General features: G+C 51.8%; 106 protein-coding genes, 3 tRNA genes, 1 other RNA gene and 2 pseudogenes (1 of these 112 running past the window's edge). 78 read left to right on the top strand and 34 right to left on the bottom strand.

Annotated features, from left to right (window positions below; translation table 11 throughout):
- Together ACTHSX_RS08225 and ACTHSX_RS08220 are read left to right on the top strand one after the other, a co-directional pair.
- A protein-coding gene (locus ACTHSX_RS08225; protein WP_440377350.1) for a penicillin-binding protein 1A crosses the window boundary here: on the top strand, positions 1–775 show its end. The gene continues 1,619 nt to the left of window position 1, outside the view; 775 of the gene's 2,394 nt are visible here — the last part of the coding sequence; its start codon lies beyond the left edge, outside the window; it ends in the stop codon at positions 773–775.
- A 65-nt stretch (positions 776–840) separates the two neighbouring features.
- Positions 841–1,677, top strand: coding sequence for a PHP domain-containing protein (locus ACTHSX_RS08220; RefSeq protein ID WP_440377349.1), 837 nt, complete (start codon positions 841–843; stop codon positions 1,675–1,677).
- Between the two features lie 220 nt (positions 1,678–1,897).
- On the opposite strand, the pseudogene ACTHSX_RS08215 reads toward ACTHSX_RS08220, so the two are convergent.
- A pseudogene (locus ACTHSX_RS08215) lies at positions 1,898–2,734 on the bottom strand (surface lipoprotein assembly modifier).
- Between the two features lie 186 nt (positions 2,735–2,920).
- A complete protein-coding gene (locus tag ACTHSX_RS08210; protein ID WP_440377348.1) occupies positions 2,921–3,199 on the bottom strand; it encodes a hypothetical protein in 279 nt (92 codons plus the stop codon).
- Positions 3,200–3,361: 162 nt separating this feature from the next.
- Between ACTHSX_RS08210 and ACTHSX_RS08205 the strand changes: the two genes are divergently transcribed.
- The 27 genes from ACTHSX_RS08205 (at position 3,362) to murU (ending at position 28,967) form a co-directional block, all read left to right on the top strand.
- On the top strand, positions 3,362–4,204 hold the full coding sequence (locus tag ACTHSX_RS08205; RefSeq protein WP_063068260.1) for a class II glutamine amidotransferase: 843 nt from the start codon (positions 3,362–3,364) through the stop codon (positions 4,202–4,204).
- A 197-nt stretch (positions 4,205–4,401) separates the two neighbouring features.
- Positions 4,402–4,854 carry a transcriptional regulator NrdR gene (gene nrdR, locus ACTHSX_RS08200; protein ID WP_070607152.1) on the top strand — a complete coding sequence of 151 codons (453 nt, stop codon included), beginning with the start codon at positions 4,402–4,404 and terminating at the stop codon, positions 4,852–4,854.
- 14 nt (positions 4,855–4,868) lie between these two features.
- On the top strand, positions 4,869–5,972 hold the full coding sequence (gene ribD, locus ACTHSX_RS08195; RefSeq protein WP_440377347.1) for a bifunctional diaminohydroxyphosphoribosylaminopyrimidine deaminase/5-amino-6-(5-phosphoribosylamino)uracil reductase RibD: 1,104 nt from the start codon (positions 4,869–4,871) through the stop codon (positions 5,970–5,972).
- 574 nt (positions 5,973–6,546) lie between these two features.
- Complete coding sequence (locus tag ACTHSX_RS08190; RefSeq protein ID WP_004520865.1) at positions 6,547–7,854, top strand: nucleotide sugar dehydrogenase; 1,308 nt, start codon at positions 6,547–6,549, stop codon at positions 7,852–7,854.
- A gap of 168 nt (positions 7,855–8,022) precedes the next feature.
- Positions 8,023–9,450, top strand: coding sequence for an oligosaccharide flippase family protein (locus tag ACTHSX_RS08185; RefSeq protein ID WP_440377346.1), 1,428 nt, complete (start codon positions 8,023–8,025; stop codon positions 9,448–9,450).
- A gap of 42 nt (positions 9,451–9,492) precedes the next feature.
- Positions 9,493–10,803: an O-antigen ligase family protein gene (locus ACTHSX_RS08180; RefSeq protein WP_036492800.1), complete on the top strand. Its 1,311-nt coding sequence runs from the start codon at positions 9,493–9,495 to the stop codon at positions 10,801–10,803.
- Complete coding sequence (locus tag ACTHSX_RS08175; protein WP_036492796.1) at positions 10,800–11,870, top strand: glycosyltransferase family 4 protein; 1,071 nt, start codon at positions 10,800–10,802, stop codon at positions 11,868–11,870. Before ACTHSX_RS08180 ends, ACTHSX_RS08175 begins: the two co-directional genes overlap by 4 nt.
- Positions 11,871–11,883: 13 nt before the next feature.
- Positions 11,884–13,056, top strand: coding sequence for a glycosyltransferase (locus ACTHSX_RS08170; protein ID WP_440377345.1), 1,173 nt, complete (start codon positions 11,884–11,886; stop codon positions 13,054–13,056).
- Complete coding sequence (locus tag ACTHSX_RS08165) at positions 13,049–13,666, top strand: sugar transferase (protein ID WP_049333552.1); 618 nt, start codon at positions 13,049–13,051, stop codon at positions 13,664–13,666. The genes ACTHSX_RS08170 and ACTHSX_RS08165 overlap by 8 nt, the downstream gene beginning before the upstream one ends.
- Positions 13,653–14,627 (top strand): ATP-grasp domain-containing protein, encoded by a 975-nt coding sequence (locus ACTHSX_RS08160; protein WP_440377344.1) that lies wholly within the window; start codon positions 13,653–13,655, stop codon positions 14,625–14,627. The genes ACTHSX_RS08165 and ACTHSX_RS08160 overlap by 14 nt, the downstream gene beginning before the upstream one ends.
- Positions 14,620–15,312: an HAD family hydrolase gene (locus ACTHSX_RS08155; protein WP_440377343.1), complete on the top strand. Its 693-nt coding sequence runs from the start codon at positions 14,620–14,622 to the stop codon at positions 15,310–15,312. Before ACTHSX_RS08160 ends, ACTHSX_RS08155 begins: the two co-directional genes overlap by 8 nt.
- A gap of 13 nt (positions 15,313–15,325) precedes the next feature.
- Complete coding sequence (locus ACTHSX_RS08150) at positions 15,326–16,105, top strand: methionyl-tRNA formyltransferase (protein WP_440377342.1); 780 nt, start codon at positions 15,326–15,328, stop codon at positions 16,103–16,105.
- Positions 16,098–17,273, top strand: coding sequence for a DegT/DnrJ/EryC1/StrS family aminotransferase (locus ACTHSX_RS08145; protein ID WP_070825859.1), 1,176 nt, complete (start codon positions 16,098–16,100; stop codon positions 17,271–17,273). Before ACTHSX_RS08150 ends, ACTHSX_RS08145 begins: the two co-directional genes overlap by 8 nt.
- Positions 17,274–17,381: 108 nt before the next feature.
- Complete coding sequence (locus ACTHSX_RS08140) at positions 17,382–19,283, top strand: polysaccharide biosynthesis protein (RefSeq protein WP_440377341.1); 1,902 nt, start codon at positions 17,382–17,384, stop codon at positions 19,281–19,283.
- A gap of 43 nt (positions 19,284–19,326) precedes the next feature.
- Positions 19,327–20,454: a polysaccharide export protein gene (locus tag ACTHSX_RS08135; protein WP_440377340.1), complete on the top strand. Its 1,128-nt coding sequence runs from the start codon at positions 19,327–19,329 to the stop codon at positions 20,452–20,454.
- 172 nt (positions 20,455–20,626) lie between these two features.
- Positions 20,627–21,076, top strand: a complete 450-nt coding sequence (locus tag ACTHSX_RS08130; RefSeq protein ID WP_440377339.1) for a low molecular weight protein-tyrosine-phosphatase — start codon at positions 20,627–20,629, stop codon at positions 21,074–21,076.
- A gap of 26 nt (positions 21,077–21,102) precedes the next feature.
- Positions 21,103–23,262 (top strand): polysaccharide biosynthesis tyrosine autokinase, encoded by a 2,160-nt coding sequence (locus ACTHSX_RS08125; RefSeq protein WP_440377338.1) that lies wholly within the window; start codon positions 21,103–21,105, stop codon positions 23,260–23,262.
- Between the two features lie 135 nt (positions 23,263–23,397).
- Positions 23,398–24,387 (top strand): NAD(P)H-dependent glycerol-3-phosphate dehydrogenase, encoded by a 990-nt coding sequence (locus tag ACTHSX_RS08120; RefSeq protein ID WP_440377337.1) that lies wholly within the window; start codon positions 23,398–23,400, stop codon positions 24,385–24,387.
- Between the two features lie 74 nt (positions 24,388–24,461).
- Positions 24,462–24,785 carry a hypothetical protein gene (locus ACTHSX_RS08115; RefSeq protein ID WP_440377336.1) on the top strand — a complete coding sequence of 108 codons (324 nt, stop codon included), beginning with the start codon at positions 24,462–24,464 and terminating at the stop codon, positions 24,783–24,785.
- 11 nt (positions 24,786–24,796) lie between these two features.
- Positions 24,797–25,099, top strand: a complete 303-nt coding sequence (locus ACTHSX_RS08110) for a cell division protein ZapA (RefSeq protein ID WP_003681511.1) — start codon at positions 24,797–24,799, stop codon at positions 25,097–25,099.
- An 8-nt stretch (positions 25,100–25,107) separates the two neighbouring features.
- Positions 25,108–25,288: non-coding RNA, 6S RNA (gene ssrS, locus ACTHSX_RS08105), on the top strand.
- 178 nt (positions 25,289–25,466) lie between these two features.
- Positions 25,467–25,898, top strand: coding sequence for a 50S ribosomal protein L13 (rplM, locus tag ACTHSX_RS08100; protein ID WP_003684605.1), 432 nt, complete (start codon positions 25,467–25,469; stop codon positions 25,896–25,898).
- 12 nt (positions 25,899–25,910) lie between these two features.
- The gene (rpsI, locus tag ACTHSX_RS08095; protein WP_003681515.1) at positions 25,911–26,303 is read left to right on the top strand and encodes a 30S ribosomal protein S9; all 393 of its coding nucleotides are present in this window, start codon (positions 25,911–25,913) and stop codon (positions 26,301–26,303) included.
- A gap of 88 nt (positions 26,304–26,391) precedes the next feature.
- Entirely contained in the window at positions 26,392–26,898 is a 507-nt protein-coding gene (locus tag ACTHSX_RS08090) for a protein disulfide oxidoreductase (RefSeq protein WP_440377335.1), read from the top strand.
- 338 nt (positions 26,899–27,236) lie between these two features.
- The gene (hpaR, locus tag ACTHSX_RS08085) at positions 27,237–27,674 is read left to right on the top strand and encodes a homoprotocatechuate degradation operon regulator HpaR (protein ID WP_003681518.1); all 438 of its coding nucleotides are present in this window, start codon (positions 27,237–27,239) and stop codon (positions 27,672–27,674) included.
- A 10-nt stretch (positions 27,675–27,684) separates the two neighbouring features.
- Positions 27,685–28,185, top strand: coding sequence for a 4-hydroxyphenylacetate 3-monooxygenase, reductase component (gene hpaC / locus ACTHSX_RS08080; protein WP_285071478.1), 501 nt, complete (start codon positions 27,685–27,687; stop codon positions 28,183–28,185).
- 86 nt (positions 28,186–28,271) lie between these two features.
- Complete coding sequence (gene murU / locus ACTHSX_RS08075) at positions 28,272–28,967, top strand: N-acetylmuramate alpha-1-phosphate uridylyltransferase MurU (RefSeq protein WP_440377334.1); 696 nt, start codon at positions 28,272–28,274, stop codon at positions 28,965–28,967.
- Positions 28,968–29,059: 92 nt separating this feature from the next.
- Here murU and rarD read toward each other — a convergent pair whose 3' ends face one another.
- From rarD to ACTHSX_RS08050, 5 genes are all read right to left on the bottom strand, one after another.
- Positions 29,060–29,962, bottom strand: a complete 903-nt coding sequence (rarD, locus tag ACTHSX_RS08070) for an EamA family transporter RarD (protein WP_440377333.1) — start codon at positions 29,960–29,962, stop codon at positions 29,060–29,062.
- A 38-nt stretch (positions 29,963–30,000) separates the two neighbouring features.
- Positions 30,001–31,071: a tRNA (adenosine(37)-N6)-threonylcarbamoyltransferase complex transferase subunit TsaD gene (tsaD, locus tag ACTHSX_RS08065; RefSeq protein ID WP_070584675.1), complete on the bottom strand. Its 1,071-nt coding sequence runs from the start codon at positions 31,069–31,071 to the stop codon at positions 30,001–30,003.
- A 99-nt stretch (positions 31,072–31,170) separates the two neighbouring features.
- Entirely contained in the window at positions 31,171–32,358 is a 1,188-nt protein-coding gene (gene ccsB, locus ACTHSX_RS08060) for a c-type cytochrome biogenesis protein CcsB (RefSeq protein ID WP_440377332.1), read from the bottom strand.
- Positions 32,351–34,303 carry a cytochrome c biogenesis protein ResB gene (locus ACTHSX_RS08055; RefSeq protein ID WP_440377363.1) on the bottom strand — a complete coding sequence of 651 codons (1,953 nt, stop codon included), beginning with the start codon at positions 34,301–34,303 and terminating at the stop codon, positions 32,351–32,353. Before ACTHSX_RS08055 ends, ccsB begins: the two co-directional genes overlap by 8 nt.
- A gap of 265 nt (positions 34,304–34,568) precedes the next feature.
- Positions 34,569–35,192 carry a c-type cytochrome gene (locus tag ACTHSX_RS08050; protein ID WP_003684518.1) on the bottom strand — a complete coding sequence of 208 codons (624 nt, stop codon included), beginning with the start codon at positions 35,190–35,192 and terminating at the stop codon, positions 34,569–34,571.
- A 215-nt stretch (positions 35,193–35,407) separates the two neighbouring features.
- On the opposite strand from ACTHSX_RS08050, the gene yihA reads away from it, so the two are divergent.
- On the top strand, positions 35,408–36,049 hold the full coding sequence (gene yihA, locus ACTHSX_RS08045; RefSeq protein WP_070713733.1) for a ribosome biogenesis GTP-binding protein YihA/YsxC: 642 nt from the start codon (positions 35,408–35,410) through the stop codon (positions 36,047–36,049).
- Positions 36,050–36,264: 215 nt separating this feature from the next.
- Here yihA and ACTHSX_RS08040 read toward each other — a convergent pair whose 3' ends face one another.
- Together ACTHSX_RS08040 and ACTHSX_RS08035 are read right to left on the bottom strand one after the other, a co-directional pair.
- Positions 36,265–36,483 carry a hypothetical protein gene (locus ACTHSX_RS08040; RefSeq protein WP_070713735.1) on the bottom strand — a complete coding sequence of 73 codons (219 nt, stop codon included), beginning with the start codon at positions 36,481–36,483 and terminating at the stop codon, positions 36,265–36,267.
- Positions 36,461–36,694: an RNA-binding S4 domain-containing protein gene (locus ACTHSX_RS08035; protein WP_002221492.1), complete on the bottom strand. Its 234-nt coding sequence runs from the start codon at positions 36,692–36,694 to the stop codon at positions 36,461–36,463. The genes ACTHSX_RS08040 and ACTHSX_RS08035 overlap by 23 nt, the downstream gene beginning before the upstream one ends.
- Before the next feature lie 165 nt (positions 36,695–36,859).
- Here ACTHSX_RS08035 and dnaE point away from each other — a divergent pair, with 165 nt between their 5' ends.
- The gene (dnaE, locus tag ACTHSX_RS08030; RefSeq protein WP_440377331.1) at positions 36,860–40,294 is read left to right on the top strand and encodes a DNA polymerase III subunit alpha; all 3,435 of its coding nucleotides are present in this window, start codon (positions 36,860–36,862) and stop codon (positions 40,292–40,294) included.
- A 127-nt stretch (positions 40,295–40,421) separates the two neighbouring features.
- Here the strand turns inward: dnaE and ACTHSX_RS08025 are convergent, their stop codons facing one another.
- Both ACTHSX_RS08025 and ACTHSX_RS08020 read right to left on the bottom strand, forming a co-directional pair.
- A complete protein-coding gene (locus ACTHSX_RS08025) occupies positions 40,422–40,778 on the bottom strand; it encodes a hypothetical protein (protein WP_440377330.1) in 357 nt (118 codons plus the stop codon).
- A gap of 109 nt (positions 40,779–40,887) precedes the next feature.
- Positions 40,888–41,223, bottom strand: a complete 336-nt coding sequence (locus ACTHSX_RS08020) for a hypothetical protein (RefSeq protein WP_003684489.1) — start codon at positions 41,221–41,223, stop codon at positions 40,888–40,890.
- A 289-nt stretch (positions 41,224–41,512) separates the two neighbouring features.
- Here ACTHSX_RS08020 and ACTHSX_RS08015 point away from each other — a divergent pair, with 289 nt between their 5' ends.
- The 4 genes from ACTHSX_RS08015 to ACTHSX_RS08000 all read left to right on the top strand — a co-directional run bounded on the left by ACTHSX_RS08015 (position 41,513) and on the right by ACTHSX_RS08000 (position 45,984).
- The gene (locus tag ACTHSX_RS08015; protein WP_440377329.1) at positions 41,513–42,007 is read left to right on the top strand and encodes a restriction endonuclease; all 495 of its coding nucleotides are present in this window, start codon (positions 41,513–41,515) and stop codon (positions 42,005–42,007) included.
- Positions 42,008–42,028: 21 nt separating this feature from the next.
- Positions 42,029–42,892, top strand: a complete 864-nt coding sequence (locus tag ACTHSX_RS08010) for a mechanosensitive ion channel domain-containing protein (protein ID WP_440379660.1) — start codon at positions 42,029–42,031, stop codon at positions 42,890–42,892.
- Between the two features lie 67 nt (positions 42,893–42,959).
- The gene (locus ACTHSX_RS08005; protein ID WP_254342531.1) at positions 42,960–43,826 is read left to right on the top strand and encodes a hypothetical protein; all 867 of its coding nucleotides are present in this window, start codon (positions 42,960–42,962) and stop codon (positions 43,824–43,826) included.
- A 121-nt stretch (positions 43,827–43,947) separates the two neighbouring features.
- Positions 43,948–45,984: a M3 family metallopeptidase gene (locus ACTHSX_RS08000; protein WP_295847727.1), complete on the top strand. Its 2,037-nt coding sequence runs from the start codon at positions 43,948–43,950 to the stop codon at positions 45,982–45,984.
- 350 nt (positions 45,985–46,334) lie between these two features.
- On the opposite strand, the gene ACTHSX_RS07995 is transcribed toward ACTHSX_RS08000, so the two are convergent.
- Complete coding sequence (locus tag ACTHSX_RS07995) at positions 46,335–46,604, bottom strand: hypothetical protein (protein ID WP_440377327.1); 270 nt, start codon at positions 46,602–46,604, stop codon at positions 46,335–46,337.
- A 234-nt stretch (positions 46,605–46,838) separates the two neighbouring features.
- On the opposite strand from ACTHSX_RS07995, the gene ACTHSX_RS07990 reads away from it, so the two are divergent.
- On the top strand, positions 46,839–47,258 hold the full coding sequence (locus ACTHSX_RS07990; protein WP_003681587.1) for a CopD family protein: 420 nt from the start codon (positions 46,839–46,841) through the stop codon (positions 47,256–47,258).
- A gap of 38 nt (positions 47,259–47,296) precedes the next feature.
- Positions 47,297–47,767: a CYTH domain-containing protein gene (locus tag ACTHSX_RS07985; RefSeq protein WP_440377326.1), complete on the top strand. Its 471-nt coding sequence runs from the start codon at positions 47,297–47,299 to the stop codon at positions 47,765–47,767.
- 161 nt (positions 47,768–47,928) lie between these two features.
- Here the strand turns inward: ACTHSX_RS07985 and ubiG are convergent, their stop codons facing one another.
- The 4 genes from ubiG to ACTHSX_RS07965 all read right to left on the bottom strand — a co-directional run bounded on the left by ubiG (position 47,929) and on the right by ACTHSX_RS07965 (position 50,961).
- Entirely contained in the window at positions 47,929–48,657 is a 729-nt protein-coding gene (gene ubiG / locus ACTHSX_RS07980; RefSeq protein ID WP_440377325.1) for a bifunctional 2-polyprenyl-6-hydroxyphenol methylase/3-demethylubiquinol 3-O-methyltransferase UbiG, read from the bottom strand.
- Between the two features lie 147 nt (positions 48,658–48,804).
- Positions 48,805–49,338, bottom strand: coding sequence for a c-type cytochrome (locus tag ACTHSX_RS07975; RefSeq protein WP_440377324.1), 534 nt, complete (start codon positions 49,336–49,338; stop codon positions 48,805–48,807).
- A gap of 463 nt (positions 49,339–49,801) precedes the next feature.
- Positions 49,802–50,074: a GIY-YIG nuclease family protein gene (locus tag ACTHSX_RS07970; RefSeq protein WP_440377323.1), complete on the bottom strand. Its 273-nt coding sequence runs from the start codon at positions 50,072–50,074 to the stop codon at positions 49,802–49,804.
- Complete coding sequence (locus ACTHSX_RS07965; protein WP_440377322.1) at positions 50,071–50,961, bottom strand: LysR family transcriptional regulator; 891 nt, start codon at positions 50,959–50,961, stop codon at positions 50,071–50,073. The genes ACTHSX_RS07970 and ACTHSX_RS07965 overlap by 4 nt, the downstream gene beginning before the upstream one ends.
- A 119-nt stretch (positions 50,962–51,080) precedes the next feature.
- Between ACTHSX_RS07965 and ACTHSX_RS07960 the strand changes: the two genes are divergently transcribed.
- Positions 51,081–51,737 (top strand): NAD(P)-dependent oxidoreductase, encoded by a 657-nt coding sequence (locus ACTHSX_RS07960; protein ID WP_440377321.1) that lies wholly within the window; start codon positions 51,081–51,083, stop codon positions 51,735–51,737.
- 237 nt (positions 51,738–51,974) lie between these two features.
- Here the strand turns inward: ACTHSX_RS07960 and ACTHSX_RS07955 are convergent, their stop codons facing one another.
- Entirely contained in the window at positions 51,975–52,430 is a 456-nt protein-coding gene (locus ACTHSX_RS07955; protein ID WP_049344311.1) for a PH domain-containing protein, read from the bottom strand.
- 102 nt (positions 52,431–52,532) lie between these two features.
- Between ACTHSX_RS07955 and ACTHSX_RS07950 the strand changes: the two genes are divergently transcribed.
- From ACTHSX_RS07950 to ACTHSX_RS07935, 4 genes are all read left to right on the top strand, one after another.
- Positions 52,533–52,763, top strand: a complete 231-nt coding sequence (locus tag ACTHSX_RS07950) for a helix-turn-helix domain-containing protein (protein ID WP_049344313.1) — start codon at positions 52,533–52,535, stop codon at positions 52,761–52,763.
- 125 nt (positions 52,764–52,888) lie between these two features.
- Entirely contained in the window at positions 52,889–54,253 is a 1,365-nt protein-coding gene (gene mnmE, locus ACTHSX_RS07945; RefSeq protein WP_440377320.1) for a tRNA uridine-5-carboxymethylaminomethyl(34) synthesis GTPase MnmE, read from the top strand.
- A 1,027-nt stretch (positions 54,254–55,280) separates the two neighbouring features.
- Positions 55,281–57,083 (top strand): DNA recombination protein RmuC, encoded by a 1,803-nt coding sequence (gene rmuC / locus ACTHSX_RS07940; RefSeq protein ID WP_440377319.1) that lies wholly within the window; start codon positions 55,281–55,283, stop codon positions 57,081–57,083.
- A 38-nt stretch (positions 57,084–57,121) separates the two neighbouring features.
- Positions 57,122–57,916 carry a glycosyltransferase family 8 protein gene (locus ACTHSX_RS07935; protein WP_440377318.1) on the top strand — a complete coding sequence of 265 codons (795 nt, stop codon included), beginning with the start codon at positions 57,122–57,124 and terminating at the stop codon, positions 57,914–57,916.
- A gap of 196 nt (positions 57,917–58,112) precedes the next feature.
- Here the strand turns inward: ACTHSX_RS07935 and dapD are convergent, their stop codons facing one another.
- The 3 genes from dapD to fur all read right to left on the bottom strand — a co-directional run bounded on the left by dapD (position 58,113) and on the right by fur (position 60,518).
- Entirely contained in the window at positions 58,113–58,934 is an 822-nt protein-coding gene (gene dapD / locus ACTHSX_RS07930; protein ID WP_003684212.1) for a 2,3,4,5-tetrahydropyridine-2,6-dicarboxylate N-succinyltransferase, read from the bottom strand.
- 262 nt (positions 58,935–59,196) lie between these two features.
- Positions 59,197–59,943, bottom strand: a complete 747-nt coding sequence (gene aat / locus ACTHSX_RS07925) for a leucyl/phenylalanyl-tRNA--protein transferase (protein WP_440377317.1) — start codon at positions 59,941–59,943, stop codon at positions 59,197–59,199.
- A 77-nt stretch (positions 59,944–60,020) separates the two neighbouring features.
- Positions 60,021–60,518, bottom strand: coding sequence for a ferric iron uptake transcriptional regulator (fur, locus tag ACTHSX_RS07920; protein WP_003682812.1), 498 nt, complete (start codon positions 60,516–60,518; stop codon positions 60,021–60,023).
- 151 nt (positions 60,519–60,669) lie between these two features.
- On the opposite strand from fur, the gene ACTHSX_RS07915 reads away from it, so the two are divergent.
- From ACTHSX_RS07915 to gyrB, 4 genes are all read left to right on the top strand, one after another.
- Positions 60,670–61,065, top strand: a complete 396-nt coding sequence (locus ACTHSX_RS07915; RefSeq protein WP_049350824.1) for an outer membrane protein assembly factor BamE — start codon at positions 60,670–60,672, stop codon at positions 61,063–61,065.
- Positions 61,066–61,074: 9 nt separating this feature from the next.
- Positions 61,075–61,884, top strand: coding sequence for a 4-hydroxy-tetrahydrodipicolinate reductase (gene dapB, locus ACTHSX_RS07910; RefSeq protein ID WP_070504004.1), 810 nt, complete (start codon positions 61,075–61,077; stop codon positions 61,882–61,884).
- A 90-nt stretch (positions 61,885–61,974) separates the two neighbouring features.
- Positions 61,975–62,862 carry a 50S ribosomal protein L11 methyltransferase gene (gene prmA / locus ACTHSX_RS07905; protein WP_314588284.1) on the top strand — a complete coding sequence of 296 codons (888 nt, stop codon included), beginning with the start codon at positions 61,975–61,977 and terminating at the stop codon, positions 62,860–62,862.
- Positions 62,863–63,056: 194 nt separating this feature from the next.
- Positions 63,057–65,447, top strand: a complete 2,391-nt coding sequence (gene gyrB, locus ACTHSX_RS07900; RefSeq protein WP_440377316.1) for a DNA topoisomerase (ATP-hydrolyzing) subunit B — start codon at positions 63,057–63,059, stop codon at positions 65,445–65,447.
- 204 nt (positions 65,448–65,651) lie between these two features.
- On the opposite strand, the gene queA is transcribed toward gyrB, so the two are convergent.
- A complete protein-coding gene (queA, locus tag ACTHSX_RS07895) occupies positions 65,652–66,680 on the bottom strand; it encodes a tRNA preQ1(34) S-adenosylmethionine ribosyltransferase-isomerase QueA (RefSeq protein WP_440377315.1) in 1,029 nt (342 codons plus the stop codon).
- 353 nt (positions 66,681–67,033) lie between these two features.
- Here queA and accB point away from each other — a divergent pair, with 353 nt between their 5' ends.
- From accB to katA, 9 genes and pseudogenes are all read left to right on the top strand, one after another.
- Complete coding sequence (gene accB, locus ACTHSX_RS07890; protein ID WP_440377314.1) at positions 67,034–67,492, top strand: acetyl-CoA carboxylase biotin carboxyl carrier protein; 459 nt, start codon at positions 67,034–67,036, stop codon at positions 67,490–67,492.
- A 71-nt stretch (positions 67,493–67,563) separates the two neighbouring features.
- Positions 67,564–67,755, top strand: a complete 192-nt coding sequence (locus ACTHSX_RS07885; RefSeq protein WP_003680299.1) for a YqaE/Pmp3 family membrane protein — start codon at positions 67,564–67,566, stop codon at positions 67,753–67,755.
- Positions 67,756–67,784: 29 nt separating this feature from the next.
- Positions 67,785–69,146 carry an acetyl-CoA carboxylase biotin carboxylase subunit gene (gene accC / locus ACTHSX_RS07880; RefSeq protein WP_440360675.1) on the top strand — a complete coding sequence of 454 codons (1,362 nt, stop codon included), beginning with the start codon at positions 67,785–67,787 and terminating at the stop codon, positions 69,144–69,146.
- Between the two features lie 67 nt (positions 69,147–69,213).
- A pseudogene (locus tag ACTHSX_RS07875) lies at positions 69,214–70,005 on the top strand (aminotransferase class I/II-fold pyridoxal phosphate-dependent enzyme); the annotation flags it as partial.
- A gap of 144 nt (positions 70,006–70,149) precedes the next feature.
- A complete protein-coding gene (locus tag ACTHSX_RS07870) occupies positions 70,150–72,372 on the top strand; it encodes a TonB-dependent receptor (RefSeq protein WP_440377313.1) in 2,223 nt (740 codons plus the stop codon).
- A 215-nt stretch (positions 72,373–72,587) separates the two neighbouring features.
- Entirely contained in the window at positions 72,588–73,352 is a 765-nt protein-coding gene (locus tag ACTHSX_RS07865; protein WP_070633226.1) for an ABC transporter ATP-binding protein, read from the top strand.
- A gap of 150 nt (positions 73,353–73,502) precedes the next feature.
- The gene (locus ACTHSX_RS07860; protein ID WP_283119018.1) at positions 73,503–74,414 is read left to right on the top strand and encodes an ABC transporter substrate-binding protein; all 912 of its coding nucleotides are present in this window, start codon (positions 73,503–73,505) and stop codon (positions 74,412–74,414) included.
- A complete protein-coding gene (fhuB, locus tag ACTHSX_RS07855) occupies positions 74,408–76,375 on the top strand; it encodes a Fe(3+)-hydroxamate ABC transporter permease FhuB (protein WP_440377312.1) in 1,968 nt (655 codons plus the stop codon). The genes ACTHSX_RS07860 and fhuB overlap by 7 nt, the downstream gene beginning before the upstream one ends.
- A 298-nt stretch (positions 76,376–76,673) precedes the next feature.
- Positions 76,674–78,188 carry a catalase KatA gene (katA, locus tag ACTHSX_RS07850; protein ID WP_440377311.1) on the top strand — a complete coding sequence of 505 codons (1,515 nt, stop codon included), beginning with the start codon at positions 76,674–76,676 and terminating at the stop codon, positions 78,186–78,188.
- Positions 78,189–78,496: 308 nt separating this feature from the next.
- Here the strand turns inward: katA and groL are convergent, their stop codons facing one another.
- Together groL and groES are read right to left on the bottom strand one after the other, a co-directional pair.
- Positions 78,497–80,200, bottom strand: coding sequence for a chaperonin GroEL (groL, locus tag ACTHSX_RS07845; protein WP_440377310.1), 1,704 nt, complete (start codon positions 80,198–80,200; stop codon positions 78,497–78,499).
- Between the two features lie 98 nt (positions 80,201–80,298).
- Positions 80,299–80,586 carry a co-chaperone GroES gene (groES, locus tag ACTHSX_RS07840; RefSeq protein WP_003684150.1) on the bottom strand — a complete coding sequence of 96 codons (288 nt, stop codon included), beginning with the start codon at positions 80,584–80,586 and terminating at the stop codon, positions 80,299–80,301.
- Between the two features lie 415 nt (positions 80,587–81,001).
- On the opposite strand from groES, the gene ACTHSX_RS07835 reads away from it, so the two are divergent.
- The 7 genes from ACTHSX_RS07835 (at position 81,002) to ACTHSX_RS07805 (ending at position 89,865) form a co-directional block, all read left to right on the top strand.
- Positions 81,002–83,017: a TonB-dependent receptor domain-containing protein gene (locus ACTHSX_RS07835; RefSeq protein WP_440377309.1), complete on the top strand. Its 2,016-nt coding sequence runs from the start codon at positions 81,002–81,004 to the stop codon at positions 83,015–83,017.
- 115 nt (positions 83,018–83,132) lie between these two features.
- The gene (locus ACTHSX_RS07830; protein ID WP_440377308.1) at positions 83,133–84,095 is read left to right on the top strand and encodes a siderophore ABC transporter substrate-binding protein; all 963 of its coding nucleotides are present in this window, start codon (positions 83,133–83,135) and stop codon (positions 84,093–84,095) included.
- A gap of 229 nt (positions 84,096–84,324) precedes the next feature.
- Positions 84,325–85,293, top strand: coding sequence for an ABC transporter permease (locus tag ACTHSX_RS07825; protein ID WP_049328940.1), 969 nt, complete (start codon positions 84,325–84,327; stop codon positions 85,291–85,293).
- Entirely contained in the window at positions 85,283–86,254 is a 972-nt protein-coding gene (locus tag ACTHSX_RS07820) for an iron chelate uptake ABC transporter family permease subunit (RefSeq protein WP_004520978.1), read from the top strand. The genes ACTHSX_RS07825 and ACTHSX_RS07820 overlap by 11 nt, the downstream gene beginning before the upstream one ends.
- A gap of 136 nt (positions 86,255–86,390) precedes the next feature.
- A complete protein-coding gene (locus tag ACTHSX_RS07815; protein ID WP_440377307.1) occupies positions 86,391–88,256 on the top strand; it encodes an acyltransferase family protein in 1,866 nt (621 codons plus the stop codon).
- Between the two features lie 140 nt (positions 88,257–88,396).
- Positions 88,397–89,023, top strand: coding sequence for an FmdE family protein (locus ACTHSX_RS07810; protein WP_295863878.1), 627 nt, complete (start codon positions 88,397–88,399; stop codon positions 89,021–89,023).
- A gap of 83 nt (positions 89,024–89,106) precedes the next feature.
- Positions 89,107–89,865 (top strand): iron ABC transporter ATP-binding protein, encoded by a 759-nt coding sequence (locus ACTHSX_RS07805; protein WP_440377306.1) that lies wholly within the window; start codon positions 89,107–89,109, stop codon positions 89,863–89,865.
- A gap of 68 nt (positions 89,866–89,933) precedes the next feature.
- Here ACTHSX_RS07805 and ACTHSX_RS07800 read toward each other — a convergent pair whose 3' ends face one another.
- Both ACTHSX_RS07800 and ACTHSX_RS07795 read right to left on the bottom strand, forming a co-directional pair.
- Positions 89,934–91,226, bottom strand: a complete 1,293-nt coding sequence (locus tag ACTHSX_RS07800; RefSeq protein WP_440377305.1) for a valine--pyruvate transaminase — start codon at positions 91,224–91,226, stop codon at positions 89,934–89,936.
- A 114-nt stretch (positions 91,227–91,340) separates the two neighbouring features.
- Positions 91,341–91,640 carry a porin gene (locus tag ACTHSX_RS07795; RefSeq protein WP_004520970.1) on the bottom strand — a complete coding sequence of 100 codons (300 nt, stop codon included), beginning with the start codon at positions 91,638–91,640 and terminating at the stop codon, positions 91,341–91,343.
- A gap of 94 nt (positions 91,641–91,734) precedes the next feature.
- On the opposite strand from ACTHSX_RS07795, the gene ACTHSX_RS07790 reads away from it, so the two are divergent.
- From ACTHSX_RS07790 to ACTHSX_RS07775, 4 genes are all read left to right on the top strand, one after another.
- The gene (locus ACTHSX_RS07790) at positions 91,735–92,565 is read left to right on the top strand and encodes a carbon-nitrogen hydrolase family protein (protein WP_440377304.1); all 831 of its coding nucleotides are present in this window, start codon (positions 91,735–91,737) and stop codon (positions 92,563–92,565) included.
- A 9-nt stretch (positions 92,566–92,574) separates the two neighbouring features.
- On the top strand, positions 92,575–93,117 hold the full coding sequence (ruvC, locus tag ACTHSX_RS07785) for a crossover junction endodeoxyribonuclease RuvC (RefSeq protein WP_150537143.1): 543 nt from the start codon (positions 92,575–92,577) through the stop codon (positions 93,115–93,117).
- Positions 93,118–93,198: 81 nt separating this feature from the next.
- Positions 93,199–94,083, top strand: a complete 885-nt coding sequence (locus ACTHSX_RS07780) for a lipid A biosynthesis lauroyl acyltransferase (RefSeq protein WP_224783281.1) — start codon at positions 93,199–93,201, stop codon at positions 94,081–94,083.
- A 772-nt stretch (positions 94,084–94,855) separates the two neighbouring features.
- The gene (locus ACTHSX_RS07775; protein ID WP_440377362.1) at positions 94,856–95,650 is read left to right on the top strand and encodes a 3'-5' exonuclease; all 795 of its coding nucleotides are present in this window, start codon (positions 94,856–94,858) and stop codon (positions 95,648–95,650) included.
- 83 nt (positions 95,651–95,733) lie between these two features.
- Here the strand turns inward: ACTHSX_RS07775 and prmC are convergent, their stop codons facing one another.
- The 9 genes from prmC to ACTHSX_RS07730 all read right to left on the bottom strand — a co-directional run bounded on the left by prmC (position 95,734) and on the right by ACTHSX_RS07730 (position 102,701).
- The gene (prmC, locus tag ACTHSX_RS07770; protein WP_296185176.1) at positions 95,734–96,546 is read right to left on the bottom strand and encodes a peptide chain release factor N(5)-glutamine methyltransferase; all 813 of its coding nucleotides are present in this window, start codon (positions 96,544–96,546) and stop codon (positions 95,734–95,736) included.
- Entirely contained in the window at positions 96,536–96,997 is a 462-nt protein-coding gene (locus ACTHSX_RS07765) for a hypothetical protein (protein ID WP_296185177.1), read from the bottom strand. Before ACTHSX_RS07765 ends, prmC begins: the two co-directional genes overlap by 11 nt.
- A 53-nt stretch (positions 96,998–97,050) precedes the next feature.
- Positions 97,051–98,493, bottom strand: coding sequence for a metalloprotease TldD (gene tldD / locus ACTHSX_RS07760; RefSeq protein ID WP_107697127.1), 1,443 nt, complete (start codon positions 98,491–98,493; stop codon positions 97,051–97,053).
- Positions 98,494–99,060: 567 nt separating this feature from the next.
- On the bottom strand, positions 99,061–99,903 hold the full coding sequence (locus ACTHSX_RS07755) for a cell division protein (protein ID WP_440377303.1): 843 nt from the start codon (positions 99,901–99,903) through the stop codon (positions 99,061–99,063).
- A gap of 15 nt (positions 99,904–99,918) precedes the next feature.
- Positions 99,919–101,679, bottom strand: coding sequence for a bifunctional biotin--[acetyl-CoA-carboxylase] ligase/type III pantothenate kinase (locus ACTHSX_RS07750; RefSeq protein ID WP_440377302.1), 1,761 nt, complete (start codon positions 101,677–101,679; stop codon positions 99,919–99,921).
- On the bottom strand, positions 101,676–102,179 hold the full coding sequence (rfaE2, locus tag ACTHSX_RS07745) for a D-glycero-beta-D-manno-heptose 1-phosphate adenylyltransferase (RefSeq protein ID WP_440377301.1): 504 nt from the start codon (positions 102,177–102,179) through the stop codon (positions 101,676–101,678). The genes ACTHSX_RS07750 and rfaE2 overlap by 4 nt, the downstream gene beginning before the upstream one ends.
- A 255-nt stretch (positions 102,180–102,434) precedes the next feature.
- Positions 102,435–102,510: transfer RNA gene (locus tag ACTHSX_RS07740), tRNA-His, on the bottom strand.
- A gap of 9 nt (positions 102,511–102,519) precedes the next feature.
- Positions 102,520–102,596, bottom strand: a tRNA-Arg gene (locus ACTHSX_RS07735).
- A 27-nt stretch (positions 102,597–102,623) separates the two neighbouring features.
- A tRNA-Pro gene (locus tag ACTHSX_RS07730) sits at positions 102,624–102,701 on the bottom strand.
- A gap of 201 nt (positions 102,702–102,902) precedes the next feature.
- On the opposite strand from ACTHSX_RS07730, the gene folD reads away from it, so the two are divergent.
- From folD to aroG, 12 genes are all read left to right on the top strand, one after another.
- Positions 102,903–103,754 (top strand): bifunctional methylenetetrahydrofolate dehydrogenase/methenyltetrahydrofolate cyclohydrolase FolD, encoded by an 852-nt coding sequence (gene folD / locus ACTHSX_RS07725; RefSeq protein WP_440377300.1) that lies wholly within the window; start codon positions 102,903–102,905, stop codon positions 103,752–103,754.
- Positions 103,755–103,838: 84 nt separating this feature from the next.
- Entirely contained in the window at positions 103,839–104,912 is a 1,074-nt protein-coding gene (locus ACTHSX_RS07720; protein WP_440377299.1) for an AI-2E family transporter, read from the top strand.
- A 129-nt stretch (positions 104,913–105,041) separates the two neighbouring features.
- Positions 105,042–106,283, top strand: coding sequence for an aromatic amino acid transporter (locus tag ACTHSX_RS07715; protein WP_440377298.1), 1,242 nt, complete (start codon positions 105,042–105,044; stop codon positions 106,281–106,283).
- 93 nt (positions 106,284–106,376) lie between these two features.
- On the top strand, positions 106,377–106,829 hold the full coding sequence (locus tag ACTHSX_RS07710; protein WP_440377297.1) for a DUF7832 domain-containing protein: 453 nt from the start codon (positions 106,377–106,379) through the stop codon (positions 106,827–106,829).
- Between the two features lie 11 nt (positions 106,830–106,840).
- Positions 106,841–107,419: a D-glycero-beta-D-manno-heptose 1,7-bisphosphate 7-phosphatase gene (gene gmhB, locus ACTHSX_RS07705; protein ID WP_440377296.1), complete on the top strand. Its 579-nt coding sequence runs from the start codon at positions 106,841–106,843 to the stop codon at positions 107,417–107,419.
- Between the two features lie 70 nt (positions 107,420–107,489).
- Positions 107,490–108,221: a lysophospholipid acyltransferase family protein gene (locus ACTHSX_RS07700; RefSeq protein WP_440377361.1), complete on the top strand. Its 732-nt coding sequence runs from the start codon at positions 107,490–107,492 to the stop codon at positions 108,219–108,221.
- A gap of 65 nt (positions 108,222–108,286) precedes the next feature.
- A complete protein-coding gene (locus ACTHSX_RS07695) occupies positions 108,287–108,982 on the top strand; it encodes a M48 family metallopeptidase (protein ID WP_440377360.1) in 696 nt (231 codons plus the stop codon).
- 172 nt (positions 108,983–109,154) lie between these two features.
- On the top strand, positions 109,155–109,526 hold the full coding sequence (locus ACTHSX_RS07690; protein WP_049329501.1) for a hypothetical protein: 372 nt from the start codon (positions 109,155–109,157) through the stop codon (positions 109,524–109,526).
- A gap of 156 nt (positions 109,527–109,682) precedes the next feature.
- Complete coding sequence (locus ACTHSX_RS07685) at positions 109,683–111,158, top strand: surface lipoprotein assembly modifier (protein WP_440377359.1); 1,476 nt, start codon at positions 109,683–109,685, stop codon at positions 111,156–111,158.
- A 290-nt stretch (positions 111,159–111,448) separates the two neighbouring features.
- A complete protein-coding gene (locus tag ACTHSX_RS07680; protein WP_440379661.1) occupies positions 111,449–112,945 on the top strand; it encodes a subtype B tannase in 1,497 nt (498 codons plus the stop codon).
- Positions 112,946–113,152: 207 nt separating this feature from the next.
- Positions 113,153–113,830 (top strand): TIGR02117 family protein, encoded by a 678-nt coding sequence (locus ACTHSX_RS07675; RefSeq protein WP_440377294.1) that lies wholly within the window; start codon positions 113,153–113,155, stop codon positions 113,828–113,830.
- 278 nt (positions 113,831–114,108) lie between these two features.
- Positions 114,109–115,152, top strand: coding sequence for a 3-deoxy-7-phosphoheptulonate synthase AroG (gene aroG / locus ACTHSX_RS07670; RefSeq protein WP_003683923.1), 1,044 nt, complete (start codon positions 114,109–114,111; stop codon positions 115,150–115,152).
- Positions 115,153–115,343: the final 191 nt, after the last annotated feature.

The following is a 115,343-nucleotide window of genomic DNA, read 5'->3' as shown; positions in this document are numbered from 1 at the left end:
CATCCAACGCTTCGGCTTCAAGCCGTCTGAAATTCCTGCCAGCCTGTCTATGGCTTTGGGTACAGGCGAAACCACGCCGTTGCGTATTGCAGAAGGTTACAGCGTCTTTGCCAACGGCGGTTACAAAGTATCTGCCTACGTCATCGACAAAATCTACGACAGCCAAGGCCGTCTGAAGGCGCAAATGCAACCTTTGGTAGCCGGTGAAAACGCACCTCAAGCCATTGACCCTCGCAACGCCTACATTATGTACAAAATCATGCAGGACGTTGTCCGTGTCGGTACCGCACGCGGTGCAGCCGCACTCGGCCGCTCCGACATTGCCGGTAAAACCGGCACCACCAACGACAACAAAGACGCATGGTTTGTCGGCTTCAACCCTAGCGTTGTGACTGCCGTCTATATCGGCTTTGACAAACCGCGCAGCATGGGCCGTGCAGGCTACGGTGGTACAATCGCCGTACCGGTTTGGGTAGAATACATGCGCTTTGCCCTGAAAGGCACCAGCGTCAAACCGATGAAAGCGCCTGAAGGCGTGGTTGCAAACGGCGGCGAAGTGTATATGCGCGAACGCATGACCACCAGCTCCGACCTGGCCTTGGACAACAGCGGCGTTGCTCCGCGCCCTGCCCAACCTGCCCGTCGTGCGGTTCCGAATGAAAACCGCCGCCATGCCGAGAGCAACACTGCGCCAGCCCGCGAAGAATCAGACGAAACCCCAGTTCTGCCAAGCAATACCGGCAACAACAGACAACAACTGGACTCTCTGTTCTAATGTTCTAAAGCAAGGCCGTCTGAAACGTTCAGACGGCCTTTTTTGAGAAAATTCAAAGCAAAACCATGATTGATTTACACTGCCATTCGACCGTTTCAGACGGCATGCTATCCCCAACCGAAGTTGTCCGACTCGCCCGTCAAAACGGTTGCACCCTGCTCGCCCTGACCGACCATGACCATACCGGCGGACTTGCCGAAGCACGCGCCGAAGCCGATACCCTCGGCCTCCCCTTCGTCAACGGCGTGGAAATATCCGTCACTTGGCGCGGCCGTACCATCCACGTTGTCGGCTTGGACTTTGACGAACACAATGAAGCCCTGCAAAACCTGCTTGCCGAAGTCCGCAAAGGCCGTCTGAAACGATTGGAAGCCATCGCGGCCAAACTGGAGAAAAAAGGCATCACAGGCGCGTATGAAGGCGCGCTGGCATTGGCCGCCAACAAAGAAATGGCCAGCCGCACCCACATTGCCGAATTCCTCATCCGCGAAGGCCATGTCAAAAACAAACAGCAGGCATTTACCAAATACCTGGGCGACGGCAAATCCTGTTCCGTCAGACACGAATGGGCCACACTGGAAGACTGCGTAGCCGCAATTACAGGCGCGGGCGGCATGGCCATTGTTGCCCACCCGATGCGCTATGAATTATCCGCCACCGTCAAACGAAACCTGTTTCAAGAATTTAAAAACCTCGGCGGCGCAGGAATTGAAGTGCACAGCGGCAACTGCTGTAAAAACGACCGCCTCAACTATGCCCTACTTGCCGACCGTTTCGACTTTCTCGCCAGCGCAGGCAGCGACTTCCACCGCCCCAACGACTTCAGCGGCGGCATACTCGGCGCCTGTCCCGACTTACCCGAACAATGCCGTCCTGTATGGAAACACTTTAAGGCCGTCTGAATTTTTCTAAATTTTCAAAACGAAAATACAGCCCCTAGTTTTTAAGCAACCTGTTTCCATTCAGCTAAAGTTCAATATTCTTAAAATCAGCGCTTCCATCATCAATCAGGCCGTCTGAAAAATACTTTCAGACGGCCTTTTCATTTTTATTTCTCTTTACCGCAAGTTAAAACGACCTCACCAGCGATAAACCGACTTCGTTTTGTTTGTAGCTATACAGTCAGTCGGTGTTGCCGTGGACGCGGCGGTGTTTGTAGCTGAGGGCGGGCTTGAGGCCGGCGAATTTCCAGCGGTCCGCGCCTATGCTGAGGCGGTAGGTTTGTTCTTTGTCACGGCGGCGTTGTTCGAGTACGGCGTTTTCTTCGCGGTGGCTGCGGATACCGAAAGTGGCGGAAGCGGAGGCGTCGAAGCCGGCTTCAAACATTTTTGCCGCACCCAACCGTGCAGAAATTTGACGATAGCTGTCCACAGGGTCTTTCGTTTTGTACTGTTGCCAGTCTATGCCGCCGTAGAGCATCAAGTCGCTACGAGGGAAATAAGACAAGGTGTTGTAAACGGAGAGGAGGCTGCCGTCGAGCAAACGGGTTTTGTCTGCATAAGAAAGACGTTTCCACTCGGCTTCGGTGTTCCACGTCCAGCCGCCTTTGTCGAGGTTCCATTCGCTGCGCGCGCCATAGGCGCGGTTGAAGGTTTTGCTGCCGCTACCGTTCCATTCGATGAGCGGAGCGAGGGCGAAAGTGTAGCACTGGTTTTCAAACTGGTAGCCTGCACTGAGGTTGAGCGTGTGTTCGTTAAAGTTCCGATGATCACGGTAGAAGCGGCCGTAGCCGAGCGCTCAGGCGGCGATACCGTGGTGTCCTTTAACCTGCCAGCGGCGGACGGCGGCGGCTTCGTATTTGATGCTGTTGGCAGAAATGGGTTTGTCGCCTGAAAATTCTTCCCAGCATTCGCCGTCGATTTCGGTTTTACACCACACTTTGCTGCTGCCTTCATTGATGTTGCTATTGCGGACGGCACCGACGGAAAGACTACCCTTCCAGCTTTGACGTTGATTCAAGGCATCTTGAAAATGGGCAATGTTTTCTTTAACGGCTTCGGGCAAATCTTCGTTTTGAAGATGTGCAAATTGAGAAGAGGCTTCACGGTTCAGACGGCCTTCAAAGAGCAGTCGGGCGTAATCAAGCCGTCCGCGTGTGAAGTCGGGATGGCGTTGCAACAGGGTTTCGTATTCTTGTTTGGCGGCTCACTTGCCTTCGCCCCGAGCCAACGAGGCGCGGGCAAACGAAGCGATATCGGGATCGTATTCGCTTTGCTGGGTATAACGCTCCAGCAGCGGACGAACGGCTTGCCAATCGCTGCGGTTGACGGCGTTAAACAATGCCTCGCCTTGGTCGGCTTCGGAATCGCTCTCGGCTGTCTGCCCGGTATGCGGAACAGAAATATCGAGATGATATTCGCGCACTTTTTGTTCCTGCTCCTGCATGGTTTGGCGGGTATCCTGCCACAAACGAAGTGTTAGCACAGAATTAGTAAATGTCCTAAAAACCTCCAATAAGGCGAAAATATTTATTTTTAATTCGATACGGCCTGTATTACCTACCCAAAAACGGCAAAGAATATATTGAAACTGCCTGCCCGATACACCATAATGACCCTATAAATACTCGGAAAAAAGGTTAACGCCATGTGCCAACTGCTCGGCATGAATTGCAACACTCCCACAGACATCATGTTTTCTTTTGAAGGCTTCCGCCGCCGTGGCGGCATTACCGACCACCATGCCGACGGATTCGGTATCGGCTTTTTTGAAGGCAAAGGCGTGCGTTTGTTTCACGACGACAAGCCCAGCGCCAACTCTCCCGTTGCCGACTTGGTGCGCGCCTACCAAATCAAATCTGAAAACGTTATCGCCCATATCCGCAAGGCCTCACAAGGCCAGACCTCACTAGCAAACACTCATCCCTTCATGCGCGAGATGTGGGGCGAATATTGGCTGTTTGCCCACAACGGCCATTTGATTGATTTTTTTCCTGAGCAGGGCGAGTACTACCATGCCGTCGGCACGACCGATTCCGAACGCGCGTTCTGCTTTATCCTCAACCGCCTGCGCAGCCGCTTTGCCACCAAACCCGAACCTGAAGTTTTGTTTGACGCCATTGCCGGCCTGACTCATGAAATCCGCCGCTACGGCTTGTTCAACTTTGTGATGTCCAACGGCGACTGCCTGTTTGCCCACGCCAGTACCTTACTGCACTACATCGTGCGCAAAGCCCCGTTTGGCAAAGCCCGTTTGCTGGACGATGATGTCATGGTCGATTTTTCAGAAGTGACCACCCCGAACGATAAAGTTTCCGTCATCGCCACCCTGCCTCTGACGCGAGATGAAACCTGGTCGCAATTGGCAGTCAATGAATTGGTGATGTTTCAAGACGGCGATATCGTCCGCAGCGACCGCCCCGAAAATCCGGTTTACATGAGTGCGGAAGAAGGTTTGGAAATCGCCCGTGCCGTCGGCGTATCGGTTTAACGGTTGATTGACTGAAAACTCAAGGCTGTCTGAAAAGCCCAACTTCGCCAAAGTTGCCCTTTCAGACGGCCTTTTTATACTTAATCCAGCGAAGAGCCTTTACTATACGAAAATAACGCAATCCGCTACAATAATAGTTCACAAACAATAAATTCAATTGCTTAGCGACCTTGCCGAGCGTATGACAAGGAAACACGATGAAGTGCCCGTTTTGCCAACACCCCAACACACAAGTAACCGACTCGCGATGGCTGGAAGACACCAACAGCATCCGTCGCCGTCGCAAATGCTTGGAATGCGGACAACGCTTCAGCACTTTTGAAACCGTTGAAATGCGGATGCCGCAAGTCATCAAATCCAACGGCACACGGGTTCCCTTCAATGCGCACAAACTGCAGACTAGCCTTGAGCGCGCGCTGCACAAACGTCCTGTCACACAAGAACAAATCGATGAAACCGTTGCTCTTATCGAGCAACGCCTCTACCGTTTGGGCAAAAAAGAGGTCGCTTCGCGCATCGTCGGCGAAATGGCGATGGAAGAGCTGGCAAAAATCGACCAAGTTGCTTATGTCCGCTTCGCGTCTGTCTATAAAAGCTTTAAAGACGTTTCCGAATTCACCCAAGTCATCGCCGAATGTAAAGCCAAATAAGGCCGTCTGAAACCATGTTTTCCGCACTTGATACCCAAATGATGCAAACCGCCCTCGAGCTGGCCAAGCTTGGGCGGTTTTCTACTTCCCCCAATCCCCGCGTCGGTTGCGTGATTGCACACAGCACACAAATCGTCGGACAAGGTTTCCACGTCAAAGCAGGCGAGCCGCACGCTGAAGTTCACGCATTAAGGCAGGCCGGAGCGGCGGCAAAAGGCGCAACAGCCTATGTCACGCTGGAACCTTGCAGCCATTACGGCCGCACGCCACCATGCGCCGAAGCGCTGGTTCATTCCGGCGTAACGCGCGTAGTCGCCGCCATGACCGACCCCAACCCGTTGGTCGCAGGCAAAGGCTTGTCTATGTTGGAAGCCGCCGGAATCCGTACCGAAAGCGGTTTGTTGGAAGCTCAGGCGCGCGAACTCAACCGCGGTTTCCTGTCGCGTATCGAACGCGGCAGACCGTTTGTCCGCCTCAAATGCGCCGCCAGCTTGGACGGTAAAACCGCCCTTTCAGACGGCCGCAGCTTTTGGATTACCGGCGAAGCCGCACGCGAAGACGTACAAATTCTCCGTGCCGAAAGTTGCGCCGTTTTGACCGGTATCGGTACCGTGCTTGCCGACAACCCGAAGCTCAACGTCCGCAGTTTCCCTACCTTACGCCAACCTGCGCGTATCGTCTTGGACAGCCGACTGCAAACCCCTTTGGACTGCCACCTCGTGACTGATACCGAAAGCCCGACCGTTATCGTTACCCTTTCCTCAGACGAACAACGTTTGCAGGCGCTGGGTAAATTTGAACATGTCCGCATCATCAGGCCGTCTGAACACATCAACGGCCGCATCAATCTTTCCTCCCTCATGCCCCAACTGGCAGAGCTTGGCTTTGGCGAAGTTCTGGTAGAAGCCGGCTCAACACTTGCTTCAGCCTTCCTGAAGGATGACTTGGTAGATGAAATCGTTCTCTACCAAGCACCCAAACTGTTAGGCGCAGGCAAACCTCTTTTCTCCCTTCCTGAAAATCCGGCCGCCCTACTTTCAGACGGCCCTTGGCAAAGTCAATCGGTAGAAATCATCGGGCAGGACATTAAATGGGTTCTCCGGAAAAAATCCGTCTAATTGCCTCAACTTAATAATCAAACCATTTTTAATAGAATCCATCTATCATTCACATAGTAATAAATGTGCTTTTTTCGTCGATATATTATAATGACTATAGCGTATTCCAATTTAAAACTTTGACTTGAGTTAACTATCCTCAAGCTGATTGTCGACAAATTTTCCTTTTTTTCATCACGAAATAATGGATTATTAAGATAAGTTAAGCCACGAAAATTTATTAAAAGTTTTTATTCTAGAAGGGTTTTAAACGGCATAAACGGTAGTTTGATTTCATGAACCATGCATTTGACAAAGCAATATCTAAAATCAAAACATGTAGTTGAATATAATTTCTAAAAATTAAGCATTCAAAAATACCATTTCCATACCACAGAGGCCGTCTGAACGACCGTTAAACTTTTTTGTTTGAGACGAATCAGATAAGTGCTTATGATTTTGTCTAATGTAATTATAAGTATGGTTTTAAGGCTTCACACGATACGGCAGCCGGCTATGGCTATGCGGTTGCAGCAAACAACTCAGGCATCGGGCAAACACTCCCGATTCACTCATTCATTAAACGAAAGACATCATGAAAAACATTACGATACAAAAATTTGCCGATAAGACCGCAAAAATCGGCATCGTTGGCTTAGGCTACGTCGGTTTACCACTGATGTTGCGCTATGTGGATATCGGTTACCAAGTTTTGGGGTTCGACATTGACACCAACAAAGTCGACAAGCTCAACAAAGGCGAAAGCTACATCGAGCATATCCCTTCCGACAAAATTGCCGCTGCTTCCAACAGCCTGTTTGAAGCAACGACCGACTTCTCCCGCATCGGCGAAGTAGAAGCCGTTATTTTGTGCGTACCGACTCCGCTGAACAAATACCGCGAGCCGGACATGAGCTTTGTGATTGACACTACCGATGCGGTAAAACCTTACCTGCGCGCCGGTCAAGTGCTGTCTTTGGAATCCACCACCTACCCCGGCACTACCGAAGAAGAATTGCTGCCACGCATGGAAGAAGGCGGCTTGAAAGTCGGTCAAGACGTATTCTTGGTTTACTCTCCTGAGCGTGAAGACCCGGGTAACCCTAACTTTGAAACCCGTACCATTCCAAAAGTCATCGGCGGCCATACCCCTGCCTGTTTGGAAGTCGGCCTTGCGCTGTACCAACCTGCCATCGATAAAGTTGTTCCAGTAAGCTCCACCAAAGCTGCTGAGCTGACCAAACTTCTGGAAAACATCCACCGCGCCGTAAACATCGGCTTGGTGAACGAGATGAAAATCGTTGCCGACAAAATGGGCATCGACATTCACGAAGTCATAAATGCCGCTGCAACTAAACCGTTCGGCTTCGTTGCTTATTACCCAGGTCCAGGCTTGGGCGGTCACTGTATCCCTATCGACCCGTTCTACCTGACTTGGAAAGCACGCGAATACGGTGTAAACACCCGTTTCATCGAGCTGGCCGGCGAAGTGAACTCCCACATGCCTGACTACGTTATCGAAAAAGTCGGCCTGGCTTTGAATGACCACAACCGTTCTATCAAAGACAGCAAAATCTTGGTATTGGGTATCGCCTACAAGAAAAACGTGGACGATATGCGTGAAAGCCCGTCTGTGGAAGTGATGGACCGCCTGCACAAACTTGGCGCAGTGGTTTCCTACTCCGACCCACACGTTCCAGAGTTCCCACACATCCCCGGCCACCACTACTTCGATCTGAAGAGCGAAGCGCTGACCCCTGAAACTGTCGCCCAATACGATTGCGTGGTTCTGACCACCGATCACGACAAATTCGACTATGACATGATCACCGAACATGCCAAGCTGATTGTCGATACACGCGGCAAATTCCCAGTGAAAAATCCTAAAGTCATCAAAGCATAATCTTGCTTCAAACGCATCCGGCTGCCTCCGGTTTCCCCGACCGGGACGGCGGCCGGTTTCCCAAGGCCATTTGTTTTTCAGACGGCCTTGGCAAACCGGCAACGGTAACAACACATACCTTACGAAAAACGCTCAGCTCGAACTTCTGGCCGTCTGAAAACAAATAATATGAACGCGAAAAAAATCCTCGGCTACGCATTGGGCCCGGTAGGAAGCGCCGCTTTCGGCCTGCTTTCCCTGCCACTCATCTCATGGTACTTCCCTGCGGAAGACATCGGCCGTATCGTACTCTTGCAGACCATTGCCGGACTGAGCATTCTGCTCTTGGGCTTGGGGCTGGACCAATCCTATATTCGCGACTATTACGCCGTTAAAGACAAGGCCGCGTTGTTCAAATCCGTTTTTTTATCGCCATTGATTCTGACTGTGGCGGTTGTGGTTTTAGTGTTACTGATAAACGCATCATGGCCGTCTGAAATCATTTTTGACATCTCCAGTGCAAATTTGGGGATTCTCTTTCTGATTTTCTTGGCCACCACGCTGATTATCCGTTTTTTAGCCTTGATTTTGCGGATGAAAGAGCAGGCATTGGCTTTTTCACTCAGCCAGCTTGCGCCGAAATTTTTGATTTTGGTATTGGTTTTTGCCGTGATCGCTTCCGGCCTGCCCGCCAATACCACTTCGCTGGTTTTTGCCTACACCGCCGCCCAAGTGCTGACCGTTGCGCTGTTGATCTATCAACTGCGCCGAGACCTGCAAGCTGTTTCCCATGCGAAATGGTCGCCTGAGCTGCACCGGGACGGCCTGCGCTACGGCCTGCCGCTGGCATTCGGCAACTTGGCCTATTGGGGTCTGACTTCGATTGACCGCTTTGTCCTCAAGAATATCTCGGGCTTGGACGAGTTGGGTATTTATTCGATGGCAGTCAGCTTTGGCGCCGTCGCCTTGATTTTCCAAAGCGTGTTTTCCACCATTTGGGCACCTTTGGTGTTCAAATGGGTGGAAGAAAAAACCAATCTGGACAAAATCGGCGACATCACGCTTTCCATGACCGTCCTCATCAGCGCAATGATTTGCCTTATCGGGATTTTCTCGCCGATGGCAACCTGGATACTGCCGGAAAAATACACGCAGGTTCAATTTATCCTGCTCTCGTGTATGCTCTTCCCCCTGTTTTACACGCTGACCGAAGTCAGCGGCATCGGTTTGAACGTCGTCCGCTCGACTTGGCTGATTACCGCCATCAACGTCGTTGCCTTTATCGCCAATACCGCCCTGCTCTATCTGCTGGTGCCGAAATTCGGTGCAAAAGGTGCGGCTATGGCCAGCGCAACGGCTTTTTGGCTGTTTTTCATCTTGAAAACCGAATTCTCTTCACGCCTGTGGCAACCTTTGCCGCGCCTGAAGATTTATACCAACTCAACACTCTGCCTGATGATCTGCCTTGCCTACACTTGGCTGGGTACGCGCGACAACTACATTTGGTTTGCGCTGGCATGGGCAGTCGGACTGGGTTTCCTGTTCCTAAAATACAAACATGCATTATTTGCCGCGACCGAAAAAATCAAAGCCAAATTAAACCGTTCGGCAAAATAGCCAACTTAAGATTCATGTCTCTACGATAACAACAGAACGACTATGAAAATAAAACGTCTGAACTTATACACTTACATCCTATACATCATGCTCGCAGCCTATATGCTGGGGCCCGCGCTGTCCTTTAAGGTCGGCGTGCCGCGTATCGACAACCCCTTGACCCTGATATTTGTACTGCTTGGTTTTGTCGTATTTTTTCTGGAAAGCAAGCATATTCCGCGCAAGATTTTTGCCATGCTCTGCGCCCTGACTGCCATGTGCATCTGGCCTGCTATCCACATGGGCATTACGTCGCTGACGCCGACGCAGTACATGGATATTTTGTTTTTTATGGCGGTTCCGGCTTTCTTCTACTTGTTTTACCAAGTATTGAAGCGCGCCGACGACCCTTTGAGGATGATTCAGAAGTTCCTCGTCGTATTTACGCTGTTTATCGCCGTGCCGCCGTTTGCAGAGCTGGCCACCGGTATTCAGTTTGTGAGTGCCAGCGATGAGTTGGCTATTGACGAAGGCTCGCTCAAAGGCTTGTTCTTTAACCCGAACAACCTTGCCGCCACCGCAGTCTGCCTTGCGCCTGCCATTTTGTTTTTCTTCCAACTCCAAGGACGGAAACACAAAGAAAAACTGCTGGGCTGGGGCTTGTTCCTGCTGTTGGGCATGGCCATTTTCGCCAGCGTATCGCGTACCGCCATCGGCTGTTACCTGTTGATTTTGCTGGTTTATACGGCCTATCGCAAAAACGGTTTTATTACGGTCGGCGTAGCAGGCCTGCTGGCGTTGGTGTTGTCGATGATTCCGTCACGCGCGATTGCGGAATTTTTGCTCTCACTCAACGGCAACCAGTTTTTGGAACGCTTTTCCAGCCGCGTGTACCTCTTCCTGTACGACTTGGGCAGCGACAACTCCGTGTCCTACCGTCAGGAGATTTACAACTACTTTTGGAACAATCCGCCCCTGCTGCTGACCGGCTACGGCCCTAAAAACTTCCGCGAATATTTCGGCGGCCATTTGAGCGACAGCTTGGGCTTTGAAAACCCGCACAGCTTCATCATCGAGCTGTATCTGGGTTTCGGCATGATTTCCCTGCTCGGCTTTATTGCTTTTGTGGCGTGTTATTTCCTCTACACTACTTCAAACCGCGCAGTAACCGGCAAATCGCGCGTTTTGGCTTGGGTTGCCTTGGGCATTTTCCTGCTGGCCGGTTTTATTCCGTCCACCATTTTGCGTATGCCGTTTATCTGGCTGCCCTGCCTGCTGATTTTTATTTACAGCGTATTTGTCGCGCCCAAGCTGAAAGATATGGTCGCTTACGCATACAACGAAACACTATACGATACGAAGAAACCATCATGAAAATCATCCTGACTACCTCCATGTCCGGCCTCGGTGGCACTGAAAACGCCACTTTCCGCCTCGGCCGCCTGCTCAAACAACGCGGACACGATATCGTATTGGCCTCTTCAGACGGCCCTTTGATTCAGGAAGCGCAAGCATTGGGCATCCGTTGGCAGCCGATTGATTTTTACCAAGGCGGGCTTTTGGGTTACATCAAAGGCATGTTTGCCTACATGAAACTGCTGAAAAAAGAGAAACCCGATGTGATTCACTGCCAAATGGCGCGTATCGTTCCGGCCTGCGCCATTGCGGCCAAGTTTGCCTCGCCGAAAACCAAAGTGTTCTACCACGCACGCGGCCTTGATCCGGAAACTTATCCGAAAATTGCCAAGCTTTTCGACAAGCTGGGCGTGTACATCATCGGCAACTGCAAACACGAACGCGAAAAACTCATCCGTTACGGTTTCCCTGCCAACCGCATCACCTACACTTACAACGCCCTGCACAAAGCGGATTACGTTCCTGAAAAAACAGTCAAAGACTATGTCCAACTGGGCACGCTTTCCCGTTTGGACACCGTCCGCGCCGTGCACCTGATGTTGGATATTTTGAAGAAAATGGTTGACCGCGGTATGCCTGTACGCCTCAACGTTGCAGGTATCGGCGAAGAAATGGACAACCTCAAAGCCCAAGCTAAACGTTTGGGCATTGAAGACAAAGTTACCTTCCTCGGCGGCGTCCGCGACTTGACCGGCTACTTCAAAGAAGTCGATATTTTGGTGAACACGCCTCATTGCGTAGGCGACCACGGCGCAGGCGTTGGCAACAATATTTTGGAAGCCGGCCTTTACGACACACCTGTCGTGACCTACAACATGGCGGGCATTTCCGAAATGGTCATCACCGGCCAAACCGGCTACTGCATTCCTTTCGGCGATGACAAAGCGTTTATCGAAGCCGTCGATACACTCATCAAGCATCCAGAGCTGCGCGGCCAAATGGGCAAAGCCCTGCACAAACACGTCGAAACTTTATGCTCCGACGACGAAATCTACCGCACCACCATGGCTGCGTACGAAATGTAAGGCCGTCTGAAACATGAACATTACCATCGTCGCCCCTTATTGCTCGCTGCCGTCCGAGCCTCATTTCAACCGCTTCTGGTATCTTGCCGAGCTGTTGTCGCAGTCGCATGACGTATTGCTGATTACCAGCAACTTCAAGCACTACGACAAATCTTTCAGACGGCCCGAAGATGCCGAGGCCGCCTCACAAGGCCGTCTGAAAGTGATGTTGTTGGAAGAAAGCGGATACAGCAAAAACGTGTCTTTAGGGCGCGTGACCAGCCATCACCGCTTCGTCAAACATTTTGAAAAATGGTTGGAAAACTGCCGTCCGGGCGAGCAAGACGTCGTCTTTTCCGCCTATCCGCTGATTGCCACCAACCTGCTCTTGGGCAAACACAAAGCGCGTTTGGGCTACAAGCTGATTGTCGATGTGCAGGATGTATGGCCGGAATCTTTCTCCTCAGTCGTACCGTTTTTGAAAAAAGTACCGCACAACCTGCTGCCCTTTGCTTCACGCGCCAACCAAGCCTACCGCTACGCCGACGCGCTGGTTGCCGTATCGCAGACTTATCTTGACCGTGCCAAAGAAGCCAATCCGAACGTACCCGGCGAAGTCGTCTATATCGGCGCGGATTTTCCCAAACTCGATGCCGCACCTGCCAAAGACTTCGGCGACGACAAAACCCGCTTCTTCTACTTGGGCACGCTCAGTTACAGCTATGACGTGGAAACCGTGTGCAAAGGCGTTCGCAAGCTGTTGGATGCCGGCGAAAACGTCGAGTTGCACATCATGGGCGGCGGCCCCGATTTAGACAGGCTCAAACAATATGCCTGCGACGGCATCCAGTTTTACGGCTACATTCCTTACGCCGAAATGATGTCGGTCGCCAAGGGCTGCGACATCTCCGTCAACGCCATCCACTCTTACGCCATGCAGTCGATTACCAACAAACTGTCCGACTATATGGCTTTGCAAAAACCGATTCTGAACAGCCAGGTCAACGACGAAGTTGCCGAAGTCCTTACCCTGCTGCCGCATGCGAACTACCGTTCCGGCGATGTGGACAGCTTCGTTCAAGCCGCCAAAGATATTTTGAAGCGCAAAGACGATCCTGTTCAGTCCGAAGAAATCGTCCGCCGCTTCAAGCGCGACGTTGCCTATCAAAAAATCGTCAACCTGATTGAAAGATTAGCTCATGAATAAATTTTTCAAACGCCTGTTTGACATTGTTGCCTCCGCCTCAGGGCTGATTATCCTGTCGCCTGTGTTTTTGATTTTGGTGTACCTCATCCGCAAAAACTTAGGCTCGCCTGTGTTCTTCATCCAAGAGCGACCGGGCAAGGATGGCAAGCCGTTTAAAATGATTAAATTCCGCTCCATGCGCGATGCAATCGATAAAGACGGCAACCCGCTACCGGACAGCGAACGCCTGACCGATTTCGGCAAAAAATTACGTGCCACCAGTTTGGACGAACTTCCTGAATTATGGAATGTCTTAAAAGGCGAGATGAGTCTAGTTGGCCCTCGTCCACTGCTGATGCACTACCTGCCGTTGTACAACGACTTCCAAAACCGCCGCCACGAAATGAAACCGGGCGTGACCGGTTGGGCGCAAGTCAATGGCCGCAACGCCATTTCATGGGATGAAAAATTCGCCCACGATGTTTGGTACATCGACAACTTCAGCTTTTGGCTGGATATCAAAATTTTGTTCCTGACGGTTAAAAAAGTCTTCGTCAAAGAAGGCATCTCAGCCGAAGGAGAAGCCACCATGCCTTATTTCACGGGTAATAAAACTGATGAAAAAAAATAACATACTGATTCTGTCGGCAGGTCGCCGTGTCGAATTGGTGCAGGACTTCCAAACCGAAGCCGCACGTTTTTCAGACGGCATCGGCGTTTTTGCCACTGACCTCAACCCCCACATGTCTTCTGCCTGCCATATTGCCGACCGCGCTTTCAGCGTGCCGCGCATCGATGCAGCCGAATACATTGACAGCATTTTCGAGCTGGCCCAACAACACGACATCGGTCTGATTGTGCCAACCATCGATACCGAGCTGCTCAAACTGGCTGAAGCACGTGACCGTTTTGAAGCTGAAGGAATACATATTGTCATTTCCGATGCAAAGCTAATTACCCTGTGCCGCGACAAACGCCTGACCGCAGGCCTGTTTGCACAATACGGCATCCGTTCGCCTGAAATTTACGAACGGGACCGCCTGGTTTTCCCATGTTTTGCCAAGCCTTATGATGGCAGCCGCGCCATCGGTGCGAAAAAAATCAATACCCCGGCTGATTTGACTGTCGACATTACCGAAGACCCGAAAATGATGTTCGCCCAATACATCGATATCGAGAATACTTTCTCCGAATTTACCGTCGATATGTATTACGACCGTCAAGGCCGTCTGAAATGCGCCATTCCTCGCGAGCGTTTGGAAGTGCGCACCGGCGAAGTCAGCAAAGGCGCAACCCGACGCAATACTCTGTATGAAGAGCTGGTTGAAAAAATGGCCGTATTGGATGGAGCACGCGGCTGCATTACCGCGCAATTCTTCGTCAGCAAAACCGACAACACAACCTACGGCGTGGAAATCAACCCGCGTTTCGGCGGCGGTTTCCCGCTGACTTACGCCGCAGGCGGCAACTATCCGGGCTGGCTGATTCAAGAATACATCGGCGGCCAAGACGTCCCTTTCTCCGACGACTGGGAAAACAATTTAATCATGCTTCGTTACGATGCTAAGGTTTTGGTAAGAGAACATGATTAAGCCGGAAGAATCCGTCATCGTCTTCGATCTTGACGATACGCTTTACTCTGAGTACGAATACAAATGCTCCGGAATACAGGCAGTTGTAGGGATAATTACGTCGCTTTACCCGCAATATGATGCCGACGTACTAAATGAAATTGCAGACAATAAAAGTAAAGACTGGCTCGATAATTTGTGTCATCATTGCAAATTAAACGAACTAGAGAAACAATCACTTTTATGGCAATATCGACTACACAGGCCTGTTATCCGACCCTATGTCGAACCGTCTTTTTTACGGAAGCTGATGCGCCCTTTTGCCGCACGCGCCCTGATTACAGACGGCCGCAGTCTGACACAGCGTTTGAAAATACAGGCCTTGGGTTTAACCGATTTGTTTGACGACATTTTGATTTCGGAAGCCATGCAATCGGAAAAACCCGACGATAAGCGTTTTGTCTTCCTGCAAAACAAATATCCGGCTGCAAAACGTTTCATCTACATCGGCGATAACATCAAAAAAGATTTTGTCGCACCCAACAAACTGGGTTGGCTCTCCATAGGCATCATGCCTAAGCCGCACAATATTCATCAAGCCGAGCCCGAGCAATACGGTCGTGAATACCAGCCCACCCTTTGGATAAACACCCTGGAAGAATTGACTACACTGACAACTTCCGCCACCGAAAAAGCAAATGCATAAGGGACATTTCTCCATGAAAATCTTATTTATGGGTCGTAAACAGGTTTCCGCCAACCTGCTTCGTTTTTTGACCAAACAAGACCATATCGAAATCGTCGGTGTCTTGACCGACAGCCATCTGCAAGGCTCGCCGACCACGGCTGCCGCGCAAGAATTGGGCTTGCCCCTGTACACCTTCGATACGGCTTTGGAAGCAATGCGAGAAGGCCGTCTGAATTACGATTTGGGCTTGTCCGTCCTGTATTGGCGCAAGCTGCGTGATGAATTCCTGAGCATTCCGACTTTAGGCACGATCAACTTCCACCCTGCACTGTTGCCCGAATACAAAGGCACAGGCGGCTACAACCTGGCCATCATGGACGAGCTGAACGAATGGGGCAATACTGCCCACTACGTCGATGCTTCCATCGATACCGGCGAAATCATCGAAGTGGACCGTTTCCCTATTGACGCTGAAACAGAAACCGCCCAATCGCTCGAACGCAAAACCATGCAGGCATTGGAAGATTTCGCACGACGCATCATCACCCGCGCCATCGAGTCGAAAATCAAATTGCCGACCACGCCAAACATCGGTGGCCGCTACGTCAGCCGCGATGAGATGGAAGCCATGAAGCAAATCTGCGACGGCGATAATATCGAGAAGAAAATCCGCGCCTTCTGGTTCCCTCCTTACGACGGCGCATACGTCGAAATCAACGGTCAGAAATACACCCTGATCAACCGCCAACTGCTGGAAGAAATCGCCCCCAAAGGCTCAACCAGTCTTTTCGCAGGAAAAACAAATGCTTAATACATCACTCTCCCCATGGCCAAGCTTTACTCAAGAAGAAGCCGATGCCGTTTCCAAAGTCCTGCTGTCCAACAAAGTCAACTACTGGACAGGTACGGAATGTCGCGAATTTGAAAAAGAATTTGCTGCTTTTGTCGGCACGCAATACGCCGTCGCCCTTTCCAACGGTACGTTGGCTTTGGACGTAGCCCTCAAAGCAATGGGCATCGGCCAAGGCGATGATGTGATTGTCACTTCGCGTACTTTCTTGGCTTCCGCATCCTGTATCGTGACCGCCGGTGCAAATCCGGTTTTCGCCGATGTCGATTTAAACAGCCAAAACATCAGCGCCGAAACCATCAAAGCCGCTTTGACGCCAAACACCAAAGCCATCATCGTGGTTCACCTTGCCGGTATGCCTGCCGAAATGGACGACATCATGGCTTTGGCCAAAGAACATAACTTGTGGGTTATCGAAGACTGCGCCCAAGCGCACGGTGCGAAATACAAAGGCAAATCCGTCGGCTCTATCGGCCACGTCGGTGCCTGGTCGTTCTGCCAAGACAAAATCATGACCACCGGCGGCGAAGGCGGCATGGTAACCACCAACGACAAAGAGCTGTGGAGCAAAATGTGGTCGTATAAAGACCACGGCAAAAGCTACGATGCCGTGTACCACCGCGAACACGCACCCGGTTTCCGCTGGCTACACGAAAGCTTCGGCACCAACTGGCGCATGATGGAAATGCAGGCTGTCATCGGTCGCATCCAGCTCAAACGTATGCCCGAATGGACTGCCCGCCGTCAAGCGCACGCCGCCAAACTGGCTGAAAGCTTGGGCAAATTTGCCAGCATCCGTTTGGTCGAAGTAGCCGACTACATTGAACACGCACAATACAAGTTCTACGTTTTCGTCAAACCCGAACACCTGAAAGACGGCTGGACGCGCGACCGCATCGTCAACGAACTGAACGCACGCAAAGTCCCATGCTATCAAGGCAGCTGCTCCGAAGTGTATTTGGAAAAAGCCTTCGACGACACACCTTGGCGTCCGAAAGAACGTTTGAAAAACGCTGTCGAGTTGGGCGACACCAGCCTGATGTTCTTAGTACACCCAACCTTGACCGATGAAGAAATTGCGTTCTGCAAAGAAAACATCGAAGCCGTATTGACTGAAGCCACGGCATAATCATTTTCAGACGGCCTGCAACTTCAGGCCGTCTGAAAAAATAAAACAGCCTGCTTCAAACAATCCGTACCAAGCCACATTACAACACTCAGACACAAGAAATATAAAATGAACTTGGAAACCCTGCTGGCTCTGCCGCGCAACCTTAAAAAAACCTTCTTCGTCATCCACGATATCTTGATGATATTCGTGGCGTTTTGGTTTGCCCAAAGCCTCAAAGTGCAATATTCCGACGAATGGTTGAGTATCGCCAACTGGCTGGCTTTCGGCAGCACCGCTGCGCTGACCATCATCCTTTTCATCCGTATCGGCCTCTATCGCGCCGTCACGCGCTTCGTCAGTATCCGCGTCCTGACCGCCGCCGCATTCGGCAGCATTATTTCAGCGGTCTTGTTCTGCCTGACCACCCTGATTTTTGAACAAAAACTGCACCTTGCCCTGCCCATCGTCTATTTCTTGGTCTTGGTGGTCGGTGTCACCAGCTCGCGCATGATCCTGCGTGCGATTCTGACCGACCATCACCGCAAACAAATGACACCCGTCATCATCTACGGTGCAGGCCAATCCGGCCGCCAGTTGTTGGAAGCCATCAAACAGGTTAACGAATACTCAGCCATTGCCTTTGTCGATGACAACCCGAAAATCCAACGTACCGTCATCTATGACCTTGCCGTCCACAACCCCAACGAAATCCCAATGCTGATCAGCCGTTACGGCGTCCGCAAAATCCTGCTGGCGATTCCAAGTTCTACGCCGGAAGAACGCAAAGACATCATCCGCCGCCTCGAAGCATACAAATGCGAAGTCCTGACCATTCCGGGCATGAAAGATTTGGTAGACGGCAAAATCAACGTCAGCTCATTGAAAAAAATCTCTGTGGTCGATTTGCTCGGCCGCGCCCCTGTGGCACCGCGCCCTGAATTGATGAGCGCCGACATCAGTGACAAAGTCGTGATGGTGACCGGCGCAGGCGGCTCTATCGGCTCCGAACTCTGCCGTCAGATTCTCAACTGCCGTCCGACCAAACTGCTGTTATTTGAATTGTCCGAATTTGCCCTGTACAGCATAGACAAAGAATTGCGCGAAACCCAAGCAGCACAAGGTAGCCAAGTCGAAGTCGTACCGCTTTTGGGTTCGGTTCAAAACAAAGAACGCCTTAGCAGCATCATGAAGGCCTATCACGTTGACACCGTCTACCATGCCGCGGCCTACAAACACGTCCCTATGGTCGAGTTCAACACCATCGAAGGCATTCAAAACAACGTGTTCGGCACACTCTGTTGCGCACAGGCCGCCGTAGATGCGGGCGTTTCCACCTTTGTTTTGATTTCCACCGACAAAGCCGTCCGTCCGACCAACACCATGGGCGCCAGCAAACGCATGGCCGAACTCTGCCTGCAAGCCCTTGCCGCCGAGCCGGAACAAAAAACACGCTTCTGCATGGTTCGTTTCGGCAATGTATTGGGTTCATCCGGCTCCGTTGTCCCCGTATTTGAAAAACAAATTGCCGAAGGCGGCCCGATTACCCTGACCCACCAAGACATTACCCGCTACTTCATGACCATTCCCGAAGCGGCACAACTGGTTATCCAAGCCGGCGCAATGGGTAAAGGCGGCGACGTATTCGTCCTCGACATGGGCGAATCCGTCAAAATCATCGACCTTGCCCGTCAAATGATTGTCCTCAGCGGCCTCAAAGTAAAAGACGAGCAACACCCCCACGGCGACATCGAAATCAAGATTACCGGCCTGCGCCCGGGCGAGAAACTTTATGAAGAACTGCTCATCGGCGACGAGGTGCAAAAAACCACTCATCCCCGTATTATGACCGCCAGTGAAGTAATGCTTCCATGGACGCAATTATCTGACATACTGTCGGAACTCCATACTGCCTGCCTAAAAAGCGACCAAGACAGCCTGCGCCAGCTTCTGTTACGCGCACCGACAGGCTTTGTACCCAAAGACGGTATCTGCGACTTGGTTTGGCAACAAAACAATAAGGCCGTCTGAACATTTTCAGACGGCCCGGACACCATCCCGCAAGGACTACTACATGAAAAAAACGCTCTCCCTGCTTACTCTATTCGCACTGACTGCCTGTAACAGCACGACAGTCATTCCTGGTTCAACCATCAAAACCAGAACCAAAACCATTGTTTACACCGATACCGACACCGCAGCTGATACCAACCTCGACAGCCGCGTTGCCGTTTACCCCATCACGCCCAATCTGATTGAAAAAATGCGCAAGCCGCCTGTACTTTCCCAAAGCAACCAAGGTTTGGAGCAAAGCAAAAGCGCATATCGCTACCGCATCGGCAGCGGCGACGTCCTCAATATTATGGTTTGGGCACACTCCGACCTCAACTCCCCTATCCAGCAAAGCAACCCGCAAACCAACCAAGTCAGCCGCGGTGCCTGGGTAGATGAGGGAGGTTATATTACTTACCCGTTGGCAGGCAAAATTCAAGCCAAAGGCAAAACTTTGGACGAATTGCAAAACACCCTGACCAGCCTTCTGAAACGCTACATTAAAAACCCTCAAGTAGCGATCAACGTTACCGAATTCCGTTCGCAACGTATTTCAGTATCCGGTGCCATCAACCAAGCAGGTCAGCTGCCGATTACCAATATCCCGATGACCATTTTGGATGCCATCAACCAAGCAGGCGGCGTCACCCAAAGTGCCGACACCCAACACATCAAATGGACGCACAACGGCGTCGACCTCACCCTCTCCCTGCAAGACATGCTGCAATACGGCGATATGTCGCAAAACCATCTTCTCAGCCATGGCGACATCGTTTACGTTCCTAACAGCAGCAACAACAAAATCTACATCATGGGTGAAGTCGGCAAACAAGCCACCCTGCCGATCGGCAATCACGGCCTCAACCTGACCCAAGCGCTCGGCGAAGTGGGCGGTATGAACCAAAACTATGCTGATGCAACCGGCGTATTCGTGATCCGCCGCGCACCTGAAGACGCGGCCAAACCTATCCACATCTATCAGCTCAACCTGAAAGATGCGACTTCTTACGCATTGGGCAGCGAATTCAAACTGCGTTCGGAAGACACCGTTTACGTTACCGCCGCCCCGGTTACCCGTTGGAACCGCGTAATGTCACAAATTACCAACTCCATCAGCAACGTCAACACCCTCGACAATACGTTTAAATAAACCGTGGTTCCTGCTGTCAGACCCTTGTTTGACAGCAGGATACAAAATCACGCACAATCCAAACCAATTACATAAACGGCATAAAAAAGCCGTATACACCGCACAAACGGAAAAGCAGTATCTTATAGTCTGACTCACGCTTTTTTTCAGACCATAAACCGAAAACAATATCATGTACCACAACATACTCATCGTCTGCCTAGGCAACATCTGCCGCTCCCCCACTGCAGAGCGGATCATGCAGAAAAAACTACCCGGCCATCAAATCAGCAGCGCCGGTATAAAAGCACTGGCAGGTAAGGATGCCGATTTCCAAGCCATTAAAACCGCACTCAAACACGGCGTTATCGTTGCAGGCCATACGGCACGCCAACTGACCGTCCCAATGTGCGAACAGGCCGATTTGATTCTCGTCATGGAGCCCAGCCAAATCGACATGGTGGCGGACATCCATCCGCCGGCACGCAGCAAAACCATGCTGTTTGCCCAATGGTTGCCTAAAAAAACCGTACCTGACCCATACAAACAAAGCAGCGAAATGTTTGAAGCCGTTTTTGAACAGCTCAATGCTGCCGCAGACACTTGGAAAACCAAACTAAACGGAAAAACTCAACCGGTATAAAACCGGCATGAACAAGAAAGCAAGCAATGAAAAAAACGACCTACACACCTTACAGCGCAGACAACGATGAAATCGACTTCGGCCAACAGCTGCGCGTAATTTGGACAAATAAATACAAAATCCTCGCCGCCCTGCTTGCAGGTGGCATTCTTGGCGCAGCCTTCAGCCTGGCATCCACTCCGCAATACCGTGCCGACGCCATGCTGGAAATTGAAACGCGACAAAACCAAATCCTGACCGAGATCAACAGCATCTTCAACAATCAAACCACGCCGTCTGAAGCAGAAGTCGAGCTGGTTCAATCACGCTTGGTGCTGGGTAAAACCGTTGACGACCTTCAGCTTGACCAAGAAGTCAAAGCCAAATATACACCCGTTATCGGCAGCCTGATGCACAACATCAGCGGCGACCCCGACCCCAAACTGACCGTCGGCAGCTTTACCGTACAAGACGAATGGTTCAACAAAACCTTTACGCTGACCGCCAAGAGCAACAAAGCCTATACCCTTACCCTACCTGACAACCGCGTCGTCGAAGGCAAGGTCGGCGTGCCTCTGAAAATCAACAATCAAACTACCCTCAAAATCGATCAAATCTTGGCCAACCCAGGTCAAGAATTTGCGTTGACCAAGTTCTCGCGCATCAGCGCCATCGAAAACATCCAAAGCAAACTGGCGGTCATCAGCAAAGGTAAAACCAGCCCCATCATCAACCTAACCTTTACCGGCACCGACCCTAAACGTACCAGCGTCATCCTCAACAGCATTGCCGACAACTACGTTGCGCAAAACCGCGAACGCGACGTCCAAGTTGCATCCAGCGGTTTGGCCTTCATCAGCGAAGAATTGCCACGCTTGAAAGAAACCTTGCAAGACGCTGAAAACAAACTCAATGCCTACCGCCAACAATCAGGCTCCCTCGACATTCCGCTCGAGTCTAAAGGCGCATTGGAAAGCCTGACCGGTATCGAAACCCAAATTACCCTGCTCAAAACCGAAGAAGCAGGTTTGGCCGAGCTGTACACGCCGGAACACCCTTCCTATAAAGCCGTATTGGACAAACTTGCCGTCCTCGAGCGCGCTAAAAACAAAATCAACCAACAAATCGCCGAGTTGCCGAACACCCAACAAGAAGTTATCCGCCTGACCCGCGACGTAGAAACCAACCAGGCTACCTACGTCCAACTGTTGAGCAAACAACAAGAACTCAACATCATGAAAGCCAGCGCGCAAGGTAATGTCCGCATCGTCGATTATGCCTATGTCCCCGAAAACCCCGTTGCCCCGCGCAAAGCCGTCATCACACTCCTGAGCGCACTTGCCGCAGGCTCATTGACCGCTTTGTGGCTGATGATTCGCAACCGCATGAAAAACGGCATTACTTCGTCCGAAGAAATCGAAAACCTCAACTTAGAAGTCGTCGCTCTTGTTCCGCACTCTAAAACCCAGCAAAAACGCGACTTCTTCAAAAGCAAATTCAAGAAAACCGGCGGCCGTTCCAACTATCTGCTGGCCAGCGAAGACCGCACCGACACGGCCGTCGAAGCCATCCGCGCCCTGCGCACCAATATCTACTTCTCCATGCTGGACGCGCCTAACAACGTCCTCATGATTACCGGTGCCGCGCCTGAAGCAGGCAAATCCTTTATCTCCGCCAACCTCGCCACCGTAATGGCGCAGTCGGGCAAACGCGTTCTGCTTATCGATACCGATATGCGCAAAGGCTACCTCGACCGACTCTTCGGCCTTACCCCAGAGTTCGGCTTGTCTGACATCCTCAACGGCAAAGCAGCTCCGGCCAAAGCCGTACAAGAAACCGGCATTGAAAACCTCCACCTCATCAGCAGCGGCAGCTATCCCAGCAATCCGTCCGAGCTTTTGATGGACAACCGTTTCAACGAGTTGCTTGCCCACGCCAGCCAACGCTACGATTACGTCATCTTGGACACGCCGCCCGTATTGGCCGTGACCGACGCCGTCATCATCGGCCAACATGCAGGCACCGTCCTGATGATCAGCCGTTATGCGCACACACGTGCACGAGAACTTGAGGCCAGCGTCGAACGCCTCAAACAAAACCACATCAACATCAAAGGTGTCGTCCTCAACGGCATGAAGCGCGAAGCCAACAACAGCTACGACTACTACGCCTACGATGCCTACCATTCCGGTAACAATAAATCATAAACCGAAGCAGGCCGTCTGAACTTTCAGACGGCCTAAGGCTTTTTAAACGGCACAAAATATTTTTCACAAACGCCGCCCTTGCACCCCAAAGCCGTTTGTTTTAAAGTAAGCCCCGTTCCCATATGGAAGAGAAACATGAAAATTACCGTCATCGGCGCAGGTTCGTGGGGTACAGCTCTCGCGTTGCACTTTGCGCACCACAACAATGAAGTTGCCCTTTGGACACGCAATCCCGACCAAATCCGCACCCTGCAAGCAGATCGCGAAAACAAACGCGGCCTGCCCGGCTTCCCTTTCCCTGAGTCCCTGACCGTTCACGCCGATTTGGGCGAAGCGCTGAAAGACAGCCAACTTGCCCTGATCGTTACCTCCGTAGCCGGCCTCAGAAGCAGCGCCGAGCTGCTCAAACAGCATAACGCCGCCGATATTCCCGTTCTCGCCGCCTGCAAAGGTTTTGAACAAGATACCGGCCTTCTGACTTTCCAAGTACTGAAAGAAGTCCTGCCTAACAATAAAAAAATCGGCGTTCTCTCAGGCCCGAGCTTTGCCCAAGAACTTGCCGCACAACTGCCTTGCGCCGTTGTGCTTGCTTCCGAAAACAAAGAATGGGTGGAAGAAACCACTGCCCAACTGAACACCAACGTAATGCGCCTGTACGGCAGCACCGACGTCATCGGCGTCGCTGTAGGCGGTGCCGTTAAAAACGTCATGGCGATTGCCACCGGCCTTTCAGACGGCCTCGAATATGGCCTCAATGCACGCGCCGCCTTAGTAACACGCGGCCTTGCCGAAATCACCCGCCTCGCCATCGCCATGGGCGCGCAACCCAAAACCATGATGGGCTTGGCAGGCATCGGCGACCTTATCCTGACCTGTACCGGCGCACTCTCGCGCAACCGCCGCGTCGGCCTCGGCCTCGCAGAGGGCAAAGAGTTGCATCAAGTGCTTGTCGAAATCGGCCACGTTTCCGAAGGCGTCAGCACCATTGAAGAAGTCTTCAACACCGCCGCCAAATACCAAATCGATATGCCCATCACTCAAACCCTGCTGCAGCTCATCCGCAAAGAAATGACCCCGCAGCAAGTCGTTGAACGACTGATGGAACGAAGCGCGCGCTTCGAATAAACGGTCGCGCCGTCTGCCATTCAGACGGCCTGACGCACAATATGACGGCCATAAGGCCGTCTGAAGGGAAACACATGAACCAATCACTGAACAATCTGGAAATCAACGTTTACCAACTTGTCCAAAAATTTGAAACGCTGGTTTCAGAAAACCGCCGCCTCAACGAAGAAATCGACAGACTCAAACTCGAGCAAGAGCAACAAAAACGCCAACACGACGCGGCCATTGACGAACTCAGCGAAGCCTTGCTGGTTCAAGTCGGCAAACTTAAAGAAGACCTGCAAAGCAAAATTGACAACCTGACTGCCGAAAAAGAAAACTACCGCAACGCGCTGGCCCAAAATGCAGACCAAATCCGCAGCCTCATTGCCCGATTGCCCCAAGAAACACAACAATAAAAGGATGCCCCGTGAGTATCGAACAAGTCAATCTCGACATCATGAATGTCAACTTCACCATCAACACGCCGAGTGAAGAAAAAGCCACCCTCCTGCAAGCCGTTGAAATGCTCAACAAAAAAAGCGACGCAATTAAAGAAAGCGGCCGCATCGTCGGCACGGACAAAATCGTCGTCATGGCAGCCCTCAACGTCGTACACGACCTCTTGAAAACCACCCTCAACGACGATTTGGCAATCGGTGAATTTGAGCGTAAAATAACCGACATGAACAACGCGTGCCAAAAAGCACTGGCGCGCTTGGAGCAAAACTGATTTTCCCCTTTTCCCTGCGGTGTTCGCAAAGGCATACATTCCTTTGAACCAATACGTTCGCTTTAGGTTGCCGGGAGCTGTAGTGGGCGCGAGCGTCCGTTTGTCGGACGCACCCGAAACTACCCGAGGTGACCGCCTTGTCAGCAAGGTTCAAGCGGATTCAGCCTAAACGGCACTCGTGGGGATTCCCTAAAAAAGCCATACCGACAGGTGTGGCTTTCCCCTTTCTAAGTAAAGACTTTCGTAAAGATTTCCGGCCGTCTGAAAAAACCGCATATTCATGCATCAAACACGCTCAATTAAGATTGACAAAAGCCAATCTCCTCTTTAAAATCCATAACTTTCTATATATATCTGGATTCCAACCATGAAAACCTTCTCTGCAAAACCCCATGAGGTGAAGCGCGAATGGTTCGTCATTGACGCAGAAGACAAAGTTCTGGGTCGTGTCGCAGCCGAAGTCGCACACCGTCTGCGCGGCAAACACAAACCCGAATACACCCCTCACGTTGATACCGGCGACTACATCATCGTCATCAACGCAGACAAACTGCGCGTGACCGGTGCTAAATTCGAAGACAAAAAATACTTCCGTCACTCTGGTTTCCCAGGCGGCATCTACGAGCGTACTTTCCGCGAAATGCAAGAGCAATTCCCAGGCCGCGCTTTGGAACAAGCCGTAAAAGGCATGTTGCCTAAAGGTCCTCTGGGCTACGCCATGATCAAAAAACTGAAAGTGTACGCCGGTGCCGAACACGGCCACGCTGCACAACAACCTAAAGTTTTGGAACTGAAATAATAAGGACACGACATGAACGGTAAATACTACTACGGCACAGGCCGCCGCAAAAGTTCAGTGGCTCGTGTATTCTTGACTAAAGGTACCGGCCAAATCATCGTAAACGGCCGTCCCGTTGACGAATTCTTCGCACGTGAAACCAGCCGCATGGTTGTACGTCAACCTCTGGTTCTTACTGAAAATGCCGAATCTTTCGACATCAAAGTTAATGTAACCGGCGGTGGCGAAACCGGTCAATCCGGCGCTATCCGTCACGGCATCACCCGCGCCCTGATCGACTTCGACGCAGCCCTGAAACCAGCCCTGTCTCAAGCAGGCTTCGTTACTCGCGATGCTCGTGAAGTTGAACGTAAAAAACCAGGTTTGCGCAAAGCACGTCGCGCAAAACAATTCTCCAAACGTTAATACGTTTTCAGAATCGAATCAAAAAGCCTTGCTCTGCAAGGCTTTTTTCATTTATAAAACAATAATCCGATATCCCCCGCAATATGTGATGAAAACCCTGCTCCACTACGCCAAATCATTGCTTCAGGCTGTGATTATCTTCATCTTCTTATCCCTGATTGTCGACTGGGTGCGCAAGCCTGACCAACCCTTGCAGTCGTCAGCACAAACACTGACTTTAACTGATGGGCAAACCACTTCCCTTCAATCCTTCAGCCAAAATCGGGTTGCCGTCGTTTATTTTTGGGGCAGCTGGTGTCGTATTTGTTCATACACATCATCAACCATAGAAAAGCTGCACCAAGACAATATCCCGACACTGGGCATAGCCTTACGCTCAGGAAGCAACGCAGACATCGCCCGCCATATGCAACAAAACAATCTATCCTTTCCAAACTTCAATGATTCAGACGGCCTGATGGCTCAAAAATGGAACATAGCCGTCACCCCGACCATTATCATATTAAAAGATGGCAAAATGATTCATCACACATCCGGCCTTTCCAGTTATATCGGCTTAAAAATCAGAATTTACTTGGCTAATATCTTCAGCTAAATTCATTGAAAATCCACTAAAAATAGAAAATCTAAAGAATAATTTCACCTGAATATATTCAACCAAGTCCATTTCATAAATAAATAAACTATCTCTTTCCCAATAACATATGATTTTGTTGAGATTATAAAGAAAATAGACTAAGATATAACCATAAGAACAATTGGAAACATTATTATCAAAACAAACTGTTAGAGATCTTCATCTAATATTGTGGCAGTGATGCTTTTGTTCCCATGACCCGGCTGCCGATGGTAGCCTTAAAACAGCAATATTCGCCTTTATCAATCTACCTACGCTTCAACGGTTTGATTTTTGATAACACCGGAGACTTAGTAATGCCCAATCAATCTAAACATGCATCTATCAATATCGGTCTGATTCAGGCGCGGGAAGCATTGATGACCCAATTCCGCCCTATTCTGAACCAAGCCAATATTACCGACCAGCAATGGCGTATCATCCGGCTCTTAGCGGAAAACGGCACACTTGACTTTCAAGATTTGGCCAATCAGGCCTGCATCCTTCGCCCCAGTCTGACCGGTATTCTTACCCGCCTGGAAAAAGCAGGTTTGGCCGTCCGCCTGAAACCTTCCAACGACCAACGCCGTGTTTACCTGAAACTGACGCCCGAAGGTGAGAAACTCTATGAATCCACCGGCGCATTGGTTGACGAACGCTACGATGCGATTGAAAAAGTTCTATCCAAAGAAAAAATGGCACAACTCAAAGAACTCTTGGCAGAGCTGGCAAAAATCGAACAGGCATTAAAATAAAGAAAGCCGGATGACAGACTCAACACACACACTCAAGAGATCATTTCGAGATGCCATGGCCTCCTGTGCCGCCGGCGTGCACGTTATCACGACAGACGGCGAAGCAGGACGCTATGGCATTACCATGACTGCCGTCACTGCCGTTACCGACGAACCGCCGACGGTCATGCTGTGCATCAACCGCCAATCCGCCATCATTCCCATCCTGCAAGGCAACCGTGATTTGTGTATCAACACGCTCAATGACAGCCAGCAGGATATCGCCGAACACTTTGCCGGACTGACCGACCTCTCACCCGAAGAACGCTTCGAATACCATATTTGGCATAGAGGGCAAACCGGGCAGCTCGAAGTCGAAGGCGCGCTGGCGCATCTGCACGGCAGCATTGTCGATCAACGCGAAATCGGCACGCATTACGTCTTTTTCGTTCAGCTCAACGAAATCCGCAATACCGACACGCAAGCACCGGCATTGCTGTATTTCCGTAGGCAATTCAAATATTTGGCATAAATAAAGGTCTCAGGCCGTCTGAAACATCGGTTTCATTTTTCAGACGGCCTGAGACCTTTCCTGTTTCACACATTATAGGCACACCCATGAAAGCAATGATACTGGCCGCCGGTCGCGGCGAACGCATGCGCCCCCTGACCGACCACACGCCCAAACCCTTACTCGAAGTAGCTGGCACGCCGCTTATCGGTTGGCACTTACGCCGCCTGCAGCAGGCCGGTTTCACTGAAATCGTCATCAACCATGCCTGGCTTGGCCAGCAAATCGAAGATACCTTGAAAGACGGTTCGGGCTACGGCGTGCGCATTGCCTATTCTCCAGAGTGCGCCGGAGGCCTGGAAACCGCCGGCGGCATTGCCACCGCCCTTCCCCTTTTGGGCGACGAGCCGTTTTTGGTCATCAATGGCGACGTATTGACCGACATTGATTTCCAAGCTGCACGACTGGCTGCCAAGCGTATGCAGGAACACAACCTTCTCGCCCATTTGTGGCTGGTGGACAATCCGCCCCATCATCCCGAAGGCGACTTCGGTCTGCTTTCAGACGGCCTGGTATCCGCTTCATCCGCAGACGGCCAAGCCCTGACTTTCAGCGGCGTGGGCGTTTATCATCCTGCGCTTTTCAAAGATACTCAGGCGCACCAAGCTGCCAAACTTGCCCCGCTGTTGCGTCAGGCCATGAGCCAAAGCCAAATCAGCGGCGAACACCACAACGGCCTTTGGTTGGACGTCGGCACAGTTGAACGCCTGCAAGAAGCCGACCGTATCGCCCAAAGCTGGTAAAACAAAAGGGGCGTTCCGATACATCCCTTGCAATATCAAAGGCCGTCTGAAAATATTGGTCAACCCATTTTTCAGACGGCCTTAATTTATCATCAAGCTTTGGCCAATTTCTTTTCTTTCTTCATTCCCAACAAGCCATTGACGATCATCACGCACAATCCCGACCAAATCAGACCATAACCGATCAATGCGCCTTTTTGCACCGGCTCGCCCAGCCACACAATCGACACGATAAAGAGCAATACAGGTTCCAAATAGCTCAACATACCGAACACCGCAACCGGAAGTAACTGATTCGCCTTCAAATTCAAATGCATGGATATTGCGCTATTGAAGCCTAGCAACACAATAAAAAAGATTAATGCCGGTTTGACCGCAATCATCGCCGGCGTATCTGTTGCCAGCAAAATATACGCCAACGCAAACGGCGTAATCATCATTAAATCAAAGGTCAGACCGATTAAAGAAGGCACGCCCAGTTTTCGGCGCAGCAGATAATAAAACGGATAAGTACCAAACACCCATACAGTCGTCCACGAAAACGCACCCGACCGTACCAATTCACATGCCACGCCTGCACATGCCAACGCAACGGCAACCGTCTGCAATCGGTTTAAACGCTCTTTAAACCAAATCCTTCCACCCAGCATCATCGCCAAAGGAAACAGGAAATAACCCATGGCGATGTTTACCCCTTCCCCGTTGACCGGCCCCCAGACAAAAAGCCACAACTGGCTGGCAAATATCGGCGTCGGCAATACAATCAACAGCCACCGCTTCCAATCGCGGCCGATATTGTTCGCAAACCGCGCCGCCGCCTGCCAACCGTTGACCATCGTCATCAGCACGCATAAAGCCGACAGCATCGCCACCATACGCCACGCAAAAATTTCCGTGCCGCTCATCGGCTGCATCCATACTCCGTACAGAAACAGCATGGCAAACAATGCATTGGACGTTATGGCCGCCAGCAAACCTTTAGATAAATTCGTCATTTCAGACGGCCTTTCATTGCACCGAAACAGTCTAATTATCAACCCTGCTTCACAATATCCGACAGCGGCCAGCGCGGTTTGACATTGAATGCGCCGACAGCCTGACGCTCGGCAAGACGCATCGCACCGGCAAAGGCAATCATTGCGCCGTTGTCGGTACAGTATGCCATCGGCGGGAAATAAACATTGATTTTTTCTTCCTGCGGTTTGGGTTTGCCTTTTTCAGACGGCACTTTGACGGTTAAGCGCGAAAATTCATCGCGCAGTTTCCAGTTTGCACCCACGCCGCCGGCAACCACCAAAGTTCTGAAGCCGGTATCCAACAACGCTTTTTTGGCTTTGGCCGCCAATACGTCAACTACCGCATCTTGGAAAGCGCGGCAAATGTCGTTGCGTGTTTGTTCCGAAATTTCATCGCTTCCGGTTTCAGCACAGACTTTTTCGACAGCGGTCAAAACGGCTGTTTTCAAACCGGAAAAGCTCATCTGCAAATCGTGCGAATGGAGCATGGGGCGTGGGAATGTGAAGGCATCAGGCGTACCGAGTTTGGCCAGCTCGGATAATTTGGCACCGCCGGGATAAGGCAGGCCCAAGAGCTTGGCTGTTTTATCAAATGCCTCGCCTGCCGCATCATCCACACTTTCACCCAGCAAGGTGTAATCGCCGATACCGCGTACAGCCATAAATTGCGTATGTCCGCCCGACACCAGCAAAGCAACAAATGGAAATTCAGGCTTGTCGTCTGCCAACAAGGGCGAGAGCAAATGGCCTTCAAGATGGTGAACAGGGATAACGGGCTTGCCGATGGCAAATGCCAAGGCATTGGCGAAGCCTGAACCAGCCAGCAATGCGCCGCCCAAGCCCGGGCCTTGCGTAAAGGCAACCGCGTCAATATCGGCATAGCCAACGCCGGCTTCCTTCAAGCAACCTTGCGTCAACGGCACGACACGGCGGATATGGTCGCGGCTGGCCAACTCGGGGACAACGCCGCCGTATTCGGCATGCATCGCCATCTGTGTGTGCAAATGATGCGCCAACAAGCCGCGCTCAGTATCGTAGAGCGCAACGCCGGTTTCGTCGCAAGATGATTCAATTCCTAATACCAACATGGTTTGAGGCCGTCTGAAAAAATGATTAAAAACGATTCAGACGGCGTTTTCTCCGAAAACGGAAAAAGGCCGTCTGAAATAAAGTGTGGGATAGGCTGCTTACAAAGTGCCGTAAGAATGCAGGCCGCTCAAGAACATATTCACGCCGATAAAGGCAAAGGCGGTAATGATCAGGCCGATGACCGCCCACCAAGCCAACACTTTGCCGCGCCAGCCTGCCACCAGCCGCAAATGCAACCAGACCGCGTAATTCAGCCAAACGATGAATGCCCAAGTTTCTTTCGGGTCCCAGCTCCAATAGCGGCCCCACGCGTCGGCCGCCCACAATGCGCCGAGAATGGTGGCAATCGTGAAGAACAGGAAACCGACGGCAATCGCTTTGTACATGACTTCTTCAATGACTTGAGATTGCGGCAGCCATGATTTTTTGCCCGCATCTTCTTTTCTGAGCGCCAACAGTTCGGCAATACCCAGCATGGCGGCGATACAGAATGCGCCGTAGCCGATAAAGTTGGCCGGAACGTGGATTTTCATCCACCAAGACTGCAAAGCAGGAATCAGCGGCTGAATGGTATGCGCCTCGCGCGAAACGCTGTACCACAAGACAAATCCGACCACAATCGCCATAAAGCTGAAGACAAAGCCACCCAGTTTTTGTACGGCAAAACGGCCTTCGTAATAGAGGTACATCAGCGCCGTAATGACCAAGAACAAGATGAATACTTCGTAAAGGTTAGAAACCGGAATATGGCCGGCATCGGGACGCAACAGATAGCTTTCATGCCAGCGCACCAGCAAACCGACAAAGCCCGCCATCGCGGAAACCCACGCAAACACGGTACCCATGCCCAAAAGCGTATTGGTCGGCACATTCTTGCGCACCGCCGCTATCGCACCGACGATATAGGCAAACAAGGCAAAGAACACAAACGCGCATTGCCACATAATCGCCGACTGGCTGCTTAACAGGTATTTGAGCAGGAAGCCGTCTGCGCGTTTGATATCGCCGCCATACAAATCAACAGCCAAATACGCCAGGCACACGCCCACAGGGATAAACCAGCGCATCGGTTTGAAAAACCAACCCAGAAAAACGGCAATACCGGCACTCGCCCACAAAATCACCATTTCGTAGATGTCCATGTGCAGACCGACCTGGGTTTGGGCAATAAACGCACCGATGGCAATCAGCAGTGCGAATGCCCAGTCGAAGAGGTTGAGGTTTCGGATAAATGATTTGTGTGTCAGAAGCTCATGCTCGGGCAAGGCCTGATGTTTGTTATTCATGGTTCAAATCCTTGGCAAGCTGCTGCAATTGCCGTGTGTGTTGCGGAAATTCTTTCTGCAAGTCGCGTTCGTTGCGGCTGGAAGACATGGCAAAACGGATACGGCCGTCTGAAAACAGCAGCCAAGCGCGTTTTTCACGAATATAGAACATAAACACCGTACCCAACACCAGCAATACTGAACCCAGATACACCAAGAATGCGCCCGGCGAACGGGTCATCTGCAATCCGGAAGAACGCACTTCGGAATAGCCGTCCAATTGCAGCAACATCGGCGCAGGATACTCGGTCAAACCGGTGTACGCGTCCATTGCATGCAGCAGGAAGCGGTTGCGCTTTTCGTCTTGCGGCCAAGCCGGCAGGTTGTATGTACTGATCGTGTCTTCCAAAGCGGCGTTCATCACGCCATAGAGCATCTCGTAGAAATAGCCCTGCATTTTTTCCTGCTGGTCTTTGGGAATATTGGTGGTAACAAATTTGTCCAAAGCCAAATAGCCGCCTTTAGCAAAAATCGACAAGGTGTTTTCCGCCGCCGCCATGAATTGCTCACGGATTTCGGCAGGCGCGCCTTTAACGGCATTGGCAACGGTTTTACGGCGTGCCGCATCGTCTTTCAGATATTGGCGCAAAGCCATAAAGGTGTCGATTTGGCCATTTTTATCCATCGGAATGCGCAACCAGCGGTATTGCTGCGCCAAGCCGCTGCGTGTGCCGGTGATGAAGAAATAGTCTTCATCTTGTTTTACCGGCAACATATAGTTTTTATATTCGACCGCCTGCCCTGCTTTGTCGCGGATGCGGTAAACGATAGACGGGCCGATATTGGTGTATTTTTTGCCTTCTTGACGGACGGAGCGAACATCATTAATGGCGGATTTCAGGTTTTGCTCTTTTTCAGACGGCTCGCTCATGTCTTCGACGTTCATCGAAGTAAACTGGTCGAATTCCAGTTTATAAGAGGTCTTGCCCAAATCCAGCGGAAACTCGCGCATGGAAGTCGCTTTAAGTTTGACCGGAGTGCGGTCGGCATCGGCTAGATTCCACGCTTTAAACGTCAAGTCCGAGCCGCCGTCAGCGAAACTTGCCTGATAAACCGTAATACCGTGCAACGTCAAAGGATGGTTGACGCGGATGGTGTGTTCGCTGACTTTGCCGGTCGCCTTGTCCGTGACTTCCAAGTCGCTGGCGAAATCGCGCGGCATACCGGTATCGTAAAAGTCGATATGGAATTTCTTTAATTTGACCGAAAACGGCAGGTCTTGCACCAGCATGCCGTTATCCGCATTGAGAAACACCACATCCGCGCTCTGCCCTTCCGCGATATTGACATTACCCCTAAACGACAGGTTGGATTCACCCAACACGCTTTCGGGCTTAAAGTCTTTGGCGTAAACCGCAGTATTGTCCGGCATGACTTGGCCGGTGAGCATGCCGATTTTCAGCAGGATATTGCTGTCTATCAAACCGCCCAAACAAATCACAATCAGCGCGGCATGGGCAAAGATATAGCCCCATTTGTTCATCGCGCCTTTTTTCGCCGCCACCAAAACCGAACCGTCTTCACGCGTAACGGTTTTGCAGCCGTAGCCTTGTACTTCCAAATACCGTTGCGCGACTTCGGGCGTCACCTGTCCGTCTAAAACGATGGAATGGCGCATTGCCGCCAATGATTTTTCCTTCGCGTTTTCACGAAAGGAACGAATCTCGCGCAAAAACGGCGGAACATTGCGAATCAGGCACAATCCGGTGGAAATCACCAAAAACATCATGATGATAACGAACCACGCCGAGGCGTACACGTCGTACAGGCCCAAAAAGCCGAAAATGTGCGACCAAAACGGGCCGAATTTCACCAAATAATCGACTTGTGGCTGGTTTTGCTGCAAGACCGTACCGATAATCGAAGCCACGCCCAGCAGGCTGAGCAGAGCAACGGCAAAGCGCATGGAGCTGAAAAAGGCAAACCATGGTCTACGGATAAGTGGGACGGATGATGAAGATTTACTCATGTTTCAACTGTCGGCTTTGAACAACCCAATCAATCGGGCTACGATGGACGTTATGATGCGAAAGGAAGAATACTGCATATTGTAGTCAAAATCTTGCTGTCGCTATTTGAAAAAACCAATCAGGCTTATCGGCATATATTGGCTAAGGCCGTCTGAAGGGTTTTCAGACGGCCTGTATCAATAAGCTCGTTTCAAAACGAAATTAGTGCAAACCTTGGATGAAGTTGGCTACTGCGTTCAACTCTTCTTCGCTCAGGCGGTTGGCAATATCGGCCATGATGGCGTTTTTGCGTTGGCCGGATTGGTAAGCTTTCATTTGCTCGACAACGTAAGCTTTGTGCTGGCCGCCCAGACGAGGATAGGCTTGGATTTCAGTACCGCCGCCAGGGATACCTGCGCCGCTAGGACCGTGGCAAGACATACATGCCGGCAGTTTTTTAGCGCTCAGGCCGCCGCGATAGATTTTCGCGCCCAGCTCTGGGTTTTCTTTAGGATTGGCTTCGCCCGGTTTGCCTTGTTGTTTGGCATAGTAGGCGGCAGCGTCGCGGATGTCTTGTTCGGACAAGTTCATCACCATCGGTTTCATCACGCCGGCAGCACCGTGGGTACGGGTACCGTCTTTGATGGCCATGGTTTGACCGTAGGTGTAGGCCGCGGCCTGACCTGCCAGTTTAGGATAAGTTGCGATACCGCTGTTACCATCGGCTGCGTGACACGCCGCACAGATAGTAGTCGCTACCTGTTTGCCTTTTTCAGCATCTGCTTTAGGGGCAGCGGAAACCGCACCGGCAGCCAATACCAAGGCCAATAAAGTCAATCGTTTCATGGAGTGCTCCTGATTACAGCATTGCGTACCGCGTCAATGCCTTTTTTATACTCAAATACCGGGGAATTTTCCCGATTAAAACCGATAATTCTATAAACGTGCTATTCTATACCAAGTTTACATTAAATTACTACTCAAATTACCAAACTGCTGCAACATAAATGCCCGATACAAATTATGATGTTGCAGTTTTGTTTCCATGCAAGGAAATGCTGATGAACCTTTTTCAAAACGCCAAATTTTTTACTACGGTCAACCATCTGAAAGACCTGCCCAACACGCCGGCCGAGATTGCCTTTGTCGGCCGAAGCAATGCCGGCAAATCCAGCGCCATCAATACTTTAACCAATCATGTGCGTCTTGCCTACGTTTCCAAAACACCGGGCCGCACCCAACACATCAATTTCTTTGAGCTGGAAAACGGCAATTTCATGGTCGACTTGCCCGGCTACGGCTACGCGCAAGTACCGGAGGCCATTCGTGCGCACTGGGTCAAACTCTTGGGCGACTACCTGCAACAACGCCGCCAACTGATCGGCCTGATTTTGATTATGGACTCGCGCCATCCGCTCAAAGCTTTAGACATTCAAATGCTGGACTTCTTCCACATCACCGGCCGTCCTGTGCATATCCTGCTGTCAAAAGCAGACAAGCTGTCTAAAAACGACCAGATTAAAACTTTGGCGGCGGTTAAAAAATCACTCAAACCCTACACCGAGCGCCAAAAAATCAGCGTTCAACTGTTCTCCAGCCTGAAAAAGCAAGGCATGGACGAAGTCAATCAAGTGGTCGGCTCATGGTTTGACGCGCATCGCGAAGAAATCGAAAATCTTGCGGGCGAAACATCGCCTGAGTGATTGTAAAACAAGGCGGAATGAGATGAGTTGACCAACCGCAAATCTTATTCCGTCATTTGTTTTCCATAATGCCGTTTTCTATCTAACTTTCAAAGGGTATGTATACGCATACCCTTTTTTATTGCGTTTTTTTTTATTTTCTTATCGCAAACTAAAAACAACGACGTATCAGTGAAAATTCTTAAAAAGCATGGTGTTATTCAACTAAACCTTTTTCAGACGGCCTTTGCACCATCTTCGCCATCAGTCCAACCTGCTTCTTTCAATTTCCGCTGTTGCGCGTCATATTGGGCTTTTTCCACCCAATACATTGTCTGAATACAGGCATCACCACATTCGCTGCCGCAACATTCCCACGACTCGGGGCGGACAGGTTCGTCTAAAAGCGGTTCGCCCAAGATGGCTTCGGCTTTATTCTTCAGGGTCGTATCCATCGGCAATTTCCAAGCGTGCGCCGTCAAACTCAATCACTTCGCCGCCGCGTATTTTGGCGGTCTTACGGGTTTCGGTTTCGCCGTTGCGCAACACCAGCCCTTCGGCGATAAATGCTTTTGCCTGTCCGCCGCTTTCGGCAAGGCCGGCCAATTTCAATAAGTCGCACAACGCGATGTATTCGTTGTCTTCAAGATAGACAGTTGCTTCCATCATTTAATCCTTTTCAATAATGGCGATATTTTAACATGGCCGTCTGAAAGAAAGCCCCCTTCTGTTTTATTTGCTTTATCCAACCCCATTACATTTGGTTTTCAGACGGCCTTTAACTGCCAACCCTGCTACAATACGCCTTTTATTGTTCACGCCGATTTTGCCATGACCGAGCCGACCTACATCCCCCTGCGCCTGCATACCGAATTCTCGATTACCGACGGTATGGTGCGGATTAAAAAACTGATTGCCAAAGCGCAGGAATACGGTTTGCCTGCTTTGGGCATCAGCGATTTGATGAACGAATTCGGCTTGGTGAAATTCTATAAAGCCTGCCGCGGTGCAGGGATTAAGCCCATCGGCGCGGCGGACGTGTGGATAGGCAATCCGAATGCGCCCGACAAGCCGTTTCGCGCCATGCTGATTATCCGCAACGATGCGGGCTATCTGCGCTTGAGCGAGCTTTTGACGGAGGCCTATGTCGGCAAAGACCGCAATATCCATCATGCGGAACTCAACCCCGAATGGCTGGCAAACGGCGACAACAGCGGCTTGATTTGTTTGAGCGGCGCGCATTACGGCGAAGTGGGCGTGAATCTATTGAACGGCAATGAAGAAGCGGCGCGGGCGGCAGCGTTGAAGTATGCGGCGTGGTTTCCCGATGCGTTTTATTTAGAGTTGCAACGCCTGCCCGAACGCCCCGAATGGGAGGCTTGCGTTTCCGGCAGCGTGAAGCTGGCGGAGGAACTGGGTTTGCCGGTAGTGGCGACGCATCCGACCCAGTTTATGAGCAGCGACGATTTCAACGCGCACGAGGCGCGGGTGTGCATCGCGGGCGGTTGGGTGCTGACGGACAAGAAACGTCCGCGCGATTTCACGCCGAGCCAGTTTTTCATTCCGCCGGAAACGATGCTGGAGCGTTTCTCCGATTTGCCTGAAGCCCTCGAAAACACAGTAGAAATTGCCAAACGCTGCAATCTGCACATCACATTGGGCAAAAACTTCCTGCCGCTCTTCCCTACTCCAGACGGCCTGTCGCTGGATGATTATTTGATCAAGCTCTCCAACGAAGGCTTGCAAGAACGCATGGTTCAGCTTTATCCCGACGAGGCGGAGCGTGCGGCAAAAATGCCGGAATATCAGGAACGTTTGGATTTTGAGTTGAACATCATCATCCAGATGAAATTCCCCGGCTATTTCCTTATCGTACAAGACTTTATCAACTGGGCGAAAACACACGGCTGTCCGGTAGGACCGGGTCGTGGTTCGGGCGCAGGCTCGCTGGTGGCGTATTCGCTGAAGATTACCGACCTCGACCCGTTGAAATACGCGCTGCTGTTCGAACGTTTCTTAAACCCTGAACGCGTTTCCATGCCTGACTTCGACGTGGACTTCTGTCAGGCAAACCGCGGCCGCGTGATTGAATATGTGCGCGAGAAATACGGTGCGGAAGCGGTCAGCCAGATTGTCACCTTCGGCACGATGTCGTCCAAAGCGGTGATCCGCGACGTGGGGCGCGTGCTGGAGCTGCCGTTTATGCTGTGCGACAAACTGTCCAAGCTGATTCCGTTGGAGGCCAATAAACCCCTGAGTTTGGAAAAAGCCATGGAGGCCGAGCCGCAGATTCAGGAATTAATCGAAGCTGAAGAAGCGGACGAACTGATTACGCTGGCGAAAAAGCTGGAAGATTTGACGCGCGGTCTGGGTATGCACGCGGGCGGCGTGTTGATTGCGCCGGGCAAGATTTCCGATTACAGCCCCGTGTATCAAGCAGACGAATCCGCCTCGCCCGTATCCATGTACGACAAGGGCGACGTGGAAGACGTGGGTTTGGTGAAATTCGACTTTTTGGGTCTGCGCAACTTGACCATTATCGAAATGGCGCAGAACAACATCAAAAACACCACCGGCGATATCGTCGATGTCGGCAAGATTCCGCTTGACGACCAGGCCGCCTACCAAATCTTCCGCGATGCGAACACCACCGCCGTCTTCCAGTTCGAGTCAACCGGCATGAAAAAAATGCTGAAAACGGCGCACACCACCAAGTTTGAAGAACTCATCGCCTTCGTATCGCTCTACCGCCCCGGCCCGATGGACAACATCCCCGACTTCGTCGCGCGTATGAAGGGTCAGGAATTCCAATACATCCACCCGCTGCTCGAAGGCATCCTCGCGCCGACCTACGGCATTATGGTGTATCAGGAACAAGTGATGCAGGCGGCGCAGATTATCGGCGGCTACTCGCTCGGCGGCGCGGACTTGCTGCGCCGCGCCATGGGTAAGAAAAAGCCCGAAGAAATGGTGAAACACCGCGAAATCTTCGCCGAAGGCGCGGCGAAACAAGGCATTTCGCGCGAAAAATCCGACGAAATCTTCAACTACATGGAAAAATTCGCCGGCTACGGTTTCAACAAATCCCACGCTGCCGCCTACGCCCTGATTTCCTACCAGACCGCATGGCTCAAAGCCCATTACCCCGCCGAATTTATGGCAGCAACCATGTCGTCTGAATTGGACAACACCGACCAGCTCAAGCATTTCTACGACGACTGCCGCGCCAACGGCATCGAGTTCCTGCCGCCCGACATCAACGAATCCGACTACCGCTTCACGCCGTATCCGAACATGAAAATCCGCTACGCACTCGGCGCGATTAAAGGCACTGGCGAAGCCGCCGTCGAATCCATCATCGCCGCGCGGCAAAGCGGCGGCAAATTTACCGGCCTCTTGGACTTCTGCGAGCGCGTCGGCAAAGAGCACATGAACCGCCGCACCCTCGAAGCCCTGATACGTGGCGGCGCGTTCGACAGCATCGAACCCAACCGCGCCATGCTCTTGGCAAACATCGACCTCGCCATGAACAACGCCGACCAAAAAGCCGCCAACGCCAATCAGGGCGGGCTTTTCGACATGATGGAAGACGCCATCGAACCGGTGCAGCTTGTCGACGCGCCCATGTGGAGCGAATCGGAAAAACTCGCCGAAGAAAAAACCGTCATCGGCTTTTATCTGTCCGGTCACCCGTTCGGCCCGTATGCCCAAGAAGTCCGTCAAATCGCCCCGACCAAATTAGGCCGTCTGAAACCGCAAGACAGCGTGCGCCTTGCCGGATTCGTTACCGCCGTGCGCACCATGATGGGCAAACGCGGCAAAATCGCCTTCGTCAGCCTCGAAGATTTGAGCGGACTGGTGGAAATCATGGTCAGCGGCCACACGCTGGAAAACTGCGCCGATTACCTCAAGTCCGACCAAGTGCTGATTATCGAATCCAAAGTCAGCCGCGACGACTACGGCGGCGGCGACGGGTTGCGCATCATGGCAAATCAAGTCATGACCCTGCAAATGGCGCGCGAACGCTACGCCCGCAGCCTCAGCCTCGCCCTCGCACCCGGCCACGACATCACGCGCCTCGCCGCCATCCTCACCGCACACCGCATGCCCGACACGTCGCACATTCCGCTGCAACTGTCGTACAGCAACGGCAAAGCATCGGGCAAATTGAAAATTGCGCCAAAATGGATGGTAACGCCAAGCACCGCCTTGTTTGACGAACTGGAAACATTGCTCGGCAGTAGGGCTGTTCGTGTAAATTGGTAAAATTAAAGGCCGTCTGAAACCACACGTTCAGACGGCCTTTAATTTAAAAAACGCTTTAAAAACATAAATCAAATAAAGATCCAGGCTTTCAGACGACCTTATTATATAGAGAGATTATCTGAAAAGTTTATTGCACAAAGCCTTTGACCAATAAGGAAAGATAGGCCACAACAAAGGGGAGCGACAATGCCGAAACAATGCCGAGCACCCAGTAAATACATTGGTTCAGTACAGTTTTTGAGGCGGTAAGCCGCAGCAGTTTGAAATACAAGGAGAACCAGGCGGATGACAAGACAGTAGTCAGCAAAAAGCTGACGAGGGAGAAGGAACCGTAGAAAACGTATCCCAGCATTGTCCCTATCACGGCATAAAACATCCCTGCGCCTACCGCCCATTTCCAGATGGGATAAAGCCTATCGGGGAAATTCAGCGTTCCGGAGGCTTGGAGCCTGCCGAATACCAATACAAATATGATGTCAAACATAATAATGGTTGTTTTAGTGTACGGTACGACAATATATATGAAAAGGGGGTGAAAATACACCCCCTTTTTCTATAGAAGCCCCATATTAAAGGCTGTCTGAAAAACAGTTTTATTTAACGATTTCAACCGGGCCGTGGTCGTCGCAGTGATCGCCGTGTTGGTGATGCAGACGGCCGTTGACGATGTAGTCAACGTGATCACCGTGCGGTACGGCTTCGTGGCCGCAACCTTCGCCGTGAACGTGGCCGTGGCAGGTGTCAACCGGATGGCAGCCGTCAGGATTGGTTTCATTGACACTCAGGGCGTGTTCGTCGTAGTGACCGTTGTGCTCATGGTGCAGGTGGCCGTCGTGCAGATAATCGACGTGACCTTCGTGTTTGATGGCAGTGTGGCCGCAGTTTGCGCCGTGAACGTGGTCATGATGTTCGTGGGTTTTACAGGTCATTTTTTCTCTCCTAATGTTCAGTGAATAGCAATCTTTCGCGATTGATTTTTTTATCTTATCTTTTTTTGATGCAAACGTAAAAAATTTTACAGTTATTAATATATTGTTACGATATATCATCTGTTGATATATCAGACTATTTTATTTTTCAGACGGCCTTTTATTTATAATTCATTTATTTTCAGCGAAAACTTCAAACCCTTCCGATAATTCAAAATATCGAATTTTTCAGCCGTAACGGGTAATATTGAAACCAAGGGATGAATCCTTCAAACAAACAGGTACTGCAATGGGAAAACAAGCCAGACTTTATATGGTTCGCAGCACGCAAGGTGCGCTTTATGATGTATTTTTTGAACGCAGTGTGGCGGCGTTGGCCTGGCCTATGCTGGCCGAAGCGGCGACCAAGGGTTTTGGCCGTGAGGAACTGACGGATATTTACCGTTCGGCTGTGCCGGATGTGAAATTGAGAACGGCGCAATCGGGTGCGGCTCAGATGTGGCGGTTTGTCAACGAATTGGCTGATGGAGATGCCGTACTGACCTACTCGCCTGCTTTGCGCCGTTATCGGGTCGGCAGGATTACGGGCGGCGCGGTACATTGTCCGCAATGGGACGATGAAAAAATGTCGCTGGTGCGGCCGGTTGAGTGGCTGGGCGAAGTGTGCCGTGATGATTTGAGTGCGGCTACGCAACGGGCTTTGGGCAGCGTGGCAACTTTGTTTGCGGTATCGGAAGCGTGTGCGGCAGAAATTTTTGAACGCGTGGGTTTTCAGACGACCTAAGAAGGGAAAGGAAACAGGATTATGTGGAACACCATGCATGAATGGCTGAACGCTTTGCCTGTCAGTGAAGAAATCATTAAATCGGCATTGATGTCGGTATTGATGATTGTGGCCGTCATTGCCGGGCGCAGCATTTTGCTCTCGGCGCATTTTCGCAGCCATCCGGATTTGAGCATTGAAAACAAACGCCGCTCGCTGGTGTTCAGCCGCAACGTGACCATGTTGCTGATCCTGCTCGGGCTGGCGATGATTTGGGCGGCGCAGATTCAAACTTTGGCCTTGTCGATGTTTGCAGTGGCCGCGGCGATTGTGGTGGCAACCAAAGAGCTGATTATGTGTTTGTCCGGCAGCATCCTGCGCTCGGTAACCAAACAATATTCCATCGGCGACTATATCGAAATCAACGGCCTGCGCGGACGGGTGGTCGATATCAATATGCTGAACACACTGATGATGCAAATAGGCCCCAATCCGTTGATTGGCCAGCTTTCCGGCAAAACGCTCTCGTTTCCCAACAGCCTGCTTCTGAGCCACCCCGTGCGTCGCGACAATATTTTGGGCGATTATGTGATTCATACGATGGAAATTCCCGTACCGATTCATTTGGATTCGGACGAAATCATCGGCCGTCTGAAAGATGTTCTTGAGCCATTGTGCGAGCCTTATGTCCCTGCCATCAAGCAGCATTTGGAAAACGTGCAAACCCAAAAATTGTTTATCACACCCGCCGCCCAGCCGCGTGTATCCCGCGTGCCACATGATGACAAGGTGTACAACATCATTGTGCGCTTTGCCTCGCCCGTGGCCAAACGTTTGGAAATCCAACAGGCGGTTTTGGACGAATTCTTGCGCACGCAATGCCGATTAATCAATAAATTAAAATAGCCCAGTTTATATATACTATCAAATCCCTTACAATACCCAAATTCACAATCAACAATAAGGAAAACTCATGTTGCCCGAATCAGCCCTTGCCGAAATGTACCCTGTAATCATGACCCCCAGCCATGACGGCAAATATTTCCACAACTATACCCTCTCACTTCTAAACATCGTCCACACCAACGCCTCCCTCGGCCTGCCGCTTCAAGTGATGATGCAGCGCGGAGAAAGCCTGATTACGCGCGCACGCAACAACTGCGTGGCCAGATTTTTGGAAAACAAAGAATGGACGCATTTATTTTGGATTGACTCCGACATCGGCTTCTCTCCCGATTCATTCTACCGCCTGCTTTTGGCAGACAAAGACGTTGTAGCCGGCGTTTATCCGCTCAAACGCGAGAATTGGCCTGAAGCAGGCCTTCCGGCCGGCATGACCCAAGCCGATTTTGAGCGCATGTACACTTCTTACACCGTCAACACCAACGACAAAAACGAAAACGGTGAAATCGTCCTGAAAGTGGATGAAGAAGGCTTCATGAAAGTTCATGACGCGCCAACCGGCTTCATGGTTATCAAACGTAGCGTATTTGAAAAAATGATAGAGGCCTACCCCGAGTTGAACTACGTCTCCGACAGCGACTACAGCCCGGAAAACAAAGGCCTGCACTACCGCTTCTTCGACTGCATGGTCGATCCTGAAAGCAAACGCTACCTGTCCGAAGACTACACCTTCTGCTACCTCTGGCGTCAAATCGGCGGCGAAGTGTACGTCGACGTACAATCCAACCTGACCCACCAAGGCGCAAAAGTGTATCGCGGCTCGTTTGCCGAATCCCTGCAAACCAATGTTGCCAATGCGGTTTATGCCCCAGAAGGCACCACCATGCGCCTCGAGCTGGCTGCGCCATTGCACGCCAATCCGCGCGGCGCAGAATAAGATTGGCCGACAGGCAGGCGGAATACTTTAATTCTGCCTGTCTGCCACCATATAACGCCTATCGTTTTCTTTTCAGACGGCCACAAGGCCGTCTGAATCCATCTTATTCAGGAGAAACCATATGAACGACAACGTCCTGCTCCACTTGGGCGAAGAACCCCGTTTCGACCAAATCAAAACCGAAGACATCAAACCCGCCCTGCAAACCGCCATCGCCGAAGCGCGCGAGCAAATCGCCGCCATCAAAGCGCAAACGCACACCGACTGGGCCAACACCGTCGAAAAACTGACCGACATTACCGAACGCGTCGGCCGCATTTGGAGCGTGGTTTCCCATCTCAACTCCGTGGTCGATACGCCCGAGCTGCGTGCCGTATACAACGAATTGATGCCTGAAATCACCATTTTCTTTACCGAAATCGGTCAAGACATCGAGTTGTACAACCGCTTCAAAATCATCAAAAATTCTGCCGAATTCAACACCCTCTCCCCTGCGCAGCAAACCAAGCTCAACCACGATTTGCGCGACTTCGTCCTCAGCGGTGCCGAATTACCGCCCGAACAGCAGGCAGAACTGGCGCAACTGCAAACCGAAGGTGCGCAACTGGGTGCCAAATTCGCACAAAACATCCAAGACGCGACCGACGCTTTCGGCATTTACTTTGACGATGCCGCGCCGCTTGCCGGCATCCCCGAAGACTCCATCGCCATGTTTGCCGCCGCCGCGCAAAGTGAAGGCAAAACAGGCTACAAAATCGGCCTGCAGATTCCGCACTACCTCGCCGTTATCCAATACGCCGACAACCGCGAACTGCGCGAACAAATCTACCGCGCCTACGTTACCCGTGCCAGTGAATTGTCTGACGAAGGCAAATTCGACAACACGGCCAATGTCGAACAAACGCTTGCAAACGCACTGAAAACCGCCAAACTGCTCGGTTTCAAAAACTACGCCGAGCTGTCGCTGGCAACCAAAATGGCGGACACGCCCGAACAGGTCCTCAACTTCCTGCACGACCTTGCCCGCCGCGCCAAACCGTTTGCCGAAAAAGACTTTGCCGAAATTAAAGCCTTTGCACGCGAGAGCCTGAATATCGAAGATCCGCAATCTTGGGATTTGAGCTATGCCGCCGAAAAACTGCGCCAAGCCAAATACGCCTTCAGCGAAACCGAAGTGAAAAAATACTTCCCTATCAGCAAAGTATTGGCAGGCCTGTTTGCCCAAATCAAAAAACTCTACGGCATCGAGCTGGCTGAAAAAACCGTCCCCGTTTGGCACAAAGACGTGCGCTATTTCGAGCTGAAACAAGACGGCCAAACCATCGGCGGCGTTTACATGGACTTATACGCACGCGAAGGCAAACGCGGCGGCGCATGGATGGACGGCTACAAAAGCCGCCGCCGTTTTGCCGACGGTACGCTGCAACTGCCGACTGCTTACCTCGTCTGCAACTTCACCCCGCCGGTTGGCGACAAAGAAGCGCGTTTGAGCCACGACGAAATCATTACCCTCTTCCATGAAACCGGCCACGGTCTGCACCACTTGTTGACCCAAGTTGACGAAGTGGGCGTATCAGGCATCAACGGCGTCGAATGGGACGCGGTCGAGCTGCCTAGCCAATTCATGGAAAACTTCGTTTGGGAATATGACGTATTGGCGCAAATGTCCTCGCACGAAGAAACCGGCGCGGTATTACCGAAAGAGCTGTTCGACAAAATGCACGCAGCCAAAAACTTCCAACGCGGTATGTTCCTCGTCCGTCAAATGGAATTTGCCCTCTTCGACATGGAAATTTACCATCAGGAAGATGAAGGCCGTCTGAAAGAATGGCCGCAAATCTTGGACAAAGTGCGTCAAGAAGTCGCCGTGACCCAGCCGCCGGCATACAACCGCTTCGCCTTGAGCTTCAGCCATATCTTCGCCGGCGGCTACGCCGCAGGCTATTACAGCTACGCATGGGCGGAAGTTTTGAGTGCAGACGCTTACGCCGCTTTTGAAGAAAGCGACGACGTTGCCGAAACCGGCCGCCGCTTCTGGAAAGAAATACTGGCCGTAGGCGGTTCGCGCAGCGCAGCCGAATCCTTCAAAGCCTTCCGCGGCCGCGAACCAAGCCTGGATGCCCTGCTCCGCCACAGCGGTTTTGACAACGCTGCTTGATTTGAAAATCCGCCGTTTTAATTGCTGATTCAAAGCTAAAGGCCGTCTGAAATGTTTCAGACGGCCTTTTTATAATCCATTCAATATGTTTAGCAAAAAAAATATAAAAATATTCAGCCGATAAAACCACCCAACGCGGAACGCCGCAACGATTGCTAAGCTCAATATTTCTCCAATGCAAACAAGCCGCCCATAAAAACAGGGCATGTTCCCATGCCCTATCATTTGAATTTCAGACGGCCTTTCGGTTGTCAAAACTGATTAGGAACAATAAGTAAGCCCTATCCCTAACAAGACTTCGAGAAAAATAGAAGTCCGCATTTCAAACTCCTATCTCCCCCTGCCCAACGCTAAAATGAGTTTTTGCTCTTTTTATCGCCGGCAGCCAAGCGCATATTGATAAATTCCATCATCAAATCTTTTTTCGTCCAGAAAAAGGTTTTCATTTTTTCCAAAGAATAGATTTTCCGAATCATCGCCGGCAATCCTGCGTGAACGATGGCCGCAACTTCGCCATTGGTTGTTTCGTTGTCCATGGCGGTTTTGAGGTTTAGATTGCGCGTATTCAGGTAGTTGCTAAGCTCTTTCCTGACGCTGTTGCTGATTTCAAATTGTTTCATGTTTTCCGTCCATAATGTTTTTATAATTAAATAGCATAGAATTTTAGCAAGTTTTTTGCATTGTGCATATCTTAATTTGCATATTATTGCGGAATTTACAATTTGGTTTTTGGGTAAATTTGTGCCTGCAACACATTGTTGCAGCGCACTAAATCGGATTGTTTTGACTATTTTGTTTTAGCTTAAGCAGTATTGCGGATAAAATAATGGCTTTAGGTTTTGAGGCCGTCTGAAATGTATTTGTGGTTTAAGCTGCTGCATGTATTTTTTGTAATTTCTTGGTTTGCCGGACTGTTTTATCTGCCGCGGATTTATGTGAATCTGGCGCAATTAGAGCCCGGCAGCGTGGAATATGTACGGCTGACGGATATGTCGCGGCGGCTGTACCGCTTTATGTCGCCTTTGGGCTGGGGAACGCTGATATTCGGCGCGGCCATCGGGTTTGTAAACAATTGGTGGGGCAACGGCTGGCTGGCGGTTAAATTATTGTGCGGTCTGCTGCTCTTGGCTTACCAGCTTTATTGCGGTCTGCTGCTGCGCCGTTTTCAAAACGGCAGCAATGTGTATTCGCACCGCTGGTATCGGGTATTCAACGAACTCCCCGTATTGATGATGGTGGCCGCGCTTTATATGGTGGTTTTCAAGCCGTTTTAATCTTCAGACGGCCTGTTTGGTAAATAAGGAAAGAATTCATGACGGTCGAAATCGAACGCCGCTTTTTGCTAGCGGATGACAGTTGGCGCGAAGCGGCAAGCGAGCCGCTGGTGTTGCAACAGGGCTATTTGAGCGTGGAAAAAGAGCGCACCATCCGTGTGCGGATTATCGGTTCGCAAGCATGGCTGACCCTGAAAGGCTATATTTCCGACATGACGCGCAGCGAGTTTGAATACGAAATCCCACTGGCTCACGCGCAAGCAATGATGGCGGATATGTGCCCATTTAAAATGGAAAAATACCGCTATCGGGTCGAATTTGAAGGCTTTGTGTATGAAATCGACGAATATTTCGGCGACAATGCGCCATTGATTGTGGTGGAAATCGAATTGCCGTCTGAAGATACCGAGTTTCCCAAACCGTCTTGGCTGGGCAAGGAAATCACGGCAGACGGTAAATTCACCAATGCGTATCTGAGCAAACATCCGTATTCGTCTTGGACGGAATAAGGGCGACAACTTCTCTGCACGTACAAAAAAGGCATGTATCGCACATGCCTTTTTTCTTTTCAGACGGCCTGATTTGCCTTACCGATATTTGAATTAAGTTGCTTTCGATATACCGTTTCAAATATCGGGCAAGCCCGTGTGTTTTTTTTATCTGTGGAACCTTACGCCGGACGGCAGGCCACCATATAGTTGACCTCGGTCGAGTCGCACAGGGAATAACGGCCGCTCAACAAATTATAGGTCATGCCCTTACTGCCGACGGTATCCAATCCGGCTTGGCGGCACATGCGCGCAAGTTCTGCCGGTGTGATGAATTTTTTCCAGTCGTGCGTGCCTTTGGGGACGAATTTCAACAGATATTCCGCACCAACAATCAGATGCAGATAAGATTTGGGATTGCGGTTGATGGTGGAGAAAAACACCATGCCGTCGGGTTTGACCAGTTTCGCGCAGGCTTGAACGATGGCGGACGGATCGGGAACGTGTTCCATCATTTCCATACACGTTACCACGTCGAAGCTGTGCGGCTCTTCGGCGGCGAGGTCTTCGACGCGGATGCAGCGGTAATCGACATTGGCAACATGTTGAGCGGCCGCATGGGCAGCGGCGGTTTGCAGGGATTTTTCCGCCATATCGATGCCGGTCACGTGTTCTGCGCCGCGTTTGGCCATGCTTTCCGACAAAATACCGCCGCCGCAGCCTACATCTAACACACGTTTGCCTGCCAATCCGGCATAGCCGTCGATATAGTCGAGGCGCAAGGGGTTGATGTCATGCAGGGGCTTGAATTCGCCGTTTTTATCCCACCATTTGTCGGCGATTTGGCTGAACTTGGCGATTTCGCCGGCATCTACGTTGTCGTGTGGATTGATCATGGTTTGCTCCTGCATAAAATAATTCGCCTGATTGTAGCCGATTGCGCTTCAAAATAAAATGTTTCAGACGGCCTTTGCCTGTTTATCGGCCCTATTTCAACTTTCATCCGCCTGCCCATAAAAAACGCACCTTGTGACAAGGTGCGTTTCAATCGGCATAATTTAGAATTTAGCGCCGGATTCGTTGGCCATGTAGTCAACTGCGGCTTTCACTTCGTCGTCGCTCAGGCTGCCGTTGCCGCCTTTGGCAGGCATGGCATTGAAGCCTTCGAGGGCGTGTTTGTGCAAGGTGTCTTTGCCTTGTTTAATGCGAGGCGCCCAGTCTTCTTTTTTGCCTACGGCCGGAGCGCCGGGAATCAAGCCGCCGTGGCATGCTTTACAGTTCGCTTCAAAAACAGCTTTGCCGTCCACTTTGGCGGATTCGGCAGGCTTGGCTTCAGCGGCAGGCGCTTCGGCTTTCTCTTCAGGCTTGGCGGCTTCTTCAGGTTTAGCGGCTTCCTCTGCTTTGCTGGCGGCAGTTTCAACTTTATCGGCAGCTTCTTGAGCAGCAGATGCAGTAGCATCGGCAGCAGAAGCAACTTCGTTTTTAACTTCAGATGCAACGGCTTGAGCAGTCTCTTGAGTCTCCTGTTTAGCCTCTTGGGAACAAGCTGTCAAACCAGCCATCATCATTACGGCAATCAGTAATTTGTTCATGTTCTGTCTTTCCTTAGTTTTAGTTTAAATCACTGTTTTATATAAACAGCTTAAAAATTCTAGCATATAAACTAATACCTTCGACCTACACTATAATAAATATTGGCATAAATCAGATTTTTTCACAAAAACAGGAAAAACATATTGACACCACACCTCTACTCAGATAGAAATCCACGCTCATTTGTCATTTGGCGTGATAATTTTCATTTTATTGTTCAATCAGTTATAATCTTAATTTTTAATGTTTCTTTTTAAATTCAATTTTTTACAAACTTTCCAGATAATACCATAAGCATTAAACCGCCTCTTATCCTAAAAAGGCCGTCTGAACCCCAATCAGGTTTCAGACGGCCTTTTTGAATCATGTTAATAAATATTTGACGCTTACCTATGCAAAAGACACCAGCAGGCTTACTTGTTTATGTGGTTGTTCATATCCCGACTAAAATTTATGCCGCCATTAACCTTTTGCCAATGTTTCAGCTTCCGCCCACAATCCCCGCTTCTGCTCTGCCGTCAATTTCTTAATGCCGATTTCCTCTTTCAGCGCTTCACTTTTGTTCAGGCCGTCTGAAACGATGCGCATCTCGACAGGCTTGTTCAAACGCGTGTATTTCGCACCTTTTCCTGACAAATGCGCCGCAAATCGCTCTTGCGGACGGTTGCTGATGCCGCAATAAAACGCGCCGTTTTCGCACAAAATCAGGTAAACGCTCCAATTTTCCGCGTTCATAAATCCCCTTCCTTGGCAAAACTCTCGGTAAAAATGCGCACGGCAGCCTCGGTTTTGGCAGACTGCACACGATAAGGCGTCACCAAATAAAGGCTAACCGGCGGCAATGTCCATTCCGGCAAAACCACTTTCAGACGGCCCTGTGCAATTTTCTCCCTCACTTCGCCGCCCACTTGCAAAGACAAACCGAAACCTCTTTCGGTCAGGCTACAAGCGGCGGCAAGATGCGTGCAGGCAATGCTGTCGGCGACGTCAAGGAAATAGCTTTCTTCACCATTTTGCAAGGTCGTGCGGACAGGTAAAAAATGCAGCCAGCGGTGCGCATGAAGCTGAGAAGGATGGGTGATGGGTGGATGCCGGTCGAGATAATCGGGCGCGGCGCAAATCATATACGGCCAAGTCACGAGATGGCGCGCAACCAAGTTAGGATCGTCCAAAGCCCGGTCGCCGCCGCGTATGGCGATGTCGGTCTGATTGTGTTGCAGGTCGTCCAAGGTATCGCTGAAATTGAGGACGGGGCGGATTTTTGGGAACTCGGTTTGCAATCTTGCAAACGCCGTCTGAAAAGCGCGAGATTCAATGACCGTGGAAGTCAAGGAAATCCGCAATTCGCCGACGGGTTCTGTTTTCAGATTGTCGATAACGGTACGCGTATCGGCAAGCGTGGCGGCGAGGCGGAGGCAGTATTCGCCCAAGGCGCGGCCGGCATCGGTAGGCGCAAGGCTGCGCGTGCTGCGGTTTAACAGCTTGATGCCGTGCAGGGCTTCGAGGCGGTTGATGTGCTGGCTGACCGCCGACGGCGTCATGCCCAGCGCGGCAGCGGCGGCGTTCATGCTGCCGTGTTCGAGGACGGTAGCGAAAACAAGCAGGGGTTTGATGTCTTGCATTTGGAAATAATTGTTTAGTTTAACTTCACAATCATAACAGTAAAACAGGGATTATCAAGCGTTTTAGACGGCCTTACAATGCACTCATCTAATCAATCACATCCCACAAGGAGTCAAATATGAAAATCGCAGTTATCGGTGCAACAGGTTATGTCGGCAACGCAGTCGTTCAAGAATTGGCAGGCCGCGGTCATGAAGTGACTGCTTTCGCCCGCAATACGGACAAAGTTTTCCAAGCGCAAAATGTTGCCGCTGTCTCCGCAGATGTCAACGCAGCAGATTTTGCCGACAAACTGGCCGGTTTTGATGCCGTAGTCAGCGCCTTCAACCCGGGTTGGAACAATCCCAACATCGGCGCGGATTTCACACGCGGCGCAAACAATATTGTCGAAGCGGCAAAAGCAGCGCAAGTGCCATATCTCTTAATCGTCGGCGGCGCAGGCAGCCTGTATGTGGCACCCGGTTTGCAAGTTATCGATACGCCTGACTTCCCGAAAGAAATTTTTGACGGCGCCAATGCCGCACGCCATCTTTTGGCAGAACTCCTGCCGCGCCGCGACGTGAACTGGTCTTTCGTTTCCCCTCCGGCACGACTGGGCACGGACGGCGGCTTCAGCGAAGACAAAACCGGCAAATACCGCTTGGGCAAAGATGATTTGCTGATGGACGGCGAAATTCCGGCAGGCATCAGCGTGGCAGATTTGGCAGTCGCCATCGCCGACGATGTGGAAAACAAAGCGCATTTGTTTGAACGCTTTACCGTTGCCGCTGTTTAATCGTCTTAATTTAAAGGCCGTCTGAAACCCAAAGTTTCAGACGGCCTTTTCATATTCGGATCGATAGAAATAAATATTTAATTACAATTTTGCTATAGCAAACATAACTAACTTTCGATATTTCAAGGCTTCCAACCTCGTCAGTCCCACCTGCGCGGAAATGACGGCAATAGGTATTGCGTATCGAAAATAAAGTAATTGGGCTATATAAAACAAAAACCACCGTTTCCACCCACCTCAAACGGCAGGCGGTTTTAATTCAATTTGATTTTTCGAGCCACCACCAATTTCGTTATCTATAAAATCATTGAATTGTTGACGGAACTCCATTGGTCGAGCGATATAAGGAATCGGAGCATGACTGCCGCCCGTCCCTCTGACCACTACGGAGCCATAATTGAAAATCCTGCCCCAAAAACCTTGATTTACCGAAATACTTTCGATACGGTTGATATTTATCTCAATTGTTTGCCGGCGGATAAAGCCAAACTTAGCGATAACCCTTTTGTTAGTTAAAGCAAGCTCGGTTGTCATTACATTCAATACCGCGAACACTATAAATACGATACCGATTACCCACATCAACAGCAGGATACCGAAAAAAATCCTCCAGAATTGGGAAAACCACGATACTTGCGCTTTATAAACAATACGTTCACCTCGCCCTAAAGAGCTTTCAATATAACTTGCCATTTAACGTTCTCCACATTAGATATTTTCCAAAAATACGGATTATAATCCGTGGATAAATAAGCGTCAAAATTGGATATTTTGAGATTTGTGAAGACAAATCTCATGAGTAAAATCAGTGTATTGATAGGTATAAAAATTCGAGAAATCCGCAAACAGTCCAATATCAACCAAGAAAGCTTAGCCTTACTTGCCGATATAGACAGAAGCTATATGGGTAGAATAGAAAGGGGGGAGGTCAACATAACGGTTGATAAACTATATCAACTGTCTTCTGCTTTAAACTGTTCCGTACACGACTTACTGCCGGATGATTTGGAAATTAAAAATACTTGAACCATTCAAGTAGTACGCCCACATTTCCAATCTGCTAAAAAGGTCGTCTGAAACCCCAAAACCCAAAGTTTCAGACGGCCTTTTGCTATAATACGCCCATTAAATTTATCTATACGCGAGTTCTCATGTCCGCAACCCAACCCACCATCGCCGCCATCGCCACCGCCCCCGGACGCGGCGGCGTCGGCGTGATCCGTCTTTCCGGCAAAAACCTGCTGCCTTTGGCGCGAACCCTCAGCGGCGGTAAAACGCCCAAACCGCGCACCGCGCTTTACACCGACTTTCTCGGCGGTGACGGGCAGCCGATAGACAACGGCATCCTGCTCTACTTCGCCGCCCCCGCCAGCTTTACCGGCGAAGACGTGATTGAATTGCAGGGACACGGCGGCCCTGTCGTGATGGACATGCTGCTCTCGCGCTGCCTCGAACTGGGTGCGCGCATGGCTGAGCCGGGCGAATTTACCAAACGCGCCTTCCTCAACAACAAACTCGACCTTGCCCAAGCCGAAAGCGTCGCCGACCTCATCGACGCCTCCAGCAAGTCCGCCGCCCGCATGGCGTTGCGTTCGCTCAAAGGCGCGTTTTCCCAACACATACACGAGCTGGTGGACGACCTCATCACCCTGCGGATGCTGGTTGAAGCCACGTTAGACTTCCCCGAAGAAGACATCGACTTTCTCGAAGCCGCCGACGCGCACGGCAAGCTCCAAGCCCTGCAAGGCCGTCTGAAAACCGTGCTCGCCAGCGCGGAACAAGGCGCGATTTTGCGCGAAGGCATGAACGTCGTCCTCGTCGGCGCGCCCAACGTCGGCAAATCCAGCCTGCTCAACGCCTTGGCTGGCGACGACATCGCCATCGTAACCGACATCGCCGGCACCACCCGCGACACTGTGCGCGAACAAATCACCCTCGACGGCGTACCTGTCCACATCATCGACACCGCCGGCCTGCGCGAAACCGACGACGTGGTCGAACAAATCGGCATCGAGCGCAGCCGCAAAGCCGTCTCCGAAGCCGATGTCGCCCTGATTCTGATTGACCCGCGCGAAGGTGTGAACGCCAAAACCCAAGCGATTTTGAACAGCCTGCCCGAAGGTTTGAAAAAAATCGAAATCCACAACAAAGCCGACCTGACCGGCGAACCTGTCGCCGTCCGTTCAGACGGCCTCACGCAAACCGGAGCGGAAAGCGTTATCAGCCTGTCCGCCAAAACCGGCGCCGGTCTCGACTTGCTCAAACACGCGCTGTTGCAGGAAGTCGGCTGGCAAGGCGAAAGTGAAAGCCTGTTCCTCGCCCGCAGCCGCCACCTCAACGCCCTGCACGAAGCCGAAACAGAGCTGGAAAACGCCGCCCTCTGCGACAACAACCAAATCGAGCTTTTCGCCGAACACCTGCGCCTCGCCCAAAACGCGTGCAGCGAAATCACCGGCGAATTTACCGCCGACGATTTGCTGGGCGTGATTTTCTCGCGCTTCTGTATCGGTAAATAAAACGGTTTGCCATCAAATACAAAGGCCGTCTGAATGTTCAGACGGCCTTTTTTATCACCAAAACAAGCTTAATTTCACTTGCGTTTATTTATTGGCAGCTTCTGCCATATTTTTTGCAATATTGGTTGCACCAACTGTCAAACCGGACATGCCGATCAAAGAAGCCGCAGCCAATTTGATTAATGTTTTCATTTTAACTCTTTTCTGTGTATTTAAGGGTGTGTTGTGTATTTTTTATTTGTCGGCATCAGCCATATTGTGGGCGATATTGGTTGCACCAACGGTCAGGCCGGACATACCGATTAAAGAGGCGGCTGCCAGTTTGATTAAAGTTTTCATTGTTTGTCTCACTTTCTTGTCTGTCGGCCGAAAAACGGCCTAAGTTGCGTTTTCTGAAGTATTGTAATCAATTCGTTTATAATTGAATTATTTGTGTACTACCGTTTCTATATTGTAGGCAACACCGAGGGCGGAGGCCGATATCCCCGACATGCCGATTAAAGAAGTGGCGGCAAGCGTTATTAAATGTCCCATTTTAAGTAGTCCTTTTTCATAGATACAAAATGTTATTTAACAACATACACATTTTTTCGCCGGCATCCGCGCTGCCGACAGGACGAATCATACCGTGTTAATCGTTAATTAATACAACTTTTCCGTAAAGATAAAATACTAAAAACATACATAATAAAGATTTTAGTTAATTTATATTTTTTTTTGAAAATGACACCGATGTCTTTTTCAATGACACCGATGTCTTAATTACATACACACTACAAACGTATCTTGCTGCGTCCATAAAATTCCTCCTTTTTTGTTGTAAAATCGCACTCTAAATTAAATATCCTTTTAAATTCAAAATGTTATTAATTTATCTTTTTCACAAGCAAAATCTTCAATTAGTCAAAATCAATACCTTTAATAGCTTCTTTTAAAGAAAACACACGTTTCTAGCACCTATCCGACCATAAAATGCGCTGCAAATATATGATATAGTGAAACATTCTGCGTATTGACTATTTCCAGCATGAACAACACCCTAATCCTGACCGGCGCGGCCGCATTTTTTATCGGCGCGCTGTTTGCTTGGCTGATAACACGCTACCAAGCCCAAAGCCGACACTTTATTGTTTTGCAAGAATTGGCCGAAAGCCGCCGCCTGCATGAGTTTGCCGAACAGGTGCAGGCTCAAACTGCGGCGGATTTGGCGCAAAGCCGCCATACCGTGCAGGAATTGCAAGACGAGTTGCAGGAGACGGGCAACCGCTTTGCCGCAGCCGAAAAACAGATTGCCTATCTGCAAGATTGCGAGGCCGAAGCCGAAGCTTTAAAACACGAATGTGCAAAATGGCAGCAAAGCGCGCAAAACCTGCAAATCAACAATGAGCGATTAAACACGCAACTGGTTCAAGAACAGGCATTGAGTGCGGATAAAAATACGCTTTTGCAACAACAAGAAACGGAAAAAGGCCGTCTGAAACAAGACTACGACACGCTTTTGGAGCAAAACCATGCGCTGCAAGTCCAAAACGAACGCCTCTCCACACAACTGACGCAAGAAAAGGTCAATATCGACGACAAAAACAGCCTTCTACAGCAACAGGAAGCCGAAAAAGGCCGTCTGAAACAAGAATACGCCGCCCTTTTGGAGCAAAATCACGCGCTTCAAGTCCAAAACGAGCGCCTCAATACCCAATCGGAAAAAGACCGTCAGGCTGCCGAAGAAAAGCTGGCCCTGCTGGCAGATGCACGTAAAAACCTGAGCGACCAGTTCCAAAACCTCGCCAATACTATTCTGGAAGAGAAAAGCCGCCGCTTTACCGAACAAAACCACGACCATCTCCAGCAACTGCTCAATCCGCTCAACGAACGCATACACGGCTTCAGCGAGCTGGTTCAGCAGACTTATGAAAAAGAAGCCAAAGAACGCCTGACCATCGAAAACGAGCTCAAACGCCTGCAAACCCTCAACACCCAGCTCCACCACGATGCCAAAGCGCTGACCACCGCGCTGACCGGCACGCAAAACAAAACCCAAGGCAACTGGGGCGAGATGATTTTGGAAAGCGTATTGGAAAATTCCGGCCTGCAAAAAGGCCGCGAATATATCGTTCAAGCTTCCAGCGTCCGCCACGAAGCAGACGGCACCCAACGCCGCCTCCAGCCCGACGTCCTCATCAATCTGCCCGACAACAAACAAATCGTCATCGACTCCAAAGTATCGCTGACCGCCTACGTCCGCTATACGCAAAGCACCGGCGCAGAAGCAGAACGCGAGCTTGCCAACCACGTCGCCAGCATCCGCGCCCACATCAAAAGCTTGGCTGCAAAGGATTACACCGACCTTGAGGGCGTCAAAACGTTGGACTTCGTCTTTATGTTCGTCCCTGTCGAGCCGGCCTACCTCCTCGCCCTGCAACACGATCCAAACCTCTTCCAAGAGTGTTTCGACAAACGCATCATGCTGACCGGCCCCAGCACCCTGCTCGCCACCCTGCGCACCGTTGCCAATATCTGGCGCAACGAGCAGCAAAACCAAAACGCGCTGGCGATTGCCGAGGCAGGCAGCAAACTCTATGACAAATTTGTCGGTTTTGTCGAAAGCATGGACGGCATCAATAAAGCGCTTGTTCAGGCTCAATCCCAGTTTCAGACGGCCTATGGCCGCTTGGTTTCCGGCAGGGGCAACCTCATCAGCAGCACCGAAAAACTGCGCAAATTGGGCATCAAGGCCGGTAAACAGCTGCAACGCGATTTATTAGAAAAAGCCATGTCGGAAAACGAAGACTACGCCGCCTTACCGACCGCACAAGACCAAGAAAATGACTGACAAAATTTAATACATTGCAAATAAAGGGAATTTAACCAATGAGCAACATCACTATCGTCCTTGCCGCCGATACCGGCTATGCCGAGCAGGTTCATACCCTGATGAAATCCATCTGTACCCACAACACAAATGTCGATTTCTACCTCATGCACAATACCTTCAGGCGAGAATGGATCGACTATACCAACCAAAAGCTCGCAGCCAGCGGCAACCGCCTGAATGACGTCAAAATCGAAATCGACTTCAGCCAATATCGCCGCTTGTCCCATATTTCGGATGCCGCATTTTTCCGCCTGATGATGCAGCACCTGCCTGTCGACCGCGCCCTGTATCTCGACAGTGATATGGTGGTTACCCAATCCCTGCATGATTTGTTCAACCTCGATATGCGTGGCTATCCCGTTGCGGCGGCACAAGACTCCTTTTTTGCCCGTACCGAATGGAATCACCCGACCGGCCTGCACACCACGCCCTATTTCAATTCAGGCATGCTGTTGGCCGACTTGGCGCAATGGCGGGAACACAATATCGCGGCGCAACTGCTGAAAACCGCTGCCTGCCTCAACGAAGCCGTACCCTATGGCGACCAATGCTTTCTAAACACCGTATTTCAAAAAAACTGGCTGCAATTAGAAGAATCTTGGAACTTCCAAACCGGCGCAGTCGAATACTTCCAAAAACGAAACCTCAGCGAAGTATTCCCCAAACCCGACACCGTTCCGCCCGTTATCCACTACACCACACGCGCCAAACCGTGGTTGTGCGATTACGGCGAGATTCCTTTTATCGAAGTCTATTGGCAATACTATTGCGCCGACTGGCCGAAAGCGTAATTTCAGACAGGGATTTCCGTTCCCTTCAATTATCTTTAAACAACCCATCATCTAAAAATAAAAGTCCGTCTGAAATCGTTTCAGACGGACTTTAAGCCATAAAAAAACAGGCAGAACATTCTGCCTGTTTTGTGTTCACACCCGACCGTAGAGCAGGCTTTGCCGCTCATCCCCGGTCGGCGTCATCGTTATCTGATTAGATACCGCGCAACAATTCGTTCACGCTGGTTTTCGCACGGGTTTGCGCGTCCACGCGTTTGACGATAACCGCGCAGTAGAGGCTGTGGCTGCCGTCTTTGGAAGGCATGCTACCAGATACGACAACAGAGCCGGCCGGTACGCGGCCTTGATAGATTTCGCCGGTAGTACGGTCAAAGATTTTAGTGGATTGACCGATGAACACACCCATAGAAATCACGCTGCCTTCTTCGACAATCACGCCCTCAACGATTTCAGAACGCGCACCGATGAAGCAGTTGTCTTCAATGATGGTCGGGCTAGCTTGCAGAGGCTCGAGTACGCCGCCGATGCCGACGCCGCCGCTCAAGTGCACGTTTTTACCGATTTGCGCGCAAGAGCCGACAGTCGCCCAAGTATCGACCATCGCACCTTCGTCAACGTATGCGCCGATATTGACATAAGAAGGCATCAACACGACATTTTTCGCCACAAAGCTGCCGCGGCGGGCAACCGCACCCGGAACTGCGCGGAAACCTGCGCTGCGGAATTCGTCTTCAGACCAATCGGCAAATTTAGTCGGCACTTTGTCGAAGTATTTGTTCACACCGTCGTTGAGGATTTCATTGTCCTGAATGCGGAAAGACAGCAATACGGCTTTTTTCGCCCATTCGTTGACTTTCCATTCGCCCACGCCCAAACGCTCGGCAACGCGCAGTTTGCCGGAGTCGAGTTGACGGATGGTTTCCAAAACCGCTTCACGCACTTCCGGGGTAACGGTATTCGGATTGATTTCGGCACGGTTTTCAAAAGCCGTTTCAATGATGTTTTGCAAAGACATGTTGATTCCTTCAAGAGATCAGGGTCGTCTGAAACCTATTCAGGCCGCCCTATTACAAATATTTAACTCGTTATTTTGCCATGTAAAAGCGATTTCGTCAGCTATTAACATGATTAGCGCCAAGCGTTACACGGCCGGATTTTGGCTAAGCCAAGATTTTCAGACGGCCTGTTCGAGTGAATGGAATCGCATTTATTTTCTAACTAATTTTCCAGCTAAGATATGCAGACTGCCCATTCTGCCGACACGCCGTACCGATAAATCAACCTTCGCCGCCAATCTTTTGCAGAAGATTTTCAGCCACCACGCCGCATTCAATATTCCGCTTTAACGGTTTCGCATTCAAATCCTTCAAGGCCGTCTGAAAGTCGGCAAAATCCATTAATTGCGAACCGAAACGGCGCATATGTTCGGTATCCTGCTGACAGTCTATCAGCGCAACACCCAAATCCGCCAAAAACGGGACGGCGCAGGCAAACGCAATCTTGGACGCATCGGGACACAAGGCAAACATCGACTCACCATAAAACACGCAGCCGATTTGCACGCCGTAAAACCCGCCCGCCAACTGCATTTCGCCTTGTTCATCCGGCAGCCAACATTCAAACGAATGCGCATGCCCCTGATGGTGCAGCTTCAAATAGGCCGTCTGAAACGCAGGTTCTATCCACGTTCCGTCCTGTTCCGGACGCGGCACATTGGCACAATGGGCAATCACTTTTTCAAAACAGCGGTTAACCGTTACCCGATAAGGCTTGTGACGCAAAGTTTTGGCAAGCGATCGGCCGATATGCAGGCTTTCCGGCACAATCACGGCTCGCGGCGCAACCGCATACCAGAAAAACCAACCGTCGCGGCTAAACCACGGAAAAATCCCCTGCCCATACGCCGACAACAGCCGCCCCGTATCCAAATCGCCGCTGACGCCGACCAAGCCGTCACACTCTGCCAAAGCGTAAGACGGGTCGGGGAAACGATAATCCCGTGGCGCAAGTAAAGGAATCTTCATCGCAAAGCCCATAAAGTTTCAGACGGCCTCAAGCTGAAAATGCCCAAGGCCGTCTGAAAAATCAACATACAAACTGATTAACGTTTGGTTTTGGTTTGGCATTCGCCGCATACGCCGTACATATACAGCGCGTGATCGACGATGCGGTAGCCGTTTTCTTCGGCGATTTTGTCTTGCAGCGCTTCGATTTCCGGATTGTGGAATTCGGTTACTTCGCCGCATTTCACGCAGACGATGTGGTCGTGGTGATCGCCTTTGTCCAATTCGTAAACCGCTTTGCCGGTTTCAAAATGGTGGCGTTGCAAAATGCCGGCCTGTTCAAACTGGGTCAGCACACGGTAAATCGTCGCCACGCCGATTTCCACGCCCTCTTCCAACAGGATACGGTACACATCTTCCGCACTCAAATGCTCCTCGGCATGAGTCTCGAACAAGTCCAAAATTTTCAAACGTGGACCCGTAACTTTCAAACCGCTGTCTTTCAATTGCGCAATGTTGCTGAATTTTTCCATAATATTCAATATCCCTGTAAGGTAATAACCGTTATAATACGCACTTTCCGCCCGTTTGCCCACTATTGGGCCGTTAAAGGGTGGCAATCTGCCGCCGGTCTTGCAATTGAAAATCGGCGAAAAGAAAAATTAAGAAGATGATTATCGTTTGCTTTTTAAAAATATTCAAGCGATGATAAACATCTTTCCCGAAATGACACAGAAAGGTAAGCCCGTGAATAAAGCCTTATGCCTTGCCATCGCCGCTATTTTAGGTCTGGCCTCATGCAGTGCCGAGCGCGTATCCAACTTTCCATCCTACAAACTCAAAATCATTCAAGGTAACGAGCTCAATCCCCGCGCCGTGGTTTCCCTGCGCCAAGGTATGACCCGCGACCAAGTCCAACTGCTGCTCGGTACGCCGCTCCTGCGCGACGCCTTCCATGCCGACCGCTGGGATTACACTTTCAACACCAGCCGCAACGGCATCATCAAAGAACAAAGCAACCTGACCCTGTACTTTGAAAACGACGTCCTCGCACGCGCCGAAGGCGATGCCATTCAAAAATCCATCGAAGCCGTTCAAGCCGGACAAAACGTCGTTCCGACCACCGAAACCAAGCCGAAATAAGGAAGCCCCATGAGCGCATTAAAAATCGCCATTGCCGGCGTCAACGGCCGCATGGGTCGCGTTTTGGTTGAAGCGGTCAACAACCATCCCGATGCCGTCCTCTCCGGCGCACTCGAGCATTCCGGTTCGGAAGTATTGGGTTTGGATGCAGGCTTCGCCTCCGGCCTCAAAACCGGCGTTGCCATTTCAGACGACGTGGATGCCGTACTGGCTCAAAGCGATGTCCTCATCGACTTTACCCGTCCCGAGCCAACCCTGAAACACCTGCAAAAATGCGTGGAAAAAGGAGTCAACATCATCATCGGCACGACTGGTTTTGACGACGCAGGCAAAGCCGCCATCCAAGCCGCAGGCGAAAAAACAGGCGTCGTCTTCGCAGCCAACTTCAGCGTCGGCGTCAACCTGACCTTCCATATCCTCGACACCGTCGCCCGCGTGTTAAACGAAGGCTACGACATCGAAATCATCGAAGGCCACCACCGCCACAAAGTCGATGCCCCAAGCGGCACTGCGTTGCGCATGGGTGAAGTCATTGCCGACGCACTCGGCCGCGACCTCAAAGAATGCGCCGTTTACGGCCGCGAAGGCCACACCGGCCCGCGTGATCCGTCCACCATCGGTTTTGCCACCGTCCGCGCAGGCGACATCGTCGGCGACCACACCGCCCTCTTCGCCACAGACGGCGAGCGCGTGGAAATCACCCACAAGGCCAGCAGCCGCATGACCTTTGCCGCCGGTGCCGTACGCGCCGCAGTTTGGGCAAACGGCAAAAAAGGCCTGTACGATATGCAAGACGTATTGGGTTTGAAAAACCGATAAACCCGCATCATCAGGTTTCATACCTTACAAGGCCGTCTGAAAGCACAACGTCGATTTTCAGACGGCCTTATTAAAAAAGAAAGCCCCACCATGTCCTATCAACAAATCACCATCAACGTCAACGATGCCGTCGCCGAACGCCTTGCCGACGCGCTGATGGAACACGGCGCATTGTCCGCCGCCATTGAAGATGCCTACGCCGGTACAGAAAACGAGCAGGCCATTTTCGGCGAGCCGGGCATGCCGACCGAGCAAATCTGGCAACAAAGCAAAGTCATCGCCCTTTTCGGCGAAAGCGACGACGCCGCTTCCATTATCGAAGCCGCCGCGCAGGAATGCGGTTTGAACGATTTGAAATACACCGGCGAAATCCTTGAAGATCAAGACTGGGTACGCCTGACCCAAGCGCAATTCGACCCGATTCAAATTTCCAACCGCCTGTGGATTACCCCGTCTTGGCACGAAGCGCCCAACGGCAACGCCGTCAACCTGCAACTCGACCCGGGACTTGCCTTCGGCACCGGCAGCCATCCGACCACACGACTCTGCCTCAAATGGCTCGACACGCAGCTTAAAGGCGGTGAAAGCGTATTGGACTACGGCTGCGGCTCAGGCATTTTGGCCATTGCCGCCCTCAAACTCGGCGCAGGCTCCGCCATCGGCGTAGATATTGACGAACAAGCCATCCGCGCCAGTAAAGACAATGCCGCGCAAAACAACGTCGACGCGCAGTTCTACCTGCCGGACGGCCTGCCGCAAGGCCAATTTGATGTCGTTGTCGCCAACATTCTGGCCAACCCGTTGCGTATGCTCGGCGAAATGCTTGCCGCACGCACCAAACAAGGCGGCCGCATTGTCTTGTCCGGCCTTTTGGACGAACAAGTTGAAGAACTCAGCGGTATTTACAGCCAATGGTTCGACATCGAGCCTGCCGAAATCGAAGAAGGCTGGGCGCGATTGAGCGGCGTCAAACGCTAAACCTGTTTTCCGATACAAAGGCCGTCTGAAATTTCATCTTTCAGACGGCCTTTTTGCACTTAAAACGCTGAATATTCCAGCAAAATCAGGTATAATTGCCTATTATTTTGACCTTTCGGAACACATCCGCCGCGCCCGTTTGACATTTCATTGCGCGCACGGAAAAATTCCTTGAAATTCAGCAAGAAAAGACCATGACTGACCAAAAACACGAAGAATACGGCGCCGACAGCATACAAGTGCTGGAAGGCTTGGAAGCGGTACGCAAACGCCCCGGTATGTATATCGGCGACACGCAGGACGGCAGCGGCCTGCACCACATGGTGTTCGAGGTGCTCGACAACGCCATTGACGAAGCACTCGCCGGACATTGCAACAAAATCACCGTAACCATCCATGCCGACAATTCCGTCAGCGTGGCCGACAACGGCCGCGGCATGCCGACCGGCATCCACCCGAAAGAAGGCCGCTCCGCCGCCGAAGTCATCATGACCGTCTTGCACGCAGGCGGCAAATTCGACAACAACAGCTACAAAATCTCCGGCGGCTTGCACGGCGTGGGCGTGTCCGTCGTCAACGCGCTGTCCGACTGGGTAACGCTGACCATCTACCGCGACGGCAAAGAACACTTCGTCCGCTTCGTACGCGGCGAAGCCGAAGAGCCGTTGAAGGTTGTCGGCGATTCCGACAAAAAAGGCACGACCGTACGCTTCCTCGCCAGCAGCGAAACCTTCGGCAACGTCGAATACAGCTTCGACACCCTTGCCAAACGTATCCGCGAACTTTCCTTCCTCAATAACGGCGTAGACATTGAACTGATCGACGAACGCGACGGCAGACACGAAAGCTTCGCCCTCTCCGGCGGCGTGGCCGGCTTCGTGCAATACATGAACCGCAAAAAAACGCCGTTGCACGAAAAAATCTTCTACGCATTCGGCGAAAAAGACGGCATGAGCGTCGAATGCGCTATGCAATGGAACGACAGCTACCAAGAAAGCGTGCAATGTTTCACCAACAACATTCCGCAACGCGACGGCGGTACGCACTTGACCGCACTACGCCAAGTGATGACCCGCACCATCAACAACTATATCGAAGCCAACGAAGTGGCTAAAAAAGCCAAAGTGGAAACCGCCGGCGACGATATGCGTGAAGGCCTGACCTGCGTTTTGTCCGTCAAACTGCCCGACCCGAAATTCTCATCGCAAACCAAAGACAAACTGGTTTCCAGCGAAATCGGCCCCGTCGTCAACGAAGTCATCAACCAAGCACTGACCGACTTCCTTGAAGAAAACCCGACCGAAGCCAAAATCATCACCAGCAAAATCGTCGATGCCGCCCGCGCGCGCGAAGCCGCCCGCAAAGCACGCGAAATTACCCGCCGCAAAGGCGTGATGGACGGTTTGGGCCTGCCGGGCAAACTCGCCGACTGCCAAGAAAAAGACCCTGCCCTGTCCGAACTCTACCTCGTCGAGGGCGACTCTGCAGGCGGCTCTGCCATGCAGGGCCGTGACCGCAAATTCCAAGCGATTTTGCCGCTCAAAGGTAAAATTTTGAACGTCGAAAAAGCACGTTTTGAAAAAATGCTGGCCAGCCAAGAAGTCGCCACGCTGATTACCGCTTTGGGCGCAGGCATCGGCAAAGAAGAATTCAATGCCGAAAAACTGCGCTACCACCGCATCATCATCATGACCGATGCCGACGTGGACGGCGCGCACATCCGCACCCTGCTCCTGACCTTCTTCTACCGCCAAATGCCCGAGCTGGTTGAACGCGGCTACATCTACATCGCCCAGCCGCCTTTGTACAAAGCCAAATACGGCAAACAAGAGCGCTATCTCAAAGACGAATTGGAAAAAGACCAATGGCTGCTCGGTTTGGCCTTGGAAAAAGCCAAAATCGTTTCAGACGGCCGCACCATCGAAGGCGAAGAGCTTGCCGATACCGCCAAACAATTCCTGTTGGCCAAAACCGTCATCGAGCAAGAAAGCCGCATTATTGACGAACTCGTCCTGCATGCCATGCTGCACGCTTCGCCGGTCGATCTTAGCACGGCAGAAAGCGCAGACCGCGCCGTTGCCGAATTGAGCGGCCTCTTGGACGAAAAAGAAGTCGCACTCGAACGTATCGAAGGCCACGAAGGACACCAGTTCATCAAAATCACTCGCAAGCTGCACGGCAATGTGATGGTGAGCTACCTCGAGCCTAAGTTCCTCAACAGCAAAGCCTACCAAACCCTTACCCAAACCGCCGCCGCACTCAAAGGCATGGTCGGCAAAGGGGCGAAGCTCTACAAAGGCGACAACGAATACGACATCGACAGCTTTGAAGGCGCTTTGGACATCTTGATGAGCGTTGCCCAAAAAGGCATGTCCATCCAGCGATACAAAGGCTTGGGCGAGATGAATCCGGAACAACTTTGGGAAACCACGATGGATCCTACCGTCCGCCGTCTCCTGAAAGTCCGCATCGAAGACGCCATCGCCGCCGACGAAGTGTTCGTTACCCTGATGGGAGACGAAGTCGAACCGCGCCGCGCCTTCATCGAAAACAACGCCCTGCTGGCACAAAACATCGACGCCTAAGCATGGGGATATAAAAGGCCGTCTGAAAAACGATTTTCAGACGGCCTTTTTGTTTTTTGTTTTATTTCTTATAACTCAAATTCCAACCACTTCGCGTGTTTACTTTAATCATTTATTTTAATTCGGGTATTTTAGAGCGTCCCCACTGATACAGATTCGGGACAACCAAAATAACCGGTTTTAACGCTCCAATCTGCTTCCACTTTATTCCGCTTTTCCCAAAATCATCGCATCGCCATAGCTGAAAAAGCGGTATTCCTGTTCCACCGCATGACGGTAAACGCTGCGGATATGCTCCATGCCCGAAAACGCGCTGACGAGCATCAGCAAGGTTGATTTGGGCAGGTGGAAATTGGTAATCAATCGGTCGGCAACATTGAAGCGGTAGCCCGGCGTAATGAAAATATCGGTATCGCCGCGACCGGCTTTCAGACGGCCTGTCTCGCGTGCGGCGGATTCCAAAGCGCGCATGGAGGTTGTGCCCACTGCCCACACTTTATTGCCGCGTGCTTTGGCGGCTTCAACGGCGGCAACGGTCTCGGCCGGTACGTCAAACCACTCGCTGTGCATTTTGTGTTCTTCAATTTTATCGACGCGCACGGGTTGGAATGTGCCGGCACCAACGTGCAGGGTCACTTCTGCGGTTTCTACGCCTTTGGCTTTCAGACGGCCCAATAACTCATCGGTAAAGTGCAAACCCGCCGTCGGCGCGGCCACTGCGCCTTGATATTTGGCGTACACGGTCTGATAGCGGCTGTCGTCTTCATCATCGGCCGCGCGTTCGATATAAGGTGGCAAGGGCAGATGGCCGTTTTGCTCCAAAAGTTCATAAACGGTTTGATCGCCTTCAAATTTCAGGCAAAACAATTCTTCCGCACGCTCCATCATGACGGCACGGATATCGCCTTCAAAAATCAATTCCGTACCCGGTTTCGGCGATTTGGACGAGCGGATATGCGCCAATGCGGTATGCGCGTCCAATACCCGTTCAATCAGGGCTTCGATTTTGCCGCCGCTGGCTTTTTGGCCGAACAGGCGCGCCTTCATCACTTTGGTATTGTTAAACACCAGCACATCGCCCGGTGCGACATAATCGGGTAAATCGCCGAAATGTTTGTCTTCAATCGGCAATGTCGGCAAAGCAACCAGAAGCCTGCTGCTGCCGCGTACTTCCGGAGGATGCTGGGCAATCAGTTTTTCGGGCAATTCAAAATCAAAATCGGAAATATCCATTGTCGCGCATACTTTAAAAAAACAGGCGCCATTATACGCGCAAAGTTGGTTTTCAGACGGCATGTTTTGTCGAAAAACCAATAAATTAGAATAAACGCTCTTGAAAAATCACTTTTTAACGAAAATCAGCGTTCCTTTCTTTTTTCGCCGAAAAACGCCTTTTTTCTATCTTTTACTGGACATTTACCGACAAGTTCGGGAAAATAACCAGATTCATTTCTCAGGCTCCGCCCTGTTCCGACATTATTTAAACGCCGGATGGCAAACCTACCTTCCGACGTCTCAGGAAATCATCTAAAACCACAGCGGCGCATCCCAATATGCACTTTATGCCGCGCTAAAAAGGAAAAGCAATGGATTTGCGTAAATTAAAAAAACTGATTGATTTGGTCGAAGAATCAGGCATTGCAGAAATTGAAGTTACCGAAGGCGAAGAAAAAGTCCGCATTACGCGTACCACTGCCGCCGCAGCTCCTATTTATGCTGCTCCGGCACCTGCCGCAGCCGCTCCGGTTGCCGCCCCTGCTGCTGCTCCAGCCGCAGCCGCTCCAGCCGCAGCCCCTGCCTCTCGCGATTTGTCCAACGCGCAAAAATCGCCTATGGTCGGTACGTTCTACCGCGCCCCCGGCCCGAACGCCGCCGCTTTTGTCGAAGTCGGCCAACAGGTAAAAGCCGGCGATACTTTGTGCATCATCGAAGCCATGAAGCTGATGAACGAAATCGAAGCCGAGAAATCCGGTGTCGTTAAAGAAATTCTGGTTGAAAACGGTACTCCGGTCGAATACGGCGAGCCGCTCTTCATCATTGAATAATCCGTTTTTTCAGACGGCCTTTATCTTCAAGGCCGTCTGAAATTCCTTTTTCTGTTCATTAAGGACAAACCATGCGTCTGATTTTGGCTATTTTCTTGCCATGGCTTCAGTTTTTCACCATCGGCCGTCCGTTTGCAGGCATCATCTGTCTGATTCTGCAATGTACGCTGGTTGGCTGGATACCGGCAGCCATGTGGTCGGTTTACGCCTTGAGCCAATACAAAACCGACCAAAAAATCCGCAACGCATTAGGCGGCCGCTGAGGCCGTCTGAACCATCCGGAAAGATTATCATGCTGAAAAAAGTATTGATCGCCAACCGGGGCGAAATCGCCCTGCGCGTCCTGCGAGCCTGCCGTGAAATGGGTATCGCCACCGTCGCCGTCCATTCCGAAGCCGACAAAGACAGCCTGCACGTCAAACTCGCCGACGAATCCGTGTGCATCGGCCCTGCCGCATCCGCACAAAGCTACCTCAACATTCCGGCCCTCATTGCAGCCGCCGAAGTAACCGAAGCCGACGGCATCCACCCGGGCTACGGTTTCCTCGCCGAAAACGCCAATTTTGCCGAACAAGTCGAACAATCCGGCTTTGTCTTCATCGGCCCTAAAGCCGATACCATCCGTCTGATGGGCGACAAAGTATCCGCCAAACATGCCATGATCGAAGCCGGCGTGCCTTGCGTTCCCGGCTCTGAAGGCGCATTGCCAGACGATGGCGAAGAAATCCTCAAAATCGCCGACAAAGTCGGTTATCCCGTCATTATCAAAGCCTCCGGCGGCGGCGGCGGTCGCGGTATGCGCGTTGTCGAGAAAAAAGAAGACCTTCTCCAGTCTGTCGAAATGACCAAAGCCGAAGCAGGCGCGGCATTCGGGAACCCGATGGTTTACATGGAACGCTATCTGCAGCGTCCGCGCCACGTCGAAATCCAAGTGATTGCCGACGAACACGGCAACGCCATCTACCTCGCCGAGCGCGACTGCTCCATGCAGCGCCGCCACCAAAAAGTTATCGAGGAAGCACCGGCTCCGTTCATCACTGAAGAAGAACGCGCCAAAATCGGTAAAGCCTGTGCCGACGCTTGCAAACGCATCGGCTATCGCGGCGCAGGTACGTTTGAATTCCTGTACGAAGACGGCGAATTCTTCTTTATCGAAATGAACACACGCGTTCAGGTTGAGCATCCGGTTACCGAGCTCATCACCGGCGTGGACATCGTCCAAGAGCAATTACGCATCGCATCCGGTCTGCCTTTGCAATACAAACAGGAAGACATTCAAGTCGAAGGCCACGCGTTTGAGTGCCGTATCAACGCCGAAGACCCGTACAACTTCATTCCAAGCCCCGGCCTGATTGAAAGCTGCCACTTGCCCGGCGGCTTCGGCGTCCGCGTCGACAGCCACATCTACCAAGGCTACCGCATCCCTCCTTACTACGACAGCCTGATCGGCAAAATCTGTGTCGTCGGTAAAGACCGCGACCAAGCCATGGCAAAAATGCGTGTTGCCCTTGCCGAGCTCGCGATTACCGGCATCAAAACCAATACGCCGCTGCATCGCGACTTGTTCAGCGACCCAGGCTTCCAAAAAGGCGGCGTCAGCATCCACTACTTGGAACATTGGTTGGAAGAACGCAAAGCCAAACTGGATAAATAATCCTTTGTTTTGACTAAAAATAAGGCCGTCTGAAACACAAAATAAAGTTTCAGACGGCCTTTTTTAAGGCGAAGCAGGCTTCTTCAAATACCGCATGGACTTTGACGCGCTGGAGAGTCTGCCCGAATTGAAAGAGGGCAAAATCGGTGCGATTTGCTATTCGCGCCCGACCAACCCGACCGGCAACGTGCTGACCGACGGCGAAATGGCGCAGCTGGACGCTTTGGCGCAAGAACACGGCATTCCGCTGATTATCGACAACGCCTACGGAATGCCGTTCCCGAATATTATTTACAGCGATGTGACGCTCAACTGGCACGAAAACATTATCCTCTGCTTCAGCCTGTCTAAAATCGGCCTGCCCGGCGTGCGTACCGGCATTATTGTCGCTGCGCCGGAAGTGGTCAAAGCCGTCAGCAGTTTGAATGCGATTGTGAATCTGTCGCCAACCCGTTTCGGCGCGGCGATTGCGGCTCCGCTGTTAAACGACGGCCGTCTGAAACAACTGGCCGATGAAGTGATTCAGCCGTTTTACCGTCAGCAGGCGCAAACGGCGGTTTCCCTGCTCAAGCGCGAATTGGGCGCGTATCCGTTGAAAATCCACAAGCCTGAGGGTGCGATTTTCTTGTGGCTTTGGTTTGAAAATCTGCCTGTTTCGTCGCAAACTCTGTACGAAATACTCAAGGCCGAAGGCACGCTGATTATTCCGGGCGAGCATTTCTTTGTCGGCATCGATACGCAAGATTATCCGCACGCGCACGAGTGCATCCGTATGAGCATTGCGCAGGATGCGGAAACGCTGGAAAAAGGCATTGCCGCGATTGGTCGCGTGGTGCGCGGTTTGTATGATGCGGCGTAAACGGTAAAGTTGACAGCCATTCAGTCAAAAGGTCGTCTGAAAACAGTTTCAGACGACCTTTTATCATTTCTTTATTTTTTTTAAAATGAAATTAATTTTCTTTTATAATTAACCGTTACGACCGACTTTTGAAAGAAAATACAAATGATTAAGCCCGCTTCCAGACTCAGCATCCTCAGCCTCTCCCTCCTTGCCGTTTCGGCGGCATTTGCCTCAGACGAACCCCAAGTCCGAGAAACCGCCGAACTTGAAGCCATCACCGTAACCGCCAGTGCGGACGCATCCAAGGGAGGTTTGATTCCTGCATTTAAGGGCGGACAGGTGGCGCGCGGCAGCCGCGTGGGTATTTTGGGCAATAAAAAAAACCTAGAATCGCCGTTCTCCAATACTGCTTACACCAATAGGCTGATTCAAGACAAACATGCGCGCAGCGTCGGCGACGTACTGCAAAACGACCCGACCGTCCGCGTTGCGCGCGGTTACGGCAATTTTCAGGAAGCCTATTTCATACGCGGCTTTGCCGCCGAATCGGACGATACCATGTACAACGGCCTTTACGGCATCCTGCCGCGCCAATACATCGCCACTGAGCTTTTCGAACGCGTGGAAGTCCAGCGCGGCGCATCCGCCTTCTTAAACGGCATGGCGCCGGGTGGCAACAATATCGGCGGCACGGTATCCGTATTGCCCAAACGCGCGTCCAATGAAGGATTGAACCGGCTGACTGCCAATTACGGCGCGGGAAAACGCGGTGGTTTGGCGGCGGACGTGGCGCGCCGTTTCGGACAAAATCAGGAATTCGGCGTGCGCGTCAATGCGGCGCACCATAACGGCAAAACCGCAATAGACGACGAAAAGTCCAAACTCAGCCTGGTCAATGTCGGCCTAGACTGGCGCAATGAAAATGCCCGCCTGTCCGCCGATTTGGGCTGGCAGGACAACAAGCTCAAAGCCACGCGTACCAATGTTACCCTGTCAGGCCTGACCGCCGTGCCGGCCGCGCCTGATGCTTCGTCCAACTGGGCGCAGCCGTGGACGTATTCCAACGAGCGCGACTGGTTCGGCACAATGCGCGGCGAATACGATTTCAACGACAACCTGACTGCCTACGCCGCCTATGGCTTCCGTCGCAGCAAGGAAAACAATTCTCTGGCAAACCTGACTGTCCGCAATGTCAACGGCGACGGATCGATTTACCGCTTCGACAACGCGCGTAAGGATAAAATCGACACGGGCGAAATCGGTTTGCGCGGCAAATTCAATACGGGCGCGGTAGGGCACGAATGGACCGCCGCCGCCAACCGTTTCCAATCCTCGCGCAAAAACGCTTACATCATGGATTGGGGCAACCAATATACGACCAACCTCTACAACCCGTCCCGCTATCCGCAACCCGCAGCCGCCAATCCGCTGTATTCGGGCAATGACATGGGCAATCCTGCCGTTACCGGCAAAACACGTCTGACCAGCTTCGCCTTGGGTGACACCTTCAGCCTTTGGGACAAACGCCTGCAATTCATGCTCGGTGCGCGCTGGCAGCAGGTGCATAACAAGGCTTACGCCTATAATACGGGCGCGCAAACCGAAAATTACAAAAAATCGCGCCTCAGTCCCGCCGTCGGCGCGGTGTACCGCATCACGCCGAATTGGTCGGTGTACGGCAACTACATCGAAAGCCTGGGACAAGGCGCGACCGCAGGCTCGACTGCCTCCATCAACGGCCGGGCCTACGCCGTCAGCAATGCCGGCGAATCGCTCAAACCCTATGTTTCCAAACAAAAAGAAATCGGCACGAAATTTGAAGCCAACGGCTTCGGCGCAGGATTGGCCCTGTTCCACACCGACAAACCGCGTTCGCTTTACGTTGCCGAAAGCGGCAACACCGCCCGCTTCACCTCCGAAGGCAAAGACCGCCACCGGGGCGCGGAAATCACCGTTTATGGGGAAGTCGCACAAGGTGTGAGGCTCTTGGGCGGCATTACCCTGCTCGATGCCAAGCAGAAATCTACCGGCTCATCTTTAACTGACGGCAAACGCACCATCGGCGCGGCTAAAACCCAAGCCAACATTGGCTTGGAATGGGAAGTGCCGAAAGTGCAAGGTTTGGCATTTGACGGACGCATGGTTTACACCGGTTCTTCCTACGCCGATGCGGCCAATACGCTTAAAGTCGGCGGCTGGACGCGCTTCGACATCGGCGCGCGCTACCACACCCAAATCGGCAGGCACGAAGCCACCTTCCGCGCCCGCCTCGATAATGTTGCCAACAAGAAATACTGGGCATCCGTCGGCGGCTATCCCGGCAGCGGCTACCTAAACGCCGGCGCGCCGCGCAGCTTCTCCTTGTCGGCTTCGGTCGATTTTTAAGGGACGGGCGGCAAACGGCCTCCAACGGTCCAAAGGTCGTCTGAAACGTTTTCAGACGACCTTGGAGCCTGGGGCGTCCGACTTTGCCCTACACTTTCGGACAACCGCCGTAAAACTCCGCCTTTGCGGCATCGGCACCGACAACGGGCAATGGATTTTGCTGCGCCGCCGCTTTCTCTGAATAACGTCAAACCCACTAAAAGGTCGTCTGAAACGTGTTCCAAATCCAAAACGCCACCTTCGCCATACCCGGCCGCTCGCTGCTGCACGACATCAGCGTCAACTTTTCCCCTAACCGTGTGTACGGCCTCATCGGTCATAACGGCTCGGGCAAGTCCACGCTGTTGAAACTGCTCACCCGCCAGCATGAACCCGCAGGCGGCAGGATATTGCTGAACGACAAAGAAATACGCGCCTATTCCGCCCGCGCATACGCCAAAGAAGTCGCCTATCTTCCGCAGCAACTGCCCGCCGCTACCGCGCTGACCGCGCGCGAGCTGGTTATGATGGGGCGTTATGCCTGGAGCGGGCTTTTAGGGCGCACGAACGATGCGGACAGACAGGCGGTGGAACAGGCGTTGCGGCTGACGCATACGGAAAAATTTGCCGATCAAATCGTCGATACGCTGTCGGGCGGCGAACGTTCGCGCGTCTGGCTGGCGATGTGCCTGGCGCAGCAAAGCCGCTTTTTGCTGCTGGACGAACCGCTTGCCGCTTTGGACATCGCCCACCAAATCGACGTGATGGCACTGGTTCGCAAGCTGTCTCGCAATTTGGGTTTGGGCGTCATCATCGTCATCCACGACATTAATCTGGCGGCGCAGTATTGCGATGAACTGGTCGCGCTCAAACAGGGACGGCTATTAAAAACGGGCAAACCCGCCGACATTATGACCGCAGAAGTGTTGAAAGACATTTACAGCGTCGATATGAACATCATCGCCCATCCTGAAAACGGCCGCCCCGTGGCATTGCCTTGACGCAGGCAAACCGTCCCGCCGCATAAGTTCCGACCATAAAATCCGCCACCCGAATCCAAACCGGATGACATCGCAGACCATTGTGGAATACCTGTATCCGATATGTTTCAGACGACCCTTTATTCAAAAACCGAAAGACCTTCCAAACTCATGTCCCACCGCTTTTCAGACGACATTCCCCGCCTTACCGCACGGCTGTTTTTTACCGCTGCCCTCCTGTTTTCCCTGCCTGCACCCGCCGCACCGCGTGTGGCGACTTCGGACTGGACGGTCGCCGAAACACTGACGGCGATGGGGCATCCGCCCGTCAGCGTTGCCGACCGCCGCGTGTACGATACCTGGGTGAACTATCCGCCGCTGCCCGCTGCCGTCAAGGAAGCGGGGCTGCGCTTCCAGCCGAATTTGGAGCGGCTGTATCAGATAAAGCCTGATTTTTTCGTGCAATCTTCCTGGTATGCCGCCGCCAAGTCCCAGTTTGAAAAAATCGCCCCGGTACGCGAAGTGGATTTCGGCACGGCAAAAGGCATCGAATATGCCCACACGGTCGAAGCCACGCGCAGGCTGGGTAAAATCATCGGCGACCCTGCCGCTGCCGAAAAGCTGATTGCCGGTACGGAAAACCTGTTTGCCCGCGCCAAACCCGCGCTTTCGGCATATCGCGGCCGCCCGTTTGCGGTGGTGCAGTTTGTCGACGGGCGGCATTTGCGGATTTACGGCAAGACTTCGCTGTTTCAGGCCGTGTTCGACAAATTGGGGCTGAACAATGCCTGGACGGGCAAAAGCAACGAATGGGGTTTCGAAAACATCACGCTTTTAGATTTGGCAAAGCTGCCGCCGGACACGCTGCTAATCATCGTCAAACCGCATCCTCAAAATACACGTGCAACGCTCGAAAAAAGCGCGCTTTGGCAACGCCTGCCGTTCTGCCGCCCTGCAAACCGCCGCATCTTCGAGCCGTCGTGGAGCTACGGCGCACTGCCGTCCATGCAGCGTTTCACTTTGCAACTGATGCGTTCGATGTCGTCTGAAAACCCGTCCGCACAAAAGGAAGCCGCATGGTAAAGATTTTCAGACAACCCCTGCCTATCCTTGCCGCCGCGTTGGCAATATCGTGCGTGCTGACGGCGTTTTGGATATTGAAGCTGGAATGGACGCTGCCGTGGCTGCGGCTGTTTGACCATCCCGACAGCCTGCCTTTGGATGCGCTGATGGTGCAGAACAACACCCTGCCCCGCATGGCGATGGCGCTGCTCGCAGGCGGCAGTACGGCGACGGCGACCATGCTGATGCAGCAGTTGATGCGCAATCCGCTCGCATCCGACAGTACACTGGCAGTCAGCAGCGGCGCGCAGGCGGCTTTGGTGGTGGCGACCGTGTTCGCCCCTTCCTTCCTTGCCTACGGCACGTCCGCCGTGGCGTTTGCCGGCGCAGCGGCGGCTTTGGGCGCGGTATTGCGGCTGTCGGCACGGCGCGCCCTGCAACCGCTCAGCGTCGTGCTGGCAGGTTTGGTGGTCAGCCTGTATCTGGGTTCCCTCACCGGTATCGTGATGCTGTTTTTCAGCGAAGAGACGCGCGGTGTGATGCAGTGGGGTAGCGGCTCCCTGGTGCAGGACAGTTGGCGCGATACGTTGGGGCTTTTGTGGCGGATTGCCGTTGCCGCCATACTTACCGCCTTTTTAATCAAACCGTTAAACATCATGAGCCTGGGCGACACACAGGCGGAATCGGCAGGCATACCGGTGAAGAAAATCCGCCTGCTGTCTTTGGCGGTTGCTGCATTTTTGAGTGCGGGCGTGGTCGGCTTTGTCGGCATGATGGGCTTTGTCGGATTGGCGGCGGCGACGCTGGTGCGGCAAATGGGCGTACGCACGCTGTCCATGCGCCTGATTTGTTCCTTCATCGTCGGCGCACTGCTTTTGATGCTGACGGACAACGGCCTGATGCTGCTGAAACACTACCGCGGCACCGATCTGCCCGCCGGCGCTGTAACTGCACTCGTCGGCGCACCGCTTTTGTTGTGGCTGACGGCGAAAGCACCTCCGCGTCCTTCGTTTCAGACGACCTCCGATATTTCAACCGCCGCGCCACACGTCCCGCGCCTCTTGCGTTTTCTGCTGCTTATCGCCGTCGCCGTATCAGTATTGGCGTTTACGGTCGGACGCTATGACGAAACCCTGCGCCTGACCATAGACCCGGAATATTTCGTATTCCGCTACCCGCGCGTGCTGCTCGCCGCCGCCACCGGCACCATGCTCGCGTTGACCGGCGTCATACTGCAAAGGCTGACGCAAAACCCGATGGCGGGACCCGAACTCTTGGGCATCAGCTCTGGAACGGCATTCGGCGCGATGTCGGTAGTGATGCTGTTCGGCATTACCTCGGGCAGCGGCTGGTTTTGGCTGACAGGTATCGTTTCCGCTCTCGTATCCTTGGGGCTGTTGATGCTGTTCAACCGCAAAAACGGATTTACTCCCGAAAAAATCCTGCTTACCGGCATGGCTCTGGCCGCACTCGCCGATGCCGCCATCCGCATTTGGATGGCAACCGGCGATTTCCGCGTACAACTGCTTTTATTGTGGATGTCAGGTTCGACCTATCAGGCAACGCCCGAATCCGCCCTTACCGTCGGCCTCCTCGCCGCCGCCTCGCTCCTCCTCATCCTCACGCTGCAACGCTGGCTCGGACTGCTCAGCCTGAACGCAACAATCGCCCGCTCCGTCGGCATCAACGTCCCCCTCGCACGGCTGGTGCTGATCGTCTCAAGCGCAGCGTTAACCGCCTTATCCACACTGCTTATCGGCCCCTTGAGCTTCGTCGGACTGCTTGCGCCGCATCTGGCCCGTATGCTCGGCGCACGCCTGCCCAAACAGCAACTTGCCGCCGCCGCACTCATCGGCGCATCGGTTATGATGACGGCCGACTGGCTGGGCAGGCAGGTAATGTTCCCTTACGAAGTCCCCGCCGGAATGATGGCCACGCTCATAGGCGGCGCATATTTCATGATGATGATGCGCAAGCTTTAATGCGAACGGAGATACAAAAAGGTCGTCTGAAAACAGTTTCAGACGGCCTTTTTGTTTAACATGTTTATTCGATAATAAAAATCTAACAAAAATAAAATATCAATTAATAATAACAATATTAAATTGAAGTCATAGTTCCAATAGTCAAAACCTTTCTGTATAGTTCTTTTTATAGCTTAAACAAAAGGAAAAACAAATGTCGATACAAGAAATTTATGAATGCCAAGAAACCGGCTACGAATATGCTTTTCGGCAAATCGTTTTATAAACCACTGACCATTTCACAAAGGAAACCATCATGACCGTCTCTAAATGCCCTGTTACCCACCTGACCATGAACAACGGCGCGCCCGTTGCCGACAATCAAAACAGCCTGACCGCCGGTCCGCGCGGCCCTCTGCTGGCGCAGGATTTGTGGCTGAATGAAAAACTCGCCGACTTCGTGCGCGAAGTCATACCCGAACGCCGTATGCACGCCAAAGGTTCGGGCGCGTTCGGTACGTTTACCGTGACACACGACATCACAAAATACACCCGCGCCAAAATCTTCAGCGAAGTCGGCAAGCAAACCGAGATGTTCGCCCGTTTCACCACCGTGGCGGGCGAGCGCGGCGCAGCCGATGCGGAACGCGACATCCGCGGCTTTGCGTTGAAGTTTTATACTGAAGAAGGCAACTGGGACATGGTCGGCAACAACACGCCCGTGTTCTTCCTGCGTGACCCGCGCAAATTCCCCGACTTGAACAAAGCCGTCAAACGCGACCCGCGCACCAATATGCGTTCTGCCACAAACAACTGGGACTTCTGGACGCTGCTGCCCGAAGCCCTGCACCAAGTCACCATCGTCATGAGCGACCGCGGCATCCCTGCCAGCTACCGCCATATGCACGGCTTCGGTTCGCATACATACAGCTTCTGGAACGAAGCGGGCGAACGTTTCTGGATGAAATTCCACTTCCGCAGCCAGCAAGGCATTAAAAACCTGACCAACGAAGAAGCCGCAAAAATCATCGCCGACGACCGCGAAAGCCATCAGCGCGACCTGTACGAAGCCATCGAGCGCGGCGAGTTTCCGAAATGGACGATGTACATCCAAGTCATGCCTGAAGCCGATGCGGAAAAAGTACCTTATCATCCGTTTGACTTGACCAAAGTTTGGCCGAAAAAAGACTATCCGCTGATTGAAGTGGGCGAATTCGAGTTGAACCGCAATCCCGAAAACTTCTTTGCCGATGTGGAACAATCCGCCTTCGCACCGAGCAACCTTGTGCCCGGTATCGGCGCCAGCCCCGACAAAATGCTGCAAGCCCGTCTGTTCAATTACGCCGACGCGCAACGCTACCGCTTAGGCGTGAACTTCCGCCAAATCCCCGTCAACCGCCCGCGTTGCCCTGTTCACAGCAACCAGCGCGACGGACAAGGCCGCGCCGACGGCAACTACGGCAGCCTGCCGCACTACGAACCCAACAGCTTCGGCCAATGGCAGCAACAACCCGACTTCGCCGAACCGCCTTTGAAAATCAACGGCGACGCGGCGTACTGGGACTACCGCCAAGACGATGACGACTATTTCAGCCAACCGCGTGCCTTGTTCAATCTGATGAACGACGCGCAGAAACAGGCTTTGTTCGACAACACCGCCGCAGCCATGGGCGATGCACCTGACTTCATCAAATACCGCCATATCCGCAACTGCTACCGTTGCGACCCGGCATACGGTGAAGGCGTAGCCAAAGCCCTTGGACTGACTGTCGAAGATGCTCAAGCGGCACGAGCCAACGACCCGGCTTTAGGTCAATCTGGTTTGCTGTAAGGAGGCATTATGTGGATAGAAATTGAAGAACTCTTGTCTCAAGCTGTCCGATACAGCCGTTCAAACAAAAAGTAACGGTTTAGATCATTAAGCAGGCCGTCTGAAATGCAAAATAAAGTTTCAGACGGCCTTTTTTATGATGAAGTTTATTTGATTGCTTTTGATTCAATGGAACTGGCTGCCCTTATTTCTCTGTAAATCATGGCATACCCTCTACAACATCTCATGCCTCTACTGCAAATAAAAAACCGCACGGCTGCTTGCCGTGCGGTTTTGCTTTTGCTTTTTGTCTGAAGGTTCAGACGGCCTTACATCATGCCGCCCATACCACCCATGCCGCCCATATCAGGCATAGCAGGTTTTTCTTCAGGGATTTCAGCGATCATGCAGTCTGTGGTCAGCATCAGGCCGGCGATAGATGCGGCGTGTTGCAACGCAGAACGGGTTACTTTGGCAGGGTCGAGTACGCCCATTTCGATCATGTCGCCGTATTCGCCGGAACCTGCGTTGTAACCGTAGTTGCCTTTGCCTTCCAACACTTTGTTCACGACTACGCTAGGTTCGCTGCCTGCGTTGGTAACGATTTGACGCAGCGGAGACTCAATTGCTTTAAATATAATCAAAGCTCCTGCAAGTTGATCGTTATTAGTTAACATCAAATGCTCAGATAAGCCTGCTTTTAAATTAGAAGCAATCTCTAACCACTCTTTTGCATCTGGTTTTATTTTCAGAATTACAGCTTGATAAGCGCGCAACAGGGCTACGCCGCCACCAGCAACCACGCCTTCTTCAACGGCTGCGCGGGTAGCGTGCAGCGCGTCTTCCACGCGGTCTTTTTTCTCTTTCATTTCGACTTCGGTAGCGGCACCGACTTTGATCACTGCCACGCCGCCGGCCAATTTAGCCACGCGCTCTTGCAGTTTTTCTTTGTCGTATTCGCTAGTTGCGGTTTCGATTTGTTGGCGGATTTCGGCAACACGCGCTTCGATTTGGGCTGCGTCGCCGAAGCCGTCGATGATGGTGGTGTTTTCTTTACCGATTTCGATGCGCTTGGCTTGACCCAAGTCGTCCAAAGTCGCTTTTTCCAGAGACAGGCCGACTTCTTCGGAAATCACCACGCCGCCGGTCAGGATAGCGATGTCTTGCAACATGGCTTTGCGGCGGTCGCCGAAGCCAGGGGCTTTAACGGCAACGGTTTTCAGGATGCCGCGGATGTTGTTCACCACCAAAGTCGCCAAGGCTTCGCCTTCTACGTCTTCAGCGATAATCAACAGCGGACGGCTGGCTTTGGCCACTTGTTCCAAAACAGGCAACAAGTCGCGGATGTTGCTGATTTTTTTGTCGAACAACAATACAAACGGATTGTCCAAAGCAGCGATTTGTTTTTCAGCGTCGTTGATGAAGTAAGGAGACAGGTAGCCGCGGTCGAACTGCATACCTTCAACCACGTCCAGCTCGTTTTCCAAAGATTTGCCGTCTTCAACGGTAATCACACCTTCTTTGCCGACTTTTTCCATCGCTTCGGCGATAATCGCGCCGACTTGTTCGTCAGAGTTGGCGGAAATAGAGCCGACTTGGGCGATTTCTTTAGAAGTGTCGCAAGGTTTGGCGATGTTTTTCAGCTCGTCAACCAAAGCGGCAACGGCTTTGTCGATACCGCGTTTCAGGTCGGTCGGGTTCATGCCGGCGGTCACGTATTTCATGCCTTCGGCAACGATGGATTGCGCCAATACGGTTGCAGTAGTGGTACCGTCGCCGGCTACGTCGTTGGTTTTAGACGCAACTTCTTTCACCATCTGCGCGCCCATGTTTTCGAATTTGTCTTTCAATTCGATTTCTTTTGCAACAGACACACCGTCTTTAGTGATGTGCGGGCCGCCGAAAGCACGGTCAAGTACCACGTTGCGGCCTTTAGGGCCCAAAGTTACGCGTACGGCGTTTGCCAATACATTGACGCCGTTTACCATTTTTTGGCGAACTTCATTGCCGAATTGTACGTCTTTTGCTGCCATTTAAATTCTCCAAATCAATATTAAAAATCTGTTCGAGGCCGTCTGAAAACTTCATGTTTGATTCAGACGGCCTTTGGTTCTGAAACTTAATTCAACAATTATTCAACGATACCGAAGATGTCTTCTTCACGCATTACCAACAGCTCTTCGCCGTCGGCTTTTACAGTTTGGCCGCTGTATTTGCCAAAGATCACTTTGTCGCCGACTTTGACATCCAGCGGACGGCGCTCGCCGTCTTTACCGATTTTGCCCGCACCCACGGCAATTACTTCGCCCATGTCGGGTTTTTCAGCAGCCGCACCTGGCAAAACGATGCCGGAGGCGGTTTTTTCTTCAGCTTCTAAGCGTTTGACGACTACGCGGTCGTGTAAAGGGCGGATGGTCATGTCTTAATGCTCCGATAAATAAATAGATTGAAAACAATTGTCTGTCGGACATGACAGACACGGTTTGCTTGGAAATAGCGGCACGCTTATGGAACACCTGCCGTAATGGCGGGTAGATTTGGGTTGTTTGCGACAAATTCAAGGGAAAAAGTAAAAATTTCTATGCAGTCTTTCCAAATATTTTCATACGCAAAAATGCCCGATCACATATTTTTCAGACGGCCTGATATACCAACTGCAAAGTTCGTTTAAAAACAACCTACTTCCTTTACAAATTCAATACAACTCTTTACAACTATTTCTTTTATATGCATTATTATAAATGATGATTATTCTTAATTGCATATTTTAAAGATAATTTTTCTTTATTTGCTTTTATTTTTTATTACTGTCATTTTATTAAGGACATTTCTCAATGAATACGCCCCTGTTCCGACTGAGCCTGCTGTCACTGACACTGGCAGCCGGTTTTGCCCATGCAGAAAATGAAGCCAAAGACAATGTTGTGCTTGATACCGTTACAGTCAAAGGTCAGGCCACAAGCGCCACACACCGTGTAACGACAAAACGTATGGAAGAAACGACTTCCACTGATTTAAAAGACGTATTGTTCAACGAACCCTCTATCAGTTTCGGCGGCGGCAACGGTCAGTCGCAGTGGGTAACCATCCGCGGCATGGGTCAAGACCAAATAGACTATAAAGTTGACGATACCTACACCGACAGCCAGATTTTCCACCATAACGGCCGCTTTATGCTTGACCCTGCATTGGTAAAAGTCGTTGCCGTGCAAAAAGGTACGGGTTCGGCCTCAGCAGGTATCGGCGCAACCAGTGGCGCGATTGTTGCCGAAACGGTTGAAACCAAAGATTTGCTGAGAGAAGGTCAAAACGTCGGTTTCAAAGTCAATGCCGGCATCAGCAGCAATAAAGGCTATTCTCGCGGCGCAAGCGTTTATGGTCAGGCAGGCGGTTTTGACGCTTTGGTTTCAGGCAATTTCGTACGCGACAAAGAATACACGGCAGGCAAAGGCTACCGTAATCTACTCGGAAGCGATAAGGTTTTGAACAGTGGATTGGGTTCACGCGGTTTGCTGGGCAAAATCGGCTATCGTTTTAACGAAGACAACCGCATTGAATTGAGCCACCGCCAAGAAAAACAATATGGAGAACGCGCCCTGCGCGAAGAGTTCGATTTCTCGCAAGTCTTCCAAACCGACCGCCGCACGGGTCAATACGTTTTGGATGCCAACGGCAACCGTATTCCGAATGTCGCCACCAACTCGCCGCGCTACCGCACGCTGACCCAAGACACCACCAACTTGGAATTCAAAGGCGGAAACTTGGGCTTTATCGACAAAATCAAAGCCAATGTTTACCGTTTGAACACCAAACGTGATGAAGTCCCCAGTCCAGATTATGAATTGGATGGCGAAGTACGGACATACGGCGCCAACCTCAATCTCGACAGCCGTCTATTTGACCGCCATACCCTGAAATACGGAGTAAACTGGCGCACTCAAAAAAGCAGCTCAAACGGAGAAAACAACGAGAAGAAAAGCGATGCCGGCGTATATGTAGAAGGCATTTGGGATTTCTCTCCGGTTACGCTGACCACAGGTTTGCGCTATGACCGCTGGAAAATGAAAACCAGCAGTAATACAGAAAATTCAGACGGCAACCTCAATCCAAGCATCGGGTTGGTTTATGACATTACCCCTGATTTTTCCATCAACACCAGCCTGAACTATGCAACCCGCAGCCCCCGCCTGTACGAAGCAGCTTTAGCAAACAACAGGCCGATTGTTTCATCGCCTGACTTGAAAGCAGAACGCTCGCGAAATGCAGAAATCGGCTTTAACTACCACTGGAATTCTGCCCTGACGCTCTCCGGCAGCTATTTCCATCAGCAAATCAAAGATGTACAGGCCATCCGTCAAGAAGGACGAAACTACGTCTGGTATAACGGCGGCAAACTGAAAAACAGAGGTTACGAACTGAACGCCGCCTACCGCTGGAAAGGTCTGACCGCACGTGCAGGCGTAGCTTACAGCAGACCGAAGCTGAACGGCGATACTGCCGACATCGTGACAACTGCCATCCCTATGGGACGTACATGGACAACCGGTCTGTCTTACCAATTCGACAATCCGAATCTGGAAATCGGCTGGCGCGGACGTTATGTCCAAAATGCAGGCTATGCACCAACCTCGCGCGGCTCTGATGTGGCTCTGAATGTCGTCCGTGCAGGCTACGGCGTCAACGATATCTTCGCCAACTGGAAACCGACGGGCAAAGACGACTTGAACGTTAACTTCTCCGTCAACAATGTCTTTGATAAAAACTACAAGCCGCACAGCCAACGCGCAGGTGCCAATTCCCTGCCTGAACCAGGCCGCGATGTCCGCTTGAGCGTGAACTACCGCTTCTAAGCAATCAGCTTGAAAAAGCCGTCTGAAAACAAAAGTTTTCAGACGGCGTCTAGCTTTATAATCCGATACAAGTTATCATTTCGATTTACTTTATTTCCGATCACGGAGAAACTCTATGTTACGTTTGACCGCTTTAGCCGTATGCTGCACCCTCGCTTTGGGTGCGTGTTCACCGAAAGATTCTGCTTCCAATCAGGCGCAAACTGCTTCCGCTTCTACCGCCCAAACCGAAGGTGCAAGCCTGACGGTGAAAACCGCGCGCGGCGATGCAAAGGTGCCGCAAAATCCGGAGCGTATCGCCGTTTACGATTTGGGCATGCTCGACACTTTAAACAAACTGGGCGTGAAAACCGGTTTGTCCGTCGATAAAAACCGGCTGCCTTATTTAGACGAATATTTCAAAACCACAAAACCTGCCGGCACGCTGTTTGAGCCTGACTACGAAGCCTTAAACGCTTACAAACCGCAGCTCATCATCATCGGCAGCCGTGCAGCCAAAGCGTTTGACAAGTTGAACGAGATTGCGCCGACCATCGAGATGACCGCCGAAACCGCCAATCTGAAAGAAAGCTCAAAAGAGCGCATCGACGCGCTGGCGCAAATCTTCGGCAAACAGGCCGAAGCGGATAAGCTGAAAGCGGAAATCGATGCTTCGTTTGAAGCGGCGAAAACCGCGGCTCAAGGCAAAGGCAAGGGTTTGGTGATTTTGGTCAACGGTGGCAAGATGTCGGCTTTCGGCCCTTCTTCCCGTTTGGGCGGTTGGCTGCATAAAGACATCGGCGTTCCTGCTGTCGATGAATCAATTAAAGAAGGCAGCCACGGCCAGCCTATCAGCTTTGAATACCTGAAAGAGAAAAACCCTGATTGGCTGTTCGTTTTGGATCGCGGCGCGGCCATCGGTGAAGAAGGTCAGGCTGCGAAAGATGTTTTGAACAATCCTTTGGTTGCCGAAACAACCGCATGGAAAAAAGGCCAAGTCGTGTACCTCGTACCGGAAACCTATCTGGCGGCCGGTGGTGCACAAGAATTGCTGAACGCTTCCAAACAGGTCAGCGATGCGTTTAATGCGGCCAAGTAATTCGGCGCGGGCATAGCCGCCCGCCTCTTTCAGACGGTCTGGAGGGTTTGATGATTCACAGGGTCAAGCTGCTTGATCTGAGTCATTGGATTTAGGCCGTCTGAAAATACAGGGTGCAAATGGACAATTTTTGCCTGTTTGCATCTGTTTTTATGATGGGCAAACCTGCCTTTTTCGCAAAATACCTTAACCCTTCTTTCAGACGGCCTTATTTTTTCCGAACCATTTTATGTTTCACAAACCTTCATTTTTAAATGCGGTCAACGGTGTGGCGCTGCTGATATTGTTTGCCGTCAGCCTGTCGATCGGCGTGGCCGACTTCAAATGGTCTGCCCTGTTTTCACTATCCGACAGCCAGCAAGTCATGTTCATCAGCCGCCTGCCGCGCACGTTTGCGATTGTGCTGACGGGTGCATCGATGGCGGTGGCCGGCATGATTATGCAGATTTTGATGCGCAACCGTTTTGTCGAACCGTCGATGGTGGGCGCAAGCCAAAGCGCGGCTTTGGGTTTGCTGCTAATGACCCTGCTGCTGCCGGCCGCGCCGCTGCTGGCAAAAATGTCGGTTGCCGCCGTTGCCGCGCTGATCGGGATGTTGGTCTTTATGCTGCTGATCCGCCGCCTGCCGCCGACCGCGCAACTGATGGTGCCTTTGGTCGGGATTATTTTCGGTGGGGTGATTGAGGCGGTGGCCACCTTTATCGCTTATGAAAACGAAATGCTGCAAATGCTCGGCGTGTGGCAACAGGGCGATTTTTCCGGCGTGTTGCTCGGACGGTATGAGCTGTTGTGGGCAACGGGGATTTTGGCTTTGTTTGCCTATTTGATTGCCGACCAGCTGACGATTTTGGGTTTGGGCGAAACGGTGAGCGTGAACTTGGGGTTGAACCGGACGGCGATTCTGTGGTCGGGGCTGATTATTGTGGCGCTGATTACGTCTTTGGTGGTCGTGACGGTCGGCAATATTCCGTTTATCGGCTTGGTCGTGCCGAACATCATCAGCCGCCTGATGGGCGACAAACTGCGCCAAAGCCTGCCTGCGGTGGCCTTGCTGGGCGCGTCTTTGGTGTTGCTGTGCGATATTGTCGGACGCGTAATTGTGTTTCCGTTTGAAATTCCGGTCTCTACGGTTTTTGGCGTGATGGGGACGGCTTTGTTTTTGTGGCTTTTATTAAGGAAACCTGCTCATGCCGTCTGAAAAAAATATCGGTTTTATGGCAGGAAGCAGCCGCCCGTTGTGGGTCGCCTTTGCGCTGCTGCTGGTTTCCTGCGTTCTGTTTATGACGCTCAACGTTAAAGGCGATTGGGACTTTGTTTTGCACCTGCGTCTGACCAAGCTTGCCGCGCTGCTGATGGTTGCCTATGCGGTCGGCGTGTCCACGCAACTCTTCCAAACGCTGACCAACAATCCGATTCTGACCCCTTCGATTTTGGGTTTCGATTCGCTGTATGTGTTTTTGCAGACCTTGCTGGTGTTTACGCTCGGCGGCGTGGGCTATGCTTCCCTGCCGTTGACGGGCAAATTCGGCTTTGAACTGGTCGTCATGATGGGTGGCTCGCTGCTGCTGTTCTACACGCTTATCAAACAGGGCGGACGCGATTTGTCGCGCATGATTTTAATCGGCGTGATTTTCGGGATTTTGTTCCGCAGCCTGTCGTCACTGCTTTCACGCATGATTGATCCCGAAGAATTTACCGCCGCGCAGGCGAATATGTTTGCTACCTTCAATACCGTCCACTCGGAATTGTTGGGTATCGGTGCAGTCGTGTTGCTCATCAGCGCCGCCGTGATCTGGCGCGAACGCCACCGCCTCGATGTTTACCTGCTCGGCCGCAATCAGGCCATTAATTTGGGCATCAACTACACGCGCAATACCTTATGGCTGCTGTTGTGGATCGCCGCATTGGTTGCAACTGCGACTGCCGTTGTCGGCCCGGTAAGTTTTTTCGGCCTGCTGGTTGCCGCGCTGGCCAACCATTTTTCCCCGTCGGTCAAACATTCCGTCCGCCTGCCCATGACTTTTTGTGTCGGCGGCATCCTGTTGGTCGGTGGGCAAACCATCTTCGAACACTTCCTCGGCATGCAGGCCGTATTGAGCGTGGTCGTCGAATTTGCAGGCGGATTGGTATTTTTATATTTGGTATTGAAAAAGAAATAAATATAGATAAGCGCTCATTAAGAAACTTCAGGCCGTCTGAAATCCATGTTTCAAAAATATTTAATCCTTGAAATGAAACTAAATTTCTGACATGTACTCATAGTAAACATTACTGGATTTACTAAAATTACAAAAAATGAGCACGACATTAAAATACCGTCCCGACTTGGACGGCATCCGGGCTTTGGCCGTCTTGGCTGTCATTATTTTCCACATTGACGCCGCTTGGCTGCCCGGCGGTTTCCTTGGTGTGGATATGTTTTTCGTCCTGTCCGGATATTTGATCACCACCATCATCAGCCGCGAAATGCAAAACGGCAGCTTTTCGTTTTTAGAGTTTTACAAACGCCGCGCGAAACGCATTTTGCCTGTTTTCTCCTGTGTATTGCTGTGTACGAGCTTGGCCGCCGCAATCTTTTTCTTGTCGTTTGACCTGCGCCAATACGTCAAATCCGCAGCGTTTGCGTTGCTGTTTTCGGCCAACCTGTTTTTTGCACGGCGCGGCGGCTATTTCGATGCCGATGCGGCGGAAAAACCTTTACAGCACATTTGGTCTTTATCGTTGGAAGAGCAGTTTTACTTTGTTTTTCCGGTGTTGCTGATTGCCTTTTTCCGATTCAGCAAAGGGCGCAACATCCGCCAATTCATCCTTTTGCTGATTGTATTGAGCCTGTTGTCCGTCTTTTTACCCACCTTCGGCATGGACCCTTATTTCCTGCCTTATGTGCGCGCATACGAGCTGCTGATCGGCGCGCTTTTTGCCTTTATTCCGCCCTCCCAAAACAACGACCGTTTCAGCACGCCTGTGGTCGGCTGGGCGATGATGGCGGTTATCGCCGCTATGTTGCTGCTTCCTTACGGCGTGTTGCCCGGCGAAGGCAATATCGAACGGCTGCTGTGCTGTACGGCGGTTGGCGGCTTGATTTACTCGGGCCAAACCCTGCAAACGCAAAGCGGCTTCAATACCGCCAAACTGTTGAGCTTCAAGCCCGTTGTGTTTATCGGTTTGATTTCCTATTCGCTGTATCTGTGGCATTGGGTGGTCTTGGCCGTCATGCGCTATGTTTACATGGACAACGCTTTGCCGATGTCCGCGATTGTATTGGCCGTGGTGCTGATGTCGGGCTTGTCCGTTTTATCCTATTACTTCGTCGAAACACCGGCGCGACGGATAAAGAATTTCACCACCAAGAAATTCATCGGGGTCATCGCCGCCTATTTCGCCCTGCTGATTCCTGCCGCCGGCTACCTGCTGACTGCCAAACCGGCCGAATACGAGGCAAACCTATATACGGTTGACGAAAGTAAAATCTGCGCGGATACCTTGACCAAAACCGACTGCGCAGTCGGCGCGGGAAACCAAAGCAGCAAAGTCCTGCTGATGGGCGACTCCCACGCCGCTCACCTAACGCCGTTTATCGATATGGTGGGCAAACAGGAAGGCTTTGCCGCCGACGTTATCTCGTCCAACAGTTGCGGCGTTGCCTTCGGCTTCCTCCTGCCGCAAAGCGACCGCCGTGCCAACCGTTGCAACCCTTACAACCGCTTTATCGCACAAAAAGTCGAAAACTATCCGGTGGTCTTTATCTCGCAACGTTGGTTCCTGCATACCGACAAGCCCGGTTTTACGGAGCATTTCGGCAAAATGCTCGACACCCTGATCCAACAGGGCAAACAGGTTTACGTCTTTGCCGATACGCCGATGAATGCGCAACTGCCCCTGCGCCATTACTACCTGAAACAGCGTCTCGGCATCGACATGCAATACGTTTCCGAGCATAAAAAAGCAGAAATCGCCCGCTCCGCCGAAGCCGACAAAACCATAGAAAACATTGTCAAACAGCGGCCTGCCGTGCATTGGGTCAACATCATGGGGCCGATTCCGGCAGACAAAACCATAGACGGCCTGCCGATATATTTTGACACCAACCACCTCAACACCCACGGCGCGACAAAACTTGCGGAAAAATTTATACAGGACAAACAAATACTCCTAAAATAACACTGCAGTTTCAGTCCGAAACCTTTGCCGCAATACTGAATGCAAATGCCGCTCAAAGCGCAGCAAACAGTATGCTGCAAAGGTTTCAGGCCGTCTGAAACCTTCAGACGGCCTAAACAAACCCATAAAGGACAACCCTCATGACACAAGAACGCCTCCCTTCATTCTTCGATGACGCACCGACCGTTACCGTCCAAGACGCATTGGCCGACTTCCTCGGCGCGGCCGAAAACGGCATCCTCACTTACCACTACGCCGATGCCGTTCGCCTGTGCGGCCACTCCTGCCCGACTGTCGCCGGGGCCTACCTGATGGTGGTCAAAGGCCTGAAAGCCCTTTACGGCGCAGAGCTGCCGCAACGCGGCGACATCGAAGCCTTTATGCAGGGCGAGCGTGACGAAGGCACGACCGGCGTTACCGCTTCCGTCGTCCAACTCCTTACCGGCGCGGCACCTGAAACCGGCTTTGGCGGCGTAGGCCCTGCCGGACGCTTTGCCCGCCGCCACCTTCTGTCCTTTGGTGCAGGCGAAATCAACGGCACACTCGCGCTCCGCCGCCGCGATACCGGCAAAACCGTTGCCGTCAGCCTCAACGCCGCGCTCCAACCCTTTGCGCCGCAAATGCGCGACATCATGCCCAAAGCCGTCAGCGGCAGCGCAAGTGCCGACGAACTCAAACAATTCGGCGAGCTTTGGCAAGAACGCGTCCGCGCCTTCCTGATTGACCAAGCCGACAATCCCGAATTTGTCACCGTCAGCGAAATTTAACCACACCATACAGGAATAAAATTCAGACGGCCTCACGCTGAAAGGCCGTCTGAAACCCCAATTTTCCATTTTCGGACCCGCCTATGATTACCATCCGCAACGTCAGCCACACCATCGGCAGCAACCCCATCCTCAACGACGTCAGCCTCGACATTCCCGAAGGCGGCATTACCGCGCTGATCGGCCCGAACGGCGCAGGCAAATCCACCCTTCTTTCCTTTATGGCGCGCCTGCAGCCCTTGGTACACGGCGACATCAGCTACGCAGGCAAAGACATCAAAACCACCCCCACCGCCGAACTTGCCCGCACGCTCTCCATCCTTACCCAAGAAAACAGCATCATGAGCCGCATTACCGTGCGCGACCTGCTCATGTTCGGCCGCTATCCCTACCACCAAGGCAGGCCGTCTGAAACGGATAAAACCATCGTCGAAGAAGCGCTCGCCGAGTTCCACCTGCAAGACTTCGCCGACCGCTACCTGACCGAGCTTTCCGGCGGCCAACGCCAGCGTGCCATGATTGCCATGGTGTTCTGCCAGCGCACCGACTACGTTTTGCTGGACGAACCGCTGAACAACCTCGATATGTATCATGCCCGCTCCCTCATGCAGATCCTGCGCCGACTGACCGACGAACACAAACGCACCACCGTCGTCGTCCTGCACGACATCAACCAGGCCGCAGCCTACGCCGATTACGTCGTCGCCATGAAAAACGGCCAAGTCGCCATGCAGGGCAAGCCCAACGATATTTTCACCGCCGCAAACATCAAGACCTTATTCGATATGGACGTCAACGTCCTCGATTACGAAGGTAAAAAACTGGTTATCCACCATATCTAAATCCGACAAAAAGGCCGTCTGAAACCCGATTATTCAGGTTTCAGACGGCCTTTACCTATTCAAAGCGTTTATTTTTTATCGTACAAACCGCGCACCACACGACCGATTGCGACAATACCTTTTTCCAGCGTTTCCGCGTCCTGCGCGATGCTCATGCGGATGCACTCGTGGGCGTGCGGGTAATCTTGCGTGTCGATGCCGACAAAGAAATGCTCGCCCGGAATAATCAGCGTGCCTTCAGCCTTGAGCATTTCGTACAAGGTTTGCGACGAAACCGGCAGGTTTTCAAACCAGAGCCACAAGAAAATCGCACCTTCGGGCTTATGAATTTTTAACGGATACGCACCCAATTCGCGTTTGAGCAGGGAAACCGCCGTTTGCGCCTGCCGACGGTAAAACGGCTGAATCACTTGGTCGGCCAACTGTTTCAGACGGCCGTCGTTTAACAGCGGCGCCGCAATCGCCGCGCCGAAACGGGTTGGCGACAGGTTCACAATCGCATTCAAACTGCTGACGGCTTTGACCACTTCCGGCGCGGCGACAATAATGCCGGTACGCACGCCGGGCAGGCCGATTTTAGAAAGGCTGAAGCAGAGGATGATGTTTTCGTGCCAGTTGAGCGTCACATCGCTGTAAATAATATTTGGGAACGGCATTCCGTAAGCGTTGTCGATAATCAGCGGAATCCCGTGTTCTTGCGCCAAAGCGTCCAAACGCGCCATCTCGCCGTCGGTCAACACATTGCCGGTCGGGTTGGTCGGGCGCGAACAGCAAATTGCACCGATTTTGCCCGCTTTCAATTCAGGCAGGCTCTCCAGCGCGTCAAAGTCCACGCGGTATTTGAAAAAGCCCGCTTCGCCTTCGTGTTCGACATTTTCGATTTTCGGTTTTACCGAAATAAAATGCTGCCCTTCGACATGCACGTCGGCATAACCGATATATTCAGGCGCAAGCGGCAACAAAATGGCTTTTTCAGCCGTTTGGCCGTCTGAAAGATTAAATTTGCCGCCAAACAGGTTGAACAAATAGAAAAACGCGTTTTGCGAACCATTAGTCAGCGCGATATTGTCCGCCGTCAGATTCCAGCCGTATTCACGGTTAAAAAACTCAGTCAAAGCCGCAATCAGCGCCGCATCGCCCTGCGGATTGGAATAATTGCCGATATTCTCAACAGCGTGTTCCGCCGCCAGCTTGGAGAACACATCAGCGAACACAGCATTGACTTCAGCAATCTTTGCCGGATTACCGCCGCCAAGCATATTGACGGGCTTGTCGCTTTTGAGCGCGTCTCCCAAATCGTCCATCAACTGCAAAATACCGCTGTGTTGTGTGAATTTTTCGCCGAATGCTGAAAACTGCATGGAAACTCCGTTGCTGGGTGTGTGAAAACAATAAACCGTTATTATAAGAACAAAGGCCGTCTGAAAACCAGTGATCCTGATTTTTCAGACGGCCTTTACTATTCAATCTTTCCTTTAACGGCCAAAATTGTCTCGACGTTCGCGCCAGTCTTGGCGGATGGAGCCGCTTTTGCCGACCGGTGTGTCTTGTTCGACTTCCCAAATAAAATTCGTTCCGCCGCCAATCGGATGTGAGCCGCGCAAGCCGATGTGGCTGCCTTGGTCGGCAACGGCAGTTCGGCTGTATGTTTGGCCGCCGAAACGGGTTTGCGAGGTTTCGATGCCGCTTTTGATGCTGCCGTAAAGCTGTACGTCGGCATGTGCGGCGAGCGCGGCGGTGGAAAGTGCGGCAGTGAGGAGAAGTTTCAAGTTCATGGTTTATCCTTTTTTGGAGAGGAATTGTGTGACGATTGTATCGGCCTTGTGCGTAAACAAGTTACAATTCTTGCAAAATCTGACAGGAGTTTTGATGATGCGCTCTTTACGCGCCGCCGCTGTGCAAATGGTGTCGTCCACCGACCCAGAAACCAATATTGCCACCATGAAGCGCCTTGTTCGCGAGGCTGCGGAACAAGGGGCGGACTGGGTGTTGCTGCCCGAATATTGGCCGCTGATGGGCAAAAACGATACGGACAAGCTGGCATTTGCCGAGCCTTTGGACGATGGACGAGTTGGCGAAACCTGCCACACCCATTTTCAGACGGCCTTAAGCGAAACGGCAAGGGAATGCAGCGTGGTGTTGTTTGGCGGTACGGTTCCGTTGCAAAGCCCAAACGCTGGCAAGGTGATGAACACGATGCTGATATATGACCGCGACGGCAACCGAGTCGGGCTTTACCACAAAATGCATCTTTTCGGCTTTTCCGGTTTGGGCGAACGCTACGCCGAAGCCGATACGATACTGGCGGGAAGCGATGTGCCGAAGTTAAGCGTGGACGATGTTCCGCTGGCGGCCGGCGTCTGCTACGATTTACGCTTTCCTGAATTTTTCCGCGCTCAGCAGCCGTTTGATGTTTTGCTGTTGCCGGCCGCGTTTACCTACACGACCGGCAAGGCGCATTGGGAATTGCTGCTGCGCGCCCGTGCGGTGGAAAACCAATGCTACGTCATCGCGTCGGCACAAGGCGGACTGCATGAAAGCGGCCGCCGCACATTCGGCCACAGTATGATTATCGACCCTTGGGGCGACGTATTGGCCACGCTGCCGGAAGGCGAAGGCGTAATTTGTGCCGATTTGGATACCGCGCGCCTGCAAAGCGTGCGCACGCGCCTGCCAGCCCTGAAACACCGATTACTTTAAACACGCACTATGTCCCACTCACAACCCACACGAATTCTCGGCATCGACCCCGGCAGCCGCGTGACCGGCTTCGGCGTGATTGATGTCCACGGCCGCGAACATCATTATGTTGCTTCCGGCTGTATCAAAACGCCGACCGGCGCGTCGCTTTCCGAACGCATCGCCGTGATTGTCCGCCATATTGACGAAATCATCCGCCACTATCAGCCTCATCAGACGGCCATCGAGCAAGTCTTCGTCAACGTCAATCCGGCCGCGACGTTAATGCTCGGTCAGGCGCGCGGTGCAGCGATTGCCGCTTTAGTCATGCACGATTTGCCCGTATTTGAATACACCGCGCTTCAGGTCAAGCAGGCAGTGGTCGGCAAGGGTAAGGCCGCCAAAGAGCAGGTGCAGCATATGGTGGTCCAAATGCTTGCACTTTCCGGCACGCCGCAAGCCGATGCCGCCGACGGACTCGCCGTTGCCCTTACCCATGCCCTGCGCAATCACGGATTGGCTTCGCAACTCAACCCTGAAGGCCTGCAGGTCAAACGCGGCCGTTTTCAATGATAGGCCGACATTCAGGCCGTCTGAAATAGTGTTCCAGCCCGTTTTCAGACAGCCTTTCGGTTATAATAGCCCTTTGCCCATATACAGCGAGCCTTCATGAAAGCCGCCTTCCTTTTTCTCTACCTCATCCGCCTGCTGCCTTTTTGCGTGTTGCACAAGATTGCCGACGCGATCGGTATTCTCGCCTATTACGCAGTCAAACCGCGCCGCAAAGTCGGCGAGGTAAACCTCAAAAAATGCTTTCCCGAGCTAAACGACAGCCAGCGCACTGCCCTGCTCAAACGCCATTTCCAGCACATGGCCAAGCTGATGCTCGAATACGGCCTCTACTGGTACGCACCTGCGGACAAGCTGCGCTCGTTGGTGCGTTATCAAGACAAACACCATCTTGACGAAGCCCTCGCTGCCGGCGAAAAAGTCATCATCCTCTATCCACACTTTACCGCATTTGAAATGGCGGTTTACACGCTCAATCAGGATGTGCCGCTGACCAGCATGTATTCGCACCAAAAAAACAAAGCCCTGGACGAGCAGATCCTGAAAGGCCGCCATCGCTACAACAATGTTTTCCTGATCGGCCGCACAGAAGGCCTACGCGCCATCATCAAACACCTGCGCAAAAGCGATGCGCCCTTTCTTTATCTGCCCGACCAAGACTTCGGCCGCAATGATTCCATTTTTGTCAATTTCTTCGGCATTCAGACGGCCACGATTACCGGCCTCAGCCGTATCGCCGGCATGACCAAAGCCCAAATCATTCCCGCCATCCCCACGCGTGAAGCCGACAATACCGTAACCCTGCGCTTCTATCCGGCTTGGGACAATTTCCCGACCGAAAATGTCGAAGCCGACACCCAGCGCATGAACGACTTCATCGAAGAGCGGGTACGCGAGCATCCCGAACAATATTTCTGGCTGCACAAACGCTTCAAAACCCGTCCCGAAGGCGAAAGCAACTTTTATTAACTACATTGAATTACAATTTGAATATGCAAAAAGCGGCAAAATCCTTCTTTCGCCGCTTTTTCATTTTAATTGAATCAAACCGAAACTTATGTTTTATTTTAAACAATCAAATAATATTCCGCTTTAAATGCTTTAAAAACAACTTTTTTCATCGTGATTGAAACTTTCAAACAACCCTATATTTTTTCTCAAATGAAAAACATCAGGCCCAATACACTTTTTTCATTTACATATTAAATTTAATTTCTTTTAAAAACAATATATTGCAAAATAGTTCATCTAAAAAAATACATTTTAATCATTCAAAATATGAAATAAAATTAAATTAAAATTTAAAAAAAATAAAATAAATATCTAACTTTTGAACAATTATGAAATATAATTGCAAAAATATGACAAGACCTGAAATTTATACCAAAACAAGCCTTCAGAAAAAAATACTTGGCAAACTATAAAAATTCGCGTAAATTTCACTACATCAAATTACAAAACATTCAGACGGCCTCGCCGGTTTTAGATACTTTTGTAAGCAATTTTCTGATATTGCAAGAAATTGCGGTATTTTAGAGGATTTCGGTGCAATGCCCGAAATCAAAGTTTACCGATGCAGAGTTGAGCTGCATCTGTAAAGCCGCAGGTGAAAGCCTGTATTGTTTGTGAAGCGTAAATCTCTGATTTGAGGTATTGGGGCAATCCTGTGGGGGATTGCCTCTTTTTTTATCTGCGCCGTCATGCCACAATGACATCATTCCTTATCCAACCCGATCACGCCATGACTCCGATACTCGCCTTCGACATTGAAACCATTCCCGACGTAAACGGCATCCGCCAGCTTTACGATTTGCCTGCCGATTTGCCCGACAACGAAGTCGTCCTGTTTGCCCAACAGCAACGCCGCGCCAAAACCGGCAGCGACTTTATGCAACACCATCTGCACCAAGTCGTCGCCATCTCCTGCTGTATGCGCTGGGGTCAGGACAAAATCCGCGTCAGCACCATCGGCGATCCCGAAGACAGCGAAGAAGTCATGATTGCCAAGTTCTTCGAGGTCATCGAAAACTATACGCCGCAACTCGTCAGCTGGAACGGCGGCGGTTTCGATCTGCCCGTCCTCCACTATCGCGCCCTGATACACGGCATCAGCGCCGCCCGCTATTGGGACATGGGCGACGGCGACTTTGGCGACAGCCGCGACTTTAAGTGGAACAACTACATCAGCCGCTACCACACCCGCCATTGCGACCTGATGGATTTGCTCGCCCTCTACCAACCGCGTGCCAGCGTGCCTTTGGACGATATGGCCAAACTCTGCGGCTTCCCCGGCAAACTGGGCATGGACGGCAGCAAGGTTTGGGACGCTTATTATGCAGGCCGTCTGAAAGACATCCGCGACTATTGCGAAACCGATGCCGCCAATACCTACCTTATGTACATGCGCTTTCGCATGATGAGCGGCGCGCTCGATGCCGACGAATACGAAATCGAAATCAAACGCATCAAACATTATCTGGCCGCACAAGCCGAAGAAAAACAACATTGGGCGGAGTTCGTCGCTGCTTGGCGTTAAACCAGGCCGTCTGAACAGCTAAACCAGAAAACCAAAAGGGCGTGATTGACACGCCCTTTTTTAATTCCGACAAACCATGCCCACTAAGCAGGCAAACGCCCCAGCGTGACCCTGTCCAATCCTGCCAAATCCTGTTCGGTTGCCACTTCGACAAAACCGTTCTCCAGCATAATATTTCGCACTGCTTCGCCTTGGTCATAGCCATGTTCAAACAGCAGCCAGCCGTTGACCTTCAGGTATTTGGGAGCTTCTTGGGTAATGTGGCGGATATGGCTGAGGCCGTCTGAAAAGTCGGTCAACGCATTTTGCGGTTCAAACCTCAAATCGCCTTGCGATAAATGTTCATCGCCGTCCTCGATATACGGCGGATTGGAAACAATCACATCGTATAGGCCTTCAGACGGCCTGTCGGTATCAAACCACGACCCCTGCGCAAACTCCACTTTTGCGCCCAATTCGGCCGCATTTTGACGGGCTGTATCCAAAGCACCGACGCTGATATCGGATGCGCGAACATCGGCATCAACGCGTTCAAGCGCGACGGTCACGGCAATGGCACCGCTTCCCGTCCCCAAATCCCACACGCGACCTTGCGGCGGCAAGCGTTTGAGTACGGCTTCCACCAAATGCTCGGTTTCAGGGCGCGGAATCAGCACATGAGGATTGACGGCAAAACGTCTCCCGTAAAATTCACGCTCGCCCAACAGATAGGCCATCGGCTCGCCTTTCAGACGGCGTTGGGCCAAAGCCTCCAAGGTTTGCAGGGCAGACTCTGCCAAATCGTCCGTACCGCGTGTCACCAGCTGCGCACGCGTATAACCCAGCGCATATTGCAACAACATCCGCGCTTCATTTTTGGGCAGTGCCGATTGGCGCAACCATTCATCAAGCGTCATTTTTCGTCCCATCTGCCAGCGTTGTGGCTTTTCTTTCCTTAATCTTTCCGGCAAACGTGCCGATGGTGGCAACCGCAAATGCGGCATACCACAAATAAAATCCGGCGCCGTAGCGCACGATATCCGATGTATTCCCTGCTTCATCGACGTGTACGGCTTTCACACTGAAGGCCACCAGCGCCAAGCCCCAAAGTGCCGCATGGACAGGCACGACCTTCTTCCGCAACGCCAGCAAAACAATGGCCCCCAACCAAACATAATTGGCATAGGCCGCACAATATCTTATATCCAAAGAAGCAAATATCGATCCCAAAATCAAAACGGTCAAACCCTTCATGCTTTCATGATTGCCCAAATAAAATGCAACATTGGACAAAGACGCTATCCACAGGGCAACCGACACCAGCAACATCACTATGGGAAAACTTGATTTCCGATTCTGTTCCTGCATGGTTTCATCCTAATGTAAAAGGCCGTCTGAAAACCTTTCAGACGGCCTGCCGTTCAAATTTCACTACCGCCGACGGTCAGTCCGGCATCAATCCTCAGGGTCGGTTGTCCTACGCCGACAGGAACGCTCTGCCCTTCTTTGCCGCAGACGCCGATGCCGCTGTCGAGCGTGGAGTCATTGCCTATCATGGAAACGTGTTTCAACACTTCGGGGCCGTTGCCGATGATGGTCGCGCCTTTGACAGGATATTGCAGCTTGCCGCCTTCCACCCACCACGCTTCGGATGCGCTGAACACGAATTTGCCGCTGGTAATGTCCACTTGTCCGCCGCCAAAGTTGACGGCGTAAATGCCCTTGTCAATGGAAGCGATGATTTCTTCCGGCTCATAGCCGCCGTTTTCCATAAAGGTATTGGTCATGCGCGGCATAGGGGCGGAAGCGTAACTTTCGCGGCGGCCGTTGCCGGTCGATTGCGTACCCATCAGGCGGGCGTTGGTTTCGTCCTGCATATAGCCGACCAAAATCCCGTCTTCGATCAATACAGTGCGGCGAGTTTCGTTGCCTTCGTCGTCGATATTGAGCGAACCGCGTCTGTCGGCAATATCTCCTTGGTCAACGACAGTAACGCCTTTGGCGGCCACACGCTCGCCGATTCTGCCGGAGAAAACGCTGGTTTCTTTGCGGTTGAAATCGCCTTCCAAACCATGTCCAACCGCTTCGTGCAACAACACGCCCGGCCAGCCGTTGCCCAAAACGACGGTCATCTCGCCGGCAGGCGCAGGACGGGACTCAAGATTGGTCAGGGCTTGTTTGACGGCGGCATCGACAAACCGACAAACCAAGTTTTCATCGAAATACGCCAAATCATAACGCCCGCCGCCGCCCGCGCTGCCCTGCTCGCGACGCTCGCCCTGCTTGGCAATGACGGTAACGTTCATGCGCACCATCGGGCGGATGTCGGCAGCGTGTTTACCGTCCAGACGGGCGATGTACACCATGTCGTATTCGCAGGTCAAACCGGCCATCACTTGCACGATACGCGGATCGGCGGCTTTGGCCAGCGTTTCAACTTTGTTCAACAGCGCGACTTTGGCGGCAGAACCGAGGCTGGCAATAGGGTCAATCGCCATATGGACATGCTTGCCGTAGGCAGGTGTCGGCACTTTGATGCTGGCTTCGCTACCGGCCGCACCAATCACGCGCACTGCTTTAGCAGAGCGGTTGATCGAATCAATACACAGGCTGTCGGCGTAGGCAAAAGCGGTTTTATCACCCGATACGGCACGCACGCCCACGCCCTGATCGATTTGGAAGCTGCCCGATTTGACGATGCCTTCTTCCAAATGCCAACTTTCATGGGCAGTGCGCTGACAATAGATGTCGGCATAATCGACATGGTTGGCGCCGATAATGCTCAGGCTTTGGGCGAGCAAATCGGGGGAAAGATGGTTGGCTTCGAGCAAATCTCGCTGTACCGCGGCGTAGGTTTGTTGCATAATTTTTCAGACGGCCCGACAAGCAGGCAAAGTTAATTTGGCCTTGATTATACGGTATTTTATATGGCTTTGGATATGTTGATTGCTTGGTTTTATGAGTGATTGAAACAAATCAAAAGGCCGTCTGAAACATAGGAATATAGGGTTGAAATGTTTGCCTTACCCTATTTCAACCAGCCTGTTTGTTTGACGTTCAGACGGCCTTTTCAATCATGGCAAAGCCAACACCGCAATTTAATTTCCATAAAAAACAAAATATTACAGTAAAACCCCTTATTTTTTCAATTTTGCTATTGATAATAGTTATTATTAGCGTATAATCAAACTCACTCGGAAGACGTCCTAATCCGAGCCATTAAACGACAGATTTTATCCCCCTCTTCCCCATTATCTCTTGATACTCGGAGTGCGCATATACGAAACATACCTGTTCCCCTTTATATCAGATACTCAAAACCGAAAAACATGAAACCCACTGCCGATACAGTGGGTTTCGTGTTTTACGGCGTTCGGTTTATCAGGCTTTTCCGGCTGCTTATCAGGCCGTCTGAAACCGAATAGGCCTGATTATCGGCAGGTTTTCATGTTCAATTTGCCATAACGGCCGACAATGTTTCTAATGTCTTGGGCATCGCGCTCATCAACCGCCATAAAGACCACGGTCATGCGCGCTACGCTCAAACCGGTATCGGGTGCGCTTCTGTCTTCCTGTTCGACAATGCGCGCGCCGCCGAAACCTGCGCTGGACAAGCGTGAAATCAAAACTTGGGCGGAAGAGCGGCTGCGTGTTACGTCAATGCTGATTTCGCCGTTGTGAATGCTGCCGCTAAAGCCGCGGCTGCCCAAGGCATCAAGCTGGGCGGAAGTGTCGCCGTCGGCAGGCAAGACCACGCGGAAAGTTTTGGAAGAAGTCTCGCCACCGGATGCGCCGTTGCGTTTTTCGATACTGCGGCTGGCCGCATGAGGCCATTTGCCCAATAGGCCTTTGATGCGGTGGTAATCGTCTTCATCCATTACCACGGTGGCGCTGCTGGTACACAAGCGTTCAACGCCGGCTGCGTCCATCTCTTCTTCAGCGGCGCGACGCTCTTGCGCCTCTTTCTCGCGGCGCATTTTTTCTTTTTTCTCTTTCAACTGCTGCGCTTCTTGCTTTTTACGCAAGGCTTCCGCTTCTTCGGATTCAGGTTCTGCCATAATCAGGCCGTCTGATTCGACCACCACCCAATCGGGCTGCGATGCCTGCCGAGGCTCGGCTTTGGGCGCGTCCAAAGAAGACGGGCGCAATAATTCGTGCGTACCGCCTTCCAAAGCAGATTCTGGTTTGGCGGTTTTATGTTGTGTCCGATAGGCAACCATGCTGCCAAAAACAATGATGTTGAGTGCGACCAAGACCGCAAACAGCCATTTCATGATGCGTTTTCCTTTTTATTGTCCGTTGCGATGGGCGATCCAATGCAAGAGCCCGTGAATCACGAGATTATCGACGATTTTCACTTGATTGTCATGAACGAATGACTCCGGCAGCGCCTGCACGACTCTGGTCGCGCCGCCGCCGGTGATAATGATATCGACCGGCTTGCCCTCGCCCGTTTTGTCTTTCAGACGGCCATGCATCATCATCAACGCGCCGCAAACGGCATCCATCATGCCGCTGGCAATGGCGTTCGGCGTTGTGGTTGGGAACGGATATACCTTGCCGATGGGGCGGTTGAGGTTGGCGGTCTTGAGCGCCATCGCCTCTTTCATCAAGTGGAAACCGGGCATGATGGTACCGCCGAGATAATGATTGTCTTCCGTCAGCGCATCGGTGGTTACGGCAGTACCGCAGCTGACGACGACGCAGGCGTTTTGCGTGAAGCGACGGCTGCCCAGCGCATTAAACCAACGGTCGGAACCATGTTCTTCAGGGCGGCGGTAATGGTTGCGGATACCCAAGGCCTGCGGCATGGAAGACAACCATTCGACCGGACGGGTTAATTGTTCTTCCACCATCGCTTTTTTGACCGAACCGCACACGGCGCAACCGACAATCTTCACATCTTCATCGGCAAATTGCAGCCATTCTTCGCCCAACTGGGTCAAATCACGATACGGCGCGCGGCCGACTTCGGAAAATGTGCCGTTCTCCACCCACGCCCATTTCAACTGACTGTTGCCGCCGTCCAGCAGCAAAAAGCGTTCCGGTTTCGCCGCGGCAGGTTGTGCCGGGCGGTTATCCGGACGCAAACTGATCTCGCCGCTGACAATGGTTTTCTCGCCCTTGTCCGTCAGCAAACGCAACGCGCCTTGCGCATCCACGCCTTTAACTACGCCTTCGTGTACAACGAGCCCTTCCTGAAGCAACAACACCGGTCTGTTTGTGTCACGATTGGCGGCATCGTATTCGCCGACACATGACGCAAATCCGTTTTGCGCGTATTCGTTCAACAGCGAATCGAGTTGCGCCAATACTGCATTCAACAAGGTTTTGACGCTTACGCCCTGCTTAGAGGCCGTCTGAAACAAAGCCTGCACGGAAGTGGCGTTTTCAACTTCTTTCGGCAATACAAAATTAATGCCGATGCCGATGACGGCGACAGTTTTATTCTCTACCCGCGCCGTTTCAATCAAAATACCGGCCAATTTATCGTTGGCCACGACCAAATCGTTCGGCCACTTGATATTTACGTCCAAACCGATATCGGCAAACGCACGGCGGCAAGCCAATGCCACCACCAACGCCAGCGAACCCAGCTCATACTGCGGCTTGTCAAATGCCCAGCCCAGGCTGAACATCAGACATTCGCCCTGTCGGTTGACCCAACTCCGCCCTTGCCGTCCGCGGCCTTTGGTTTGGAAATGCGCCACACACAAGGCCTTATGCGCCAAATCTGCCGACTGGCGCGCCAATGCCATGATTTCATCGTTGCTGGACGAACATTCGTGTTTCAACTGCGCACGAAAACCCTGTTTCCCGGCCATTTGTTGCAGAGACTCTTCGGCAAACACAGCCAAGGGGCGCACCAAGCGCCACTGCCCGTCATGCTGGCGCAGCAAACCGCGGATATGACCCGGCATCTGCTGCCAGAATCCGTTTAATTGTTGCGGCTTCATCCCGACCACACGCGCCAACTGAGAAACGTGTTGCGGCAGGCCGTCTGAAAGCGCGGCAAGCAAGGCCCAATGGCGGCTGTTTAAATCCGTCATTCGCCTCCTCCGGCTTCGCGGATTTTCGCTAATGTTTTGGTGGTCGAAGTCTGGTGTAAAAACGGAATCGAAAATACTTTGCCGCCACGCGCAAACGTCTCGGCAGCACCGACAATCTTATCCACAGACCAATCGCCGCCTTTAATCAATACATCGGGTTTGACCATTTCAATCAGCGCAGCCGGCGTGTCGTCATCAAACCATGTAACCAAATCCACGCTGGCCAATGCCGCTGCCACTGCCGCGCGGTTTTCCAAAGGATTAATCGGACGGTCATCCCCTTTGCCCTGACGGCGCACCGAAGCATCGGTATTCAACGCCAACACCAAAGCCGCACCGGCCGATCGCGCCTGCGCCAAATACGTTACATGACCCCGGTGGAGAATATCGAAACAGCCGTTGGTAAACACCAGCGGACGGGGCAATGCCGCCAAATGCTCCGCCAGCTTTTCGGGCGGACAGATTTTGGATTCAAATTCTGGAGCTGGCCATTCGGACATAATGCGGTTCCTTTGGGAATGAAACAGAAAATAATCGGGGTATTATAAAGGATAACGGCGAAACGCCATAAAAAGATACCGAACGGTATAATATTCGGGCTTGACTGCGTATTCATTGATATCACGGCAAATGCCATTTTTACCGATACCATGATGAAACGGTTTGATAAATACTTTTTTGAAACCCAATTAAATCTGAAGTAAAATTCGGGTATAAACGGAAAAAAGCCTGCATACAATATGCAGGCTTTCATCTGGGGTGGCTGATGGGGCTCGAACCCACGACAACTGGAATCACAATCCAGGGCTCTACCAACTGAGCTACAGCCACCGTAAAAATTGGCACGCCCGACAGGAATCGAACCTGTAACCCCCGACTTAGAAGGTCGGTGCTCTATCCGGTTGAGCTACGGGCGCTCATGCCGATTCGTGCGAAGAATTTTGTGGTCGGGGCGGTGGGATTCGAACTCACGACCCTCTGCTCCCAAAGCAGATGCGCTAACCGGGCTGCGCTACGCCCCGACTGAAGACCTGAACTATACAGACCCTTTTTAACTCGGTCAACACCTACTTTGCTTTATTTTTTCATTTTTTGGTTATCCTATTATTTTTAATCGTTATTTATTTTTATGTTTCGTAATCAGGGCCACTCTTTTGTGTCAGGCCGTCTGAAAAATGCGATAATTTAAACACAATATTTGTCCCTATTTATGAGGAAAAATCATGGCTGCACAACTTATAGACGGAAAAAAAATCTCCCAGCAACGCATCGAGGCGGTCGCACAGGCGGTAAAAGCGCGTCAGGAAAAAGGTTTGCACACGCCTTGCTTGACGGTGGTATTGGTTGGCGACGACCCTGCCAGCGCGGTTTATGTACGCAATAAAAAACTGGCCTGCCAAAAAAGCGGCATCGAATCGCGCTCTTATGAGCTGCCGTCTGAAACCACGCAAGACGATTTGCTGAAACTGGTGGACGAATTGAACGGCGACCCTGCCGTCGACGGTATTTTGGTGCAACTGCCACTGCCGGCTCACATCGACAGCCAAGCGGTTTTAGAGCGTATCGAGCCGCATAAAGATGTGGACGGCTTCCATCCTTACAACGTCGGCCGCTTGGTCGTCAAAATGCCGCTGATGCGCCCTTGCACGCCCAAAGGCGTGATGACTTTGTTGGAAGCCTACGGCATCGACCCGAAAGGCAAAAAAGCGGTCGTCGTCGGCGCGTCCAATATTGTCGGCCGCCCGCAGGCGTTGGAATTGCTGCTGTCCCGCGCGACGGTAACCATTTGCCACAGTGCCACGCAAAACCTTGCCGATGAAGTTGCTAACGCAGATATTTTGGTGGTCGGCGTAGGCATTCCGAATTTCGTTAAAGGCGAATGGGTCAAACCCGGCGCCGTCGTTATCGATGTGGGCATCAACCGCTTGGACGACGGCAGCCTGTGCGGCGACGTGGAGTTTGATGTTGCCAAAGAACGCGCGTCCATGATTACGCCTGTTCCCGGCGGCGTCGGCCCGATGACGATTGCCACTTTGTTGGAAAACACGGTACACGCGGCCTCATTGCACGATTAATCACTGTCATTAAGTTAGGCCGTCTGAACATGGTTTTTCAGACGGCCTGACCTGTTTTTTTGCTTTTTACCTTATTGGCTTCACATGTCCTTACTCTCTTCCCACACCGACAACCCGACTTTCCGCAACGCTTCCTATATCCTGATGGGCTTGGCTTTGCTGATTGTCTTGTACTACCATTTTCTGCCGCTGCTGCTGTCGGTTATCCTGACCTATATCTTTATTACGCGCACCAACGGCGTCATCCTCAAACTCCGCCGCCGTGTTTTGCCGCGCAACACGCGGCTACATAAATCGCTCAACGCGCACAATATCAACCTGATTTCCACCACGCTGACGCTGGCCATCGTGTTCAGCATCATCACGATGATGTCTTTGGGTATTTACCACCTGATACACGGCGGCCATGTCGGCTTTATGCTGGCGAAGCTGGCGGCGATTTTGGAAGACACCAAAAACAGCCAAGACCTGCCTGCGGCCATTCTCAATATGCTGCCCAACAATATGGCCGAAATCAAAGCCTCGGCAATCAAGCTGATTGAAGAATACCGCGCCGCACTGACCCGCATCAGTAAAAACAGCATCACGTCCTTCGTGTACATCCTCATCGGCATCATTATCGGCGCCATGCTCAGCTTCCACCGCCTGAAAATGCGTAAAAACCGCCGCAAAATGCCGCTGTTTAAAGCCGAATTGGTGCACCGCATCGTCAATTTTGAAACCAGCTTTGAACGCGTGTTCCTCGCCCAAGTCAAAATCTCACTGATCGACACCCTCCTAACCGGCCTGTACCTTTACTTGGTTTTACCGCTGTTCGGTGTTGAGCTGCCGTTTAAAATGACCGTCCTGATCGTCGCCTTTATCGTTGGCCTGATTCCGGTGGCGGGCAACCTGATTTCCAACACCATCATCATTATTTTGAGCCTCGGCGCATCGCTGTACGTCGCACTCGCCTCGTTGGTTTTCCTTGTTGTCATCCACAAGCTCGAATATTTCCTCAACGCCAAAATCATCGGCTCGGAAATCGAATCCAGCGCATGGGAATTGCTGGTGGCGATGGTCGTCTTTGAACGCATTTTCGGCATCGGCGGCATCATCGTCGCGCCGGTTTATTACGCCTATTTGAAAAACGAATTGAAACTGCGAAAATTGATTTAATCAGTTGCGTTTATACACATCAAAGGCCGTCTGAAAACGACAATTGGGTTTTCAGACGGCCTTTGCTTTACCTTTTCTTACACTTTACGGCATAATGGCAGCCACGCATTTCTAGAAGAAAGATAAACAATGTCAACCCAAACCCCATCCCTATTCGGCGGCGCGATGATTATTGCCGGTACGGTTATCGGCGCAGGCATGCTTGCCAACCCGACCGCCACGTCCGGCGTATGGTTTGCCGGCTCGCTGGTCGTGTTGCTGTACACCTGGTTTTCCATGCTCTCCAGCGGCCTGATGATTTTGGAAGTCAACACCCATTATCCGCACGGTGCCAGCTTCGACACCATGGTTAAAGACCTGCTCGGCCCGGCTTGGAACATCATCAACGGCGTTGCCGTCGCTTTCGTTTTATACCTGCTCACCTACGCCTACATCTTCGTCGGCGGCGACCTAACTGCCAAAGGCATCGGCAGCGCGGTAGGCGGTGAAATTTCGCTCTCCGTCGGCCAACTCGTCTTCTTCGGCATCCTCGCCTTTTGCGTTTGGGCATCCGCTCGCTTGGTTGACCGCTTCACCAGCATCCTCATCGGCGGCATGGTATTGACCTTTATTTGGGCAACCGGCGGCCTGATTGCCGATGCCAAAATGCCTGTTTTGTTTGACACCCAAGCCCCTGCCGGCACCAGCTACTGGATGTATGCCGCTACTGCCCTGCCCGTCTGCCTTGCGTCATTCGGTTTCCACGGTAACGTCTCCAGCCTGCTCAAATACTTTAAAGGCGACGCGCCCAAAGTGGCCAAATCCCTATGGGCAGGAACGCTGATTGCGCTTGTGATTTACATCCTCTGGCAAATCGCCATCCAAGGCAACCTGCCGCGCAGCGAGTTCGCACCGGTTATCGCCGCCGAAGGCCAAGTTTCCGTCCTGATCGAAACGCTGTCCAAGTTCGCCCAAACCGGTAATATGGACAAAGTGTTGACCCTGTTCTCCTACATGGCGATTGCAACGTCCTTCCTCGGCGTAACGCTCGGCCTGTTTGACTACATCGCCGACATCTTCAAATGGAACGACAGTATCTCCGGCCGTACCAAAACCGCCGCGCTGACCTTCCTGCCGCCTTTGATTTCCTGCCTGCTCTTCCCTACCGGCTTCGTTACCGCCATCGGCTACGTCGGCCTGGCCGCAACCATTTGGACAGGCATCATCCCCGCCATGCTGCTCTACCGCTCGCGCCATAAATTCGGCGTCGGCAAAAACTACAAAGTTTACGGCGGATTCTGGCTGATGGTTTGGGTCTTCCTCTTCGGCATCATCAACATTGCCGCCCAAATATTGAGCCAACTGGAGCTCGTTCCCGTATTTAAAGGTTAAATTCCCTTAAGGCCGTCTGAAACACCCTCTTTCAGACGGCCTAATTCATTATTTTCCGCTACAATACCCCCTTTTCCCCAACGAACACCGTCCATGTACGACAATATCCGTTTCCATCTCGACGAAGACTATCCCGACCAGCTCCCGCCCGAAAACGCCGCCACCCACATCGGCATGTACTGGCAGTGGGCGGCGCAGGCAGGCCTCGTCAACCCCGTATGGCAAACCGTCCCCGAAACCGCAGCCGACTTCGCCGCCATGACCTCGGGCAAAATCAGCGGACGGCACTTCCTGCTCAAACACATGGACGGCGCATTGACAGCTGACGACTTTACCGAACTCGGCCAACGGTTTACCGAGTTCTACTACACCGACGAAGAAGACGGCTACGGCGCATTTATGGAAGACTACGTCCTCGCCCTCGACACACCCTCACTCGGCGGCTTCTACCACGTCAAAAACACCCCGGAAACCTTCGCCAAACTGACCCCCGTTTTTCAGACGGCCTTTGAAAAATGGAAAAGCAGTTTGAAAGCAGAAAAATAAGAGCCCACACCATGAAACTCATCATCCTCGACCGCGACGGCGTCATCAATCAAGACCGCGACGATTTCGTCAAATCCGTTGACGAATGGATTCCCATCGAAGGCAGCATGGATGCCATCGCCTTTTTAACGCAGGCAGGCTACACCATCGCCGTGGCCACCAACCAATCCGGTATCGGCCGCAAATACTTTACCGTGCAAGACCTGACCGAAATGCACGCAAAAATGCACCGTCTTGCCGTTCAAGCAGGCGGTACCATCGACGGCATTTGGTTTTGCCCGCACACCGCCGCCGACAACTGCGAATGCCGCAAACCCAAGCCCGGCATGATTATCGACATCATCGAACGCTTCAAGGCCAATGCCGCCGAAACCTGGCTGGTCGGCGACAGCCTGCGCGACCTGCAAGCCATTGAAGCGGCAGGCGGCAAATCCGCACTCGTCCTGACCGGCAAAGGCAAAAAAACGCTGGCTAAACACGAACAAGACCTGCCCGAACACACCCAAGTCTTCGACAACCTGCTCGCTTTCTCGCAATACATCATGCGTGAGAGCACACAAATCGAAGAAGCCGCGCAAGCCATCCTATAAACGACAAGGCCGTCTGAAACTGCCGACAACGGTGTTCAGACGGCCTTCAAATGACAGACTTTTCCCCGATATGCTGATTATCCGCAACCTGATTTACTGGTTCATCCTTTCCTCCAGCATTATTTTGCTGTTCCCCTTTATGCTGCTTGCCCTGCCCTTCCAAGGCGGTGCGCACAAAATGGCGCAAATTTGGGTGCGCATCCTCAACTGGTCGCTCAAGCACATCATCGGTTTGAACTACACCTTAAGCGGCGCGGAAAACATTCCCGACCACCCTGCCATCATTTGCGCCAAACACCAAAGCGGCTGGGAAACCCTCGCCCTGCAAGAGATTTTTCCGCCACAAGTGTATGTTGCCAAACGCGAACTGTTCAAAATCCCTTTCTTCGGCTGGGGCCTGAAGCTGGTTAAAACCATCGGCATCGACCGCAGCAACAGCCGCGAAGCCAACAAACAACTATTAGAACAAGGCCTTGCGCGTAAAAACGAAGGCTATTGGATTACCATTTTCCCCGAAGGCACACGCCTTCCGCCCGGTGAAAAAGGCCGCTACAAGCTCGGCGGCGCGCGCATGGCAAAAATGTTTGAGATGGACATCGTCCCCGTCGCGCTCAACAGCGGCGAATTTTGGCCGCGCAACTCCTTCCTCAAATACCCCGGCACAGTCAGCGTCATCATCGGCAAACCCATTGCCCACAACAACGGCAATGAAGCCAAACTCATGGCCCAATGCGAGCAATGGATCGAAAGCCAACAGCCCCTGATTACCGGACAAGGCCCGTTCGCGCCCAAAACCAAATAAATCATTCCATCGGGTGGGCCGCTATACCCGCCCTTTTCATGCCGTCCAATCTTTCCCACAACATCATGCCACGCCTCCATACCCACACCCTTTCAGACGGCCTCACCATTCATATCCAGCTCAAACGCAGTGCCAAGAAAAACCTCATCTTGCGCCCCGTTTCCGCCGATACCGTCAGCATCAATATCCCTCCGTTTGTTACCCAGCACACCTTTACCCAATGGCTGAACGACAACGAAGCCATCCTGCGCCGTACCCTAAACAAAACACCGGCCCGACAAACACCCACCGACACGCTTCCCGAATGGATTTGGTATCAAGGCGTTCAGACGGCCTTGTCCGTCCACGCAGCAAACCACATCCAAATCAGGCCGTCTGAAATCCTGTTGCCCGAAAAAGAAAACGCCGCCCAACTCATCCATTTGCACCGTTTCCTACACGAGCGTGCGCACGAATATCTGCTACCACGCCTCGAAGGCCATATCCGAACCACCCGCCTGACTCCGAGCGCCATTTCCCTTTCCAACGCCAAAACCTTCTGGGGCGTTTGCCGCCACACTACCGGCATCCGCCTCAACTGGCGGCTCATCGGCGCACCCGAATATGTCGCCGACTATGTCTGCCTGCACGAACTCGCCCACCTGCGCCATCCCAACCACAGCCCTGCATTTTGGGCTCTGACCCACTCGCTCACGCCGCATGTTGACCAAGCCGAACAATGGCTGAAGGCGCACGGCAGCGAATTGTTCCGCCTCGGCTAAGTCTTATCCGGCAGCATTTTTCTGCAAGCAAACACCAGCCCAAAGCAAAGAATCAACGCCCTCCAAACAAATCATGTAGCCGTGCGTAAAATCGAGTTTATCCGCTTGCCGCCCCTCATACCTGCCGATAAGATGATGTCGTTCTCAAAACCCTTTTCAGAAAGGAAAACCGATGACCAAAGCAAAATCGTTACTGGCCACCGGCATTTTGGCTCTTTTCTCCGCCACGGCATTCGCCTCCCCGCTGCCTTCCGAAATCTACCGTCCGGATGGCGCGCACACCATCAAAGCCGATCATCAAGGCAACGGCGAATTTGAATACGAAGCCGAACTCTCCGGCCAACGCAATTCCATTCCTTCCCTGGCCAAAAAAGTGATCGCCCACGCGCGCAGCAAAGGTTTCCATGTGGTTGAGTCTGAAATCAAACACGACGATGCCGATCTGAAATTCAAACGCGGCAAACAAGAGCTGGACGTTTCCATCGAAGACAAAGGCCAAGGCCGTATCGAATACAAAGCCGATTTGGACTTGGACAAAAACTAAATCCAACTCGCAAACAAAGGCCGTCTGAAATCCCATCGGGTTTCAGACGGCCTTTTGTCGTCTTTATCAGATAAAATGGCACTCGGTTTGCAAAATTTCTGGCTCAAAACATTGTACAATCTGCCCACTTATACCGATAACATTCCAAACATTGCCATGAAAAAACGTCTGCTCCTCCTCGCCATCCTTCCCCTTTCCCTTCACGCCGCCGATGTACCGCCTGATGTGAAACCCGAGCTTCAAGTCAACACTGCCGAACCCCAACAACCTGAAACGCACAACATTCCCGCCGAGCAGACAAACAGGCCGTCTGAAAAAATCACCAACGTCGATGCCAACACCCTGCTTGCCAACACCGAATTACTGGCACGCGCCATGTATTCCGCCGTCGTCGCCCACAACATCCCCGGCATCAAAGCCGTTTTGCCCATTTATGAACAATGGCCAGAACACGACCGCGCCATGGCCCGCTATGCCAAAGGTTTGCTTGCCCAATCCGAAGGACGCGCCGCCGAAGCCGTCGGCTATTACCGCCGCTTTATCGCCGAGCAGCCCGATGCCTCCGCCGTCCGCTGGCAGCTTGCGACCGCCTTGTTTGAAGACAAACAAAACGAAGCCGCAGCCGACCAGTTCGACAAACTGCAAACCGAATCCCTCCCGCCTGCCTTGCAAGAACACATCGAAACCTACCGCAAAGCCCTGCGCGAACGCGACTCATGGCAATTCAATGCCGGTTTAAACATCACGCGCGAACAAAACATCAACCAAGCCCCCGGCCAACGCCGTCTGGGCAACTACCTAAGCGATGAACAATGCCGCGCCGTGCGCCTTGTCTATCCCAACGACGACTGCTTCCGAGGCTGGACATTCCTCGAACCCATTGATGCCACCGCCGTCCACTATCAAATCGGCGCAGAAAAAAAATGGTCGCTGCCCCGCGGCTTCTATGCCACGGCAGGCGCAGACCATTACGGCAAAATCTATCCCAAACACACCAACTACAACGACCTCACCACACGCTTTTCGGCAGGCATCGGCTATGCAGACCAGCGCAGCGATATCGGCATGACCCCGTTCCACGAGCGCCGCTTCTACGGCAACGACCCTTACACCTACACCAACGGCGCACGCGTCCATTACAACTATTGGTGGCAACCCAAGCTGCAAACCCTCAGCGCATTTGAAGCAGGCCGTCTGAAAAACAGCCGCCGCGAGCATTCCAACAACACCAGCCAACTGCTCAGCAATTCCATCGTGTACTACCGCAACGCGCGCCAATACTGGGTGGCCGGTATCGACCTCTACCGCGAACGCAACCGCGACGACAAAGGCGACAGCTTCAACCGCTACGCCCTGCGCACCACATGGGGACAAGAATGGCCCAAAGGCCTCTCCACCGTCCTACGCCTCAGCGCCGCCCAACGCCGTTACCAAGCCCCCGGCTTCTTCAGCAACGAACAAAACCGCCGCGACAAAGAAGCTTCCGCCTCCCTGAGCGTATGGCACCGCGCCCTCCATTTCAAAGGCATCACCCCGCGCCTGACCATTGCCCACAACAAAACATGGAGCAACGACAAGTTCTACGAATACGGCAAAACCAAAATGTTTGTCGAATTGAGCAAAACGTTCTGACAAGCAGAACCAATCTGTAAATAAAGCAAAAATGCCTGTCCTGCATACTAATTTACAAGGCAGATTCAAATTTTTACAGATACCGAATCAATAGATTTTTTAAGGCATAATGCCTTATTAAATTCATATTTATCAAATAGATAAAATCCAAGCCAATATTACTTTACCAACATAACGTACAACACCGCATAACGTTACAAAAAAATCAGGCCGTCTGAAACCCGACTTGGTGTTTCAGACGGCCTTAGTATTCGTTATCATATCCGTTCACCTCTTCAGAAAGTATGATGATGAATGCCCTGAACAAAACCCTCTTATCCGTTTCTGTCGCGCTAGGATTGAGCGCCTGCGCTTCCGTCAAAACCGCAGACACCTACGACCTAGACTTCTCCAAACAAAAATACACCGAACAAAGCATCGAAGTGAACGGTCAAGCCGTCAAATTCCGTGCTTACGAAGGCGTGGTGTACGTCCGCAATCCTGTCGATACCCGTTACGAAATCATCAATATTTATGTACCCGAAGCCTATTACAACGGCGGCGAGATAGACGGTTTCAACGCCGAAACCGCACCGATTTTCCTGCCCAACCAAATCGGCGGCTATATGCCTGCCGAACCGGGTAAACCTGCTTTGGAAGGCAAACGTGGCGAGCCTGAAGACGGCCAAAAATCGCCCAACGCCGCCCTGGTTGCCCTCTCCAAAGGCTATGTCGTCGCCTCCCCTGGAGCACGCGGCCGGACAGAACCCACCGGTAAAGCACCTGCCGCCATTGTCGATTTGAAAGCCGCCGTCCGTTACCTGAAAGCCAACGACAAAGTTATGCCTGGCGATGCCGAAAAAATCATTTCCAACGGCACAAGCGCGGGCGGCGCGATGTCCGCCCTCTTAGGCGCAACAGCCGACCAAAAAGATTACGAAAAATATCTGAAAGCATTGGGTGCGGCAGACGGCAGCGACAAAGTTTTCGCCGTATCCGCCTACTGCCCGATTACCGATTTGGACCATGCCGACATGGCTTATGAATGGCAGTTCAACGGCGTTAACGACTACAAAAAAATGAACGTTTCCATGCTCGACTACCATGTCAAACGCGAGCTGGTCGCCGGCACGCTGACCGATGACGAGAAAAAACTGTCTGACCTCCTCAAACCCCTATACCCCGCCTATCTCAACAGCCTGAACCTGAAATCCCCCGAAGGCAAACCCCTGACGCTGGACGCCCAAGGCAACGGCAGCTTTAAAAACCATATTGCCGGCCTGCTCGCCCAATCCGCACAAACCCAGCTTGATGCAGGCAAAGACCTGAGCGACCGCACTTGGCTGACCGTCCACAACGGCAAAGTCGTCTCCGTCGATTTCGATGCCTACGCCAAAGCCGCCGGCCGCCAAAAAACACCGCCCGCCTTTGACGGCGTAGATTTAAGCGCAGGCGAAAACCAACTCTTCGGCACCAATACCGTCGATAAACGCCACTTCACCGCGTTCTCCATGACACACAACACCGCCGCCAACGCCGAAATCGCAGATGAAGAAACCATCAAAATCATGAACCCGCTCAACTACATCGGCAAACCGGGCATAAACCTGCCGCAAAACTGGCGCATCCGCGTCGGCACCAACGACCGCGACACCTCACTGGCAGTCTCCGCCGTCCTAGCCGCCAAACTGCAAAACAACGGCCAAACCGTCGACTACGCCCTGCCTTGGGATGTCGGCCACGGCGGCGATTATGACTTGGACGAACTGTTTGCCTGGATGAAACAGGTCAGCAGCGCTGCAAAATAAGCGTTCACAACATAGATTGAGATGAGATTTGGTATCCCGTTTTAATTGGAAAAAGGCCGTCTGAATATTTCAGACGGCCTTTTTTATTCAAATTCAACAATCATTTTTATCATTAGTCGCAAGATACCATCTACTCATTCCTAATGAAAAAAGTACAAATTTAATAGAAAATATACACCTTCAAACTTAATCGCCTTTAAGAAACGAATGCACTTCTTTCTTCACATCCTCAAGAAAATCGGCAAAATAGCGCTGATTATCCCTATTTTTGCTCTATTGTATTTTTTATCTGCTTGGATTATGGCTTCATTGCCGCTTAATGAAGAGCAACCAAAAGGGGAAATTACTTTATTTTTAGTCAGTAATGGTGTGCATACTGATGTAGTCATGCCGCTGAAGAATGATATTTTTGATTGGTCGGATGTCGTCAATCCAAAAGACACGCTCACTACTGATCCTCAAATAACGCATATCGGTTTAGGCTGGGGGGAACGCAATTTTTATTTATACACGCCTGAGTGGAAAGATTTAACGTTCTCCAATGCTTTAGGCGCATTAAGCGGGCTGAACCGTACGCTGATTCATGTTACTTATTATCCTTTTGAACCACGAGAAAATAGCCACGTCGTCAAATTTTTGGTCACACCTGAGCAATACAGGAATTTAACAAAATCGCTCTTGGCCGGTTTTCAACAAAAAAATGGGCAACCCATCTTGCTAAAAGGAATCCATCATCAATCTAACGATGCTTTTTACGAAGCCAAAGGGCGCTATCATTTATTCAATACTTGTAACACTTGGCTGAATGATAAATTGGTGGAAAGCGGCCTGAAAGGCGTGTATTGGACTCCTTTTTCTTCGCCCTTGCTGGAACAATACCGATAGCCTTCACGCTTCTCAATTTTTGGGTCTATGTAAAACTTCAGGCCGTCTGAACTTTTTCAGACGGCCTGTATTTTGATAAAAGCTCAAAGCCCTTTATTATATAAATGAAATTTTCAATAGCATTAAATATTAATTTTTATAAATAAATTGATTTTAAATTCCATAAAATAATTTAAATAAAGAAATTTTAGAATAAAATTGCTAAAACAAAAAATCAAGCCTTGTTTAATTCTGCTAAAACCTGTAACCTGTATCAAAAATAAACAAGAGAGTTCATCATGTCCCAACACCACCCTACTGACGATATTAAGATCAAGGAAGTCAAAGAGTTACTTCCTCCAATCGCACATTTGTATGAGCTGCCTGTTACGCCTCAGGTTGCCAATTTGGTTTATAAAACACGTCATGAAATTTCAGATTTGGTTCACGGCCGTGACAACCGTTTGCTGGTCATCATCGGCCCATGCTCGATTCACGATACTAAGGCGGCGGTAGAATATGCGCAAAAATTGCTGCCCTTGCGCAAAAAATATGAGAAAGAGCTGCTGATTGTAATGCGCGTGTATTTTGAAAAACCGCGTACAACCGTTGGCTGGAAAGGTTTGATTAACGATCCGCACTTGGACGGTACGTTTGACATCAACTACGGCCTGCGCCAAGCGCGTCAGTTGTTGCTGACTTTGAACGAAATGGGCATGCCTGCTTCGACTGAATTCTTGGACATGATTACGCCGCAATACTACGCCGACCTGATTTCTTGGGGTGCGATTGGTGCGCGTACGACTGAAAGCCAGGTACACCGCGAATTGGCCAGCGGCCTCTCCTGCCCTGTCGGTTTTAAAAACGGTACGGATGGTAATCTGAAAATCGCCATCGACGCCATCGGCGCCGCCAATCATCCGCACCACTTCTTGTCTGTAACCAAAGCCGGTCATTCCGCGATTGTCCACACCAGCGGCAACCCTGACTGCCATGCGATTTTGCGTGGCGGCAAAGAGCCTAATTACAGCGCGGAACACGTTAAAGACGCGGTTGCGCAGCTTCAAAAAGCCGGCGTGAGCAGCAAACTGATGGTGGACTGCAGCCATGCCAACAGCCGTAAAGACTTCCGCAAACAAATGGATGTGGCGCGCGATGTGGCGGCGCAGCTGAAAGCCGGTGAAGAAAACATCATGGGCGTGATGGTAGAAAGCCACTTGGTTGAAGGCCGTCAAGACAAGCCAGAAGTTTACGGTCAAAGTATTACGGACGCCTGCATCGGTTGGGATACGACTGAAGAATTGCTGGCCCTGCTTGCCGAAGCGAAAGGTTACCAAGCGTAAGTGCGAAATCATTAAAAAGACCGGATATGTTCCGGTCTTTTTTGTGTCTGTCATTTTGATTTCTTTGCTTAAGATACCGAGCAAATTTTGGTCAGGTTTAACATCAAAACAATATGAGACCTTTGCAAAATTCCCCAAAATCCCCTAAATTCCCACCAAGACATTTAGGGGATTTCTCATGAGCACCTTCT

The organism is Neisseria sp. P0014.S002 (genome assembly GCF_051958295.1).
In the GTDB taxonomy this organism is placed as follows: Bacteria; Pseudomonadota; Gammaproteobacteria; order Burkholderiales; family Neisseriaceae; genus Neisseria; species Neisseria flavescens_B.
Note: the sequence above shows the minus strand (reverse complement) of the source record. Positions and strands in the feature narration are given on the sequence as shown.

Coding starts and splice junctions, on each gene's coding strand:
- ACTHSX_RS08220 (WP_440377349.1), top strand. CDS start 841: ATGATTGATTTACACTGCCATTCGACCGTTTCAGACGGCATGCTATCC.
- ACTHSX_RS08015 (WP_440377329.1), top strand. CDS start 41,513: ATGGGAAAACAAGCCAGACTTTATATGGTTCGCAGCACGCAAGGTGCG.
- ACTHSX_RS07935 (WP_440377318.1), top strand. CDS start 57,122: ATGAGCAACATCACTATCGTCCTTGCCGCCGATACCGGCTATGCCGAG.
- ACTHSX_RS07805 (WP_440377306.1), top strand. CDS start 89,107: ATGATTACCATCCGCAACGTCAGCCACACCATCGGCAGCAACCCCATC.
- ACTHSX_RS07700 (WP_440377361.1), top strand. CDS start 107,490: ATGCTGATTATCCGCAACCTGATTTACTGGTTCATCCTTTCCTCCAGC.
- gmhB (WP_440377296.1), top strand. CDS start 106,841: ATGAAACTCATCATCCTCGACCGCGACGGCGTCATCAATCAAGACCGC.
- ACTHSX_RS08040 (WP_070713735.1), bottom strand. CDS start 36,483: ATGGATACGACCCTGAAGAATAAAGCCGAAGCCATCTTGGGCGAACCG.
- ruvC (WP_150537143.1), top strand. CDS start 92,575: ATGTCCCACTCACAACCCACACGAATTCTCGGCATCGACCCCGGCAGC.
- rmuC (WP_440377319.1), top strand. CDS start 55,281: ATGAACAACACCCTAATCCTGACCGGCGCGGCCGCATTTTTTATCGGC.
- ACTHSX_RS08190 (WP_004520865.1), top strand. CDS start 6,547: ATGAAAAACATTACGATACAAAAATTTGCCGATAAGACCGCAAAAATC.
- ACTHSX_RS07715 (WP_440377298.1), top strand. CDS start 105,042: ATGTCAACCCAAACCCCATCCCTATTCGGCGGCGCGATGATTATTGCC.
- ACTHSX_RS07810 (WP_295863878.1), top strand. CDS start 88,397: ATGACACAAGAACGCCTCCCTTCATTCTTCGATGACGCACCGACCGTT.
- ACTHSX_RS08125 (WP_440377338.1), top strand. CDS start 21,103: ATGAAAAAAACGACCTACACACCTTACAGCGCAGACAACGATGAAATC.
- ACTHSX_RS08035 (WP_002221492.1), bottom strand. CDS start 36,694: ATGGAAGCAACTGTCTATCTTGAAGACAACGAATACATCGCGTTGTGC.
- ACTHSX_RS08000 (WP_295847727.1), top strand. CDS start 43,948: ATGAACGACAACGTCCTGCTCCACTTGGGCGAAGAACCCCGTTTCGAC.
- ACTHSX_RS07835 (WP_440377309.1), top strand. CDS start 81,002: ATGAATACGCCCCTGTTCCGACTGAGCCTGCTGTCACTGACACTGGCA.
- ribD (WP_440377347.1), top strand. CDS start 4,869: ATGTTTTCCGCACTTGATACCCAAATGATGCAAACCGCCCTCGAGCTG.
- accC (WP_440360675.1), top strand. CDS start 67,785: ATGCTGAAAAAAGTATTGATCGCCAACCGGGGCGAAATCGCCCTGCGC.
- ACTHSX_RS07965 (WP_440377322.1), bottom strand. CDS start 50,961: ATGCAAGACATCAAACCCCTGCTTGTTTTCGCTACCGTCCTCGAACAC.
- ACTHSX_RS07690 (WP_049329501.1), top strand. CDS start 109,155: ATGACCAAAGCAAAATCGTTACTGGCCACCGGCATTTTGGCTCTTTTC.
- ACTHSX_RS08185 (WP_440377346.1), top strand. CDS start 8,023: ATGAACGCGAAAAAAATCCTCGGCTACGCATTGGGCCCGGTAGGAAGC.
- ACTHSX_RS07990 (WP_003681587.1), top strand. CDS start 46,839: ATGTATTTGTGGTTTAAGCTGCTGCATGTATTTTTTGTAATTTCTTGG.
- ACTHSX_RS08175 (WP_036492796.1), top strand. CDS start 10,800: ATGAAAATCATCCTGACTACCTCCATGTCCGGCCTCGGTGGCACTGAA.
- ACTHSX_RS07755 (WP_440377303.1), bottom strand. CDS start 99,903: ATGAAATGGCTGTTTGCGGTCTTGGTCGCACTCAACATCATTGTTTTT.
- ACTHSX_RS07685 (WP_440377359.1), top strand. CDS start 109,683: ATGAAAAAACGTCTGCTCCTCCTCGCCATCCTTCCCCTTTCCCTTCAC.
- ACTHSX_RS08145 (WP_070825859.1), top strand. CDS start 16,098: ATGCTTAATACATCACTCTCCCCATGGCCAAGCTTTACTCAAGAAGAA.
- yihA (WP_070713733.1), top strand. CDS start 35,408: ATGAACCTTTTTCAAAACGCCAAATTTTTTACTACGGTCAACCATCTG.
- ACTHSX_RS07830 (WP_440377308.1), top strand. CDS start 83,133: ATGTTACGTTTGACCGCTTTAGCCGTATGCTGCACCCTCGCTTTGGGT.
- aat (WP_440377317.1), bottom strand. CDS start 59,943: ATGAAGATTCCTTTACTTGCGCCACGGGATTATCGTTTCCCCGACCCG.
- folD (WP_440377300.1), top strand. CDS start 102,903: ATGGCTGCACAACTTATAGACGGAAAAAAAATCTCCCAGCAACGCATC.
- murU (WP_440377334.1), top strand. CDS start 28,272: ATGAAAGCAATGATACTGGCCGCCGGTCGCGGCGAACGCATGCGCCCC.
- rfaE2 (WP_440377301.1), bottom strand. CDS start 102,179: ATGTCCGAATGGCCAGCTCCAGAATTTGAATCCAAAATCTGTCCGCCC.
- ACTHSX_RS07955 (WP_049344311.1), bottom strand. CDS start 52,430: ATGGCAAGTTATATTGAAAGCTCTTTAGGGCGAGGTGAACGTATTGTT.
- ACTHSX_RS07860 (WP_283119018.1), top strand. CDS start 73,503: ATGTCCCACCGCTTTTCAGACGACATTCCCCGCCTTACCGCACGGCTG.
- ACTHSX_RS07675 (WP_440377294.1), top strand. CDS start 113,153: ATGCACTTCTTTCTTCACATCCTCAAGAAAATCGGCAAAATAGCGCTG.
- ccsB (WP_440377332.1), bottom strand. CDS start 32,358: ATGAATAACAAACATCAGGCCTTGCCCGAGCATGAGCTTCTGACACAC.
- ACTHSX_RS07820 (WP_004520978.1), top strand. CDS start 85,283: ATGCCGTCTGAAAAAAATATCGGTTTTATGGCAGGAAGCAGCCGCCCG.
- ACTHSX_RS08010 (WP_440379660.1), top strand. CDS start 42,029: ATGTGGAACACCATGCATGAATGGCTGAACGCTTTGCCTGTCAGTGAA.
- ACTHSX_RS08165 (WP_049333552.1), top strand. CDS start 13,049: ATGAATAAATTTTTCAAACGCCTGTTTGACATTGTTGCCTCCGCCTCA.
- hpaC (WP_285071478.1), top strand. CDS start 27,685: ATGACAGACTCAACACACACACTCAAGAGATCATTTCGAGATGCCATG.
- tldD (WP_107697127.1), bottom strand. CDS start 98,493: ATGCAACAAACCTACGCCGCGGTACAGCGAGATTTGCTCGAAGCCAAC.
- ACTHSX_RS08155 (WP_440377343.1), top strand. CDS start 14,620: ATGATTAAGCCGGAAGAATCCGTCATCGTCTTCGATCTTGACGATACG.
- gyrB (WP_440377316.1), top strand. CDS start 63,057: ATGACTGACCAAAAACACGAAGAATACGGCGCCGACAGCATACAAGTG.
- ACTHSX_RS07995 (WP_440377327.1), bottom strand. CDS start 46,604: ATGAAACAATTTGAAATCAGCAACAGCGTCAGGAAAGAGCTTAGCAAC.
- ACTHSX_RS07960 (WP_440377321.1), top strand. CDS start 51,081: ATGAAAATCGCAGTTATCGGTGCAACAGGTTATGTCGGCAACGCAGTC.
- ACTHSX_RS08090 (WP_440377335.1), top strand. CDS start 26,392: ATGAAAACCCTGCTCCACTACGCCAAATCATTGCTTCAGGCTGTGATT.
- nrdR (WP_070607152.1), top strand. CDS start 4,402: ATGAAGTGCCCGTTTTGCCAACACCCCAACACACAAGTAACCGACTCG.
- ACTHSX_RS08055 (WP_440377363.1), bottom strand. CDS start 34,303: ATGCGCTTTGCCGTTGCTCTGCTCAGCCTGCTGGGCGTGGCTTCGATT.
- hpaR (WP_003681518.1), top strand. CDS start 27,237: ATGCCCAATCAATCTAAACATGCATCTATCAATATCGGTCTGATTCAG.
- ACTHSX_RS08180 (WP_036492800.1), top strand. CDS start 9,493: ATGAAAATAAAACGTCTGAACTTATACACTTACATCCTATACATCATG.
- ACTHSX_RS08160 (WP_440377344.1), top strand. CDS start 13,653: ATGAAAAAAAATAACATACTGATTCTGTCGGCAGGTCGCCGTGTCGAA.
- ACTHSX_RS07970 (WP_440377323.1), bottom strand. CDS start 50,074: ATGAACGCGGAAAATTGGAGCGTTTACCTGATTTTGTGCGAAAACGGC.
- aroG (WP_003683923.1), top strand. CDS start 114,109: ATGTCCCAACACCACCCTACTGACGATATTAAGATCAAGGAAGTCAAA.
- ACTHSX_RS07750 (WP_440377302.1), bottom strand. CDS start 101,679: ATGACGGATTTAAACAGCCGCCATTGGGCCTTGCTTGCCGCGCTTTCA.
- ACTHSX_RS07775 (WP_440377362.1), top strand. CDS start 94,856: ATGACTCCGATACTCGCCTTCGACATTGAAACCATTCCCGACGTAAAC.
- rarD (WP_440377333.1), bottom strand. CDS start 29,962: ATGACGAATTTATCTAAAGGTTTGCTGGCGGCCATAACGTCCAATGCA.
- ACTHSX_RS07975 (WP_440377324.1), bottom strand. CDS start 49,338: ATGAACAAATTACTGATTGCCGTAATGATGATGGCTGGTTTGACAGCT.
- fhuB (WP_440377312.1), top strand. CDS start 74,408: ATGGTAAAGATTTTCAGACAACCCCTGCCTATCCTTGCCGCCGCGTTG.
- ACTHSX_RS07870 (WP_440377313.1), top strand. CDS start 70,150: ATGATTAAGCCCGCTTCCAGACTCAGCATCCTCAGCCTCTCCCTCCTT.
- ubiG (WP_440377325.1), bottom strand. CDS start 48,657: ATGCAGGAGCAAACCATGATCAATCCACACGACAACGTAGATGCCGGC.
- ACTHSX_RS07680 (WP_440379661.1), top strand. CDS start 111,449: ATGAATGCCCTGAACAAAACCCTCTTATCCGTTTCTGTCGCGCTAGGA.
- ACTHSX_RS08130 (WP_440377339.1), top strand. CDS start 20,627: ATGTACCACAACATACTCATCGTCTGCCTAGGCAACATCTGCCGCTCC.
- ACTHSX_RS08020 (WP_003684489.1), bottom strand. CDS start 41,223: ATGACCTGTAAAACCCACGAACATCATGACCACGTTCACGGCGCAAAC.
- dnaE (WP_440377331.1), top strand. CDS start 36,860: ATGACCGAGCCGACCTACATCCCCCTGCGCCTGCATACCGAATTCTCG.
- ACTHSX_RS07790 (WP_440377304.1), top strand. CDS start 91,735: ATGATGCGCTCTTTACGCGCCGCCGCTGTGCAAATGGTGTCGTCCACC.
- ACTHSX_RS07720 (WP_440377299.1), top strand. CDS start 103,839: ATGTCCTTACTCTCTTCCCACACCGACAACCCGACTTTCCGCAACGCT.
- rpsI (WP_003681515.1), top strand. CDS start 25,911: ATGAACGGTAAATACTACTACGGCACAGGCCGCCGCAAAAGTTCAGTG.
- rplM (WP_003684605.1), top strand. CDS start 25,467: ATGAAAACCTTCTCTGCAAAACCCCATGAGGTGAAGCGCGAATGGTTC.
- ACTHSX_RS08115 (WP_440377336.1), top strand. CDS start 24,462: ATGAACCAATCACTGAACAATCTGGAAATCAACGTTTACCAACTTGTC.
- prmC (WP_296185176.1), bottom strand. CDS start 96,546: ATGACGCTTGATGAATGGTTGCGCCAATCGGCACTGCCCAAAAATGAA.
- katA (WP_440377311.1), top strand. CDS start 76,674: ATGACCGTCTCTAAATGCCCTGTTACCCACCTGACCATGAACAACGGC.
- queA (WP_440377315.1), bottom strand. CDS start 66,680: ATGGATATTTCCGATTTTGATTTTGAATTGCCCGAAAAACTGATTGCC.
- ACTHSX_RS07695 (WP_440377360.1), top strand. CDS start 108,287: ATGCCACGCCTCCATACCCACACCCTTTCAGACGGCCTCACCATTCAT.
- ACTHSX_RS08050 (WP_003684518.1), bottom strand. CDS start 35,192: ATGAAACGATTGACTTTATTGGCCTTGGTATTGGCTGCCGGTGCGGTT.
- ACTHSX_RS08120 (WP_440377337.1), top strand. CDS start 23,398: ATGAAAATTACCGTCATCGGCGCAGGTTCGTGGGGTACAGCTCTCGCG.
- ACTHSX_RS07795 (WP_004520970.1), bottom strand. CDS start 91,640: ATGAACTTGAAACTTCTCCTCACTGCCGCACTTTCCACCGCCGCGCTC.
- ACTHSX_RS07800 (WP_440377305.1), bottom strand. CDS start 91,226: ATGCAGTTTTCAGCATTCGGCGAAAAATTCACACAACACAGCGGTATT.
- mnmE (WP_440377320.1), top strand. CDS start 52,889: ATGTCCGCAACCCAACCCACCATCGCCGCCATCGCCACCGCCCCCGGA.
- ACTHSX_RS07765 (WP_296185177.1), bottom strand. CDS start 96,997: ATGCAGGAACAGAATCGGAAATCAAGTTTTCCCATAGTGATGTTGCTG.
- dapD (WP_003684212.1), bottom strand. CDS start 58,934: ATGTCTTTGCAAAACATCATTGAAACGGCTTTTGAAAACCGTGCCGAA.
- tsaD (WP_070584675.1), bottom strand. CDS start 31,071: ATGTTGGTATTAGGAATTGAATCATCTTGCGACGAAACCGGCGTTGCG.
- ACTHSX_RS08135 (WP_440377340.1), top strand. CDS start 19,327: ATGAAAAAAACGCTCTCCCTGCTTACTCTATTCGCACTGACTGCCTGT.
- ACTHSX_RS08150 (WP_440377342.1), top strand. CDS start 15,326: ATGAAAATCTTATTTATGGGTCGTAAACAGGTTTCCGCCAACCTGCTT.
- ACTHSX_RS07825 (WP_049328940.1), top strand. CDS start 84,325: ATGTTTCACAAACCTTCATTTTTAAATGCGGTCAACGGTGTGGCGCTG.
- ACTHSX_RS07950 (WP_049344313.1), top strand. CDS start 52,533: ATGAGTAAAATCAGTGTATTGATAGGTATAAAAATTCGAGAAATCCGC.
- ACTHSX_RS07985 (WP_440377326.1), top strand. CDS start 47,297: ATGACGGTCGAAATCGAACGCCGCTTTTTGCTAGCGGATGACAGTTGG.
- ACTHSX_RS07815 (WP_440377307.1), top strand. CDS start 86,391: ATGAGCACGACATTAAAATACCGTCCCGACTTGGACGGCATCCGGGCT.
- ACTHSX_RS07710 (WP_440377297.1), top strand. CDS start 106,377: ATGTACGACAATATCCGTTTCCATCTCGACGAAGACTATCCCGACCAG.
- groL (WP_440377310.1), bottom strand. CDS start 80,200: ATGGCAGCAAAAGACGTACAATTCGGCAATGAAGTTCGCCAAAAAATG.
- ACTHSX_RS07885 (WP_003680299.1), top strand. CDS start 67,564: ATGCGTCTGATTTTGGCTATTTTCTTGCCATGGCTTCAGTTTTTCACC.
- groES (WP_003684150.1), bottom strand. CDS start 80,586: ATGACCATCCGCCCTTTACACGACCGCGTAGTCGTCAAACGCTTAGAA.
- prmA (WP_314588284.1), top strand. CDS start 61,975: ATGTCCTATCAACAAATCACCATCAACGTCAACGATGCCGTCGCCGAA.
- ACTHSX_RS08025 (WP_440377330.1), bottom strand. CDS start 40,778: ATGTTTGACATCATATTTGTATTGGTATTCGGCAGGCTCCAAGCCTCC.
- dapB (WP_070504004.1), top strand. CDS start 61,075: ATGAGCGCATTAAAAATCGCCATTGCCGGCGTCAACGGCCGCATGGGT.
- ACTHSX_RS08005 (WP_254342531.1), top strand. CDS start 42,960: ATGTTGCCCGAATCAGCCCTTGCCGAAATGTACCCTGTAATCATGACC.
- ACTHSX_RS08170 (WP_440377345.1), top strand. CDS start 11,884: ATGAACATTACCATCGTCGCCCCTTATTGCTCGCTGCCGTCCGAGCCT.
- accB (WP_440377314.1), top strand. CDS start 67,034: ATGGATTTGCGTAAATTAAAAAAACTGATTGATTTGGTCGAAGAATCA.
- ACTHSX_RS08140 (WP_440377341.1), top strand. CDS start 17,382: ATGAACTTGGAAACCCTGCTGGCTCTGCCGCGCAACCTTAAAAAAACC.
- ACTHSX_RS08205 (WP_063068260.1), top strand. CDS start 3,362: ATGTGCCAACTGCTCGGCATGAATTGCAACACTCCCACAGACATCATG.